Origin of the sequence: Streptomyces sp. NPDC053431 (assembly GCF_044544925.1) — a bacterium.
Lineage (GTDB): Bacteria > Actinomycetota > Actinomycetes > Streptomycetales > Streptomycetaceae > Streptomyces.
On the sequence record NZ_JBITXX010000017.1, the window covers coordinates 1 to 109,882 of the forward strand.

Here is a 109,882-nt window from a genome sequence, read left to right on the forward strand (position 1 = left end):
CCGGTACGACAAACTTGCCGTCCGCTACGAAGCGACAGTGCTGGTCGCAGCCATCAACGAATGGCTGTGACCAGCACTTTCACAACAGGCCCTAGCCCCCGCCCCTGCGCCCCCCTGCCGCCCGCGAAGGCGGGTGGCGCCGAGCCGCCCGTCGGGAGATCATCCCCGCCATGACCGCTGACTCCCGCACCACCACCGCCTCCTTCGCCACACAGCCCCCGGCCGCCACCCCCGCTTCCACCCCCGCTTCTCCCTCCGCCTCCGCCTCCGGAACCTGGAAGCTCGGCGACCTGCCCGTGCACCGCATCGGCTTCGGCACGATGCGCCTGCCGCAGACCGGCGCGGCACTCGTCGAGGACGCCGTACCGCGGGACCGGGAGCAGGCGACAGCCGTCCTGCGCAAGGCCGTCGAGCTGGGCGTGAACCACTTCGACACCGCGGCCTTCTACTTCTCTCCGCTCCGCTCCGCCAACGAGCTCCTCAACAGCGCCCTCGCGCCCGCCGGCCGCTACCCCGACGACCTCGTCATCGCCACCAAGGTCGGCCCCGCCCGTGACGCCTCCGGCGCCTGGGTCACGCACGCCCGCACACCGCGCGAGCTGCGCGCCCAGGTCGAGGAGAACCTGCGCCAGCTCGGCCGCGACCACCTCGACCTCGTCAATCTGCGCATCCTCGGCACCGACTCCGTCGCCGAGCGCTTCGGCGCCCTCGCCGAGCTCCGCGAGGCCGGGCTGATCCGCCACCTCGGCCTGTCCAACGTGACGCCCGAACAGCTCGACGAGGCGCGGGAGATCGCGCCGGTGGTGTGCGTGCAGAACATGTACGGGATCGGGGTGCGCCCGGAGTACGACGCCTTCGTGCGCCGCTGCGGCGACCTCGGCATCGCCTTCGTGCCGTTCTACGCGATCGCCGCCGCCGGCCGGGAGACCGGCGCGAAGGCGGGGACCGAGGCCGAGGAGCTGCTGACCGTGGCCCGCGCCCACGGCGCCTCCCCGGCGCAGATCCGGCTCGCCTGGACCCTGCACCAGGGCCCTCACCTGCTCGCCATCCCCGGCACCGGCGACCCCGGCCACCTCGTGGACAACGTCGCCGCGGGCGCGCTGAAGCTGAGCGAGGAGGAACTCGCCCTCCTGGACGGGGTGCACCGGGCGGCCGCTGTCTAGACTCCGCCGCATGAACGACGCCCACGCGGACACCCAGGCGCACGCCGACGCCGACGCCCACGCAGAGGTCCACGCCGACGCGCACGCCGGCGCCCACGCCGTCCCGGCCGGCCGTGCCGCGCTCGTCGCGGACCTGGCTCCGACCGGGACGCTGCGCGCCTCCATCAACCTCGGCAACCCGGTGCTCGCCCAGGGCACCCCGGACGCCCCCGCCGGCATCACCGTCGACCTCGCCCGCGAGATCGGGGCGCGGCTCGGCGTGCCCGTGGAGCTGCTGTGCTTCGACGCGGCGCGCAAGTCGTACGAGGCGATGGCGACCGGCCGGGCCGACCTCTGCTTCCTCGCCGTCGATCCGGCCCGGGAGGCGGAGGTCGCGTTCACGGCCCCGTACGTCGTGATCGAAGGCGTGTACGCGGTGCCGCGGGACTCCGCGCTGCGCACGCCCGAGGACGTGGACGCGCCGGGCGTCCGCATCGGGGTGAAGGCGGGCTCCGCGTACGACCTGCACCTCACCCGCGCCCTGCGGCACGCGACGCTGGTCCGGGGCGACGAGGGCGTCGACACCTTCGCCGAGCAGAAGCTGGAGGCGGGCGCCGGCATCCGCCAGCCGATGACGGCCTACGCGGCGGCCCACCCGGAGGTGCGCCTCATCGACGAGCGCTTCATGGAGATCCGCCAGGCCGTGGGCACGACGGTGGCCCGCGCCCCGGAGACGGTCGCCTTCCTGCGCGCCACGGTGGAGGAGCTGAAGGCGAACGGCTTCGTCGCGGACGCGCTGCGCCGCTCGGGCCGCTCGCCGGAGCTGGTCGCCCCGCCCGCCGCGGCCTCCTGACCGGGGAGGTCCGCCGACGTCACGTCTCCGCGCGCAGCGGGCAGCCGGTGTCCACCCGGGCCGCCAGGTCGGCGCGCAGCGCGGAGAGTTCGTCCATCCGCGCGTCGATGATCCGGATCTTCTCCGAGAACAGCGCGGAGAGCCGCTCCGCGCTGTCCGGCGCCTCGCGCAGCTCCTCGCCGAGTCGGCGAATCTCCGCGAGGGTGAAGCCGAGGGCCTGCGCGGTGCGGACGTACTGGAGCCAGGGCACGGTCTCGGGCGGGAAGTCGCGGTAGCCGTTGGCACGGCGTTCCCCGGCGACGAGGCCGCGCTTCTCGTAGAAGCGGATGGTGTCGCGGGCCAGGCCGGTGGCGGAGGCGAGTTCGCCGATGAGCATGAGTCTCCTCAAGGGACTTGACCTTGGAGCGTGCTCCCATGTCTAGCGTCACGGGCATGCTCCTTTCTTCCTCCTCCTACGCACGCGTCGTGCGCGCGAGCGCCTGGTACGACCTCGTCGTCACGGCCCCCTTCGCGACCCCCTGGACGTACCTCCTGGTGCACGAGGCGCTGTCCCTCGGCGGCCCCGCCGACCGGATGACCGTCCTGTACGCGAACCTGATGGGGTCCGTCGTGCTGGTCTGGTCCCTCCTGCGCGTCCTGCGGCCGCTCCCCCTGTACGGCCTCCTCGACGGCGTCGCGCGCGTGCTCTTCGCGAGCTGGCAGGCGTACGCGCTGACGCACGGCGCGGCCGCGGTGGTGTGGCTGTTCCTGGGCGTCGAGGCGGCGTGGGGCGTGGCCCAACTCGCCCCGTGGGCCCGCCGGAACGCGCGCGAAAACCTTCCCGGCGTCCTCCAGGAAACCCCCTGAGACGCCGCTCCGCGCCCCCTTCCCGCCCCCGCCCGGCAGCCCGGTACCCGGGGGCGCCACCCCTCCCCCGAACGCCCGCCACACCGCCTCACAGAGCCCCGCCAAACCCCCGCTGACCTGGGCTTTCACGCCCCCGTCCCGTAGCGTTCCCCTCACACGGAAGGGGATCCACAGTGAACCGCGCGACCCGCACCGCCGACGACGTACTCCGGCTCCTGGACGGCCTGTTCGCCGAGGACGCCGGCAAATGGCAGGGCTTCTACGACGACCGGGACCGGCCCGTTCCGTTCTTCGTCCCGAAGCCCGACGAGAACCTGGTCGAGCACCTCGACCAGGGCCTGATTCCCACCGGCGGCCGCGCCCTCGACCTCGGCTGCGGCCCCGGCCGCAACGCCCTGCACCTCGCCGCGCGCGGCTTCGACGTCGACGCGGTGGACCTCTCGCCGGGCGCCCTGGAGTGGGCGCGGGAGCGGGCCCGGGAGGCGGGCCTGGAGAACATCCGCTTCCTCCAGGGCGACGCCTTCACCACGGACCTGCCGGCCGACCGAGGCCCCTACGACCTGATCTACGACTCCGGCTGCTTCCACCACCTGCCGCCGCACCGCCGCGTCACGTACCTCGCCTTCCTCACCCGCCACCTGGCCCCCGGCGGCCACTTCGCCCTCACCTGCTTCGCCGCGGGCCCCGACGGCATGGGCTCCGAACTCCCCGACGAGGCCTTCTACCGCGACCGCTCCCTCCACGGCGGCCTCGCCTACACCGCCGAGTCGCTCCGCGCCGTCTTCGCCGACCTCGAAGAACTCTCCCTCCGCCGCATGCACGACGAGCCCGCCACCTCCCCCCACTTCGGCGAACCGTTCCTGTGGACGGCCCTGTTCCGCCACTGACCTAGAGGAAACGCCGAACCCGACGACCTCCGTACGCGCAGCCGGCGCCGGAGGGCCTCGCGCCCCCGGCCCGGCGGCTCCACGGCCCCGGACCTGCCGAAACTCGCTCGGCCCACGTCGGTGACCGCTGTTAGCCTCCTCGCGCCCGGGCCGTCATCCGCCCGCGCAGTCACAGGGGAGGGACTTTGTCAGTCATGGGAAGAACCGCGGCCCGAGGCGTGCTGCTCGGCAGCTGCCTCGCCGCGGTCGTGGGAACGGCCGCGCCCGGTACGGCGTACGCGGTGGACAACCTGCCGCCGAAGCAGCCGCTCGTCACGGATCTGCAGACCAACTTCAAGGCGTGCGAGACCGGCACCGAGCCGCCCTACGTCGCGCAGCCGCCCGTCCTCACGGCCTTGCTGGCCGACCCGGCCGAGGACGACCGGATCGGCTACCCGGAGCAGCTCACCGGCGAGTTCGAGATCTGGTGGACGGACGCGAACGGCACCGAGCAGCGCCGCACCCTCACGACGTATCCCCAGTACACGAACCGGGTGCACCGCGTCACGGTGCCGTCCGACATCCCGGCCGACACCGTCATCTCCTGGCGCGTACGGGCCAACGACGGCACCCTGAACGGCGCCTGGAGCTCCGACGCCCCTGGCGCGGCCTGCCGCTTCGTCTACGACAACGTGAGCCCCACGGCTCCGGTCGTCAGCTCGCCGGAGTACCCGAAGGAGACGTTCCGGGTCGGCGGCGTGGGCATCTACGGCAGCTTCACCATGGACTCCGCCTCGCCGGACGTCGTCGAATACCGGTACGGCTTCTCCGGCGGCCCGTACGGCAGCGTCCGCCCGGCCGAGCTCGGCGGCCCCGCCACCGTCCGCTTCGCGCCGCTGAGCAACGCCCCCCACACCCTCACCGTCCAGGTCCGGGACCGCTCGGGCCGGATGAGCCCGCCCACGAACTACACCTTCTACCCGAACGCGGCGAGCGCGCCCGTCTCCCGCTGGAGGCTCGCCGACCCGGCCGGGTCCACCACGGCCGGCGCCGAGTCCGGCAGCCCGGCCGACGCGGGCAGCGGTGTGACCTTCGGCGGCCCCGTGCCCTCCGGCACCCCGCTCACCTCGACCGCCGCCCTCGACGGCAGCAACCACGCCTACCTCACCACCGGAGCTCCCGCCGTCGACGCCGGAAGGACCTTCGCCGTCGGCGCCTGGGTGCGCCCCGCGGAGACCGGCCGGCAGATGACCGTGGCCAGCCAGGACGCCACCGGTGGAGCCGCGTACGCCCTCGGGCTCGACGCCCCGGCCACCGGACCCGCCACGTGGAGCTTCACCCTCGGCGACGCGCACGTCCAGGGCGGAGCCCCCGAGACCGGCGAATGGGCCTACCTCCTCGGCCTCTACGACACCGAGACCGGCTACGCCCAACTGTTCGTGAACGGCCACGAGGTCGGCACCAAGGCGAAGGTCACGCCCACGGCGACGAACGGCGCCTTCCAGATCGGCCGGATCCTGTCCAAGACCGGCTACAAGCACCGCTGGAACGGCGACATCGGTGACGTGCGCCTCTACGACCGGCTCGTGGTCCCGACCGAGGTGTCCGAGCTCGCGCGGCGCAAGCCGAAGCTCCTCGGCCACTGGTCGTTCGGCACCGAGGCCGACGGCGCCACGCCGGAGCGGAACGGCGGCGCCCCGATGAGACTCGCCCCCGGCGCGTCGATCTACCGGCCCACGAACAACGACTGCATCCCCGACATCGACCCCGACTGCACGTACCAGCGACCGCCGCTCGTCGGCGACGGCAATCTGCGCCTCGACGGCGACACCGGTTACGCGGCCACCGACGGCCCCGTCGTCGACACCGGGGACAGCTTCACCATCGGCGTGCACGTCCGGATCGCCGACGAGGACGCGACGCGTCCGATGACCCTGCTCTCGCAGGCCGGTGAGCACACCGACGCGTTCAAGCTGCGCTACGAGCCCTCGACGTACTCGTGGCAGCTGATCGTGCCCGAGCGGGACGAGGCCGGCGCGCCCGAGAAGGTCGTCTCCCAGGTCGAGACGCCCTCCGGCGGCAGCGGTTGGGGCACCCACCTCACGGTGGTCTACGACGACGGAACCGACACGCTCAAGCTGTACGCGAACGGCTACACCAACGACGGGGCGACCACCCACCTGCCCAACGGCTGGAAGAGCACCGGCGCCCTCACCGTGGGCCGCGGCCGGACCTCCGACGGCTGGGGCGAGTACCTGAAGGGCGACGTCGACGAGATCCAGGCCTTCGAGGGGGCCCTGAGGGACATCGAGATCAACGGCCTGGGCGCGGAGAGCGACCCCTGCCTCTGCACGGGCTGATCCCCCGCGCGCTCAGCCCGTCTCCGTGCGGGGCCTGCGGGGGACCAGGCAGAACGGGTGGCCGGCCGGGTCCGTGAGCACGAGGAAGCGCTCCGGGTCCGGCTGGTACGCCGGCCTGGTGGCGCCCAGGGACAGGAGGCGGGCCTCCGCCTCCGCCAGGTCGTCGACGTCGAAGTCCAGGTGGAGCTGCTGGGGTTGCTCCTGGCCGGGCCAGCGCGGGGGGACGTAGTCGGTCACGCGCTGGAAGCCGAGGAGGAGACCGCCCTCGCGCCGGACGCCGGCGAACCCGGCGTGGTTCGCGGGGTGCAGCGGGAGACCGGTGGCCCGGTGGTAGAAGTCGGCCAGGACCAGGGGGTCGGCGCAGTCGAGGGTGATCGCGGAGAGCTCCATGGCGGCCACCCTAGGAGCGGTCCCGCGCGCGCCGCAGGAGAATTCCGGGGCGGCCGGCCTCGGCTTCGACGGCCGGAAACGCGGTGCGGGTGCGGCCGTCGCACGTCTAGCCTGTCCGCATGGGCCATGCCAAGACCTCGTACGTGTGTCTGCCGTGCCGCGCCTCGTACAAGCAGCCGTACGACGCGTGGCGCGAGCGGCGCTGTCCGCGCTGCGCGCGGGTGATGATCCACGCCGGGTCGGCGTTCGCGCCGCCGCCGCGCCGCGACCGGAACGCGTGGCGGGCCCTGTCCGTCGTGCTGAACGCGGGGATCGGCTTCCACAAGAGCTGCTGCGGCGGCCCGGGATACCGGCCCCGCACCCTCGCCGAGGTGAAGGCCCGCATGGCGTACGCCCGCCGCACCGGCGAGCCCGCCGCCCGCGCCCTCCTGCGGTCCGAACTGCCCTGACGCCAGGGGCCGTTCGTCAGGCCATGAGGCGCAGGTGCGCCGCCAGGCGGTCGTACTGCTCCCGGACCCCCGTCTCCATGCCCGCCGCCAGGGCCTGGTCCCGGATCTCCGTCGTCGGCCAGAAGGACGTGCTGGTCAGGGCCGTACCGCCGTCGGGGGTGGCGTCGAAGGAGAGGATCACGCGGACCGGGTCGGCGTCCGGCATCTGCTCGAAGATCTCGGTGTAGACGAGGCGCTCGGCCGGGACGATCTCCTCGTACGTGCCGGAGAACACGATCTCCTGACCCTCCGGGGTCCGCTGTCCCCAGCGCCACGCGCCGCCCGGGCGCAGGTCGATGTCGCAGACGGACATGGTCAGGGAGGCGAGGCCGTACCAGGCGCGCACGTGCTCGGGGCGCGTCCACGCCTCCCATACGCGCCGCACGGGGGCGTCGAAGGTGCGGGTGATGACCAGCTCGCGGTCGGCCGGTGTGGTGAGCAGCGTGATCATGACGTACTCCGCCTCCCGTTCCGGGCACGGCGTTCCGGGCGATTCGGGCTCTCTCCCCAGCATCGCCCCTCCGCCTGCCGCCCGCAGGACCGCCGCCCGCCCGGCAATCCAGTGAACACGTTCAATCCTCAGGCGCTATCGTGCGTATCACGCGGCACGCACACCTCTGGTGCACCGCTCTTTCTGACCTGTGGGGGGTCCTTCTCATGCGCAGTACGCGCACACGTCCGCATGCCCTCGTGCGTGCGGCCACCGTCTTCGCGCTGTCCGCGGGCCTGGCCCTGCCGGCCCTGGTGACCGCGCCCGCCGCCCACGCGGCCGACGTCGCCCGTACCAGCACCTCCGACGACGGCCGGATCGTCGTCGAGGTCTCGTCCGAAGCCCTGTGGGTGAAGGTCAGCGTCCTCGCCTCCAGCGCCCCGGACGCCGCCGTGCTCGCCTCGACGGACGACCTCAGCTGGCAGTCCGCCGACGAGGCCACCGACCGGACCTGGGGCTGGACCACGCCCGAGGCCCTGAAGCTGCCCGAGGGCACGCCGCTGGGCGACTACCCGGTCGTCGTCGAGTACCGGCTGCCCTCCGGCACCGTCCAGAAGTGGACCGGCGGCACCTACAGCCACAAGCTGCACACCGGTGTCAGCAAGCTGTCCTTCGACCGTGCGACCACCAGCTACGACCGGCGCGATCTCGTCCTGTCCGGCTCGGCGACGACCTGGGACCCGTCCACCGGACTGCGGACGCCGGCCCGTGAGGGCACCAAGGTCAAGGTCTCGCTCAGCCTGAGCGACGTCATGGGCGGCAACTGGCGGACCGTCGACGCGACCGCCGTCACCGGCGCCGACGGCGGCTTCTCGCTGCCGTTCACCCCGAACGCGGAGGTCCGCGGCGGCAGCGCCACGGTCGTCGAGGCCGCCGCGGACACCGACCCGAACGCCGGGTACACGGTGCCGAGGGTCGGCGTCGAGACCCTCCAGTACCGGATCAGCGCGGACCTGAACAAGTACCGGGTCGCCAAGGGCACCGACGTCACCGTCTCCGGCCGGGTGGAGCGGCTCACGCAGGACGGCTGGCAGCCGTTCGTGGACGCCCCGGTCGTGACCCGGAACACCGAGCCCGCGTACTACGACCGCACCGACCCGGGCACCGACGTCATGGGCAGCGGCACCACCACGGCGAGCGGCACCTTCTCCTACGGCGCCCGGGCCACCTACGCCACGCAGCTGTACACCTTCCTGCGGCCCTCGGTGTACTTCCAGACCATCAACTTCGACCAGGGCGAGATCGCCGTCCCGCAGCCGGTCTGGTACAGCGGCGTCCGCACCACCCTGGACGAGTTCGGCGAGGTCCGCGCCACCGCCCGCGTCAACGGCGGCGGCTGCGAGGGTGAGCCGATGTACCTCCAGGTGTCGTTCGACAACGGCCGCACCTGGGGCAACCTGAGGTACGGCAAGACGGAGTGGGACAACAGCTTCACCTACTGCAAGGTCGACATCAGGACCTGGGGCTACGTCAACGCCACCTACCGGCTGCACCACGGCGAGACGGACCGCTTCACCGCGGCCGACACCGCCCCGGTCAGGCTCTCCCGCGTCGAGACCCGCTTCTCCGCGTTCGCCATCAGCCCGACCCGGCCGCGCGTGAACTCGTACATGACGGTCACCGGCACGCTGCAGAAGAAGATCGGCAGCACCTGGAAGCCGCTCGCCGGCGCCAAGGTCATGCTCCTCTTCAAGCCCAGGGGAAGCTCCGAGTGGTACTGGGTGAAGCGTGACGTCCCCACCACCACCTACGGCACGTTCAGCTTCAAGGCCAAGAACTACGGCGACGGCACCTGGCTCGTGCTGAAGCAGTCGCAGAACGGCTACTTCTACAGCGAGACGAAGGGGAAGTACATCGATGCGCTCTGACCTCCGCCCCGCCGCGCACCCCGCGTCCCACCGCACCGCGGCCCCGCGCCCCGCGTCCCACCGCACCGCGGCCACGCTCGCCGCGCTCACCGTCCTCGCCCTCGGCGCCGGCACCGCCCCCGCCCTCGCGGAGGACCCGGCGCCCCCGGCGCCGGCCACCGTCGGCATCGGCCGCGCCGTCACCGAGGAGTACCAGCGCGGCGCCTTCCACGTGAACGTCTGGACGGACGCCGCCACGGCCACCGTCACCACCGTCTCGGCGAAGATCCGCAAGAACGACACCGTCGTCACCGAGATCCCCGCCCTGACCCAGGCCGCCTGGAACAAGAACTACTTCTCCCTGCCGGCCGGCACCGCCCTCAAGCTCACCGAGGACGGCGGCGGCATCCCGGAGCTCGGCCGCTACGCCATCGACATCACGGCGACCGACTCCCTCGGCCACACCCTCACCCGCACCGACGCCGGCACGCTCGACTTCACCCTGAAGCCGCAGCTCGACCTCGGGTTCTCGGCGCCGAGCTGGGACGACCGCAGCACCCGCCCCTCGGGCACGCTCCTCGGCGTCCAGCCCGGCTCCGGCGACCTCGTACCCATCTCCGGCGGCCGCGTCTCCGTCCAGCGCCTGACCCCCGACACGGGTACGGCGCAGACGGCGACCACCGACGAGACGGGCGCGTTCACCGGCGAGCCGTACGCCGACGTACGGATCGGCGACGAGTTCCGTGTCTCGTACGCGGAGAACAACGACCAGGTGCACGGCTCGTACGCGTTCACCCGGTCGATCGCCACCGTGCGGAGCCGCCAGGTCACGGTCACCGCGACCGCCGACAGGACCCGGCTGCTGCCGGGCGAGAAGGTCACGGTCACCGGCCGGATGACCGACCCGGCGAACGCGGACGCGCCGCTCGCCGAGCAGCAGCTCCGCGTGGGCCTGGCCATGGCCGGCTACACCGGCTCGCCGGTGTGGCAGACGGTCTCCACCGACGCAGACGGCCGCTTCACCGCACAGCTTCCGTCCGCCCCCGGAACGCGGCTGGACAGCTGGGTGGTGTCCTCCGTCGACCCGTTCCTGTCCTTCCCGGGGGTCAGCGGTCCGCTGGCGATGCCCCAGGAGGGCCGGGTCGTCGTCTACCGCGGCCTGCTCGCCGCGGACGGCAAGGTCAACGTCATCGGCGCCTTCCGTCCCTGGTACAACCCGAAGCAGTTCTTCGGGCACAACGTCCCGGAGACCCTGCTCCTGGAGAACTCGGCCGACGGCCTCACCGGCTGGCGCACCATCGCCACGTACGCCGCCAACGAGAGCGGCTTCCCCGTGCTCTTCAACCTCAACGGCCGGAGCCAGGGCGGCTTCTTCCGGGTCCGGCACGTGCTGAGCGACGCGTTCGCCGAGACCACCGGCGCCACCTTCCGGCTGGTCCGCACCCCCACCCGGATCGTCGGCGTGAACGCCAACCCGGAGCCGGTGCGCAAGGGCGCGGCCATGACCGTGACCGGCACGCTCCAGCAGCAGATCGGCTCCACCTGGAAGGTGTACGGGAACGCCCCTGTCACCCTGTGGTTCCAGGCCCGCGGCTCGACGGCCTGGAAGCAGCTGGCGACCGGCCGTACCGCCGCGAACGGTGTCGTGACCTTCCCGACCAAGGCCACCGTGGACGGTTCGTACACCCTCCGGCACAACGGTGACGGCTCGCACTTCAACGCGCCGGCCGCCTACGCCGACTACGTCGACGTGCGCTGACCCACCCGGAACGACTGAAGGGCGGCACCCCGGTGGGGTGCCGCCCTTCGGCGTCCAGCGATGAACCGCCGATCCTCTACGAGGATCAGAAGTCCATGTCACCGCCCGGCATGCCGCCGCCGGCCGGCGCGGCGGCCTTCTCCGGCTTGTCGGCGATGACGGCCTCGGTGGTGAGGAACAGGGCCGCGATGGAGGCGGCGTTCTGCAGCGCGGAGCGCGTCACCTTGGCCGGGTCGATGATGCCCTCGGCGATCATGTCGACGTACTCACCGGTCGCGGCGTTCAGGCCGTGGCCGACGGGGAGGTTGCGCACCTTCTCCACGACGACGCCGCCCTCGAGACCACCGTTGACGGCGATCTGCTTCAGCGGGGCCTCCAGGGCCAGCTTGACGGCGTTGGCACCGGTGGCCTCGTCGCCGTCCAGCTCCAGCTTCTCGAAGACCGCGGAGGCCTGCAGCAGGGCCACGCCACCACCGGCGACGATGCCCTCCTCGACGGCCGCCTTCGCGTTGCGCACGGCGTCCTCGATGCGGTGCTTGCGCTCCTTGAGCTCGACCTCGGTCGCGGCACCGGCCTTGATGACGGCGACGCCACCGGCGAGCTTCGCCAGGCGCTCCTGGAGCTTCTCGCGGTCGTAGTCCGAGTCGGAGTTCTCGATCTCGGCACGGATCTGGTTCACGCGACCGGCGACCTGCTCGCTGTCACCGGCACCGTCGACGATGGTGGTCTCGTCCTTGGTGATGACGACCTTGCGGGCGCGGCCCAGCAGGTCCAGGCCGGCGTTCTCGAGCTTGAGGCCGACCTCCTCGGAGATGACCGTGCCGCCGGTGAGGATGGCGATGTCGTTCAGCATCGCCTTGCGGCGGTCGCCGAAGCCCGGGGCCTTGACGGCGACGGACTTGAAGGTGCCACGGATCTTGTTGACGACCAGGGTCGACAGGGCCTCGCCCTCGACGTCCTCGGCGATGATCAGCAGCGGCTTGCCCGACTGCATGACCTTCTCGAGGAGCGGGAGCAGGTCCTTCACCGAGGAGACCTTGGAGTTGACGATGAGGATGTACGGGTCCTCGAGCGCGGCCTCCATGCGCTCCATGTCGGTCGCGAAGTACGCCGAGATGTAGCCCTTGTCGAAGCGCATACCCTCGGTGAGCTCCAGCTCCAGACCGAAGGTCTGGGACTCCTCGACGGTGATGACGCCTTCCTTGCCGACCTTGTCCATGGCCTCGGCGATGAGCTCGCCGATCTGGGTGTCGGCGGCGGAGATGGAGGCGGTGGAGGCGATCTGCTCCTTCGTCTCGACCTCCTTCGCCTGGTCGAGCAGCGCACCGGAGACGGCCTCGACGGCCTTCTCGATGCCGCGCTTGAGGGCCATCGGGTTGGCGCCGGCGGCGACGTTGCGCAGGCCCTCACGGACCAGCGCCTGGGCGAGAACGGTGGCGGTGGTCGTACCGTCGCCGGCGACGTCGTCCGTCTTCTTGGCGACTTCCTTGACCAGCTCGGCGCCGATCTTCTCGTACGGGTCCTCGAGCTCGATCTCCTTGGCGATGGAGACACCATCGTTGGTGATCGTGGGGGCGCCCCACTTCTTCTCGAGGACGACGTTGCGACCCTTGGGGCCGAGGGTGACCTTGACGGCGTCAGCGAGCTGGTTCATGCCGCGCTCGAGACCGCGCCGGGCCTCCTCGTCGAACGCGATGATCTTGGCCATGTGAAGTGGTCCTCCCGGACATGGGGTGGATAACGCTCCTGGACCGCGCCGACGCCCGCGACGGACGGCCCGCCCTCCGCGTGGTTCCTTGCCCCACTCGGCCGGCGACCTCGTCTGCCCGATCCTCGTAGCACTCTCACCTTCAGAGTGCTAACGCCAATGATTAGCACTCGCCCTAGGAGAGTGCAAGCGACTCCCGCAGATCGAGCACCCCTGGCGCCTCCCGCTCCGGGCCCGCTCCGGGCCCGTACGGGAACGCGCGAGGGGCCCGCATCCCGGTCAGGATGCGGGCCCCTCGACGGAAGTGCGTCGGTGGCCGATCGCGCCGCGCTCAGACGGCGAGCTTGACCATGTCCGCCTGCGGACCCTTCTGGCCCTGCGAGATCTCGAACTCGACCCGCTGACCCTCTTCGAGGGTGCGGTATCCGTCCATCTGGATCGCGCTGTAGTGGACGAAAACATCCGCACCACCGTCGACCGCGATGAAGCCGTAGCCCTTCTCCGCGTTGAACCACTTGACGGTGCCCTGAGCCATGCCTAACTCCCCTATTACTGGCCCTTGCGCGGGCCCGCACTTCGCGGACCCGGGTCAGACCCTGCGCCGGAACGCGTCGACCGCGGCTGAATGTATCTGCCCAACTGCCCTCTGCAACAGGTCAATCGGACGAGAATTCTGGGCACGCCGGAAAGGGGAATTGGGGAGAATCCCCGGAATTACGGGGCAAGTCGGGCCCGGCAAAACGCGCAGAAGGTGCACAAGGCACGGGCACTTTGGCTGCTTCTTGTCGGGCGCAGACGCATTCTCATATGCGCCTGGCATGAGCAGCGGAGGGGACTTCCCCAACTCTACCGCGCTCAACCATGCAGAATTGCCCCCTCCGCTTTCTCTCGCGGAAGGGGCAATTCAGTACCGACGGGTAGGGTTCGACCGCCTACGGCTCAGCAGCCGCCGGCGACGGCCGGGATGATGGAGACGCCGGCGCCGTCCGGCGTCACGGTCTCCAGGCCCTGCTCGAAGCGCACGTCGTCGTCGTTCACGTACACGTTGACGAAGCGGCGCAGCTTGCCCTGGTCGTCGAGGACGCGGGCCGCGATGCCCGTGTGGTTCTTCTCCAGGTCGGCGATGACCTCGGCGAGGGTCGCGCCCTCGGCGGGCACCTCGGCCTGGCCACCGGTGTAGGTGCGGAGGATGGTGGGGATGCGGACGTTCACGGCCATGTGTTCACGAACCTTTCAGTGGGCCAGGCCGGCGTCGCGGAACGCGTCGAGGCTCGGGCGGATGGTGGCGGTCGCCTGGGAGGTGTCGGCCACCGCGTCCAGGGTCTTGAGGCCGTCACCGGTGTTCAGGACGACGGTGGTGCGGCTCGGGTCGAGCAGACCGTTCTCGACCAGCTTCCTCGTCACGCCGACGGTCACACCGCCGGCGGTCTCGGCGAAGATGCCCTCGGTGCGGGCGAGGATCTTGATGGCGTCGACGACCTGCTCGTCGTTCACGTCCTCCACGGCACCGCCGGTGCGGCGGGCGATGTCGAGGACGTACGGGCCGTCGGCCGGGTTGCCGATCGCCAGCGACTTGGCGATGGTGTTCGGCTTCTGCGGGCGCACCACGTCGTGGCCGGCCTTGAAGGCGGCGGAGACCGGGGAGCAGCCCTCGGCCTGGGCGCCGAAGATCTTGTACGGCTTGTCCTCGACCAGGCCCAGCTTGATGAGCTCCTGCAGACCCTTGTCGATCTTGGTGAGCTGGGAGCCGGAGGCGATCGGGATGACGAGCTGGTCCGGGATGACCCAGCCGAGCTGCTCGCAGATCTCGTACGCGAGCGTCTTGGAGCCCTCGCCGTAGTACGGACGCAGGTTGACGTTCACGAAGCCCCAGCCCTCGCCGAGCGGGTCGCCGATGAGCTCCGAGCAGAAGCGGTTGACGTCGTCGTAGTTGCCCTCGATGGCGACCAGGTCGCCGCCGTAGACACCGGCCATGACGACCTTGCCCTGCTCCAGGTCGTGCGGGATGAACACGCAGGAGCGGAAGCCGGCCCGGGCGGCGGCGGCGCCGACGGCGCCGGCCAGGTTGCCGGTGGAGGAGCAGGAGAGGGTGGTGAAGCCGAAGGCGCGGGCGGCCTCGATGGCCTGGGCGACGACCCGGTCCTTGAAGGAGTGGGTCGGGTTGCCGGAGTCGTCCTTGACGAAGAGCTTGCCGGGCTCGACACCGATCTCGCGGGCGAGGTTGTCGGCCTGGACGAGCTTGGTCCAGCCGGGGTTCAGGTTGGGCTTCTCGGCGACGTCGGCCGGGACCGGCAGCAGCGGGGCGTAGCGCCAGATGTTGGCGGGGCCGGCCTCGATCTGCTTGCGCAGCGCCTCGGGGTCACCGGTGGGCAGGTCGTACGCGACCTCGAGGGGGCCGAAACACAGCTCACAGGCGAAGATCGGGCCGAGCGCGAAGGTCTCGCCGCATTCGCGGCAGGAGAGTCCGGAAGCGGGACCGAGATCGACGGTGGTTCCGGGTGCGACAGTCTGTACAGCCATGGAGGCGAGGCCCTTTCTCCTCATCTTCCTCATGACGCATTTCGCCATGAGACGGATTTGGCACCTTCCCTAGCCGGGGACCTCGCGCAGAAAAGCTGCGTCCGTCAGGGCTCCACCTGGGGTGGTGGCCGAAGACGGGTGGACGAGAACCGACTGGAGGGTTGCCGGGGCTTCAACGGGCCGTTTCCCTCTGCCCCTCTGGATGAGCGGTATTCGGTTGTGAGACGCGGTCGGCACCCCGACATGCATCGGGCATCCGCGTTGTTCAAGACTGTAACCGAAGGCTTCCGAGGGGGAGACGGTCGTCCGATCCGCGAGATGGAGATCACGTTGCTGGAAGAAGTGGAGCGCTGGCTGACCCGGCGGTCCTGGTCCGTGGCCGACCGTCCGCTGGAGCGGATCCTCGCCGCCAAACGGGGGACGACGGTCAGCGTCGTGCTGCCCGCGCTCGACGAGGAGGCGACGGTCGGCGCGATCGTCTCCGTGATCCGTCGCGAGCTGATGACGCCGGCGGTGCCGCTGGTGGACGAGCTGGTGGTCATCGACTCGGGCTCGACCGACCGTACGGCCGAGGTGGCCGCGGCCGCGGGCGCGCGGGTGGTGGCGCGGGACGACATCCTGCCCCGGATACCCGCGGTGCCGGGCAAGGGGGAGGTCCTGTGGCGGTCACTGATGGTGACCGGCGGGGACGTGGTCTGCTTCGTGGACGCGGACCTACGGGACTTCTCGGCGGAGTTCGTGACGGGGATCGTGGGGCCGCTGCTCACCGACCCGGACGTGGACCTCGTGAAGGCGATGTACGACCGCCCGCTCGGCGACGCCCCAGGTCAGGGCGGCCGGGTGACGGAGCTGGTGGCCCGGCCGCTGCTGAATCTGCACTGGCCGCGGCTCGCCGGGTTCGTCCAGCCGCTGGGCGGCGAGTACGCGGCGCGCCGCTCGCTCCTGGAGCGCCTGCCCTTCCCGGTCGGTTACGGAGTGGAACTGGGCCTTCTCGTGGACGCGCTGCACACGGTCGGACTGGACGCGCTCGCACAGGTGGACGTAGGGGTGCGCAAGCACCGGCACCAGGACGGCCAGGCGCTCGGCCGGATGGCGGCGGCGATCTACCGGACGGCCCAGCTGCGGCTCTCGCGCGGCCATCTGGTGCGGCCGTGGCTCACCCAGTTCGAGCGCGGGGAGGACGGCTTCACGCCGCACACGTACGCGGTGGACACGGAGGAGCGGCCCCCGATGGCGGAGATCGCGGAGTACGCGGAGCGCCGCCGGGTGGCGTGAACCCCTGGGAGCGCGGCGGCATGCCCCCTGGGGCGCGGTGGCGAGGCCCCCGGGCACGGTGGCACGACTCCCGGGCGCGGTGGCGACCCCGGGCGTGGTGGCGTCGCCCCCGGGGCGTGGTGGGCGGGCGGCGCGAACCGCGCGGCTCGAATCCGTACGTTTGAGCGTTTACCGGACGGGCTAGGTTCGCCGTATGGCTTCTGTCCTCGTGGCATCGAACCGCGGCCCGGTCTCGTACACCGTGCGTGACGACGGCGCCCTGGACACCCGTCGGGGTGGCGGCGGGCTCGTCTCGGGCCTCAGCGCCGTCTCGTCGGAGGGCGCGGCGGAGGACAGCGTCTGGGTGTGCGCGGCGCTGAGCGACGGCGACCGCGAGGCGGTGCGGCGCGGGGTGTCCGAGCCGGGCGTCCGGATGCTGGACATCGACCCGGAGGTGTACGCGGACGCGTACAACGGCATCGCGAACTCGGTGCTGTGGTTCCTGCACCACCATCTCTACGACATCCCGCGCGAACCCGTCTTCGACGCGGACTTCCGCCGCCGGTGGGAGTCGTACCGGGCCTACAACCGCGCCTTCGCCGAGGCCCTCGCCGCGGCCGCCGACGAGGGCGCGGCGGTGCTCGTGCAGGACTACCACCTGGCCCTGGTGCCGGGGCAGCTGCGCGCGCTGCGCCCCGACCTGCGGATCGCGCACTTCACCCACACGCCGTGGGCCTCGCCGCAGTACCTGGGGATGCTCCCGGACGACATCCACCACGAGCTGGTGGAGGGCATGGTCGGCGCCGACCAGGTCGGCTTCCACACCCACGCCTGGGCGTCCGCCTTCCTCGCCGACCCGCTCGTCGAGCGCGCGGCCGACGGCACCCGGGTGACCGTCCACCCCCTCGGCGTGGACGCCGGGGAACTGCGCGCGCTGGCCCGGCGGCCGGAGGTCGAGGAACGGCTGGCGGCCCTCCGGGCCGAGGTCGGCGAGGGGCGGAAGACCATCGTCCGGGTGGACCGCACCGAGCTGTCCAAGAACATCCTGCGCGGCCTGCTCGCCTACCGGGAGCTCCTCACCACCCGCCCCGAGTGGCGGGGCCGCGTCGTGCACCTCGCCTCCGCCTACCCCTCGCGGCAGGACCTGGAGGTCTACCGCACGTACACGGCCTCGGTCCGGGCGCTCGCGGAGCGGATCAACGAGGAGTTCGGCACGCCGGACTGGCAGCCCGTCCTGGTCTCCGTGCAGGACGACTTCACCCGCTCGCTGGCCGCGTACCGGATGGCCGACGTGGCCCTGGTCAACCCGGTCCGTGACGGGATGAACCTGGTCGCCAAGGAGATCCCGGTGGTCTCCGACGAGGGCTGCGCCCTGGTCCTGTCGCGGGAGGCGGGCGCGTACGAGGAGCTGCGCGCGGACGCCCTCACGGTGAACCCGTACGACGTGACGGGCACCGCCGAGGCCCTCCACGAGGCCCTCTCGATGCCGGCCCCGGAGCGCGCCGACCGCACGAAGCGGCTCGCGGCGGCGGCGACGGCCCTGCCGCCGCAGCGCTGGTTCCTGGACCAGCTGGAGGCGCTGAGGGCGCTTCCGTAGCCTCCCCCGCGCCGGGGCGCCGCCGACGTCGGCGTGACGCCGCCGCGACGTCCGCATGACGTCGTCGATCAGGCGTCCCCCTGCCCCTCCCCTACTGCTCCCCTCTATCCGGCGAGAAAATCTTCGGGATCTCCCCCTCCTCCCGACCGGTCTTTCCGTGCCAGACTCTGCGCCGATCGTTCCCCCAGGCGATCCGTTCACCCCCAACGGAACCACGCGCACCATGCGTTGTACGCATGCGAGCGAAGGGATCGCACGACGTGAAAAAGATTGTCGTGGGCATGACTCTAGGGTCGGCGCTCACCGCACTCCTCGCCGCAGGCCTCACCCCCGCCGCGGCACAGGAAGCCCGGGACGGCAGCGCCGGCGCCACCACGGCGCCCCGCGCGGACAACCGCCCCGGCCCCCTCACCAAGCAGCGCACCGAGCTGCGCGAGAAGGCGATCGACCTGGTCGCCAAGGGCAAGGCGAAGGCGAACGCCCGCGGCGTCGTCGAGGTCGCCCCCGGCAAGTTCGCCGAGACGACGACCACGACCGCCGTCCGCCAGGAGAAGATCCTCACGATCCTCTCCGAGTTCGGCGACCAGAGCATGGGCAAGTACGGCAGCGTCCCCGGACCGCTGCACAACCAGATCCCCCAGCCGGACCGGAGCGTCGACAACTCCAACGCCTGGACCGCCGACTTCTCCAAGGCCCACTACGAGGACCTGTTCAACGGCACCGGCGAGTCGATGAAGACCTTCTACGAGAAGCTCTCCAGCGGCCGCTACTCCGTGAGCAACACCGTCGAGGACTGGGTCAAGGTCCCCTACAACGCCTCCCGCTACGGCGACAACGCCGTCGAGGACACCGGCGGCTCCTGGGCCTTCATCCAGGACACCGGCGACGCGTGGTGGAACGCCCAGATCGCCGCCGGCAAGACCCCGGCCGAGATCGACGCGTACCTCGCGCAGTTCGACGTCTGGGACCGCAACGACTGGGACCACGACGGCAACTTCGACGAGCCCGACGGCTACATCGACCACTTCCAGGCCGTCCACGCCGGCATGGGCGAGGACGCGGGCGGCGGCGCGCAGGGCGAGGACGCCATCTGGTCGCACCGCTGGTACGTCAACGGCGACGACTTCGGCCTCACCGGCCCGGACGTCTCCGGCACCCAGAACAAGGCGGGCGGCGCCCGCATCGGACAGTCGAAGTACTGGCTCGGCGACTACACCACCGAGGGCGAGAACGGCGGCCTCGGCGTCTTCTGCCACGAGTTCGGCCACGACCTCGGCCTGCCGGACTACTACGACACCGACGGCGGCGAGAACTCCACCGCCTTCTGGACCCTCATGAGCTCCGGCTCCTGGCTCGGCCACGGCGCCGCCGCCAACGAGGGCATCGGCACCCACCCGGGCCTCATGGGCGCCGAGGAGAAGCTCTTCCTCGGCTGGCTGAACTACACCGACGCGCCGCTCGGCGCCAACGGCACCTTCACCCTGAGCCCGGCCGCGCTCCAGGTCGCCGGCAAGGCGCAGGCCGTCCGGGTCGCGCTCCCGGACAAGACGGCCGGCACGACGTACACCACGCCCGCCTCGGGCACGCACGCCTGGTGGACCGGCTCGGCGGACGGCCTCAACCAGTCCCTCACCCGCTCCGTGCCCGCCGCCCCGCGCATCACGGTCAAGGCGAGCGCCTGGTACGAGATCGAGGCGGACTTCGACTACCTCTTCGCCGAGTACTCCCTCGACAACGGCGCCACCTGGGCCCGCGCCGGCGCCGCCGTCTCCGGCTCCTCGGCCGGCAAGTGGACCACCCTGCGCTACTCGTACGACGCCCAGGGCAAGCCGTCCCTCTTCCGCTTCCGCTACCAGTCCGACGGCGGCGTCCACTTCGCCGGCGCGTTCCTGGACGACATCACGATCGGGTCCGGCGGCACCACGCTGCTGACCGACGACGTCGAGCAGGGCCTCAACGGCTGGACGGCCCAGGGCCGCTGGAAGATCTCCACCGGCACCGAGACCGCCACCTCGCCGCGCTACTACCTGCTGGAGAACCGCGAGTACGTCGGCGCCGACGCGCTGCTCGCCGAGGGCCCGTACCAGTTCAGCAAGGGCATCACCGCCCCCGACTGGGTCGAGTTCTTCAAGTTCCAGAACGGCATGCTGGTCTGGTACGTGGACCGCTCCTACGACGACAACAACGTCAGCGCCCACCCGGGCGGCGGCTCGGCGATGGCGGTCGACGCCCGCCCGACCCCGTTCCGCTACGACGACGGCACGGCTCCCAGCAACCGGCGCCAGCCCTTCGACGCGACCTTCGGCCTGGAGCCGACCGACGCGACCTGCCTCCACAAGGAGGTCATGGTCGGCAAGGGCGGCAACCAGACGGTCGCGACCAAGGCCGCCTGCGCCCCCTCCGTCCCGGGCATCCCGGTCTTCGACGACACGAACCCCAACGCCTACTACGACCCCACGGCCCCCCAGGCCAGCGTGAAGGTCGCGGGCCACGGCGTGAAGGTCACGATCACCGGCGACGCGGGCGACGACCTGACGATCAACGTGGTCAACCCGGCCTCGTAACGGCGGCATGACAACAAGGGGCGCCCCGGCCTGCTGGGGCGCCCCTTCCTGCTGTCACCGCCGCTCCACCTGCGGTGGGGGCGCGGCAGGGGCTCGACGTTCAGTGCTTCTACGCGCCCCGAGCCAGGCGCTCCGCCAGCCCCGCCAGGAAGTCCACGACCGCCGCCGGCCCCGGGACCGTGAGGTCGGCGCGGTCGGCGAGGTCGGGGACGGCCTCGGCGGCGGCCGCGGAGCAGACGAGGAGGCCGGGGGTGCCGTCGGAGCGGAGTTTCTCGACCGCCGCGTAGGCCGCGAGGTCACCGAGGTCGTCGCCGGCGTAGAGGACCGCGCCGGCGCCGATCTCGCGGACGTAGTCGGAGAGGGCGACGCCCTTGTCCATGCCCGGGGGCCGGAGCTCCAGGACCATGCGGCCGGGTTCGAGGACCAGGCCGTGCCGGGCGGCCAGCTCGGCGAGGGGCTCCCTCAGGGCGTCGAAGGCACCCTGAGGGTCCACCGCGCGGCGGGTGTGGACGGCGACCGCGCGGCCCTTCTCCTCGATCCAGGTACCGGGCCACGCCCCGACCCGGTCCAGGAAGCCGGGCAGCTCGGCCCGGACCGACGCGACGCCCGGGTGCGGGGCGGCGGCATGGACGGTGCCGGAGACGGCGTCCCAGCGCTCGGCGCCGTAGTGGCCCAGGACGACCAGATGCTCCAGGCCGGGAACGCCCGCGAAGCCTCCGTAGCGGACCGCGACCCCGGCCGGGCGGCCGGTGATCACGGCGACGGAGGCCACGTGCGGGGCGAGGGCGACCAGGGCGGGCACGGCGCCCGGATGGGCGCGGGCACGCTCCGGGTCGGGGACGATCTCGGCGAGCGTCCCGTCGAAGTCGAGGGCGACGACGGCCTTCTCCGGGCGCGCGAGCAGCGCGTCCAGACCGTCGCGGCCGGCGGTGGTGGTCGGATGCGGAAGGCGGTTGACCATGCTCACGACCCTACCGAGGGTTGCCGTCCACGTCAGCGGCACGGTCCCCCGGCCGCCGAATTCGGCGGCCCGAAGCGGGACGCTTTTCAGTGGCGCGCGTCGGCGGAGGGCTTCAGCGGCGCGTCAGCGGCGCGCGTGAGCGGTGGGCTTCAGCGGCGCGTCAGCGGCGCGCGTGAGCGGCGGGCTTCAGCGGCGTGATTCGGTGCTGATCCCGCGGCGGGCTTCAGCGGCGCGGTTCAGCCGGGACCCCGCGGCCGGCTTCAGCGGCGCGTCTCCTTCTCCGCCCTCACGCGGCGCAGGCGGTTCACCGTCACCGGGTCGTGGACGAGGGCCCGCGGGTCGTCGAGGAGGGCGTTGAGCAGCTGGTAGTAGCGGGTGGCGGAGAGGCCGAGCTGCTCGCGTACGGCCCGTTCCTTCGCGCCCGGGCCCGGCCAGGAGCGCCGCTCCATGGCCAGGACGGCCCGCTCGCGCTCGCCCAGCTCGCCGGATTCGGTGGTCATACAGACCAACTTATTCCGCGCTCTCCGCCGCCGTCGCCTCCCGGGCGATCCGCCCGAGCACCTCGGCCGGCTTGGCGTCCGGCCGGACCGCCGCGCCGATGTCCTTCTTCACCCGGCCGCTGACCTGGGCCCAGGAGGTCTTGCCGACCGGCGGCAGCTGGGAGTCGGGCAGCGCCTCCAGGAACTCGCGGAGGTTCGCGTGCTCGGGGGCGGACTGCATGGCGGCGGAGGCGGTGACGGTGGCCGGCAGCAGGTCGTTGTCGCCGGCGAACTTCAGCACGTTCTCGTCGCTGAAGACGAAGTCGAGGAAGGCCCCGACCTCCTTGCGGTGCCCGTTCTGCCTGAAGGCCATGATCCAGTCGGCGACACCCATGGTGGCCTTGGCCTTGCCGTCGGCCCCGGGCAGCGCGATCTTGCCGACCTTGACGCCCTTCTTCTCGGCCTCCTGCATCAGGGAGGGGTGCCCGTTGAGCATGCCGACCTCGCCGCGGGTGAAGGCGGCGAAGGCCTCCTTGCGGTTGAGCCGGCCGGGGGCGACCGGGCCGGTGAGGCCCTGGGCGACGAGGTTCTCCCGGAGCCAGTCCAGGGTGCGGATGTTCGCGTCCGCGTCGATCTTGTAGTGACCGGTGTCGTCGACGTAGCCGCCACCGCCGCTGAGGAACCACATCATCGTCTCGGCCTGGGCCTCCTCGGGGCCGAGCGGCAGCGCGAAGGGGTACGTGACGCCCTTCTTCTTCAGCTTCTCGGCGGCGGCCGCGAGCTCGGCCCAGGTGGTCGGGGCCTCGTCGACGCCGGCCCGGTCGAACAGCTCCTGGTTGAAGAAGAGCAGCCGGGTGGAGGCGACGAAGGGCAGGCCGTACTGGGTGTGCCGGTACTCGCCGGCGTCGACGAGCGGGGCGAGGAAGTTGGCCTGGACGCGGATGGAGAGCAGCTCGTCGGCCGAGTAGAGCTGGCCGGCGGCCGCGTAGTCGGCGTAGGCGCCGATCTGGGCGACGTCCGGGGCCTGGCCGGCCTTCACGAGCTCGGCGACCTTGCGGTCGACGTCGTTCCACGACTCGATCTGGACCTGGACCTTCACGCCCGGGTTCTTCGCCTCGAAGGCGGCGACGAGGCCGGCCCAGTACTTCTTGGTGGAGTCGCCGCCGGTGAGGTCGTAGTCGGCGGCCACCAGCTTGAGGGTGACGTCGCCGCCGTCGCCGCTCAGCGTGCCGCAGCCGGAGAGGCCGGCGGTCAGACCGAGAGCGGAGGCCGCCGCGGCCAGTCCAAGGAATCGTCGCCGCTGCACAGCCGTAACCCACCCTTTGCTCGTCGTCGAGGTTCTGGTCGGCCGCAAGTTTCTCCCGCGTCTTCACCGGAGGTCTACACCACTCGCATATCGCTTCTGCAACGCATTGTTGTGCGGTGCCTTGCACCGCTATGCATGGCCTGGCAGTACTTTCCGGTTTTCCGTGCTGGTCTGGACCATGAGGAGGGTCACGCACGCCCCGGAGCGTCGCTCGCACGTCCGCCGGGAGGGCGGGATCCCCCGCCCTCGAATTTGTATCCGACCGCAACAATCCTCCACAGTGGACTAGACCTCTCGTGGATCTCGCGCGAGACTGTCCCCCGTGAGACACGTCATCGCCCTCGATGTGGGCGGCACCGGCATGAAGGCCGCCCTCGTCGGGGCGGACGGCACCCTGCTCCACGAGGCCCGGCGGGCCACCGGGCGCGACCGGGGGCCCGAGGCCGTCGTCGAGACGATCCTCGGGTTCGCCGAGGACCTGCGCGCCCTCGGCCAGGAGCGGTACGGCGAGTCCGCCGCGGCCGCCGGTGTCGCCGTGCCCGGAATCGTCGACGCCGAGAACGGCATCGCCGTCTACGCCGCCAACCTCGGCTGGCGCGACGTCCCGATGCGCGCCCTGCTCAGCGAGCGCCTCGGCGGCATCCCCGTCGCCCTCGGCCACGACGTACGCACCGGCGGCCTCGCCGAGGGCCGGATCGGTGCCGGCAACGGCGCCGACCGCTTCCTCTTCGTGCCGCTCGGCACCGGCATCGCCGGCGCCATCGGCATCGGCTCCGCGATCGAGGCCGGCGCCCACGGCTACGCCGGCGAGATCGGCCACATCGTCGTCCGCCCGGGCGGTACGGAGTGCGGCTGCGGCCAGCGCGGCTGCCTGGAGCGGTACGCCTCCGCATCCGCCGTCTCCCTCGCCTGGGCCGAGGCCTCCGGCGACCCCGAGGCCGACGCCGCCGACTGCGCCAAGGCCGTCGCCTCCGGCGACCCCGCGGCCGTGCGCGTCTGGCAGGAGGCGGTCGACGCGCTCGCCGACGGGCTGGTCACCGCGCTCACCCTGCTGGACCCCCGCACGCTCATCATCGGTGGCGGTCTCGCCGAGGCCGGGGAAACCTTGTTCACACCCCTTCGGGCCGCGGTGGAGGAGCGCGTCACGTTCCAGAAGCTGCCCGCCATCGTCCCGGCGGCCCTCGGGGACACCGCCGGATGCCTGGGCGCGGGCCTCCTCGCCTGGGACCTGCTCGCCGACGGGCGGCCGGCCGCCGAGCAGCCGACCGACCGCCCCGCCGACCGCCCCACCGACTCGGAGGTATCCGCCTGATGGCCGTTTCCACAGTTCTCGCCGGGGCCCGCGTGGTGCTGCCGACCGGGATCGTCGAGAACGGACGAGTGATCGTCGAGAACGGCCGTATCGCGGGGAGCGCCGCGGAGGAGACGCCCGCGCTGGACCTCTCCGGCCACTGGCTCGTCCCCGGCTTCGTCGACCTGCACAACCACGGCGGTGGCGGCGCCTCCTTCACCTCCGGCACCGTGGACGAGATCCTCACCGGCGTCCACACCCACCGGCTGCACGGCACGACCACCGTCGTCGCCTCCTTCGTCACCGGCGACATGGACTTCCTCACCCACCGCGCGAGCCTCGTCTCCGAGCTCGCCGAGCAGGGCGAGATCGCCGGCATCCACTTCGAGGGCCCGTTCATCTCCCCCTGCCGCAAGGGCGCCCACGACGAGACGCTGCTGCGCGACCCCGACCCGGCCGAGGTGCGCAAGCTGATCGACGCGGCGCGCGGGCAGGCCCGCATGGTCACCCTCGCCACCGAGCTGCCCGGCGGCATCGCGTCCGTACGGCTGCTCGCCGAGCACGGCGTGATCGCCGCGATCGGGCACACGGACGCGACGTACGAGCAGACGCGGGCCGCCATCGACGCGGGCGCCACCGTCGCCACCCACCTCTACAACGCGATGCCCGGCCTCGGGCACCGCGCGCCCGGCCCGATCGCCGCGCTCCTGGAGGACGAGCGGGTCACCGTCGAACTGATCAACGACGGCACCCACCTGCACCCGGCCGCCCTGGAGCTGGCGTTCCATCACGCGGGACCGGAGCGGGTCGCGTTCATCACCGACGCGATGGACGCGGCCGGCTTCGGCGACGGGCGCTACATGCTCGGCCCGCTGGAGGTCGAGGTGAAGGACAGCGTCGCGCGGCTCGTGGAGGGCGGCTCGATCGCCGGCTCGACGCTCACCCTGGACCGCGCGTTCAAGCGCGCGGCCACCGTCGACAAGCTGCCCGTCGAGGCGATCGTCCAGGCCATCTCCGCCAACCCGGCCCGGCTGCTCGGCGTGTACGACCGGGTGGGTTCGCTGGAGCCCGACAAGGACGCCGATCTCGTCGTCCTCGACGCGGACTTCGAGCTCAAGGGCGTGATGCGCAAGGGCGTCTGGGTGGTTGAACCCCAAGTGGGATGATTTCCCCTCATGTTCGCGTACGGCGGTTGGTCCAGGGGTCTGGGCCAACCGCCTTCCGTTTGGCATGATCGGGGCGCCGAGAGCCGGTGACCGAGACGACGGGGGTGGGCCTGGTGATCCTCACGGTCACCCTCAACACGGCGCTGGACCTCACCTATCGCGTCCCCGCGCTCGTCCCGCACGCCTCCCACCGGGTCACCCAGGTCATCGAACGCCCCGGCGGCAAGGGCCTCAACGTCGCCCGCGTGCTCGGCGCCCTCGGCCACGAGACGGTCGTCACCGGCTTCGCCGGCGGCGCCACCGGCGAGACGCTGCGCGCCCTGCTCGCCCGTACCACCGCCGGACAGCCGGTCCACGACGCCCTCGTGCCGACCTCCGGCGCCACCCGCCGCACCGTCGCGGTCGTCGACGCCGCGAGCGGCGACACCACCCAGCTCAACGAGCCCGGGCCGGCCATCACCCCCGCCGAATGGGCCGCGTTCTCCGGCCGCTTCACCGAACTCCTCGACGGGGCACGGGCCGTGGCCCTGTGCGGCAGCCTGCCGCCCGGCATCCACGTCGGCGCGTACGCGGAACTCGTCCGGCTCGCCCGCGCCGCGGGCGTCCCGGTCCTCCTGGACACCAGCGGCGAGCCGCTGCGCCGCGGCATCGCCGCCCGCCCCGACCTGGTGAAGCCCAACGCCGAGGAGCTCGCCCAGCTCACCGGCTCCCGCGAACCCCACCGCGCCACCCGCGACGCCCGCCGCCGCGGCGCCCACGCGGTCGTCACCTCCCTCGGCCCCGACGGCCTCCTCGCCGCCACCCCGGACGGCCTCTGGCAGGCCGCCCCGCCCGCCCCCGTGAAGGGCAACCCGACCGGAGCGGGCGACTCCGCCGTCGCCGCGCTGCTCGCCGGTCTGGTCGACGGCGCCGACTGGCCCACCCGGCTCGCCCACGCCGTCGCCCTCTCGGCCGCGACGGTGCTCTCCCCGGTCGCCGGGGAGTTCGACGCGACGGCGTACGAGGCCCTGCTCCCCCGCGTCACGGTCCACGAACCGGCGACCGCCGCGTGATGCCCCGCCCGCGGCGCGGGTGATCGCCCCCGCGACACCGCCCGTTGCGGGTGATCGTCCCCGCGACACCCCTCGCCCCCGTGGCGGGCATCCGGGCCACGGCGGACTTCCCACCGCCGCTCCCGACAACGCCGAGGGCCCCGGAGGCGAACGCCTCCGGGGCCCTGTCACGGCGCGGACGCACGGCCCGGGCCGCCGCCGCTGCCCGGGGTTCAGCTCCCCGTGCGGATCTCCAGCCAGTCGAAGATCGCGTTGCACTGGTTGCCCTGCTCACAGGACAGCTTGATCGTGTTCATGCCCTGCTTCAGCGTGACCGGCGCCCAGGTGGTCTGCCAGTTCTTCTCCAGGTTCGGGTCCGACGAGCCGATGAAGTTCTTCAGGCCTATCGGGTTGCTGTTGGCCTTGTCGTTGACCGTCAGCGTGGCGTTGGCGTCCGCCGCGGGGATCGCGTAGCGCACGTACAGCCGGTAGCTGCCGGCCTGCGCCACGTCCGCCTGCCAGGTCACCGAGGAGCCGACCGCGTTGAAGCCGGTCACGTACGCGCCGTCCGCGCCCTCCGCGCCCTTGATGTCCTTGGCGAGCGCCGCCGCACCGCCCAGCTTCAGGGTCGCCGCGTCCTGCTTCGGCAGCTCCTGCGGGGCCTGCGAGGACTGGCTGGGGTCGGTCGAGGGGGACTCGGAGACCTGGGTCGGCGCGCCCGACGGGTTGCCGCCGGAGCCCGCCGTGTCGTTCTCGTCGCCGCTGTTGGTGATCACGGCCGCGGCGATGCCGATCACCACCACCGCGACGACCGCCACGGCGCCGATGAGCAGGCCCTTGGTGTTGGGGCCGCCGCCGCGCGGACCGGCCTGCGCCGGGGGCACCGGCCGGGTGGGCGCGCCGCCGTTGTAGGTCTCGGGGGCCGCGTACTGGGGGTGCGGCTGGGCGTACGCCTGCTGGTGCGGGACCTGGGCGTGGCCCTGGGCGGCGTGGCCGCCGTACTGCCGCTCGCCGACCGTGCGGACCTGGTTGTACGAGGTGCGCGGAACGCCCGGCTGCGGCGCCGGACCCGGGTAGCCGTACCCGCCGCCCTGGGGCGGCTGGGCACCCGCCGCCTGTCCGTCCGCGTACAGGTAGCCGAACGGATCGTCGTCCTCGGGCGTCTTCGCGCCGTCGTTACCGGCAGCCATCCGGGTCACTCCTCTTTGCCTGCTCGCCAGCCGTCGCCGACCGGCCGAGCCTACCTCGAACGGCCCTGGCGTCGATTCGGCGATGTGTGTACGACCGGTGAACGAAACCGCCCGCGGTCCGGCTACCCGGCCCGGCGGTGCACCTTCGAACGCGACCGCTTCTCGATGTACATCCGCTGGTCGGCGCTGTTCAGGACCTCTTCCACGGTCATGCCGCACTCGGCCCAGCCGATGCCGAAACTGGCCCCGACGCGCACCGCCCGCCCGTCGACCCGGATCGGCGGAATGATCGCGTTCCGCAGCCGGACGGCGAGGTCGGCGGCGTCGGCCGCGCCCAGACCGTCGGCGAGGACCACGAACTCGTCGCCGCCGAGCCGGGCGACCGTGTCGCCGTCCCGTACGCCCGTGGTGAGCCGGCGGGCGACCTCGATGAGGACGGCGTCGCCGGTGTGGTGCCCGAAGCGGTCGTTGATCGACTTGAAGCCGTCGAGGTCGCAGAAGAGGACCGCGAGGCCTTTCGTGCCGTCGTCGACCTCGCCGCCGGTGGGGGCGACGGTGTGCACATGGTGGTCGTACGGCCCGGCACCGCCGCCGACCGGCGAGAAACCGAAGCCGTGCTCGTGCTCGTAGTCGTACTCGTACGGGGACTCGGGCCCGGCCTCGTAGCCGTCCGTGGAGGCGGCGACCGGGTCGCCGGCGGAGGCGGCGAAGGGGCGCTCGCAGATCCGGGCGGAGAGCCGGGAGCGGAGCTCGGCGCTGTTGGGGAGGCCGGTGAGCGCGTCGTGCGAGGCGCGGTGGGCGAGCTGGAGCTCGTGCCGCTTGCGCTCCTCGATGTCCTCGACGTGGGTGAGGAGGAAGCGGGGGCCGTCGGCGGTGTCGGCGACGACCGAGTTGCGCAGGGAGACCCAGACGTACGTGCCGTCGCGGCGGCCGAGGCGCAGCTCGGCGCGGCCGCCCTCGGCGGAGGTCCGCAGCAGGGTGCCTATGTCCTCGGGGTGCACGAGGTCGGCGAAGGAGTAGCGCCGCATCACCGACGCGGGGCGGCCGAGCAGCCGGCACAGGGCGTCGTTCGTGCGGAGCAGCCGGCCGTGCTGGTCACCGCCCATCTCGGCGATGGCCATGCCGGAGGGCGCGTACTCGAAGGCCTGCCGGAACGACTCCTCGCTGGCGCGCAGGGCCTGCTGCTCGCGCTCCAGGCGGACCAGGGCGCGCTGCATGTTGGACCGGAGGCGGGCGTTGCTGATCGCGATGGCGGACTGCGAGGCGTACATCTGGAGCGCCTCGCGGCCCCAGGGGCCGGGGTGGCGCCCGTTGCGCGGGCGGTCGACGGAGATCACGCCGAGCAGCTCGCGGTCGGAGCCGGCCGCGGGTCCCCCCGGGCGGGCGGAACCGAGCCGCGGGGCGTACATCGGCGCGTAGAGCCGGTCGTGCGGGTGCCACTCGTCCTCGAAGCGGGGGGCCGGGCCCTCGGTGTGCCACTGCGGGACGTCGTCCTCGATGAGCACCCAGCCCTCGGTGTGCGGGATGAACCGCAGGTCGCCCCAGGACTCGCCCATCGAGAGCCGGCGGTCCCAGGAGGCGCGGGAGCCGACCCGGCCGGTGATCAGGGCCTCGGCGGCGGGGCTGCCGGCGAAGGCGGCGACGACGAGATCGCCGTCGGGGCGCACGAGATTGACGCAGGCCAGCTCATAGTTGAGCCCCGCGACGATGCCGTCGGCGACGGCCTGCAGGGTGTCCGCAAGGCTTCGGGCGGTGTTGAGGTCCGCCACGACCTGATGCAGCTGCCGCAGGGTCGCAAGACGGACGTACGGCTCCGACTCGGTCTCCATCGCTCGCTCTCCCCGAGACCTCGACAGCTGACTCCAGGGTTCTCATCGGCTTCATCGGCTTCGTGGTGCACTGTCCCCGCCACTGAATCACAGCGAGCTGTGCACCCGGTACACAGGGTCAACAAATACTGCGGTCTGTGACTCAAGTCACAAGGGGCGCCGGGGCTTTCCGAACGGCACGTGAACAGCGCGGGACGGGGTGGCCAAGCGGGTCCTAGGACCGGCGGGGGAGCCTCGACTGGTCCCGGCGCCCGATGTGGGGGCACCGGCCGCCGTACTAGCGTGCGAGCGTGCTGCAGAACACCCTCACCCCCCACGACCTGGCGATCCCTCATGCTGAGGGAGTGAGCAACGACGAGTTCAAGGCCGCCATGTCCCGCCTGGCGGCGGGCGTGGTCCTGGTGACGGCGCACGACCCGGACGACGGCCCGCGCGGCGAGGACGTCGGCATGACGGCCACCGCCTTCCTCTCCGTCTCCCTCGAACCGCCCCTGGTCCTGGTCAGCCTGCGCAACGACTCCCGCATGGACGACCTGCTCGCCGACGTGCCCGTCTGGGCGGTCTCCCTGCTCTCCGAGAACCAGCGCCAGATCGCGGGCCGCTTCGCGATGAAGGGGCGCGTCAGCGACCGCCTGCTCTTCGCCGACGTCCCCTACACCCGCGGGCCGCACAGCAACGCGCCGCTGATGGAGGGCGCGCTCGCCACGCTGGAGTGCCGGACGGAGAACCGGGTCGTCGCCGGCGACCACACGCTCGTCATCGGCCGGGTCCTCGCCACGACCCTCTCCCCCTCGGCCGCCGGCCCCCTCACCTACTTCCGAGGCCACTACCGAACCCTGTCCTGAACGGGGTCAGGTCCAGTCCCGGCCCTGGCGGGCCCTTTTGGTCTCCGCGCGCTGTTTCTTCTCCCGCAGCCGCCGCTCGTTGATCCCCCGCGGGATCTTCGTCGCCCGCCGCGGCTTCGGCGGCGGAGCCGTCGCCTCCGCGAGGAGCGCCGCGAGCCGCACGGCCGCCGTCTCCCGGTTCCGCCACTGCGAGCGGTGCTCCGAGGCGCGGACGGTCACCACCCCGTTCACCAGCCGCGTGGCCAGGCGTTCCAGGGCCCGCGCCTTCCACACCTCCGGCAGGGCGTCCGTCGCCGCCAGGTCGAAGCGCAGCTCGACCTGCGAGTCGCTGGTGTTGACGTGCTGCCCGCCCGGCCCGGACGACCGCGAGAAACGCCACTGGAGCTCGGCCTCGGGAAGCGAGACGGAGCCGCGGATGGGATAGGGACCGGACATGTCATCCATGTTCCCCGGACCCCGGTCGATGCGTCACCCTGTTTTCGCCCGGGAACCACCGGGCCTCCGTTCGCGTTCTTCCAGTCACGATCACCGGCACGACCACCGCGTGGAACCACGAGGAAAGGGACTTCCCATGGCTGTAAGCCTCTCCAAGGGCGGCAACGTCTCGCTGACCAAGGAGGCTCCGGGCCTCACGGCCGTCACCGTGGGCCTCGGCTGGGACGTCCGTACGACCACGGGCACCGACTTCGACCTCGACGCGTCCGCCATCGGCGTCGACGCCACGGGCAAGGTCGTCTCCGACGGCCACTTCGTCTTCTTCAACAACAAGTCCACCCCGGACCAGACCATCGTCCACACCGGTGACAACCGCACCGGCGAGGGCGGCGGCGACGACGAGCAGATCAACGTCAACCTGGCGGGCCTCCCGGCCGGCGTCGACAAGATCGTCTTCCCGGTCTCCATCTACGACGCGGTCAGCCGCTCGCAGAACTTCGGCCAGGTCCGCAACGCCTACATCCGCATCGTGAACCAGGCCGGCGGCGCCGAGATCGCCCGCTACGACCTGTCGGAGGACGCCGCCGTCGAGACCGCCATGGTCTTCGGCGAGCTCTACCGCAACGGTGCCGAGTGGAAGTTCCGCGCCGTCGGCCAGGGCTACGCCTCCGGCCTGGAGGGCATCGCCCGCGACTTCGGCGTCAACATCTGACCCGTCCCCGCGGGACAGGGAGCCCCGGCGCGCGGGCGCCGGGGCTCTACCCTTGCCCGGGTGATCGTCGAACCGCTGACCCCCCGGGATCCGTACGGCCTCCCCGGCCCGCTGCTCACCGAACTCACCGAGCTGTACGCCTCGAACGAGGAGTTCCAGCAGCTCAGCGGTGACTTCCCGGACCCCGGCCACATCCGGCCCGAGCAGGTGGCCGCCGCCCTCGCCGACGAGCTCGCCCAGCCCACCGCCGAGGTGCTGCTGGCCCGCTCCGAAGGGCGCCTGGTGGCGATCGCCATCACCCTCGCCCGCCACCCCGACCCGGCCGAACCCGACCCGTGGCTCGGCCTGTTGATGGTCCACCCCGGCGCGCACCGCACCGGCTTCGGCCGCCGCCTCGCCGGGTACGTCGAGGAGGGCTTCCGCTCCCAGGGCCGTACGGGACTGCGCCTCGCGGTCCTCGAGAACAACCCGCGGGCGCTCGCCTTCTGGACGTCCCTCGGTTACGAGGAGACCGCCCGCCGGCCCGACCTGGCGCACGGCCGGCCGTGCGTCGTCCTGCGGAAGGGCCTCTGAGCCCGGGAGCGCGGTGCGCCGCCGAGCCCTCGGCCTCCAGGCCTCCCCGCGTCAACCCGCGTCACCCCGCTGCCCTGTTTCACGCCGTCGGCCTGGCCGGCTTCCCGTCGCCGTACAGCCACACGTCCCACAGCCCGCTCAGGTCCCGGCCCGCCACCGACTCCACGTACTCCGTGAAGTCCTTCGTCGTGGCGTTGCCGTGCCGGTGCTCGGCCGGCCAGCCCGCGAGGATCTCGTAGAAGGTGTCGTCGCCGACCTCCTGACGGATCCGGTGCAGCACCATCGCGCCGCGCTGGTACACCGGCGTGCCGAACAGGTCCTCCGCCTTGGGCGGTTCGGCCGGCGGGAAGGCCCAGGCGGCGTCGTTCGCGAAGGCCTTCTCGAAGCTCTTCTGCGCCGGGGTGTGCTCGAAGTCCTCGGCGTAGAGCCATTCCGCGTAGGTCGCGAAGCTCTCGTTCAGCCACATGTCCTTCCAGGTCGCCGGCGAGACGGAGTCGCCGTACCACTGGTGGGCCATCTCGTGCACGAGCGTGGAGGTGTCGAAGGAGCTGCCGGGGAACACGGGCCGGGTCTGGGTCTCCAGGGCGTAGCCGGCGTCGCCGTCGCGCTCGACGATCGCCCCGGCCGCCGCGAAGGGGTAGGGGCCGAAGTTCTCCGTCTCCCATTCCAGGAGCTCCGGGATCCGGGCCCGCAGCGCGGCGGCGCCGGCCGCGACGACCGGGTCGACGGCGGTGACCACGGGGACCTTGCCGCCGAGCGCGGTCGTGGTCGTCGTGTCGAACCGCCCGATCGCGAGGGTCGCGAGATAGCTCGCCATCGGCTCGGCGACGTGCCAGACGGAGGTGCCGCGTCCGTCGGCGGTCTTCTTCTCGGAGCTGAGCACGCCGTTGCTGAAGGCCTTCACCCCGGCCGGAACGGTGACCGCGATGTCGTACGTCGCCTTGTCCGAGGGGTGGTGGTTGCCGGGGAACCAGGCCGTCGAGCCGGTCGGTTCGCCGAGCGCGAGGGCCCCGTCGGCGGTCTTCAGCCAACCCTCCTCGGAGCCGTCCGAGTCGGTGATCTTCTGGGGCACGCCGTCGTAGGTGACGGTGGCGCGGAACTCGGCGCCGTCCTCGATCTCCGCGCGCGGGCGCAGGGTCAGCTCGTTCCCGGCCCGGTTGACCGCCGCGGGCCGACCGTCGACCGTCGCCCCCCGCACGGTGAGGCCGACGAAATCGAGGTTGAAGGCGCTGAGGTCCTGGGTGGCCTTCGCGGTGATCTCGGCGCGTCCGTCGAGGCGGCCGGTGGCGGGGTCGTAGGACAGGGTGAGCGCGTAGTGGCTCACGTCGTAGCCGCTGTTGCCGAGCTTGGGGAAGTAGGGATCGCGCAGCCCCGCGGCGCCCGGGGTGCCCTTCACCCCGCCACCGGAGCCCGAGCCGGTGCAGCCGGCGGCCAGCAGGGCGAAGGCGACGGCCACGGCTCCGGCGCGGACTCGGCTGCGTGTGTTCACGAACCGATCCTAAACAGGCATTCGACGACAGGTGCGCGCACGACGGTGGCGGCGCGCACCCCGAGGCGGGGGCAGGCGGGCCCCTGCGGCAGGCTCCCAGGCCGGTGCCCCGCGTCCGACACGGATCGGCGGCGCCCGGTGGGGGAACCGGGCGCCGCCGAGGTGCGTGGGTCGGTGTGATCAGTCGTCGAGGGAGGCGACGCCGGCCTGGGCGAACTTCTCGTCGAGGTCGCCGGAGGGGGCGCCGGCCACGCCGATGCCGGCGATCGGGCCGCCGTTCGCGGTCACCGGGGCGCCGCCGGCCAGGAAGAGGGTGCCCGGGATGTCCTTCAGGTTCGGGGCCTGGGCGAGGCGCCCCACGAGGACGGAGGTCGGGGCGTTCCAGGAGACGGCGGTGTACGCCTTCCTCACGGCCGACTCGTAGGACTGCGGGCCGGCACCGTCGCCGCGCAGGGTCACCAGGGTGTTGCCGTTGCGGTCGACGACGGCGACGGAGACCCGCTGGTTCTCCTTCTCGGCGGCCTTCAGGCTGGCCTGCGCCGCCTTCGTCGCGGCCTCGATCGTCAGGTGCGTGGTCTGACGCAGGTTGTCGTTGTCCGCGTCGGCCTTCTTGGCGACGGCCGCGGCCGGGGCGGCCTGCGGGGCGGAGGCGTTCGCGGAGACGGCGCCGAAGGTGCCGGCGGCGAGGACGACGGCGGCGGTGGTGCCGAGGAGGAACTTCTTCTTCAAGGCGGGCTCCTGAGGTGAGGGAGGAAGGGAGGCTGTTCCGTTCGCTCTGCATCGATCCTCCGCCCGGATCCGGGCCCCGACGGTCCACGTTCCGGCTGCCCTCGCCGCGCATGATGGAGGACACGGGGGTCAGCCGATCGGTTGATGCCGGACTGGTCCTCCTGGGCCAGGATGGACACGTATGCCCAGGTCAGAAGGGCATCGATCAGCACGACGACGCACGACGGAGCAGGTGGACGATGGACCGGGACCCCGACGCACGCCGGCTCGCGCGGGTCATGCACGTCGCCTTCTTCCTGCTCCTCGGCGCCTCCCTCGCCCGCTTCCTCATGCGGCACCCGTGGGCGGACCGCAGCCCCTGGATCGTCGCGCTCTCCGGCGCCCTCGCCGCCCTCTACCTCCTCGGCCCCGTGCTCGGCACCCGCGCCACCCCGCGCCGGATCGCCTGGCTCGTCACCGTCGTCGCGGTCTGGATGGTCCTGGTGCTCCTCGCGCCCAGCTTCGCCTGGTGCGCGGTGCCGCTCTTCTACACCGGCCTGCGCACCCTCCCCACGCGGGCCGCCCTGGTCCTCGTCACCCTCCTCACCGCCTTCGTCGTCTTCGCCCAGGTCCAGCTCGCCAAGAACGGCTTCGACCCCGATCTCGTCATCGCCCCGCCGGCCGTCGCCGCCATCGCGACCGCCGTCTTCCTGTACGCCGAGCGGCAGGCCGACCGGCAGCGGGCGCTCATCGAGGACCTCATCCGCACCCGACGGGAGCTGGCCGCGACCGAGCGCCGCGAGGGCACCCTCGCCGAGCGGCAGCGCCTGTCCATGGAGATCCACGACACCCTGGCCCAGGGCCTGTCCAGCCAGCAGATGCTGCTCCAGGCCGCCGACCGCACCTGGGAGACCGACCCGTCGACCGCCCGCCGGCACGTCCGTACGGCCGAGTCGATCGCCGAGCGGAACCTGGCCGAGGCCCGCCGCTTCGTCCACGACCTGGCCCCCGCCGACCTCGCCGAGGGCGGCGGCCTGGAGCAGGCGCTGCGCGGGCTCGCCGGCCGCGAATCGGCCGCCTTCCGGGTCGACGGGGTGGCGGTGCCCCTGCCGGACCGGGTGCAGTCGGCCCTGCTGCGGATCGCTCAGGGCGCCCTCGCCAACATCCGCGAGCACGCCGGGGCCACCTCGGCCGCGCTCACCCTGACCTACCTCGACGACCAGGTCGTCCTCGACGTCGCCGACGACGGCCGCGGCTTCGACCCGGCGGACCGGTCCGCCGACACGGGGGTGCGGGGCCACGGGCTGCCCGCCATGCGGGTGCGCGCCCAGCAGCTGGGCGGCACCCTGACCATCGAGTCCACCCCCGGCGAGGGCACCGTGCTCTCGGCCGCGATCCCGCTGGAGGTACGCCCGTGAACGCGCCGGCCCGCGAGCCCGTCCGCATCCTGCTCTGCGACGACCACGCCGTCGTCCGCGCCGGGCTGCTCGCCCTGCTCGGCAGCGCCCCCGACATCGAGGTGGTCGGCGAGGCGGGCAGCGGCGAGGAGGCGGTCGCGACGGCCGCGCACCTGCGGCCCGACGTGGTCCTGATGGACCTCCAGCTCGGCGCGGGCATCGACGGCGTCGAGGCCACCCGCCGGATCGCGCCGACCGGCGTCCACGTCCTCGTCCTCACCACGTACGACACCGACGCGGACATCACCCGGGCGATCGAGGCGGGCGCCACCGGCTACCTCCTGAAGGCCGAGCGCCCCGAGGAGCTGTTCGCCGCGATCCACTCCGCCGCCCAGGGCCGTACGACGCTGTCGGCGCCGGTCGCCAGCCGGGTCATGGACCGGATGCGGGGCGCGGCGGCGCCGAGCCTCACCGACCGGGAACGCGACATCCTCGGGCAGCTCGCGCACGGCCTCGGCAACCGCGAGATCGCCCGCGCGCTGTTCATCAGCGAGGCCACGGTCAAGACGCACCTGGGCCGGATCTACGCCAAGCTCGGCGTCGACACGCGCGCGGGCGCCGTGGCGGTGGCGAAGGAGCAGCGACTGCTGCCCTGAGGCTGCTACTCTGCGTTGCCACCCAGGCGCACTGTGTCATGTCCTCGTGGGAGCGCACGTGAAGATCACCATCGTCGGCGGCGGGCCCGGCGGCCTGTACTTCTCGATCCTGATGAAGCGCCAGGACCCCACGCACGACATCACCGTGTACGAGCGGAACCCGGCCGGCTCCACCTACGGCTGGGGCGTCACGTACTGGGCCGGACTGCTCGACAAGCTGCGCGCGGGTGACCCCGAGTCCGCGGAGGCGATCGCCGCCGCCTCCGTCACCTGGACCGACGGCGTGGCGATCGTCCGCGACCGGAAGACCGTCCACCGGGGCGACGCCGGCTTCGGCATCGGGCGCCGCCTGATGCTGAACCTGCTCGCCGACCGGGCGCGGGAGCTCGGCGTACGGGTCGTCCACGAGCACGCCGTCGGCGGCCCCGACGCGCCCGAACTCGCCGGCGCCGACCTCGTCGTGGCCGCCGACGGGGTGAACAGCGCGCTGCGCGAGGCCCACGCGGACCGCTTCGGCCCCGGGCTCTCCAGCGGCCGCAACCCGTACATCTGGCTCGGCACGACGAAGGTCTTCGACTCCTTCAGCTTCGCCTTCAAGGAGACCGAGCACGGCTGGATCTGGTGCTACGCGTACGGCTTCAGCGGCGAGCAGTCGACCTGCGTGGTGGAGTGCGGCCCCGACACCTGGACCGGGCTCGGGCTCGACCACATGAACGAGGCCGACAGCCTGCGGCTCCTGGAGAAGCTGTTCGCCGACCTCCTCGACGGCGAGCCGCTCATCGGGCGCGAGCACACCGACGGCAGTGCCCAGTGGCTCACCTTCCGCACCCTGACCAACCGGGCCTGGCACCACGGCAGGCTGGTCCTGCTGGGCGACGCCGCCCACACCACCCACTACTCGATCGGCGCGGGCACCACCCTGGCCCTGGAGGACGCCCTCGTCCTCGCGGCCGCGCTGCGCTCCGCGCCCACGGGTGCCGCACTGGACGCGGCCCTCACCGCCTACGGGAAGCGCCGCCGCGCCGAGCTCGTCCCGGCGCAGAGCGCGGCCCGCTACAGCGCGCAGTGGTACGAGAACCTGCCCCGCTACATGCGCCTGGAGCCCGCCCAGATGTTCGCCCTGCTCGGGCAGCGCCACTCCCCCCTCCTGCCCCACATCCCGCCCCAGCTCTACTACCGCCTCGACCGCGCGGCCGACCAGCTGGAGCCCCTGCGCCGCCTCAAGCGCTGGCTGGGCCCGCGGCTGGCCAAGGCGGCACACGGGCGGTAAGGCTGCGGGACCCCGCCCGGTCGGGAGGCCCCGGCCGGGCATGGGACCATCGATCCGTGCTCGACATCGGCTACTCCCTCTCCCGCCGCTTCCCCGACCCCCCGCAGACCGACTACCGCCACGCGGACGTCCACGCGCTGCGGCACGACCTGTTCTGCGGCGACGTGTACCTCGCGGACACGGAGAAGGACGAGGAGCTGTCCACAGCCTGGGGATGGGTGCCGGTGCTCGACTTCGCGTGGGCGCTGTGCGACATCGTCGAGCGGATCGACCGCGACCCGCGCGGCAGCCGGGCGTCCCGGCCCCAGTACGCGGAGCTCGACTTCACCGAGTCGTCCGACGTCATGATCTTCGAGCGCCGCTTCGGCTGGGTCGAGGTCGAGGCCGACTGGATGCCGGGCGACCAGCCGCCGCTCACCTTCAACCACGCCGAACTGCGCCGCGAGGCCCGCGACTTCCTGCACGATCTGATCGCCGACCTGACCGACATGCACGAGGGCCTGGCGGACAACCCGGTGGTCTGGGACCTCCAGGCACGCTTCCCCCGCGTGTCCTGACCCCGGCCCGCCCCCCGGAGGACCGCCCCTACCTGCGCGCGTTCCCGCCCCGCCTCTGAACGCACCCCCAGAGGCCGCCCCTACGACGGCCCCGCCTGCGCATGCGTCCGAGGCCTGCCCCGCGCGCACTCCTGCCCCGCGCGCACTCCGGCCCCGCGCGCACTCCGGCCCCGCCCCCCGCTAGACGTCCTCCACCCGCACCCCCAGCTGCGCCGCGAACACCGGTGCCAGGTCGAGCAGCTGCGCCGTGGAGATCACGGCGCCGGCCAGCGAGTCCACCCCGCGGGCGATGTCGACGCGCTGGGCGGACCGCAGGTCGACGTCCGTCAGCTTCGCGCGACTGAAGTCGGCACCCGCCAGGACACAGTCCCGGAACTCCACCCGCTCCAGGACCGCCCCGCCGAAGTCCGGCTCGCTCAGCACGCAGCCCTCGAACAGGACGTCCCGCAGCCGCGCCATCCGCAGGTTCAGGTAGTCGATCTTGCCGCCCCGCACCCAGACCCGCTCCAGAACGGCTCCGTGCAGCTGCACGCCGCCGAGCCGCGCGTCCACGACCTCGACGTCCCGCAGCTGCGCCTCCGCGAGGTCGGTCCCCACCCCCCGCACCCCGTCCAGCACGGAGTCGAGGAAACGGGCCGCCGTCAGCCTCACCTCGTCGAGCCCGCAATCCCGCACCGCGCAGTCCAGGAACCGCGCACCCACCCCGTTCTGCCCGGTCAGATCGAGCCCGTCGAGCTCGACTCCGTCGTAGTCCCCGTCGGGCTCCAGACCGCCCTCGTACGCCTCCAGCGGCGGCAGCCGCACCTCCGGCTTCCGTACCTTCGCGACCGTCCTCCGCTTCCTCATCTCCCCATCGTGACGCACGCCACCGACAATTCCCCGGGCCGGATGTCACGAACGCGGCCGGGCCGTTCGTCCCATGCGTGAACCCCGACACGACGCCGGGCGACACGAGGGAGCCAGAGAGATGCGGAAGATCACGATCGTGGGCGGCGGCTTCGCGGGACTCACGGCCGCGGTCACCGCCGCCGAGTCGGGCGCGCGGGTGACCCTGTACGAGGCGCACCACACCCTCGGCGGCCGGGCCCGTACGGCCGAGGGCCCGTACCTCACCAACGAGGGCCCGCACGCGATCTACCGCGGCGGCCCGCACTGGACCTGGCTCGAGCAGCGCGGCCTGCTCGGCGAGCTGGCGCCGCTCCCCGCCCTGGAGGCGGCCAGGCTCCGCTTCCACCACCGGGGCGCCCTGCGCCGCGTCCCGCCGTTCGGCCTCCTGCGCCAGTCCTTCCGCAAGGCGGAGCAGGCCCCCGTGGACGTCGACTTCCGCACATGGGCGACACGGCTCGTGGGTCGGCAGGCGGCGGAGGCGGCGGCCGCGTACAGCGGGGTCGCGCTGTACCACCACGACCCCGGCGCGCTCTCGGCCCGCTTCGTGCAGGAACGGCTGCACCGGGCCGCGTCGGTCCCGGCGGAGGCGCACTACGTGAAGGGCGGCTGGGGCCGGCTGATCGACCGTATGGCGGCCCGCGCCCGGGAGCTGGGCGTCCGCCTGGAGACGGGTTCGCGCGTCGACACCCTGCCGGTCGCCGACGGCCCGGTCGTCGTGGCGACCGCCCTGCCGGCCGCGGCCCGACTGCTGGACGACCCTTCGCTGACCTGGGAGTCGGGCCGCACGGTCCTGGTCGACCTGGCGCTGCGGACCCGGAAGGGCGACCCGTTCGCGATCTCGGACCTGGACGCGCCCGGCTGGGTCGAGCGCTTCACGGCCCAGGACCCGGGCCTCGCCCCGGCCGGGCGGCAACTGCTCCAGATGCAGCTGCCGATCGGGCCGGGCGAGTCGAAGGCGGACGGCGTCGCACACGCGGAGCGGCTGCTCGACCTGGGCTTCACGGACTGGCGCGGGCGGACGGTGTGGCGGCGGGAGGCGGTCTCCCAAGGGCGTACGGGCGCGGTCGACCGCCCGGGCACGACGTGGCGCGACCGGCCGGCGATCGACCGGGGCGACGGGGTGTACCTGGCGGGCGACCAGGTGGCGGCGCCGGGAGTGCTGGCGGAGGTGTCGTTCACGAGCGCGGTGGAGGCGGTGTCGCTGGCGATGCGGGCGGAGATCCTCCGCCCGGAACCGCTTGACCTCAAGCAAGCTTGAGGTCGGAGGCTGTACGGCGTCAGGAACACCTGACCGACCACCGCCCGAGGAGCCACGCCACCATGCCCACCCAGCCGACCCCGCCCGCCAACCCCACCAACCTCACCGACCCCGCCGACGCCACCGCCCCCACGCCCACCCCCACCGTCCCCACCCCGCCCACCATGCACGCCATCCGCCTCCACGCCTTCGGCCCGGCCGAGAACCTGACGTACGAACAGGTCGAGGCCCCCGTCCCGGCCCCCGGCCAGGTCCGCATCAAGGTGGCGGCGTCGGGCGTGCACCTCCTGGACACGGCCCTGAGGGAAGGCATGACGGGCCCGTTCCCCGCCCCCGCCGAACTCCCCACCGTCCCCGGCCGCGAGGTCGCGGGCACGGTGGACGCGCTGGGCGAGGGCACGGACCCGTCCTGGCTGGGCAAGCGGGTCGTCGCGCACCTGGGAACGGCCCCCGGCGGCTACGCCGAACTGGCCGTCACGGACGCCGCGCGCCTGCACGAACTTCCGGACCACCTCGGGGAGTCGGAGGCGGTCGCCATGATCGGCACGGGCCGCACCACGCTCGGCATCCTGCAGTTCACGGAGCTGGGCCCCGACTCCGTCGCCGTCGTCCCGGCCGCGGCGGGCGGCATCGGCACGCTCCTGGTGCAGTACGCGAAGAACGCGGGCGCGACGGTGATCGGCCTGGCGGGCGGCCCGGAGAAGGTGGCCCGGGTGAGGGAGAACGGCGCCGACCTGGCGGTCGACTACAAGCAGCCCACCTGGCAGGAAGAGGTCCGCGCCTTCCTCGGAGACCGCCGGGCGACGGTCGTCTTCGACTCGGTGGGCGGAGAGACGGGCCGCGCGGCGGTCGACCTCCTCGGCAAGGGCGGACAGCACCTCGTCTTCGGCTGGTCGGGCGCGGGCCTGCACGACGGCGAACCGCTCACGTTCACCGAGGAGGAACTCACGGCGCGGGGCATCACGTCCGAGAGCGTCCTCGGCCCCGTCATGATCCAGAAGGCCGGCGGCGACGTCCGCAACCTCGAACTCGCCGCCCTCGCCGCGGCCTCGGCCGGTACCCTCCGCCCCGCGGTCCACCCCTTCCCCCTCTCCGAGGCGGCGAAGGCCCACCGCGCTCTGGAGACCCGGGGCACGATGGGCAAGGTGGTCCTGGTCCCGTAGGACCGCGGGACCGGGGTCAGACCCCGGTCCTGGTCCCGTAAGACCGCGCGACCGGGGTCAGACCCCGATCACGTCCCAGGAGTGCCCCTTGAACTCCTTCAGGAAGTCGGGGTGGTCCTCCCACATCCGGGCGATGGAGCGCAGCACGTCCCAGTTGTGCTCCAGCGCCTGGTCCACCACCTGCCGCAGCTCGGGCGCCGACTCCCGCTTCTCCACCAGCCCGTTCACGGCCGAAGCCGCCTGCACGGTGTACCGCAGGGCCCGCAGCGCCCGCGAGGTGTCGTCCATCCCGAACCCGTGATCACTCCCGTTCTCGGGGTCGAACAGCGGCGTGAGCCGCGCCTCGACGAAAGCGGTGATCCGCTGGAACCGCTGCTGAATCTCGTTCTCCATGACACCTTCCTACACGAGGCCCCACCCAGGAGGTGACGCCGCCGTACGGGAAGCCCCCCGCAGGGCAGGCGGAGTCTCGCGGTCGAGGCCTCGCAGCCCTACGAGCCCAGTTCCTTCAGGGCCTCGTCCGTCAGGCGGTACACCGTCCACTCGTCCTGCGGGCGCGCGCCCAGGGACTCGTAGAAGTCGATCGACGGCTTGTTCCAGTCGAGGACCGACCACTCCAGGCGTTCGTAGCCGCGCTCCACGCAGAGGCGGGCCAGTTCGGTCAGGAGGGCCTTGCCGTGGCCGCCGCCGCGGAGGTCCGGGCGGACGTACAGGTCTTCCAGGTAGATGCCGTGGACCCCGCGCCAGGTCGAGAAGTTGAGGAACCAGAGGGCGAAGCCGGCGACCTCCCCCGTGTCGGTCTCGGCGATGTGGGCGTAGGCGGCGGGATGCGGGCCGAAAAGGGCCTCGTGAAGCTGCTCGGGGGTCGCCCGGGCCTCGTCCAGGGCCTTCTCGTACTCCGCCAGATCGCGGATGAGCTGGTGGATCACAGGGACGTCGGCAGGCGTGGCAGTACGGATCATGAGCTCAGGGTGCACCCCCTCAGGGGCGCCTCGCCAGCAGATTCCGCGCGATGGACACCTGGTCCGGGTCGAGGGCCGGCTCGCCGTCCGCCACGTCCCACAGACCGTTCTGCAGGACTCGGCCCAGGGTCCACGAGCGGGCCCGCGCGCGGTCCAGGCCCAGGCGTTCCGTCAACAGGTCGAAGCGCCACCGGGTCTCCGCCGGGTCCGGGTCCCACCGGTTCGTCAGGGCCGGCAGCAGCTCGAAGCCGGGATCCCCGGAGAGCGGCTTGGGGTCGATGGCCAGCCACGGCTCCCGCTCGGACGCCAGGATGTTGTCGTAGTGCAGGTCCCAGTGGAGCAGGCGGTCGCGGGGCTCCGCCACGACCTCCCGCACCGCCGCCGCGCAGTCCCGCAACAGGGCCGCCTCGTCCGGGTCCGCCAACCGCTCCGCCGCACGCGGCGCCGCCGCCACCATCTCCGCCGCGAGCCCACCCAGCGTGCGCAGGCCCGGCGGCGCCGGGACCGCCACCAGGCGGGCCAGCAGGTCCGCCAGAACCCCGACCGCCTTCCGCGCATCCCCCACCCCGGAGAGATGGCGGGTCTCGTCCGCCCGCTCCAGAAGCAGCGTGCCCGTCTCCGGGTGGTGCTCCAGGAGCCGTATGGCACCGTCCCCCGCCCACACCCGCAGCGCCACCGGCTCGCCCTCGGTCTCCTCGTCGAGCAACTGCAGCTTGAGGGCCGCCCGCGTCCCGTCCGCCCGTACCGCCGGCAGCACCAGCGACGCCGCGCCGTACATCGACCGGCCGGACAGCCGCAGTCCCCACCGGGCCGCGAACTCCTCCGCCCGGGCCGGCAACGCCGCGACGAACGCCCGCCCCGCCTCACCGTTCCACCGCGTCTGCGACGCCACCAGTTCCGCGGGAATCTCGATCACCCGGCCGACCCTAGACACCCGCCGAGCGCCACACCTCCGCAAATGCCGCCGCGCCGCCGCCCAACGGGCCGTTCCCCCGCCGCCACCCGCCCACCACCGCGCGCTCAGCGAGCACCCTGGCCCTGGCCCGGGTCCGAGGCCACCACCCCGCCGCCAACCTCCCGCGCGCGGCGACCCACCGCGGACCTCATCGCGGGCCTCACCGCGGACCTCACTGGGGGCCTCACCGCTGATCGACGAAAACCGTCCCCGCGCGCCGCGGCCCGCACGCCCCCGCCCCCGCTCCGCACACCGCCCGCCGCCGACAACCGCCGCGCCGACAGCCCGCCCGCCGCCCTCCCGACCCCCGGCCCACGCGACGAAATCCGTACCCCCGGAGCCACTCGCCCCGCCCCCGCCACGACCGCGCCGCAACACCCGTATCCACAGCACCGACGCCCCCGGTAACCTCCCGCGCACGACCCGGAAGAGGGATAGACATGAGCACGATCAACGGCGGCATCTCGTTCTGGTACGCGCAGGAGGGCGCCCCCGCCCCCCGCGAACCGCTGCCCGGCGACACGACCGCCGACGTCTGCATCGTCGGCGGCGGCTACACCGGACTCTGGACCGCCTACTACCTCAAGAAGGCCGTCCCCTTCCTCAACATCACCGTCCTCGAAGCCTCCTTCTGCGGCTACGGCGCCTCCGGCCGCAACGGCGGCTGGCTCTACAACGGCATCGCCGGCCGCGACCGCTACGCCAAGCTGCACGGCCACGAGGCCGCCGTACGCCTCCAGCACGCCATGAACGACACCGTCACCGAGGTCATCGACGTCTGCGCCGCCGAAGGCATCGACGCCGACATCCACCGCGGCGGCGTCCTGGAAGTCGCCACCTCCCCCGCCCAACTCGCCCGCCTCAAGGACTTCCACGCCGTCGAGATCGCCTTCGGCGAGAAGGACCGCGAACTGTACGGCGCCCGCGAGACCGCCGAACGCCTCCGCGTCGCCGGCGCCGTCGGCTCCAGCTGGACCCCCCACGGCGCCCGCCTCCACCCCGTCAAGCTCGTCAAGGGCCTCGCCGACGCCGTCGAGGCACTCGGCGTCACCATCCACGAGTCCACCCCTGTGACGGAGATCCGGCCCAAGCACGCCGTCACCCCGTACGGCACCGTCCGCGCCCCGTACGTCCTGCGCTGCACCGAGGGCTTCACCGCCTCCCTCGCCGGACAGCGCCGCACCTGGCTGCCCATGAACTCCTCCATGATCGCCACCGAGCCGCTCACCGACGCCCAGTGGGAATCCATCGGATGGAACGGCCTGGAGACCCTCGGCGACATGGCCCACGCCTACATGTACGCCCAGCGCACCGCCGACGGACGCATCGCGCTCGGCGGCCGCGGCGTCCCCTACCGCTACGGCTCGAAGACCGACAACGACGGCCGCACCCAGCCGCAGACCGTCGAGGCGCTCCGCGACATCCTCGTCCGCTTCTTCCCCCAGCTCGCCGGCGTCGGCATCGCCCACGCCTGGTCCGGCGTCCTCGGCGTCCCCCGCGACTGGTGCGCCACCGTCACCCTCGACCGCTCCACCGGCCTCGGCTGGGCCGGCGGCTACGTCGGCTCCGGCGTCGCCACCACCAACCTCGCCGCCCGCACCCTGCGCGACCTCATCCAGCAGGACTCCGGCCAGTCCGGCCCGACGGACCTCACCGCCCTGCCCTGGGTGAACCACCGCGTCCGCAAGTGGGAACCGGAACCGCTGCGCTGGATCGGCGTCCAGACCATGTACGCCGCCTTCCGCGGCGCCGACCGCCGCGAAACGACCTCCCACACCGCCACCACGGACCGCATCGCCGTCCTCGCCAACCGCCTGAGCGGCCGCTGAGCACGGACCTCCCGGGGGGGGTGGGGAAGCGGAAGGAGGGACGGGGAAGAAGGGACGGGGCCGGGAAGCCGGGCCGGGAAGCCGGGCCGGGCCCCCTCTCACCCCGCTCCCCCTCTCTCCCTCCCGTCCCCCTCTCCCCCTCCCCCCTACTCCACCTCGATCCCGAAGTCCCCCACCAACTCCGCCAACCCGCCCCGATACCCCTTCCCGCCCAGCACGAAGTCCCAGTCCCCGCTCGCCCGCCGCCGGAACGAACCCAGCACCAGCGCCGTCTCCCCCGGCCGCCCGTCCGACACCTCCAGACGGTCCAGCTCCGCCCCCGCGTCGTCGCGCAGCACGATCCCCGCGTCGGCGAAGCCCGCCAGGTCGGCGTCCGGATTCACCTCCGGGTCGATCGCCGCCACCAGGACCAGCCGGTCCGCCCGCGCCGGCAGCGCGTCGAAGCCGACCCGTACCGCCGCCTTGTCACCGGCCGGAGCCGTCACCATCGCCACCGAACCGTCCGGTGTCGCCGGGTTGTTGAAGAAGACGAACCACTCGTCCGCCAGCACCCGGCTCCCCGCGCACACCAGCGCGCACACGTCCAGCGCCACCGACCCCGACCACCCCATGCCCAGCAGGTTGAAGCCGTCGTCCGCCTCGGCCGGCGCCCGCACCGGCTCCACCAGCGTCGGCGTCGGCGCCGCCTCCCCCGGGCCGAGCCGCCCCCGCAACCCGTGCTGATGCAGCAGCTCCACCAGCTCCGGACCCGAGATCAACGTCAGCGGCTTGCCGTTGGCGAAGGTGTACGAGCCGGGGCCGAAGCCCGACGTCGTCACCAGCACCCCCTTGTTCGCCCCGGCCCCCTGCACCGTCCCGAACAGGTCCCGCACCGCGCTCGGCGGCACCGTGTTCCGGTAGCGCTTCACCTGCACGATGATCGAACCACCGCTGATCGGATCCGGATCCAACGCCTCCACGTCCACCCCGCCGTCGTTGGACCGCTGCGTCGTCACCGCCTGCAGCCCCCGCGCCCGGAACAGCTCGGCCACCAGACCCTCGAAGGCGATCGGGTCCATCGCCAGCAGATCCGGCTCGGCCCCGTCCCCCTGCGACACCACACCCGAACCCACCTGCTCCGGCAGCAGCAGCGGCTGCACCGCCACCCGCTCGTCAGGCTTCGCCGACAGACGCCCCGACAACGCCCCCGTCAGACACTCCAGCGGACTCACCAGCTCCAGGTTCAGCTCGCCGAAAGTCCGCCGCTCGACCGCCACGGCCGCCACGCACACCCGGCCCGCCACCCCCGTCGCCGGATCGACGCCCTCGACGAAGCCGTTGAGCGTCACCCGGTCCAACGCACCGAGACGGTCCGCGGCGAACAGCTCCCGCAGCGCCAGCAGCACACTCTGCGCCAGCACCTCCCGGTACAGCGCCCGCCGCTGCGACACCGGCCGCGGAACCTCCTTCTCCTGGTCCGTGCTCGGCAGGTACTTGATCCCCTTCGCGGCCGGCACCACGTCGTAGGCCGGCAGGTCCCACTCCAGGACCAGACCGCGGGACACCCGGTCGTACGCCGCCGACACCTGCCGCGGAAAACCCTCGGGCCACGCCGTCGACGCGTACAGGACCGCCGTGAAGTACTCGACCACCGTCTCCGGCTCACCGGCCCGCAACGCCGTCTCCGTGCCCGCGATCCCGCTGTTGTGGGCCCGGATCTCGGCGAGCCGCGCCGCCGCCCACTCGTCGTACTGCCGCCGGTACGCCGCCAGCTGCTCGACCCGCCGGGCCTCCGCCGCCTGCGCCGCGTACCAGTCCCGCTCGAACCGCGCCCGGTCCTGATAGAAGCGCTGGTCCGGCATCGGCACCGGCTCCGCCAGCGGGCCCGGCGCGAACGGCGCCACCTCCTCCGGCTGCCGCAGCCCCTCCACCGACAGCGGCCGGCTCCGGCAGCCCGCCACCAGCAGCCCCTCCAGAACCGCCACCCGCTCGTCCAGCTCCCGCGTCCGCCGCAACGCGTCCGCGTCCCGGTGCCGCCGGTACTCCGCCCGCTGCTCCCGGTGCATCCGCGCCACGTCCCGCTCGTGCGCCCGCTGCTCCCGCTCGGCGTCCCGCCGCTGCCGCAGCACCGCCTGCTGCTGCCCCTCCCGCTCCCGCTGCGCCACCCGCTGCGCCTCGGCCCAGGCCGCGATCAACCCACTGGAACGCCGGCTCATCCGCCGCACCCCTCCCCGGAAACACCCTTCGCACACGCCCCGTAACGCACAAGTGTCCCGGACCCTGATGGGTCCGGGACACCTGATCGACGAGCCGCCTGTCGGAATCGAACCGACGACCGTTCCATTACAAGTGGAGCGCTCTGCCAACTGAGCTAAGGCGGCGTGGCCCGCACCACTTCCGCGCGCAGGCTCCACCACTTTACACAGCGCCGCGAACCACCATCGAAGAACTTCAAGACCTCCGTAACCACCCGACCACACGTTCGTTGACCGGACTGGAGTGTCGTTCCGACTATCGGACAGCAGGGGTGGGGAGGGGTGATGACGGAGTCGTCGGAGCAGGGGCCGGCGCGGGTTGTCGGCGCCGACGCCAAGCGTGTGAAGCGCGAGGCGCTGGGCATCGCCGCCCGCCGCAAGCACGAGGGGCGTGCAGCGATCCCCATGCAACGCCGCGCGAAGGAGGCAGGCACGCAGCAGCGTGTCTACCGCTACCGCTTCTACCCCTCCCCCGACCAGGCCGAGCAACTGATCCAGAGCCGGGGCAGGTGCCGGTGCGGTTGACGGTGACGCGGGACCTGGCAGGGCGAAGGACATGTGTCACGGGCCGACGGGCCGTCGGCCGGAACGTCTGTGGAGCTCGTGTGAGACCGGTTCGGTGCGGTTCTCAGGACCGTACGGAATTGGCAGTGGGCGATGAAGCAGGAAAAGCGCCGCGTGTGGGGCAGGGCCACAAGGCTGTCGCTCTGCCGCGCGCGCAAGGTCAAAAGTCATTCGCTCTGCCTCCGGCCGAGCGCACCAAATCGAAAATCTCTCCCCCTCCACCTGCTGACAGATCGGACACAGCCAGGTACCGTCACCCGAAGTTCACCCAGGTGGACTACACCACATCCTTCCTTTACTCGGATCGTCCGGCACGTTCCTGCCGGTGAAGGGACACATCACCATGGCTTCCGTCACCTACGACAAGGCGACCCTGGTCTACCCCGGCGCCGAAAAGCCCTCCGTCAACGAGCTGGAGATCGAGATCGCCGACGGCGAGTTCCTCGTTCTCGTCGGCCCCTCCGGCTGTGGCAAGTCGACCTCGCTGCGCATGCTGGCCGGTCTGGAGGACGTCACCTCCGGCGCCATCCGCATCGGCGACCGCGACGTCACGCACCTGCCGCCGAAGGACCGGGACATCGCGATGGTGTTCCAGAACTACGCGCTGTACCCGCACATGACCGTCGCCGACAACATGGGCTTCGCGCTCAAGATCGCCGGCGTCAACAAGAGCGAGATCCGGGCCAAGGTCGAAGAGGCCGCGAAGATCCTCGACCTCACCGAGTACCTGGACCGCAAGCCGAAGGCGCTCTCCGGCGGTCAGCGCCAGCGCGTCGCCATGGGCCGCGCCATCGTGCGTGAGCCGCAGGTCTTCCTCATGGACGAGCCGCTGTCGAACCTCGACGCGAAGCTCCGTGTCTCGACCCGTACGCAGATCGCGAGCCTGCAGCGCCGGCTCGGCATCACCACCGTGTACGTGACGCACGACCAGACCGAGGCCCTCACCATGGGCGACCGGGTCGCGGTCCTCAAGGACGGTCTGCTCCAGCAGGTCGACACCCCGCGCAACATGTACGACAAGCCCGCCAACCTCTTCGTCGCCGGCTTCATCGGCTCCCCCGCCATGAACCTGATCGAGGTCCCGATCACCGACGGCGGCGTGAAGTTCGGCGAGAGCGTCGTCCCGGTCTCCCGCGAGGCCATCGCCGCCGCGGCCGACAAGGGCGACCGCACCGTGACGGTCGGCGTCCGCCCCGAGCACTTCGACGTGTCCGGCCCGACGAGCAAGGACGGCCTGGCCGTGACCGTGAACGTGGTCGAGGAGCTCGGCTCCGACGGCTTCGTGTACGGCTCCACCCGGGTCGGCGGCGAGGACAAGGACATCGTGGTCCGCGTGGGCGGCCGCGAGGTCCCGGCCAAGGGCTCCACGCTGCACGTGGTGCCGCGCTCGGCCGAGCTGCACGTCTTCTCGACCTCCACCGGCGAGCGCCTCTCCGACTGAACGGCCTGCCCGACGGCCGCCTGAAGTCCCTTACGGGCAGGGGTCCCTGACGGCCCGGCGTCCTCGACGTCCGTGCCAGGATCCCCGCCCGTGCCGAACGGTCCCGGTCCCGCTTGCGGGGGCGGGGCCGTTCGCGTACGGGAGGGCATGAATCCCCGACTCGGCGAAAACCCCGGCAGAACTGGGCATTCGACCCGGCGCCCCTCCGCCCGCGTCAACACGGGATTCGAAAAGCCGCCTCGAACCATCCCCCGCGAGAGTGACTAAATGTCGCCATATCACTACCGGCCGCTACGCTCGCCTGCGTGACGCACACTGCCCGCCGAATCGGCCGCTCTCTCGCCCTCGTCCTGCCCGTCGTCCTGGTGCTCTCCGGAACGCTCGCGGTGTCCGCCGTTCCGTGGGCCGGCCAGGGCTCCGGGACCCAGATGCTGACCGCGTCGACCGCCTCGTCGACGGACGTCTCCACCCGGGCCAAGTCCCGTGCTCCGCAGGATATTCTCCGCGACCAGCTCCTCGCAGAGCTTCAGGAGAAGGACCCCGGCGTCGCCCTCACCCACCTCCAGCGCGAGGTGGAGAACCGGCCGTCGCTCGCCAAGCACTGCATGTCGATCGCCCGCGCCCTCGGCGCCGCCGCCGTCGACCGCTTCGGTCCGACCCGCGCCCAGTCCTTCTCCCGCCCGGTCTGCGACACCTCGTTCGCGTACGGCGTCCTGCACGCCAGCTGAGCCGAACCCGGTAGGCCCGCCGCGCACGGCATATCGTTCCCGGTATGCACACCTCCCCGACGCAGGCCGTGATCCTGGCGGGCGGCCAGGGTTCACGGCTGCGCCCGTACACCGACGACCGCCCCAAGCCGATGGTCGAGATCCCGGGCACCGGGACCCCGATCATCGGCCATCAGCTGTCCTGGCTCGCCGCCGAGGGAGTCACGGACGCCGTCGTCTCCTGCGGCCACCTCGCCGAGGTGCTGCAGGAGTGGCTGGGCTCGGCCGACCTGCCGCTCAAGGTCACCACGGTCGTCGAGTCGGAGCCGCTGGGCCGCGGTGGCGGCCTCAAGTACGCGGCGGCGCACCTGCCCGAGCCCGGGCAGCCCTGGTACGCGACCAACGGCGACATCTGGACCCGCTTCTCGCTGCGTGAGATGGCCGAGTTTCACGTCGAGCGGGACGCGACGGCCACGCTGGCGCTGGCCCGGCCGCGGATCCCGTGGGGTGCGGTCGAGACCGACGCCTTCGGGCACATCACCGACTTCATCGAGGCGCCGCCGTCCCCGTACCTCATCAACGCGGGCGTGTACGTCTTCTCCCCGGCCTTCACCGAGCTGCTGCCGGATCGCGGCGACCATGAGCGCACCACGTTCCCGCGGCTGGCCCGGGAGCGGAACCTGGCGGGCTTCCCGCTGCCGCACGGGGCGTACTGGCGGGCCATCGACACCGCGAAGGACCTGACCGAGGCGGCCAAGGAGCTCGCTTCGCAGGCTTGAGGTCCACCGGACCGCGCGTAGGCGGAAGGGGCGGCGCCACGATCACGTGGGCGCCGCCCCTTCGGCGTACGTACGGGAGCTGCGGGACGTACAGGAGGTGCGGGACGTACGCGAGCTGCGGGACGTACGCGAGGTGCGGGAGGCGCTGGACGTACGGGAGGTGCCGGCCGTCCCTGCCGGCCTCGGGTCAGATCGGCGCGGCGGCGGTCAGGGCCGGCGCGGAGCCCGCGAGGACGACGGTGTGGCGGACGTTCCGGAGGGCGCGGGTCCAGGCGGGTAAGGCGCCCTCGGCGGCCTTGAGGAAGGCGGGGACGTCGATGCGGAGGAGCTCGGCGTCCCCCTGGCCAAGAGGGGGATCGCCGTACGTACGCCGAAGGGCCCCGGGTGTCCGCTGACACCCGGGGCCCTTCCGTTCCCTCTCCGGCCGCTCAGCCCAGCAGGCCGCCGATCGGGTTGCGCGCGCCGCCGGACGTCGAGCCGCCGTCCGACGAGCCGCCGCCGCTGCCGCTCGTCGGGCTGCCGCTGGTGCCGCCCGAGGTCGAGTCGGAGGTGGACGAGGAGGGCGACGACGTACGCGACTGGCTCGGGGTGCGGGTGCCGCTGCCCTGCGTCGCCGTCGGGCTGCGGCGCTCGCTGCGGCGGGTCTCCTTCGCCGACTCCGTCGGGCCGGCCTCCTCGTCCTTGTCGCGCTCGCCGCTCGCCCCGGTCGTCGCCGTGGGCTTCGGGCTCTTCGGGGCCTTGCGGGACGGGCCGGTCGCGCCCGGCTCCTTCGGCAGCGGCTCGCCGGGCAGGTGGTTGACCGGGTCGTCGTTCGGTCCGGGCACGGTGACCATCTCCGTGGACCGCACCGCCCCGCCGAGGATCGAGCCGACGAGCAGGGTGAGTCCGACGACCACGGTCGCGACGACCGTGCCGCGGCGCAGCACCCGGCGGCGCAGGTCCCACAGCTCCGAGCGCGGGCCGAGGGTGCGCCAGGCCTCGCCGGCCAGTCGTCCGTCGATCGAGTACACCGGGGCGCCCGCGATGATCAGCGGCGACCAGGCGGCCAGGAAGATGATGTCGGGCGCGTCGTAGACCGGCACGGTCTTCCAGCTGACCGTCAGGATCAGCGCGGCCGAGAGCAGCGCGCCGACCACGGCGGCGACCCGCTGCCACAGGCCGAGGACGGTGAGGACGCCGACGACGACCTGGAGGAAGGCGACGGTGAGGCCCGCGCCCACCGGGTGCTGGAGGGCGAAGTCGCGCAGCGGCTCGGCCAGCGCCCACGGGTGCAGCGAGTGCAGCCACTTCACCATGGAGCCGCGCTCGCCGCCGTCGAAGTAGACGGGGTCGCAGAGCTTGCCCATGCCCGCGTAGATGGAGATGAAGCCGAGGAACACCCGCAGCGGCAGCAGCACCACGCCGAGGTTCATCCGGCGGCCGGGGTAGTAGGCGTGCCGGACCCCGGCCGCGGCAGCGGCCGAGTTCCACGCCGCGCCGGGCCGGTGGGCGCCGCGGGCCTGCGGGTCGGGTCCCTCGCCGGGCGTCTCGGGCGCGAGCTCGTACAGCTCGTCGTAGGCCCCCTCGGCGCGCCGCATCGGCGGCAGCAGCGGGGCGGGCGGCCCGGCGGGCACGACGGGGGTGGGCATCGTGTCGTCGATGCGCGGGATGGTCTGGGTGGTCGGCTCCAGGGTGGAGACGCCGCCCGGTGCCGACGACTCGCGGACCGCCTGGAGGAGGCCGGTGGCGCCGGGCGAGGACTTCCCGCTCCACACGACGGGCCTGCGGCGGGCGGTGGTCGCGCCGGCCCCCGCCGCGCCGGCACCGGCGGCGGCTCCGGCGAGCGCGGCGATCCGCGGGTTCGCGGCGAACTTCGGCTGCTGGGCCGGCGCGAGCCGCACACGGAAGCTGGCGTGGTTCACGATCACCTGGGCGGGATCGGAATCCACTTTGACCATGCTCAGCGCGGGCTGATCGTCGAACCCCGGCCGGGGCGTTCTGGTGTCCACACTCATCTAACCGAGTGATGCGCGGTTAGGACACTGCCTTGACGGGCTCCAAATGTCCGAGGCCCGTCAAGATCACGGCCGGTACGCGTCCCCCGTACGGGTCAGCCCGTACGGGGGAGGCGGGTCAGGCCGTCCGGCGGTGGGGTCAGCCCATCCGGCGGCGGGCCGCCTCGTAGAGCACCACACCGGCCGCGACACCGGCGTTCAGCGACTCGGCGCCGCCCGGCATCGGGATGCGGACCAGGAAGTCGCAGGTCTCGCCGACCAGGCGGGACAGACCCTTGCCCTCGGAGCCGACGACGATGACGACCGGGCCGGAGAGCGCCTCCAGCTCGTGCACCTCGGTGTCGCCGTCCGCCGACAGCCCGACGACGGTGAGGCCGGCCTTCTGGTACTGCTCCAGGCAGCGGGTGAGGTTGGTGGCGCGGGCCACCGGGGTGCGGGCGGCGGTGCCGGCCGAGGTCTTCCAGGCGCCCGCGGTCATGCCGGCGGCACGGCGCTCGGGCACGACCACGCCGTGACCGCCGAAGGCGGAGACGGAGCGGACGACGGCGCCGAGGTTGCGCGGGTCGGTGACGCCGTCGAGGGCGACGATCAGCGGGTCCTCGTGGTCGTCGTAGGCCGCCTCGGCGAGGTCCTCGGGGTGCGCGTACTCGTACGGCGGGACCTGGAGGACGAGGCCCTGGTGGTTGAGCCCGTTGGTCATCCGGTCCAGCTCGGGGCGCGGCGCCTCCATGATGTTGATGTTGCCGCGGCCGGTGGCGAGGTTCAGGGCCTCGCGCACGCGCTCGTCGTTGTCGATGAACTGCTGGACGTAGAGCGTGGTGGCGGGCACGCCGTCGCGCAGCGCCTCGAAGACCGGGTTGCGGCCGACGACCATCTCCGACTGGCCCTTGCCGCCGCGGCGGGCGACGGGCTTGCGCTTGGCCGCGTTCCGGGCCATCGCGTTGGAGACGCGGTACGCCTTGTGGCCCTTGCGGTTCTCGGCCTTGGGCGTGGGGCCCTTGCCTTCGAGGCCCTTGCGTCGCTGGCCACCGCTGCCGACCGTCGCGCCCTTCTTGTTGGACGTGCGACGTCCCCTGCGCTGGCTGTTCCCGGCCATGACTGCTACCTGTTTCCTCTACCTGCGTGCGTATGAAGTCTGTAAGTGAAGTGTGCCGCCCGGAGGCCCGGACGGCACACTCATCAGTTCTCTAGCGGTTGCCCAGCGTCCAGCGGGGGCCGTCGGGGCTGTCCTCGATGGCGAGGCCCGACTGGTTCAGCTGGTCGCGGATGGCGTCCGCGGTCGCCCAGTCCTTGCGCTCGCGGGCGGACTCGCGCTGCTGGAGCACGAGCCGTACGAGGGTGTCGACGACGCCGTGGAGCTCCTCGCCCCGGTCGGTCTCCTCGGCCCAGTGGGGGTCGAGCGGGTCCAGACCGAGGACGCCGAGCATGGCGCGCACCTCGGCGAGGCGGGCGATCGCCTCGTCCTTGTCGTCGGCGGCCAGGGCGCTGTTGCCCTGGCGGACGGTGGTGTGGATGATCGCCAGCGCGTGCGGCACGCCCAGGTCGTCGTCCATGGCCTCCGCGAAGGCCGGCGGCACCTCGGCGGCGGGGGCGACGGGCGCCCCGGCCTTCTCGGTGGCGCGCTGCACGAAGCCCTCGATGCGGGCGAACGCCGCCTCGGCCTCGCGCAGGGACTCCTCGCTGTACTCGATCATCGAGCGGTAGTGCGGGGTGCCCAGGTAGTAACGCAGCACGATGGGGCGCCAGTTCTTCACCATCTCGGAGACGAGCACCGAGTTGCCGAGCGACTTCGACATCTTCTCGCCGCTCATGGTGACCCAGGCGTTGTGCACCCAGTAGTGGGCGAACTCGTCGCCGAAGGCCTTGGCCTGGGCGATCTCGTTCTCGTGGTGCGGGAAGATCAGGTCGAGGCCGCCGCCGTGGATGTCGAAGGCGGAGCCCAGGTACTTGTGGGCCATCGCCGAGCACTCCAGGTGCCAGCCCGGACGGCCGCGGCCCCAGGGGGTCTCCCAGTCGGGCTCGCCCGGCTTGGGCGCCTTCCACATGGCGAAGTCGCGCGGGTCCCGCTTGCCGGAGACGCCCTCGTCGGGCTGGCGCAGGTCGTCGATGTCCTGGTTGGACAGCTCCAGGTAGCCCGGGAAGGAGCGCACGTCGAAGTAGACGCTGCCGTCGGCCTCGTAGGCGTGACCGCGCTCGATGAGACCGCGCATCATCTCGACCATCTCGGTCACATGGCCGGTGGCGCGCGGCTCGTAGGTGGGCGGCAGGCAACCGAGGGCGTCGTAGCCGTCGTTGAAGGCGCGCTCGTTCTCGTAGCCGATGGACCACCAGGGGCGGCCCTGTTCGGCACCCTTCTTGATGATCTTGTCGTCGATGTCGGTGACGTTGCGGATGAACGTGACGTCGTAGCCGCGGTATTCGAACCAGCGGCGCATGATGTCGAAGTTCAGGCCCGATCGGATGTGCCCGATGTGCGGGGCGGCCTGCACGGTCGCGCCACACAGGTAGATCGAGACACAGCCCGGCTTGATCGGGGTGAAGTCACGGATCTGCCGGGCGCTGGTGTCGTACAGGCGAATGGTCACCACTCCAGGGTAGTGGTCGGGGGGCAGTGCCCCGCGACCTGTTCCCGGTCACGGGGCGACTTTTTCGGGGGGTTGTGCCCCTAAGGGGCCGTTACGGGATAGACGAGCGCGGTCGCGAGCGCGGCCAGGCCCTCGGCGCGGCCGGTCAGCCCGAGCCCGTCGGTGGTGGTGCCGGAGACGGAGACCGGAGCGCCGGCCGCCTCGCTGAGCGCCTTCTGGGCCTCGTCGCGGCGCTTGCCGACCTTGGGGCGCACGCCGACGACCTGGACGGCGATGTTGCCGATCTCGTAGCCCTCGGCGCGCACGATCCGGGCGGCCTCGGCGAGCAGGGTGACGCCGGAGGCGCCGGACCACTCGGGGCGCGAGGTGCCGAAGTGGGCGCCGAGGTCGCCGATGCCGGCGGCGGAGAAGAGCGCGTCACAGGCGGCGTGGGCGGCGACGTCGCCGTCGGAGTGCCCGGCGAGGCCGTAGCCGTCGCTCTCGGAGGCGTCCCAGAGGAGGCCGGCGCACCACAGCTCGCGGCCCTTCTCGAAGGCGTGGACGTCGGTGCCGATGCCGGTGCGGGGCAGTACGGGGGCCTGGGGGCGGCTGTCAGAAGCCATCGTTGGCCCTCCTGCGGGCGAGTACGGCCTCGGCGAGGACGAGGTCGAGGGGGCGGGTCACCTTGAAGGCCTCCTCGTGGCCGGGCACGACGACCACGGGCGCGCCGAGCTTCTCGACCATGCCGGCGTCGTCGGTGGCGCCCTCGCCGGTGAGGGCGACGGTCGCGTGGGCGTTGACCAGCGTGTCGCGGTCGAAGCCCTGGGGGGTCTGTACGGCGCGGAGGCGGGCGCGGACCGGGGTGGCGACGACCTGTTCGACGGCGCCCGGCCGCTCGGCCGGCTCGACCTCCTTGACGGTGTCGGCGACGGGCAGCGCGGGGACGACGGCGACGGCCCCGTCCCGTACGGCCTCGATGACGGCGTCGACGGTGTCGACGGGCACGAGGGGCCGGGCGGCGTCGTGCACGAGGACGGTGGTGACGCCCTCCGGTACGGCGTCCAGGCCGAGCCGCACGGACTCCTGGCGCGTGTCGCCGCCGGGGACGACGACGTAGTCGGTGCGCTCGGGCAGGGCGTGGGCGTCGAGGAGGTTCTTCACTTCGGCGGCCCCGTCGGGGGGTGCGACCACGACGACGAGGGAGACGGCGCGGGAGGCGGCCATCGCCCGGACGGCGTGGATGAGCATGGGGGTGCCGTTCAGCGCGCGCAGCGCCTTGGGGGCGCCCGGGCCGAGGCGGACGCCCCGGCCGGCCGCGGGGATCACCACGGCGGTTCGTGTGAGACGCGCTTCGTCTGTCATCGGTTGCACTCCGGCAGGTTTGTTTCCGCGGGCGACGTGGGTATGGCGTCAGCAAGCTGCTGGCGACGCCTCGACCGGACCCTTCCGTGACGACGGTCGGGGCGTCGCCGTGCCAGGAACGACAGGGGTCGAGGGGGGTCGGAAAAGAGAGACGAACATGCCGCAGTGCCCGGCGACGGCGCTGTGGAATCGGTGGGATTCACAGCATGTCAGCGGGCACCGCGGCATGTGCTGGGCATGGCGTGCGGCCAGTCGTCAGACGACCGGCGTCAGGACGCGAGCACCTCGTCGAGGAGGGCCTCGGCCTTGTCCTCGTTCGTGTTCTCCGCGAGGGCCAGCTCGCTCACCAGGATCTGGCGGGCCTTGGCGAGCATGCGCTTCTCACCGGCGGAGAGTCCGCGCTCGCGCTCGCGGCGCCACAGGTCGCGCACCACTTCGGCGACCTTGATGACGTCGCCCGAGGCGAGCTTTTCCAGATTTGCCTTGTAGCGACGGGACCAGTTCGTCGGCTCCTCGGCGTACGGCGCGCGCAGCACCTCGAAGACCCGGTCCAGCCCATCCTGACCGACCACGTCGCGAACACCGACGAACTCCGCATTGTCCGCCGGCACACGAACCGTCAGGTCGCCCTGCGCGACCTTGAGCACCAAGTAGGTCTTGTCCACGCCTTTGATCTGGCGAGTTTCGATGGCCTCGATCAGCGCGGCCCCGTGATGGGGATAGACCACGGTGTCGCCAACCTTGAACGTCATGTGACAGGTACCCCTTCCGTGGCTATCCAGAGTAACACGGATACGGCTTCTTCTGAATGGCGTTTTCGCAGGTCAGGGCATATCTCGGGGCTTGACAAGTGTGTCGCTCGCGTGCTGCGGAGGGCTTCCGGAAGGCGGTATTCGCAGGTGGGAGCGGCTGCGCGGACGCAGAGAAACACCCACGTTACAGCTGTCGCGAGGGGTGCGCGAGGGGTTCGATGTCCCGGTTTGACCGGTTCGGCGTGACCTGCTTCACGTACTCCGTTCGAGGATCGACCACCCGTCCGGGCGGATTCGGGAATTGATCACCGGAGATTCCCGAATGGCGCGGACGGCGGAATGCGCGGGCGGCAGCCGAATTGATCACGGCGCTTATGTGAACGGCGGGTCAATGGGACGTGATCCGGCCATGTCGGCGCGTTCTCGGCGCCGGACCGCGGAGCCGCCCGCGTGGCGGGCGGGCGCGGAGGGGCGGGTCGGGTGCGGGACGGAGAGTGCGGCTCGGTAACCTAAGCGCGCTGACACACCTTTAGCCGTTCCTTAGCCTGCCCGTACGTCCTAGGAGTTGCCGCCGCCGTGAGCCGCAGCCTTCGACGCGGCGCCCTCGCCGCCACCGCCGTCGTGATCTCGATCGCCGCCCTGTCCGCCTGTGGTGCGGGCAACGACGCGCAGACGCTCGAGATCCGTCCGGACAACGCCGCCGTCACCGTGGACGACGTCAAGATCCAGAACGCCCTCGTGATCACCCAGCCCGACCCGGGCGTGGTGGGCCCCGCCGTCGTCTCCGCCACCGTCTTCAACAACGGCCGGACGCGCCAGACCATCGACTCGATCACCCTGCCGGGCACCGTCGGCACCGTGAAGCTCAAGGCGGCCGAGGGCGACGGCCCGATCGTCGTCCCCGCCGGCGGCTCCGTCGTCATCGGCGGCCAGGGCAACGCGACCGCGACGATCGAGGGCGGCCTGCGCGAGGCCAGGAACGGCGACGCGCAGAAGGTCGTCTTCAAGCTGAGCAAGACCGGCGACGTGGCGCTGAGCGCGTTCGTCGTCCCGGCGAAGAGCTACTTCAAGGAGTACGGCCCCGCCGAGCTCCCGAAGCCCCCGGCCACCGCGCCGTCGGCCACCGCCACGACCACGCCGTCGGGCACCGCGACCCCCTCGGGCACGGCCACCCCGTCCGGCACGGCCACCCCGACGGGTGAGGCGAGCCACGCCGCCGGCCACTGAGCCCCGTGGACAGGTGAAGGGCGCCCCCTCCTCGGAGGGGGCGCCCTTCACGCATCCCGGGGCCCGGAGGCCCTGCCACGCCGCGCCGCACCACGCCGCGCCGCGCCGGACACCGTCCGGCGTCAGGGGCCGGGCGGGCGGTCCAGGCCGGGCGGCGGCACAGGCCGGGCGGTGGCACAGGCAGGGCGGCGGCCTACGGCTCGAACTTGTAGCCCAGGCCGCGCACGGTCACCAGATACCGCGGCGCGCCCGGGTCGGGCTCGATCTTGGCGCGGAGGCGCTTCACGTGGACGTCGAGGGTCTTCGTGTCGCCGACGTAGTCCGCGCCCCAGACCCGGTCGATGAGCTGCATGCGGGTGAGGACGCGGCCCGCGTTGCGCAGGAGCATCTCCAGGAGGTCGAACTCCTTGAGCGGCAGGTCGACCTTGCCGCCGGCGACGGTGACCACGTGGCGGTCGACGTCCATCCGGACCGGGCCGGCCTCCAGGGCGGCGGGCGTGACCTCCTCCGGCTCGCCGCGGCGGCGCAGCACCGCGCGGATGCGGGCGACCAGCTCCCGCGAGGAGAAGGGCTTCGTCACGTAGTCGTCGGCTCCTATCTCCAGGCCGACGACCTTGTCGATCTCACTGTCCTTGGCGGTCACCATGATCACCGGGACGTTGGAGCGGCCGCGCAGCTGCCGGCACACCTCCGTACCGGGCAGGCCCGGCAGCATGAGGTCGAGGAGGACGAGATCCGCTCCGTTGCGCTCGAACTCGTCGAGGCCGTCGGGCCCGGTCGCCGCGACGGCGACCTCGAAGCCCTCCTTGCGGAGCATGTACGACAGGGCGTCGCTGAAGGATTCCTCATCCTCGACGACAAGCACTCGGGTCACGGAAGGACCTCCGGGGCGGTGAGCGGTTCGGTCATGAGATCGGGGGTGTTCGAGGCGGGCTCGGAGGACCGGCGGTCCCGTACGGCGCCCGCCTCGGGCAGCCGCAGGGTGAAGGTGGACCCCTGGCCCTCGGTGCTCCACACCGTGACCTCCCCGCCGTGCGAGGCGGCCACGTGCTTCACGATGGCCAGGCCCAGACCCGTACCGCCGGTGGCACGGGAGCGGGCGGGGTCGACGCGGTAGAAGCGCTCGAAGATGCGCTCCTTGTCCTTGTCGGGGATGCCGATGCCCTGGTCGGTGACGGCTATCTCGATCAGGTCGCCGCCGGGGGCCGCGACGCGGCGGGCGGCGATGCCCACCCGCGTGTGGGCCGGCGAGTAGTTGACGGCGTTCTCGACGAGGTTGCCCAGGGCGGCGGCGAGCTGCCCGCGGCTGCCCCAGACGTAGAGGTCGGAGGCGCCTCCCGACGCCATGGTGATCTGCTTCGTGGACGCGGTGTGCCGGGAGCGGTCGATCGCCTCGGCGACCAGCTCCTCCACGCGGACCGGCTCCGAGTCCTCCAGCGGGTCGTCGTTCTGCACCCGGGAGAGGTCGATGAGCTCCTGCACGAGGTTGGTGAGGCGGGTGGCCTCGATCTGCATCCGGCCCGCGAAGCGGGTGACCGCCTCGGGGTCGTCCGAGGCGTCCATCACGGCCTCGGAGAGCAGCGACAGCGCGCCGACGGGAGTCTTGAGCTCGTGACTCACGTTGGCGACGAAGTCGCGCCGTACCGCTTCGATACGGCGTGCCTCGGTCAGGTCCTCCACCAGCAGCAGCACCAGCCGCGAGCCCAGCGGGGCGACCCGGGCGGAGACGGCGAGCGCCTCGCCGCGTCCGGTGCCGCGCCGCGGCAGGTCGAGCTCGACCTGCCGTATCTCCCCGTCGCGGCGGGTGTCGCGGGCCATGTTGAGCATGGGCTCGACGGCCAGCTTCCCGCCCCGGACCAGGCCGAGGGCGTACGCCGCCGAGCTGGCCTTCACCACGGAGTCGCTCTCGTCGAGGACGACCGCGGAGGAGCGCAGCACGGAGAGCACGGTGTCGACACCGGGCGGGAGCACGGCGTCGGTGTGCAGGGAGGTACGAGTGGGTCGCGCGTGGTCGCGTTCGCTCCAGCGGAACGCCAGCATGGCGATCACGCCGGTGCACACGCCGGCGATAGCGGCCAATGCGGCGACCGCCGCGTTCACGTCCATGCCATCCAGGTTATGCGGGCCGACGGACACTCTCCCAGCCGTCCGAGTGGCTCCTCGAACACTCGTCGCTCAGAGTTCACCGAGGGGACGGTGCGGGTTCATTTGGCCTGGTCGACCCTGTGGCCCGCGTTGCCCAGAGTTCACCTGAGGTAAAGGGGTGGTTCACGCATGGGGGTGGAACCGGACGCGTACGGGGCCGAACGTGGGAGCGTGGGAGTCACCGGTCCCACGCCGGAAGCCGGACCCGGGGTCTTGTCCGGAGCGGTCTTGCCCAGAGCCGGAACGTAGAGAACGTAGAGAGGGACATCGATGCGGGACGCGTACCACGAGGAACTTGACTCGATCGGCGAGGGCCTGGTCGAGATGGCCCGCCTGGTCGGGTCGGCGATCGGACGCGCCACGACGGCCATGCTGGACGCCGACCTGAAGCTCGCGGAGAGCGTGATCGCCGCGGACCAGAAGGTCGACGATCTCCAGCACGACCTGGAGGCGCGGGCGATAGCGCTGCTCGCCCGCCAGCAGCCGGTGGCGACGGACCTGCGGATCGTGGTGACCTCGCTGCGGATGAGCGCCGACCTGGAGCGCTCCGGCGACCTGGCCCAGCACGTGGCCAAGCTGGCCCGGCTGCGCTTCCCGGACCGCGCGGTGCCGAACGACCTGCACGCGACGATCCTGCAGATGGGGCAGCTGGCGCAGCGCCTGATGGCGAAGGCGGCGGAGGTCATCATCACGAAGGACGTCGACCTGGCGCTCCAGCTGGAGCAGGACGACGACGAGATGGACCTGCTGCACCGGACGCTCTTCCAGCACCTGATGGACGACCGCTGGTCGCACGGCATCGAGACGGCCGTGGACGTGACGCTGCTCGGCCGCTACTACGAGCGCTTCGCCGACCACGCGGTGTCGGTGGCCAAGCGCGTGGTGTACCTCGTGACGGGCGAGCACGCCGACGACCTCCAGCAGGCGGACGCGCCGGTCGAGGGCGCGTAGGCCTTTCGGGCCGGGGGTTCGCACAACAGTGCGCCGTTGATGCGCCCTGGGGGCTGGGCATGCAATGGGGGGAGGCGAGGTACGCCTCTCAGGGAGGGACCCCCATGGCCGAATCCGCTCCGATCACCGACCCCCAGCAGGAGACTCCGCTCGCGCGCGACGCGGAGTTCCTGCCCGTCCTCGGCGCCTGCGGGTGCGGCTCGGGCTGCGGCTGCGGCTGCCAGTCCGGCGGGCCGTGCCAGTGCGGCGGCTGCTCCGGCTGACGCAGCGACGTGACGCGGCGAAGCGGGCCCCGCACCGGCGGGGCCCGCTCGTCCCGGCCGCGCTAGCCGCCGATCTGCAGCACGCCGACGACCTGCTCCCCGGCGGTCTCGCCGGTCTCCTCGAACCCGAGCCGCCGGTAGAAGTCGCCGGGCCCGTCCTCGCCGGGCTCCCAGCACACGTACATCTCGGTCGCCCCGCGCCGCACGAGCTCCTCCCGCACGGCGTCGACGGCGAACCGCCCGTACCCCTTGCCCTGCGATTCGGCGCCGATGTTCAGCCGCCACAGTCCGCTGCGCCGGTCGTCCGGGTCCTTCTCCGCGTCCCACTGGATGTCGACGAAGGCCATCAGGAACCCGACGAGCTCGTCCCCGTCGAACACCAGCCGCGGCCAGGCGGTCTCCCCGTACGCGTACGCCTCGGCGAGGGAGCGGACGACGGGGGCGACGTTCTTGGTCTGGTGCGGGTGAACGCGCAGGTCGAGGGCGGCGTCGACGTTGGCGGGGGTGATCGCCGCGAGGCGTGGTGACGGACTCATGGCGCGCACGTTAGACGAGCCGCCGCCGTGGCCGCGCACGAATAACGGCCGGCCACGGCCGGGCACCGCGCCGGGCTCGGGCCGGTTACGGCTGGAGGAAGACGACCGAGCGGAGCTTCAGGCGGTCGGAGGCGGGGCGGCCGTGGGGCCGGAGGGTCCAGGCGTCGCCGGTGCAGCCGGGCTCGGTGAAGACCCTCGCGTACGCGTCGGTGTCGTTGTGCGGGGCGAAGGCCGGTTCGGAGGCCGAGGGGTCCGCGACCTCGGGGAGGGTGACGCACTCGTCGCTGTCCGGGTCGTGCAGGGTGACGTGGAGGGGCTCGCCGTTCAGGCCGGCCACGCGGTAGGAGAAGTCGCCGGTGGCGGCGTGGGCCGGCGAGGCCAGGGCGGCGGTGAGGGCGAGGGCACCGCAGGCGGCGGCGAGGGTGTGCCGAAGGCGCACGAGGGGTCTCGTTTCGTGAGGAACGACCAAGGTCATCCGCACCTCTACCGCCCCTCGCGCACCCGCCGTGCGAGGTTCCGCGGCCGGAAGGTTTCTTTGTCACCCGTCCGGCGGAGTTACGGCACGAAGACCTGGTCCAGGCGGTGGATGGCGCCGTCGTCGCCGACCTGGTACTTGAAGACGAGGCCGGAGTCCGGGTTCGCGTTCACCCAGTCGATCAGCTCCTGCACGCCGATCCGCTGGTTCTCGGTGCTCGCGACGATCGGGTCCGTCGCCGTGACGTACGCGGCCTGGTCGAGCGCCCAGCGGGACTCCTCACCGCTGACCACGAACGGCGCGCCGTCCGTGTCGTGCTCGCCGCATCCCCAGGCGCCGTGCTGCAGCACGAGGTTGACCTTGCCGGTGGCGGCGGGGAGCTCCTCGATGCGGTAGAGCGCGAACTCGTCGGGGTCGTAGGCCTCGGGGGTGGGCGGCTCGGTGACGCAGCCCGTGGCCGTCGTGCCGGGGGCCGGCTTCTTCGTCGGCTTGGTGGTCCTGGTGCCCTTGGACACCGGCTTCGGCGTGGGCTTCACCACCGGCTGCGGGGTCTCGTCCTCGGTCGGCTCCCCGTCGTCGGCACCGTCGCCCGCGGGCTCCGCCGTGGCCGTGGCCACCGCACCCGGCTCGACGGCCCCGTCGGCCGCGGCGTCCGTGGAACCGCCCTTCTGACACCCGGTCACCATCACGGCCAGCACGACGGCCGCGGCCGCCACGACCACGGGTCTGCGCCGCTTGCCCCGCATGACGTCCATTCCGGGCCCCCCTCGTACACAACAGCCCACGACGGGCCGCATCCCGGTACGGAACGTAGCAACCCCCGGCGCAGCGGGCGATATCCAGCCACGACCTGTCGCCAACCCGCGACAATCCCGAGACGAAGAACCCCGAAGGCTCTGCTGGACGCCGGGGCCCGGGCGGAGACGCGGCCGGGGCCGTCCGCGTGTCACTGCTGACTTCGCGAGGGCGGTTCCTAGGCTGGCTTCTTCAGGCAGGGACGGCATCACGGAGGACAGGACGCCTGGGATCGACCGCCAACAGCTCGGCGGAAAACTGACGTTCTGGCTGCGTCCCAGCTTTGTGCTGCGCGTGATCAACCGATTCCAGAAGATCGTGGGCTTCGACCGCTCGATGGCGCTGGCGTCGAGCGCGCTGACCGCTCTGGTGCCGCTTGCCGTGCTGAGCGGTGCCGTTCTCGGCAGTGAGGCCGCCGACCGGGTCATCGATCGCTACGGCCTCACCGGGGAGGGGGCCGAGGCCGTCAGGGCGGTGTTCTCCGCCGGCGGCACGAGTACCAGCGCCGGTGTCTTCGGGATCGCGTTCCTGGCCCTTTCGGCGCTGAGCTTCGCCCGCGCCACGCAGCGCCTTTTCGAGCAGACCTGGGAGTTGAGGCCGCTCAGTGTGCGGAACACGCGCAACGGCCTCTGGTGGATCCTGGCCCTCAGTTGCTACACGGCGGTCATCGGGTGGCTCTACGTGGTCCTCGACGTGGGGCGGCTGGGGCTCCTGGCGGCCGTGTGCGAGGTGCCGGTGACGTCGGCGTTCCTCCTGTGGAGCGGCCGGCTCCTCTCGGCGAAGCGGCTGAGCCGGCCGGTCCTGCTTCCCTTCGCCGTCACCGCGGCCGTCCTCGCCGCGGCCTACTCGGTGTGCGCGACCGTCTACCTGCCGCGTCTGTTCAACTCCTACGTCTCCCGCTACGGCTCTGCCGGTGCGGTGCTCGGGGTGATCACGGCTCTCTTCGGCGCCATGCTCGTCATCGTCGTCTCCGCGGCGATCGGACGGGAGGTCCGGGACGAACTGATGCGGATCCGGGAAGGACGACGTCCTTCCGAGGACGAGGTCAGACGCCAGTGGGACAGCATCGTCGAGCAGACGCGGTCGCGCTGGCGCAGGGTACGGAAACAGTCCTGACGGCCCACGGACGGCCCCCGCCCACGGACAGCCCCGCACACAGACGACCCCGCCCGCGGACGACCCCGCCCACGGATGGCCCCACCCGCGGACGACCCCCGCCCACGAAAAAGGCCCCCTTCCGGCGAAGACGTCGCAGGTCGGAGGCCGTTTCGTGGCGGAAGGTTACTTCTTGCCCTGGTTCTTCACGGCCTCGATCGCCGCCGCCGCGGCCTCCGGGTCCAGGTACGTGCCGCCCGGGTTGAGCGGCTTGAAGTTCTCGTCGAGCTCGTAGGACAGCGGGATGCCCGTCGGGATGTTCAGGCCCGCGATGTCGGCGTCCGAGATGCCGTCGAGGTGCTTGACGAGGGCGCGCAGGCTGTTGCCGTGGGCGGCGATCAGGACCGTGCGGCCGGCCAGCAGGTCCGGGACGATCGCGTCGTACCAGTACGGGAGCATCCGCTGGACGACGTCCTTCAGGCACTCGGTCCGCGGGCGCAGCTCCGGCGGGATCGTCGCGTAGCGGGCGTCGTGGGCCTGCGAGAACTCGCTGTCGTCCGAGAGGGCCGGCGGCGGGGTGTCGTACGAGCGGCGCCACAGCATGAACTGCTCCTCGCCGAACTCGGCGAGCGTCTGCGCCTTGTCCTTGCCCTGCAGCGCGCCGTAGTGGCGCTCGTTCAGGCGCCAGGAGCGGTGCACCGGGATCCAGTGGCGGTCGGCGGCCTCCAGGGCCAGCTGCGCCGTGCGGATGGCGCGCTTCTGGAGGGAGGTGTGCAGCACGTCCGGGAGCAGGCCGGCGTCCTTCAGCAGCTCACCGCCGCGCGTCGCCTCCTTCTCGCCCTTCGGAGTGAGGTTGACGTCCACCCAGCCGGTGAACAGGTTCTTCTCGTTCCACTCGCTCTCGCCGTGGCGGAGGAGGATCAGCTTGTACGGTGCGTCGGCCATGTGTCCGAGCCTAGACGACGGCCGCCGATTGACGCGCACCGTCAATTCGCTGGCGTCCGGCGTATGAGATGCGTAAGTTACGAGAGCCGCATGAGGGACTTACACGCACCAGGGGGCCGGCCACACATGTCCATCGACTCGCTCAGACGATCTGCGCGCGCCACGGTCTCGGGACTCCCGGGGGGCTTCTGGTGGCTGTGGCTGTCCACCCTCGTCAACCGGACGGGCGCCTTCGTCCTCACCTTCCTGTCCCTCTACCTCACCCAGGAGCTCGGGCACTCCGCCTGGTTCGCCGGACTCGTCGTCGCCCTCCACGGGCTCGGCGGTGTGGCGGGGTCGCCGCTCGGCGGCATGCTCACCGACCGGTGGGGCCGCCGTCCCACCATGGTCAGCATGCACCTGGCGGCCGCCGCCTGCTCCGTCCTGCTCGCGGTCGTCACCAGCGCCTGGGGCGTCGCCCTCGTCGTGCTGCTCATGGGCGTCGCCATGCAGGGCGTCCGGCCCTCCATCAACGCGAGCATCGCCGACCTCGTCCCCGCGCACGACGTCCGCCGCGCCTACGCCCTCAACTACTGGGCACTCAACCTCGGCTTCGCCATCGCCGCCATCGGCGGCGGTGTCGCGATCGTCCTCGGCTACCGCACGCTCTTCCTCGTCGACGCCGCCGCCACCGTGCTCTGCGCGCTGATCGTCTTCCTCCGCCTGCCGGAGACCCGGCCGGAGGCGAAGACCGACACGGCGGGCCGGCCCGTCGCCGAGGACAAGGTCAGCGTCCTCACCGTGCTGCGCGACGCGCCCTTCCGCACCCTGGTGACGCTCAACCTGCTCGTCTGCCTGGTCTTCACCGCGCCCTGGATCGGGCTGCCGCTCACCATGGCCGCCGAGGGCCTCGAACCCTCCGCGTACGGTGCCGTCATCGCCGTCAACGGCGTCGTCATCGTCGGCTTCCAGCTGCTCGTCAACAAGGTCACCGACAAGCGCTCGCCGGTGCACCTGCTGACCGTCTCCTCCCTCCTCTTCGCCCTCGGCACCGGCGCCACAGCCCTCGCCGGCAGCTCGCTCGCCTTCGGCGCGACCGTCGTGGTCTGGACGATCGGCGAGATGGTCCACGTGCCCACCAACGCCGCCGCCACCGCCCGGCTCGCGCCCGAGCACGCCCGCGGCCGCTACCAGGGCGTGATGGGCATGTCCTGGGCGGTCGCCGGTTTCGTCGCCCCGGTCCTGGCCGGCTGGGTCGTCGACGGGCCCGGACCCGACGTCCTGTGGATCGCCTGCGCCGTCATCGGGGCCCTCGCCGCCCTCGGCTACCAGACCCGGCTGCGCACCGCCCTCGCCGACGCCGAGGAGGACGTCCCGGTCGCCGACGCCGCGGGGGACGTCCCGGTCGTCGAGGAGTCCGGGGACAAGGGCCGGACGGAGGCCGTCAGCTCCTCCTGAAGGGCTTCTGCGCCTCGTACAGATTCCGGGGGCGTACGGCGTCGGGCGCGCCGTACGCCTCCAGGCGCGTGTGGAGGTCGCCCGTGAAGTCCGGCACGTCGGTCTGGTCGAACTCCCGCACCTCGCTGATCCCCACGGTCGCGCTGTAGGGCGCGACGGAGTCGAGCCGCACCAGGCCCGCCCGGCCGTTGGTCACCGTCACGTTCCAGTGGGTGAAGCGGGCGCCGTAGAGCGGGCCCGCGGAGGCGTCGCCGCCGTGGCGGCCGTCGTTCCGGACGGTGATCTCGGTGCGGACGCAGGCGAACGGCATCCCCCGGTGGGTGTCGAAGGTGCCCGTCTCCATGACCCCGCGCGACCACACGTTGTGGCTGGACAGGCCCTCCACGTTGATGCCGTGCAGCTGGGTCCCGGCCGGGGCGGGGACGGTGCGGGCGCCGATGCGGAAGTCCTCGACGAGGTTGTCGTGCGATCCCTCCCGGCAGAAGTACGGATGGTGGGAGCCGCGCCCCTCGACGCGCGTGCGGCGCAGGGTGCAGGCGGAGGCGGCGACGAGCCCGAAGCCGTTGTCGACGTCGCGGACGACGACGTCCTCGGCCCAGCAGTCGTACGCGCACTGGAAGGTGACGCCGTTGTAGCCCTTGTCGAGCAGGTGCGGGGACTGTCCGACGAACGGCGCCTCCAGGGTCAGGCCGGTGACCCCCGAGCCGGTCAGGGCCTCGACCCCCGAGACGAGCCGGGGATCCCACTCGGGGCGCGCGTCCAGGGGCAGGGGGCGTTCGAGGTGGACGCGCGCGCCCTTGATCCGGGTGATCCGTACGGGCCACTCGTAGGGGACGTACGAGGTCAGTTTGGTCTTGTCGTCCCAGGAGTACGCCTCGGGGCCGGGGCCGCCGCCCGCCATGTGCTCCAGGAGGGTGTGGCCGGCGTCGTCGGCGAGCCGGAGCAGCACCAGCTGTCCGCGGCGCAGGCCGGACGGGTCGGCGACGGTGAGCGTGTGGTCGCCGCGCCGGGCCGGGCCGACGGCGGTCAGGGTGGCCCATTCGTCCCGCCGGTTGCCGGTCCAGCCCTCGAAGGGCCAGGCCCTCTCCCGTATCGCGGCGACGAGGGAGGCGTGCCGGGCGCGCGGGGAGAGCCAGATCAGGCCGCCCGCCCAGGACCAGGCCGACTTGTCGCCGCCATAGCGGGACCCGTAGGGGCCGATGAGCTCGGTCAGGCTGTGGGTGGCCCGCAGGGTCGTCCGGCCGGAGCCCGCGCCCCGCAGGACGACGCCGCTGTCGCCGATGTGCAGATAGCCGTCGATCCGGTACGTGCCGGGCGGGACGAGGACCGTGCCGCCGCCCCGGGCCCCGGCGGCCGCCAGGGCGCGGTTGATCGCGGGGGCGGAGTCGCCGGATCCGTCCGGGGTGGCGCCGTGGGCGAGGACGTTCTCGACGACGGGCGGGCGCGGGAGCCGGCCGGCTCCGGCGTGGGCGCCGGCGGAGCCCACGTAGGGGATCTGGGGGTGGGTGTAGGGGGCGGCCGCGTACTCCTCCCAGAGGGGGGTGCGGCCCGGGGTGCCGCCCGGAGTGCCGCCCGGGATCCGGTCCGGGATCCCGCCCCGGCTTCGGGCCGGGCTTCGGTCCGGGATCCCGTCCGGGCTTCGGTCCGGGGTGAATCCCGCGGTCGTGGCCGACGCCACGACCGCCGCCGCGCCGCCGACGAACCGCCTTCTGCTGAGCCTGCCGAGTGCCATGAACCTGAGCCCTTCACGTATATGAACGGTGTTCAGATTTGCGCCGGCGTGAGCATGGCACGACATCACCCGTGCAGGAAGGGGTCAAACAGGGTTCAGTTGGCGGGCTTCTGGGTCAGGTTCTTGAACGCGTCGAGGTTGCGCGTGGACTCGCCGCGCGACACCCGCCACGCGTACTCCCGCCGGATCGCCGTCGCGAAGCCCAGCTCCAGGAGCGTGTTGAAGTCGCCGTCCGCCGCCTCCAGGACGGAGCCGAGGAGCCGGTCCAGCTCGTCGGGGCTGACGGCGGCCAGCGGCAGCTTGCCGGCCAGGTAGATGTCGCCGAGCCCGTCGACGGCGTAACTCACGCCGTACAGCTTGAGGTTGCGCTCCAGGAGCCAGCGGTGGACGCCCGCCTCGTTCTCGTCCGGGTGGCGGATGACGAAGGCGTTGAGGGAGAGGGAGTGGCGGCCGACGCGCAGCGAGAGCGTGGTGAACAGCTTGCGCGTGCCGGGGAGTTTGACCACGTAGGAGCCCGGCTCCGGGGACTCCCACTCCAGTTCCGCGTCCTTGAACGTGTCCTCGACGATCCGCCGGACGTCCTGTGCCTGTGCCTCGCCCTCAGCCATGGTGCGAGCGTACGCGACGGCGGTTGTCGCGCAGCCGGTGGTCGTGCATGGCGGCCGTGTAGACGTCCGCGGTCCCCGACGCCGCCGTGTCCCAGCCGAAGGACGCGGCGTGGCGGGCCGCCGCGGCGCCCATCCGCGCGGACAGCTGCGGCTCCTCGAGGAAGCGGCCGAGCGCGCGGGCGTAGTCCACCGGGTCGTGGCCCTGCACCAGGAAGCCGGTGACGTCGTCCCGTACGGCCACCGGCAGGCCGCCCACCGCCGCCGCGACGACCGGGGTGCCGGCCGCCTGCGCCTCGATGGCGACGAGACCGAAGGACTCGCTGTACGAGGGCACGACGAGCACGCTGGCCGCCCGGAACCAGTCCGCGAGCTGGTCCTGCCCGACCGGCGGGTGGAAGCGGACGAGGTCGGAGATGCCCAGCTTGGCGGCGAGTTTCTGCAGCCCCTCCGGCTTGGCGAGGCCGCTGCCGCTCGGACCGCCGACCACCGGCACCACCATGCGCGAGCGCAGCGACGGGTCGCGCTCCAGGAGCACCGCCGCGGCCCGCAGCAGGATGTCGGGGGCCTTCAGCGGCTGGATGCGGCCGGCGAAGGCGGGGACGAAGGCGTCCTGCGGCAGCCCGAGCCGGGCCCGCGCGGCGGCGCGGCCGTCGGCGGGGCGGAAGTGGTCGAGGTTCACGCCGGGGTGGACGACGGCGATCTTGGCGGGGTCGGCCTCGTAGAAGCGGGCGAGCTCGTCGGCCTCCTCCGCGGTGTTGGCGATGAGCCGGTCGGCGGCCGCGACGACCTGGGTCTCGCCGATCACCCGGGCCGCGGGTTCGGGCGTGTCACCCTCCGCGAGCGCGGCGTTCTTGACCTTGGCCATGGTGTGCATGGTGTGGACGAGCGGGACGCCCCAGCGCTCGGCGGCGAGCCAGCCGACGTGGCCGGAGAGCCAGTAGTGGGAGTGCACCAAGTCGTAGTGCCCGTGCCGGTGGCCCGCCCAGGCCTGCATCACGCCGTGCGTGAAGGCGCACAGCTGGGCCGGCAGCTCCTCCTTCGCGAGCCCCTCGTACGGGCCCGCGTCCACGTGCCGTACGAGCACGCCGGGGGCGAGCTCGACGACCGGGGAGAGGCCTCCGGTGGTGGCCCGGGTGAAGATCTCGACCTCGACGTTGATCGCGGCGAGCCGCTTGGCCAGCTCCACGATGTAGACGTTCATGCCGCCGGCGTCACCGGTGCCGGGCTGGTGCAACGGGGAGGTGTGCACGCTGAGCATGGCCACGCGGCGCGGGCTGCGGTGCCGGCCGGGGAGCCGGAGCCGGGGCGGCGCCGCCAGAGTGCCGGCGAACCGGGACACGTACTGGCTCACGTCGACGGTCCTTCCGCTGTCGGGCATGGCAGACGAAGGGCGCGTCGCACCCTCCGGCGACCAGAACACCGGAATGCCCCCTTTCATTTCCTTCGGCAGGGTCGTTTTGCCAATTCATTACCGGCGGGGTGGCGTGTCGGGGCCCCCAGCGGCGCGCCGGTGCCGCTCCCGCACCCTTTACGCTCGTTCCATGGCCCCGCGCACCACCCTCCCCCAGAGCTCCGCCTGGGGGGACCCCCATCTCGCTCCGCTCGCCGTCACCCGCCCCGTCGGCACGGTCACCCGCGGGACCACCAACCCCAATCGCCTGCGCCGCATGGACCGCTGGACAGCGGCCGTGCACGGTCCGGCGCTGCGCCGCTCCGTCGCGCCGCCGGTCGCCGTCGACCTCGGCTACGGCGCCGCCCCCTGGACCGCGGTCGAGCTCCTGGAGCGACTGCGCACCGCCGATCCCCGCACCCTCGTCGTCGGCGTCGAGATCGAGCCCGCCCGGGTCGCCGCCGCCCAGCCGTACGAGCGCGAGGGGCTGACCTTCCGGCACGGCGGCTTCGAGGTGCCGGTGCCCGGCGAGGTCTCCCTCATCCGCGCGGCGAACGTGCTGCGCCAGTACGACGAGGAGCAGGTCGCCGCGGTCTGGCAGCGCCTGTGCGCGCGGCTCACCCCCGAGGGACTTCTGGTCGAGGGCACCTGCGACGAGATCGGCCGGCGGCACGTGTGGGTCGCGCTGGACCGGAGCGGGCCCCGGACGGTGACCTTCGCGACCCGGCTCGGCTCGCTCGACCGGCCCTCCGACCTCGCGGAGCGGCTGCCGAAGGCGCTGATCCACCGGAACGTGCCGGGCGAGCCGGTGCACGCCTTCCTGCGCGACTTCGACCGCGCGTGGGCGGCGGCCGCCCCCTTCGCCTCGCTGGGCGCGCGGCAGCGCTGGATCCGCGCCGTACGCGACCTGGCGGTGGACTGGCCGCTGACGGACGGTCCGCGGCGTTGGCGGCAGGGCGAGGTGACGGTGCGGTGGGAGGCGCTTGCGCCGCGGGGGTGAGCGACCGTCCGGGGCCGGTCGGCGGGTCGCCGTACGGCCGTTTGCCCAACTGTCCCTGAATTTCTGCCCACTCGGGAACGCAGCAGGAGCAACACTCGTCCCCCCTGGGGGGAAGTGACCCGACAGGCCCCGCTTTCCCCTGTCGTTTTCGTGTTTCGCATGGCACTATCGCCAGGTCACGACCAAGTTACTGACGGTAAATCAGATCGGTGTCCGAGGGGGAGCCAGTGAACCGACGCCGCCATGCCATCACCACGCTCACCGTGGTCTGCGCCCTGACGGTGCTTGCCTCACCCGCGCTCACCCTGCAGGCCTCCGCCGCGCCGCTCCCGCCGCCGCCGAAGCAGCCCAGGAAGACCCTCGAAGAGGTCCGCCAGGAGATCGACGGCCTGTACCGCCAGGCCGCGTCCGCCACCGACGCGTACAACCTCGCCGAGGAGAAGACCAAGGAGCAGTCCGAGGAGATCGTGAAGCTGGCCCGGATGATCGTGGCCGGCCGGGAGAAGATCGAGGACCTCAAGGCGCGCGCGGGCGCCGCGGCCCGCGCCCAGTACCGCAACGGCGGGCTGCCGGACGGCGCCCAGTTCGTCCTCACCGACGATCCCCAGCTCTTCCTCGACAACGCGGGGCGCCTCAAGGAGGGCCAGAAGGCCACCAGGGACCTGCTCGGCGAGATGACCCGTACGCAGGCCGAACTGACCACGTACGCCAAGGACGCCAGCATCAACTGGACCAAGCTGGAGGCCAACCGCGTCAAGCAGGCCAGGGCGAAGAAGGAGATCAACGACAAGATCGAGGCGGCGAAGAAGCTGGAGTCCGAGCTCGCCGCCGAGGAGCGCGCGCGGCTGCTGCGCCTGGAGGAGCAGGAGCAGTACCGGAACCAGACCGCCTGGATCGGCTCCGGCGTCCTCAATGGCCTGAGCGACCGGACGACCCCGGCGGGCAAGCGGGCGGTGGAGTTCGCGACGGCGCAGATCGGCAAGCCGTACGTGTGGGGGGCCGAGGGCCCCGCCTCGTACGACTGCTCGGGGCTGACCCAGACCGCCTGGTCCGCCGCCGGCCGCGACATCCCGCGCACCTCTCAGGAGCAGTGGCGGCTGCTGCCGCACGTCGACATCAAGGACATGCGCCCCGGCGACCTCATCGTCTACTACAAGGACGCCAGTCACATCGGGATGTACGTGGGCAACGGGGCCATCGTGCACGCACCCCGGCCCGGTCGGAACGTGACGATCGCGGGCGCGGGCTCGATGGAGATCCTCGGGGTCGTCCGCCCGGGGTGACGGCGGGGCGGCGGGCCCGAGGCTCGGGCGGACGCGAACCCCGGCCGGCCCTGAGCGCTTCCGCGCGCTCCGGAGTGACCTTTCTCATCGTCCCGAGGGCTCGCGAGAGCACGCCCTGAGCCCTCGAAGGGCTCCCCACGTGGCTTCCGGACGACGACTACCTCCCCATCCGTGGCATATGCCATACCGACGTGCCGGTTCACTGCGTGATCGCCATTCCGCTGCGGCGCGCGGTACCGCTATGGTCGGTCCCCGGCCCTCGGGGGGAGGGAAGGAAACCCAAACCGATGCCCGTACCCGTACCGCGTCAGAGAATCGATTCTCCCGCGGCACCCGGAACGCCCGGCACCGCCCACGACCTCACGCTCCTGGTCGTCGAGGACGACCCGGCCGGCGCCCTTGCCGTACCCGAGCTGCTCGACGCGGCCGGCACCCGGGTCCGTATCCGTACCGCCCGCAACCTCACCGAGGCCGAGCGGCTCCTCACCGACGACGTGCACTGCGTGCTCGTCGACCTCGCCCTGCCCACCCCCCGCAGGGCCGAGGACGACCCGCTCGCGCCGCTGCAGCACATCCTGCGGCTCGCCCCGCGGCACGCCGTCCTCGCGCTCGCCGCGTCCGCGGACGCCGACCTGGCCGCCGAGGCCGTACGGGTCGGGGCCCAGGACCACCTCTTCCGGGAGGAGCTCGACGGGCGGCTGCTCAGCCGCGCCATCCGGTACGCGGTCGAACGCAAGCGCAACGACGTCGTGAAGATCAAGCTGGCCGAGTCCCGGCTGCGCGCCCAGGAGAACGCCCGGCTGGAGCGCGGGCTGCTGCCCACGCCGCTCCTCGAGGGCTCCGACCTGCGGTTCGCCGCCCGCTACCGGCCCGGCCGGTCCCGTGCGCTGCTCGGCGGCGACTTCTACGACACCGTCCGCACGCCCGACGGCACCGTCCACGCCATGATCGGCGACGTCTGCGGCCACGGCCCCGACGAGGCCGCGCTGGGCGTGGAGCTGCGGATCGCCTGGCGGGCGCTGACCTTCGCGGGCCTGTGCGGGGACGAGCTGCTCTCCACCCTCCAGCAGGTCCTGGAGCACGAGCGGGAGAGCGACGAGATCTTCGCGACCCTCTGCACCGTCGACATCGCGCCCGACGGGCGCCGGGCCGGTCTCTGCCTGGCCGGGCACCCCTCGCCGCTGATCGCCCGGCACGGCCGTGCGGCGCAGCTCCTGCCGTACGAGGACAGCGGGCCGGCCCTCGGCGTGCTGCCGCGCGCCCGCTGGCCGCGCCGGCAGGTGGAACTGGGCCCGACCTGGAGCCTGCTGATGTACACCGACGGCCTGATCGAGGGCCGGTCGGCGGGCCCCGGCTCACCGCGGCTCGGCCAGGACGGGATGGTCGAGATGATCAACCGGCAGCTGACGGAGGGGCTGAGGGGCGAGGAGCTGCTCGACGCGGCCGTGACGGAGGTGCGCTCGCTGAACGGCGGGGAGCTGACGGACGACGTGGCCGTCCTGGCCCTGGAACGCGACAAGGCCCGGGGCTAGCCCCGGGCCCGCCGCTGTCGGACCGGCCCTACCGGCCGCCGTTGTACGGGCCGTACGGGCCGTCGCTGCTGGAGCCGCCGCCGCGCCGGCCGCCGCCGCCCGTGACCTGCCGGAGGGCGGGGCGCACGTCGACCATGAACACGATGGCGGCGATGAGCCCGGCGATCTGCAGGAACAGCATCGGCAGCAGCAGGTTCAGGATCAGGTTGACGCCGAGCAGGATCATCCAGAACTTCTTGGTCTGCTTGTCGGCCGCGCGATAGGCGTCCTCGCGCGCCGTGGCGGCGAAGGCGAACGCGGCGACGGCGAAGCCGGTGAAGACCAGGAACGTCACCAGGGAAAGGATCGAGTCGAAGCCGTTCGCCAACATGCTGAGCACCGCCTAGGTGAGTGGGTGGAGCGCCTCGCGGCCAAGGTACCCGGTACAACGCTCCGGACACCGGGATTGGTGCCCGGACCTGCCGCTCGGCCTCACCCGCGGCACTCCCGCTTCTCGCTCGTACGCCTGTCGCCGAGCCCGCGCCCGGCCTTTCGCGGAGCTCTCACTCAGCTTTGCCCGAGCTCTCGCTCAGCTTTGCCCGAGCTCTCGCTCAGCTTCGACCCGGCGCTCGCCCGGCTTCCGCCAAGCGCTCGCCCGGCTTCCGCCAAGCGCTCGCCCGGCTTCCGCCAAGCGCTCGCCCGGCTTCCGCCAAGCGCTCGTTCAGCTTCCGCCGAGCGCTCGCCCCAGCTTCCGCCCAGCTTTCGCCTGGCTTCCGCCTGGCTTCCGTCGGCGCTCGCCGAGTTCTCGCTCAGCTCTCGACGCTCTCGGCCGCGGGCTTCTTGGCCGGGGCCTTGCGCGTGGAGGTCTTGCGGGCCGGGGCCTTCTTGGCCTCGGGCTCCTCCGCCGGCTCCTCCGCGACCTTCGGCGCCGGCTCCGGCTCGACGACGACCGCGATCTCGGTGATCTCGTCGGCCACCTCGCCGCGCCACGCCCGCACGGCCTCCTCGCCGTGCGCGGCCAGCTCCTCGTACTTCTCGCGGGCCTTCACCGCGTACTCGGCCGCGACGCCGACCCCGCGCAGGGCCAGGTCCTGGGCCTGCTCGCCGAGCTTCTTCAGGTCGGTGTCGAGGCCGCCCACGAGCTCGGCGAACTTCGCCTGCGCCTTCTCCTGCACCGCCTTCGGGTCCGTCTTCTTCACGGCCTCGATGCGGCTCGGCGCCTCGGCGGCGATCTGCTCGATCAGGCCCGGGACCTTCTTGGCCTGCTGCACGGCGAGGTCGGCGGTGCCGGCGGCGAAGTAGAGAGGGGTACGCAGTTCGTCGATGATGGCCATGGTCGTGGTCCTCCCAGAGGTTCTACGTGTCGGTGGGCTGCGTCGGCGGCGCGTACTGCGCCTGCTGCCCCGTGGCGCTCTCGGCGGCGTTCTCCTTACGGAAGGAGTCGTAGATCTGGAGCAGCACCTGCTTCTGCCGCTCGTTGATCGAGGGATCGGCCAGTATGACGGCGCGCGTCTCCAGCTCGTCCCGCTCCTGTTCGTCGAGAATCCCGGCGCGCACGTACAGCGTCTCGGCGGAGATCCGCAGGGCCTTCGCGACCTGCTGCAGCACCTCGGCGCTGGGCTTGCGCAGCCCCCGCTCGATCTGACTCAGATACGGATTCGACACTCCCGCCGCGTCGGCGAGCTGCCGCAGGGACAACTGCGCGGTGCGCCGCTGCTCGCGGAGGTACTCGCCAAGATTGCCGACGTTGAGTGAAGCCATGCGACGACCTTGCCAGCCGGTGCTAACTATTGCAAGCAGGCGCTTGCAATAGTTTTGTTACGCGGGGAGCTCAACCGTCACGTGGGGGGCCAGCGCGCGCAGGAAGTCGGGGGCGTCGAAGAGGGCGCCCGCCGACAGGACGCCCGCGGCCGCGCGCGTACGGCCGGTGAGGATGCGGGCGACGGCCTCGACCGCGAGGGGGGCCGTCACGGCGTAGATGTCCCGGCCGGTGGCCGTGGCGCGGCGTTCCCGCGCGCCGGAGCGGACGAGGACGTCGACGAGGAAGGTCTGCGCCGAGCGCCCGCTCGGGTCGGCCGGGGCCGGCTCCGGCGTGTCCGCCGAGGCGAGGTCGCCCGCCGCCTCGACCGTCATGGACGTCCGCACCTCGGGGATCGCGAGGTGGCTCGGCAGCGTCACGACATCGGCCATCGTGAACTCGCCGATCATCTTCCGCGTCCCCATCGGCGCCGGGAACGCCCACTCCAGGGTCGGCGGCGCGTCGTCCCGGTACCGGAGCCGGCCGTCCGTGAACACCGGGCGCCGGCCGCCGCGCCGCTCGCGCGAGACCACACCGGCGGCGCGCGTCCCGGCCGTGGGGTGCCAGCTGTCCAGGCCGTACGCGACGTGCGCCTCGTCGGCCGCCGTCCAGTCGCCCATCGCGGCGGTGGCCAGCAGGTCGCCGAGACCGCCGTAGAAGGCCATCGCCGGCACGACCGGCGTCCCGGCGGCCCGCGCCCGGTCGGCGAACCGTTCGAACGTGTCCCGGTTGGCCTCGATCTCGGCCGCCACGTCCACGTACGGGATCCCCGCCCGCAGGGCCGCCTCGATCACCGGTCCGGCCGTCGTCGCGAACGGGCCCGCGCAGTTGACCACGGCCGCCGCGCCCGCGAGCGCCCGGTCGAGTGCCGCCGGGTCGTCGACCGACGCCGGGCGGACGTCCGCACGGACGCCCTCCGCCACCAGCTCCTCCAGCTTCCGCTCGTCGCGGCCCGAGAGCACGGGGACGAAGCCGCGGGCGCGCAGCTCCGCCACCACGAATCGGCCCGTGTGCCCGTAGGCGCCGTACACCACCACTGTCTGTCCTGAGGTCATGCCGCCATCCTCGGCCGCGGCCACGGCGCACCGTGAGTGTCGGAAACGACGGGCCGCGTACAGTTTCGGACGTGGACTCCATGGACCTCGGCACCCCCGCCCACTCCGGCACCCCCGCCCGCTCCGGCGCCCCCACCGCCGCCGACTCCCCCGGCCACGCCGTCGCCGTGGCCGTCACCGACGGCATGCTCCACTTCGAACTCGGCATCGCCACCGAGGTGTTCGCCCGTGACTACGACCTCACCGTCTGCGGCCCCGGGCCCGTCCGCGTCGGGCGGTTCCTGCTCGCACCGGACCACGGGCTCGACCGGCTCCCGTACGCCGGGACCGTGATCGTCCCCGGCTGGGCCGACGTCGACGCCGCCCCGCCCGCCGAGCTCGTCGACGCCGTGCGCGCGGCCCACGAGGCGGGCGCCCGGGTGGCCTCGCTGTGCACCGGCGCCTTCGTGCTCGCCGCCGCCGGGCTGCTGGACGGACGGCGGGCCACCACACACTGGGCCCACACCGACGTGCTGGCCGCCCGCCACCCCGAGGTGACGGTCGACCCGGATGTGCTCTACGTGGACGAGGGCAGCGTCCTCACCTCCGCCGGCAAGGCCGCCGCGCTCGACCTGTGCCTGCACCTGGTGCGCCTCGACCACGGCTCGGCGGTCGCCAACACGGTCGCCCGCCGGCTCGTCGTGCCGCCGCACCGGGACGGCGGCCAGGCCCAGTTCGTGACCACCCCGGTGCCCGCGCCCGGCAACCACCCGCTCGCCGAGCTCTTCCCCTGGGTCATGGCACGGCTCGACGAGCCGCTCACCGTCGAGGACCTGGCCCGCCGGGCCGGGCTGAGCTCCCGTCATCTGGCCCGGCACTTCCGCGCGGTGACGGGCACGACCCCGCTGCGCTGGCTGCTCGCCCAGCGCATCCGGCGGGCCCAGGAACTCCTGGAGACCACCGACGAGGGCGTCGACGGGATCGCGGCGGCCACCGGGATGGGCACCGCCACGACCCTGCGCCGGCACTTCAACCGCACGGTCGGCGTACCCCCCGACACCTACCGCCGCACCTTCCGCGTACGGGCGACGGACGGCGCCCGGGCCCCGGCGTAGCGCCGTGGTCCGCACGCACCCGGCCGCCCGCCTCGTAGGCGCTCAGGCGCCCACGTACTCCGCGAGGTGCCGGCCCGTCAGGGTGGAGCGGGCGGCGACCAGATCCGCCGGGGTGCCCTCGAAGACGATCCGCCCGCCGTCGTGACCGGCGCCCGGGCCCAGGTCGATGATCCAGTCGGCGTGCGCCATGACCGCCTGGTGGTGCTCGACCACGATCACGGACTTGCCGGAGTCGACCAGCCGGTCGAGCAGCCCGAGTAGCTGCTCGACGTCGGCGAGGTGCAGCCCGGCGGTCGGCTCGTCGAGCACGTACACCCCGCCCTTCTCCCCCATGTGCGTGGCCAGCTTGAGGCGCTGGCGCTCGCCGCCGGAGAGCGTGGTGAGCGGCTGGCCCAGGCTCAGGTAGCCGAGGCCGACGTCGGCGAGGCGCTCCAGGATCCGGTGGGCTGCCGGGGTGCGCGCCTCGCCCGCGCCGAAGAAGCGCTCGGCCTCGCTCACGGACATCGCGAGCACCTCGGCGATGTTCCGCCCGCCGAAGTGGTACTCCAGCACGGAGGCCTGGAACCGCCTGCCCTCGCACTCCTCACAGAGGGTGGCGACACCGGCCATCATCGCCAGATCGGTGTAGACGACGCCGGCGCCGTTGCAGGTGGGGCAGGCGCCCTCGGAGTTGGCGCTGAACAGGGCCGGCTTCACGCCGTTGGCCTTGGCGAACGCCTTGCGGATCGGTTCGAGCAGACCCGTGTACGTGGCCGGGTTGCTGCGCCGCGAGCCGCGGATGGCGCCCTGGTCGACCGAGATCACGCCCGCGCCGGCCGGGATCGAGCCGTGCACCAGGGAGCTCTTGCCGGAGCCGGCGACGCCGGTGACGACGGCGAGCACGCCCAGCGGGACGTCGACGTCGACGTCGCGCAGGTTGTTCGCCTTGGCGCCGCGGATCCGCAGGGTGCCGGTGGGCTCGCGCACGGACTTCTTGAGCGAGGCCCGGTCGCCGAAGTGGCGGCCGGTGACGGTGCCGCTCTTGCGCAGCCCGGCGACGGTGCCCTCGAAGCAGACGCTGCCGCCGGCCGCACCGGCACCCGGGCCGAGGTCGACGACGTGGTCGGCGATCGCGATCGTCTCCGGCTTGTGTTCCACGACCAGGACCGTGTTGCCCTTGTCGCGCAGCCGCAGGAGCAGGTCGTTCATGCGCTGGATGTCGTGCGGGTGCAGGCCGGTCGTGGGCTCGTCGAAGACGTACGTGACGTCCGTCAGGGACGAGCCGAGGTGGCGGATCATCTTGACGCGCTGCGCCTCGCCGCCGGAGAGGGTGCCGGAGGGGCGGTCGAGGGCGAGATAGCCGAGGCCGATCTCGACGAACGAGTCGAGGGTCTGCTGCAGCGTGGCGAGCAGCGGCGCCACCGACGGGTCCTCGATGCCGCGGACCCACTCGGCCAGGTCGCTGATCTGCATCGCGCAGGCGTCGGCGATGCCGACCTCGCCGATCTTCGAGGAGCGGGCGCCCTCGTTGAGCCGGGTGCCGTCGCAGTCGGGGCAGACGGCGAAGGTGACCGCGCGCTCGACGAAGGCGCGGACGTGCGGCTGGAGGGAGTCGATGTCCTTCGACAGCACGGACTTCTGCAGCTTGGGGATCAGCCCCTCGTAGGTGAGGTTGATGCCCTCGACCTTGATCTTGGTGGGCTCCCGGTGGAGCAGGTCGGCGAGCTCGCGCTTGGTGTAGCGGCGGATCGGCTTGTCCATGTCGAAGAAGCCGCTGCCGCTGAAGATCCGGCCGTACCAGCCGTCCATCGTGTAGCCGGGGATGGTGAGCGCGCCCTCGGCGAGCGACTTGGAGTCGTCGTACAGCGCGGTCAGGTCGATGTCGGAGACGCTGCCGCGGCCCTCGCAGCGCGGACACATGCCGCCGGTGATGCTGAAGCTGCGCCGCTCCTTCACGGTCCTGCCGCCCTTCTCCACGGAGACCGCGCCGGCGCCGCTGATCGAGGCGACGTTGAAGGAGAAGGCCTTCGGGCCGCCGATGTGCGGGGTGCCCAGGCGGCTGAAGAGGATGCGGAGCATCGCGTTGGCGTCGGTGGCGGTGCCGACGGTGGAGCGGGGGTCGCCGCCCATGCGCTGCTGGTCGACGGTGATCGCGGTCGTCAGACCGTCGAGCACGTCGACCTCGGGGCGGGCGAGGGAGGGCATGAAGCCCTGCACGAACGCGCTGTACGTCTCGTTGATCAGCCGCTGCGACTCGGCGGCGATCGTGTCGAACACCAGGGAGCTCTTGCCGGAGCCGGACACCCCCGTGAACACGGTGAGCCGGCGCTTCGGCAGCTCGATGCTGACGTCCTTGAGGTTGTTCTCGCGCGCGCCGTGCACGCGGATCATGTCGTGGCTGTCGGCGGCGTGCGATCTGCTCATGGCTGACGTCTCTCCCTGCGATCCCCGCGGCTCCCGCGATCCGGTGACGTTCCCGCGATCCCCGCGCTGCTGTCCTGGGAGCCAGGCTAGGCGGGGCGGGGCGGCGTTGCTTCTCGATTCCTGCTCACCTGTGGACAACCGAGCCGCCTGTGGACAACCCGCCACGGTGGGGGCGGGCCGTGCCATGCTGGACCCGTGACGCCGCCGAACCTCGACGACCTGGTACGACTGCGCCGCGCGCGGGACATGATCGACCGCGACTACGCGGAGCCGCTGGACGTCCCGGCACTCGCCCGGGCCGCGCTGATGTCCGCGGGGCACTTCCAGCGCAGCTTCCGGGCGGCGTACGGGGAGACGCCGTACAGCTATCTGATGACGCGCCGCGTCGAGCGCGCGAAGATGCTGCTGCGGCGCGGCGACCTGAGCGTGACGGAGGTCTGCTTCGCCGTGGGCTGTACGTCGCTGGGCTCGTTCAGCACGCGCTTCACGGAGCTCGTCGGGGAGAGCCCGAGCGCGTACCGCGCCCGCGACCACGAGGCGGGCGAGCCGATCCCGGCGTGCGTGGCGAAGTTCCTGACGCGCCCGACCCGAGCCCCGAAGGCCCCGGCCCCGGGCCCCGAAGCCGGACCCACCCCCGAACCGACGCCGGAGCCGACCCCGGAGCCGGCACCGGAGTCGGCACGGGAGCCGGCACCATAACGGGCCCCGGCGGGCCCGTAGGGACCCCTAGGGGCCCGTAGAGCGAAAGGCTTCCCGGAAACACATCAGGATCGGAGAAGCGGAAACCTCCCCCGGCTCGTAGCGTCGTCGCCATGAACACCATCAACCTCTCCCAGTGCTTCATCGCCGTCGACGACCACGACAAGGCGCTCGCCTTCTACCGCGACGCCCTGGGCCTGGAGATCCGCAACGACGTCTCCTTCGAGGGGATGCGCTGGGTGACCGTCGGGTCGCCCACGCAGCCGGACGTCGAGATCGTCCTCGAACCGCCGCTGGCCGACCCGAACGCCCCGGCCGCCGACCGCCAGGCCGCCGCCGAGCTGCTCGCCAAGGGAATGTTGCGCGGCGTCATCTTCCGCACGGACGACGTGGACGCCACGTTCGAGCGCATCCGCTCGGCGGGCGGTGAGGTCCTGCAGGAGCCCATGGACCAGCCGTACGGCGTGCGCGACTGCGCGTTCCGGGACCCGGCGGGCAACATGCTGCGGTTCAACCAGCCGCGCGCCTGACCTGGCGCTCCGCCGCCCGGGGCCTCAGCCGCCCCGGGTGGCGATCCACACGAGGAGCCCGAACGTGAGCGGCAGGGCCAGGACACCGGCGAGCAGGAAGCGCGCCGGCACGGACAGCCGCCGCGCGGGCGGGACGAAGGTCAGGGCGGCCGGGACGGCGAAGATGCCGATCCCGAACAGCCCGGCCCCCAGGAGCATGCCGCCTACCGGCTGCCCTTCCGAGGCATCCCAGAACGCGGCGATGAGCACCAGCCCCGCCGGCACGGCCCCCAGCAGCAGCACCACCGCCCACACCACCCCGGCCAGCACGGCGGCGGCCGCTTCCCCACGCCGCGCCACCGGCACCGCGCGGCCGGATCCGTGCGGCGCCGCGTACGAGTCGGGGTTCATGCGGGCTCCTTCGGTACGAGCGGGGTGACGACCCCCATCCTGACCGGCCACCCCCCGCCCGAACCTGAGCACGCCCACTCATTCCCCCAGGTCCCCGTACTCACCCACCCACGCGACGACCGCGGCGTAGTCCGCGTCCGTAAGCCCGGTGCGCGGGTCCACCCGGCGGAGCAGGGCGGGGGCGGGATGGTGGAGGGCGACCCAGCGCCGGTCGGCCTCGGTGATCTCGTCGTCGAGCCAGACGAACGGCCGCCCCGCGGCACGGCCGACGAGCGGCCGCGTCTTCCAGTGCAGCCGCCCCACCGAGCCGACGCCGACGCCCCCGCCCCCTCCCGCTCTCTCGCCCTCGCCCCCGCTTTCGCCCTCGCCCTCGCCCTCGTCCTCCGGCCAGTCCACGACCGGGAGCGGCGCGAGCCCGAGCCGTGGGGCGAGGACGTCGTTCGCCTCGTCGGCCCACGTGGTCGCCCAGACCGGTTCGCAGCCGAGGGCCAGGAGGCGCCGGCCGTGGGCCGGATCCACGCGGTGGAGCAGCGGGTGGGCGTCACGCGGCGGTTCGGGGGCGTATGAAGGGTGGGGGCCGGGGCCGCCGAAGGGGATGAGGGGGCCGTCGACGTCGAGGAAGAGCAGGGGCCGCATGACCTCAGACTGCCACTCCCGCCCCTCCCGCCGCTGGCGCTCCTCCCGGTCGCCCGCTTGCCCGCTAGCCCGCTCGCCCGCCCGCCCGCTCGCCCGCTCCTCCCGACCGCCCCCTCCTCGATCGTCCGCAACGGAACGTTTCTCGTTACCCTGGCCGCATGACTGCCATGGCGCCCACCCGGACCGAGCCCGATCTCTCCTACCTCCTCGATCACTCCAGTCATGTGCTGCGCACGCGCATGGCCGCGCGGCTCGGGGAGATCGGGCTGACCGCGCGGATGCACTGTGTGCTGGTGCACGCGTTGGAGGAGGAGCGGACGCAGGCGCAGCTGGCGGAGATCGGGGACATGGACAAGACCACGATGGTGGTGACCGTGGACGCGCTGGAGAAGGCGGGGCTCGCCGAACGGCGGCCGTCGAGCGCCGACCGGCGGGCGCGGATCATCGCGGTGACCGCGGAGGGCGCGAAGGTCGCCGCGCGCAGTCAGAAGATCGTCGACGAGGTGCACCAGGAAGCGCTCGGATCCCTGCCGGACGAGGAGCGGGAGGTGCTGGTGCGGGCGCTGAACCGGCTGGTCACCGGGCATCTGGAGACGCCCGTCGAGGGGGCGCGCACCGCGCGGAGGGCTCGCCAGTCCACCAAGTGAGACCGAGATAGATGGTCTGCAACAAAACTATCTGCTAGCGTCCTTCCTGTTGCCTCTACGACAGGAGAGCTCGCCATGCGTACCTCCCGCTGGACCGCCCTCGGCGTCCTCGCCACCAGCATGCTGATGACCGTTCTCGACGGCAGCATCGTCACCGTCGCCATGCCCGCCATCCAGGCCGACCTCGGCTTCACGCCGGTCGGCCTCAGCTGGGTCGTCAACGCCTACCTCATCGCCTTCGGCGCCCTGCTCCTCCTCTCCGGGCGCCTCGGCGACCTCCTCGGGCGCAAGCGCGTGTTCCTCGCCGGCACCGGCGTCTTCACCGCCGCCTCGCTCCTCGCCGGTGTCGCCGGCTCCCCCGGCGTCCTCATCGCCGCCCGCTTCCTCCAGGGCGTCGGCAGCGCCATGGCCTCCGCCGTGAGCCTCGGCATCCTCGTCACGCTCTTCACCGAACCCCGCGAACGCGCCAAGGCCTTCGCCGTGTTCAGCTTCACCGGCGCCGCCGGCGCCTCCCTCGGCCAGGTCCTCGGCGGCCTCCTCACCGACGCCCTCGCCTGGAACTGGATCTTCTTCATCAACCTCCCCATCGGCGCCGCCGCCCTCCTCGCCGCCCTCCCCGCCCTCCCCGCCGACCGCGGTCCTGGCCTGCGCGCCGGCGCCGACCTCCTCGGCGCCCTGCTCGTCACCAGCGGCCTCATGACCGGCATCTACGCCGTCGTCAAGATCGAGGAGTACGGGGCCGGTTCGGCCCACACCCTCGGCCTCGGCGCCCTCGCGCTCGTCCTCCTCGCCGGCTTCGTGGTGCGCCAGGCGACCGCCGCCCACCCCCTGATGCCGCTGCGCGTGCTCCGGTCCCGCAGCGTCGCCGGCGCCAACCTCGTCCAGATGCTGATGGTCGCCGCCCTCTTCTCCTTCCAGATCCTCGTCGCGCTCTACCTCCAGAAGGTCCTCGGCTACGGCGCCGCCGAGACCGGCCTCGCGATGCTGCCCGCCGCCGTCGTCATCGGCGGCGTCTCCCTCGGCCTCTCCGCCCGCCTCATCACCCGCTTCGGCGAGCGGAACGTCCTGCTCACCGGCCTCGTCCTGCTCGTCGGCGTGCTCGGCCTGCTCACCCGCGCCCCGGTGCACGCCTCCTACGCCGTCGACCTGCTGCCGGTGATGCTGCTCGCCGCCGGCTTCGGCCTCGCCCTCCCCGCGCTGACCGCGCTCGGCATGTCCGGCGCCAAGGACGAGGACGCGGGCCTCGCCTCCGGCCTCTTCAACACCACCCAGCAGATCGGCATGGCCGTCGGCGTCGCCGTCCTGTCCACCCTGGCCGCCGCCCGCACCGAGTCCCTCACCGCCGCCGGCCGGCCCACCGCCGAGGCGCTCACCGGCGGTTACCACCTCGCCTTCGCCGTCGGCGCCGGCCTCCTCGTCGCCGCCTTCGCCGCCGCCTTCCTCCTCCTCCGCACGGACCGGCCCGCGCGGCGCGAGCTGACAATGGCCGCATGAGAGCCGACCGACTCGTCGCCGCCCTGCTCTTCCTGCAGTCCCGGGGGCAGGGCGGCGCCCCCGTCACCGCCGCCGAACTCGCCGCCGAGCTGGAGGTGTCGGAGCGCACCGCGCGCCGCGACCTCGAAGCGCTGGCCGCCGCCGGAGTCCCCGTCTACTCGACGGCGGGCAAGGGCGGCGGCTGGCGCCTCGTCGGCGGCGCCCGCACCGATCTCAGCGGCCTCAACGCCCCCGAGATCCGCGCCCTGTTCCTCCTCGCCGGCACCGACGCCGACGCCGGCCCCGGCACCCGTACCGCCCTGCGCAAGCTCGTCCGGGCCCTGCCCGCGCCGCTGCGGCCCGGCGCCGAGGCCGCCGCGCGGGCCGGGGTCACCGACGCCACCGACTGGACCGGCGCCGAGACCGGACCCGTGCACCTCGACGCCCTCCGCCAGGCCGTCGTCGACGGCGTCCAGGTCCGTATCGGCTACGCCCGCCCGGGGCAGGAGCCCCGGCAACGGCTCGTCCACCCGCTCGGCATCGCCGCCAAGACCGGCGTCCCGTACCTCGTCGCCGCCACCGACGCCCACCCGGACCTCCGCACCTACCGCATCAGCCGCGTCACCTCCGTCACCGTCACCGGCGCCCCCGTCGTACGGCCCGAGGGCTTCGACCTCGCCACCGCCTGGCGCGGGCTCGCCGCCCGCATGGAGGACCGGATGGCGGCCGCGACGGTACGCGGGCGGGCCGCCCCCGGGACCGAAGGGCTCCTGGAGGGCCTCTTCGGCGGGCGGCTACGGTACGGGGCCCGCGAACCGGACAGCGGCTGGACCGCCGTCGAGGTGACCGGCCCCTCGCCCGAGGTCGTCGCCGCCCAGCTCGCCGGCCTCGGCGCCCGCGTCGAACTCCTCGACCCGCCCGAGGCCCGTACCGCCCTCGCCCGGATCGGCTCCGAACTCAGCGCCCTGTACGGGCCAGCGGCAGCGGAAGCGGCTCCCGGTGCACCAGGTCGAGCCGCGACACCGCCCGCGTGAGCACCACGTAGAGGCGGTGCAGTCCGCGCGGCTCGGCCGCCACGATCGCGGCCGGCTCGGCGACGACGACATGGTCGTACTCCAGGCCTTTGGCGAGCGACGCCGGGACGACGGACACCCGACCGGGAAGGCCGCGCCCGCCCGCCGGGCCGTTCGCCGACCCGTCGTCCCTTCCGACCCCGAGCCCCGGCCCGAGGTCTGTCCCGAGCCCTGTCCCGAGCTGCTCCCTCAGCGCGGCGACCGTCGCGTCCGCCGCGATCACGCCCACCGAGCCCTCCTCCTCGAGCGCCGCCCGCACCGCCTCGGCCACGCCCTCCGTCACGTCGGCGACCCGGCGCACCGTCACCTCGCCGCCCGCGCGCAGCGAACGTCCGGCCGGCACCCCCGCGCCCAGCTCCGGCAGCAGCCGGTTGGCGAGGTCGACGACCGCCGCCGGGACCCGGTAGCCCGTCGTCAGCGGGACCACCGTCGCGTCCGGCTTGCCCAGGTGGGCCAGTTGCTCGCGCCAGTCGCGGGCCGCCCAGGGCGTGGTGCCCTGCGCCAGGTCGCCGAGGACGGTCAGCGAGCCGAAGTCGGCCCGCCGCGCGATGGCCCGGCACTCCATGGGCGACAGGTCCTGCGCCTCGTCGACCACGATGTGCGCATAGCCCTCGGGCCGCTCGATCAGCCCGGCGAGCTCGTCGAGGAGGACGAGGTCGGCGGCGCTCCAGCGCGCGCTGCGGAACGAGCGCGGGGGCCTCGCCCAGCGGATCGCGGCCCGCTCCGCCTCGCTGAGCAGCGGATCGGCGGGCGGCTCCGTGAGGACCTCGGCGAGCACCTCCTCCGGGGTGGCCTTGGGCCAGCACGCGTCCACGCAGGCCGACACCGGCCGGGCCCGTTCGATCCGGCGCACCCAGGCGGCGCCGAGGACCCCGGCCCGCCGCTCCGCCCGCAGTTGCAGGGCCCGCACGATCCTGGCCCGGACGCGCTCGCGCCCGGTCGCGTACGGCGGGGCCTCCTCCCGTACGTCCGCGACGATCGCGGCGAGCTCGTGCGCCGGCACCCGCCACTGGTACGAGCCGTCCGGCACCGCCAGGTCCTCGGCGGGCGCCGGGTCGACCCGCGCGTACAGCGCCCGGCGCAGCACCTCCGCCATCCGGGCGTCGTGTTTGATCCGGGCCGCCTGCGGGGTGTCCTCGGCGCGCACCTCGTGGCGGGCGATCTCGTCGTCGACGGTCGACTGCCGCACCCCGGTCTCGCCCAGTGCGGGCAGCACCTCGGCGATGTAGGAGAGGAAGGTGCGGTTGGGGCCGAGGACGAGGAGTCCGGAGCGCTGGAGGCGCTGCGGGTGGGTGTAGAGCAGATACGCGGCGCGGTGCAGCCCGACGGCGGTCTTGCCCGTGCCCGGCGCGCCCTGCACGCAGAGCGAGTCGGCGGGCCCGGAGCGCACGAGCTCGTCCTGCTCGGGCTGGAGGGTGGCGGCGATGTCGCGCATGGGGCCGACGCGGGGCCGCTCGATCTCCGAGGCGAGGATCGCACCCGGCCCGGCCACCCGCGACCCGCCCGCCCCCGGCCCGGTCACCCCCGGGCCCGCTGCCCCGCGCTCCGCCGTCTCACCCCCCGTCAGCCGCTCGTCCTCCAGCGCCGTCAGGTCCTCCGACGCGCCGGCACTGCCGGGCGCCCAGCCGAACCGGCGCCGCCGGAGCACGCCCTGCGGGTCGTGGGGGCCGGCCTGGTAGTACGCACGGGAGACCGGTGCCCGCCAGTCGACGACGAGCGGAGGGGCGGCCGGATGCTCGGCGATCCGGCGGCGCCCGATGTGGTGGATCTGGCCGTCCTCCCGGTCGAGACGCCCGAAGAAGAGCGGGCCCGGCGGCATCTCGCGGAAGACCTTGGCGCGGCTGCGCAGGTGACGGCCGAGGATCTCGGCGTCCGCCCCGGACGCGGCCGTGTCCTCGCCGATGACGACCTGCTCCTCGACGTCCTCCGTCATCCGGGCGAGGGCGGCGCGGCAGGCGTCGTGATGGGCTCGTTCCTGGTCGAGGTCATGCCGAAGGGACTTCATGCCCTCCACGATAGACAAGAAGCGTTACCGAGTCATGTTTTTTACTCGGTTCAGGCAGCGACCCCGTACGGCAGCCCCTCCGCCAGCCGCCGGAACGCGAGCCGCGTCGCCGCCACCGCCCCCGGCAGCACCCGCTCGACCGGCTCCCCCTCCGTGATCCGCCGGACGTTCTCCTCCGCCAGCACCCGCAGCACCGCCACCACCTGCGCCGCCGCCAGCCGCGCCGCCAGCGGGTCCGGGCCCCCCAGGGCCTCGGCGAGGGCCTCCTCCGACCGGCTCTGGAACGCGGACATCCGGGCGACCAGCGCCGGCGTCCCGTACAGCAGCCGCAGGAAGTCCAGCACGGCCGGCACGTCGTTCAGGCCCGTCACCGGGTCGCGCCGCTCCAGGCCCGCGAGGACGTGATCGCGCAACGCGTCGAGCGGCGGCACGCCGGCCGCCCGCGCCTCGGCCACCACCCGGGCCGGCTCCTCCTCGTGATCGGCGAACCGGTACAGGGCCAGGTCCTCCTTGGCCGGGAAATAGCGGAACAGCGTTGGCTTCGACACCTCCGCCGCCGCCGCGATCTCCGCGACCGACACCGCGTCGAAGCCCCTCTCCAGGAAGAGCCCGATCGCCACCTCGGAAAGCGTCTGCCGCGTCCGCTCCTTCTTCAGCTCCCGCAGCCCGCTCACGACACCCTCCGCCTGTTCCCGTTCCGTTCCGCTTCCCCGATCGGCTCCTCGATCAGAAGATGTCCATACTCCACGGCCGCAGCGAGGTCCGCAGCAGCAGGTCCGCCCGGGCCGCCGCCCCCGGCGCGGCCTCCTCGACCCGGCCGAGCGCCGCGAGCCGTACCGCCGACTCGTCACCCAGCGCCAGCGTCGCCAGGTCCGCCACGTCGAGCACGAGGTCGGGCGAGGCGTCCGTCGACGTCACCGCGCCGCCCTCCGGGGACGCGTCGAGCCGGTACCGCCCGCCCGCGAACCCGGCCGCATCGCGCACGTCCAGGACGAGCGTGCCCTCGGTCGCGTACGTCCGGGGCTCCAGGACCGCCGCAACGTCCAGGATCCGCAGCCACAACATGTCGGCGTGCGTGACCACCTGCGCGGCGCGCGGGTCCGGCAGCAGCAGCGGCAGCACGTCGTCGGGCGCGCGGGAGCCGGTCCGTACCCGGGTGATCCAGTCGACGGAACACACGTACCGCCACAGGGCGCGCTCGGCGGCCGGAGTGACGGCGATCAGATCCCGCACGCTCGCCGTGTTCACCGGCTGCTTGGCGTCGTTCCACTTGACGTCGGAGGTGTAGGCGACATAGCCCTCGGCCTCGCCGGACCCGTTGCGGTAGACGGCGTAGAACGGCTCCGTCCACGGCTCGGAGTGGTACGCGTTCCCGGTGCCGATGTCCCAGCCACGGGCGGTCCGGCCGGTCACCCCGGCGCGCCGACCGGCGAGCCGGCGGTGCAGCGCCGGGCCCTCCTTGCGGATCTCGGCACCGTCCGACAGGTCGATCCTGCCCCCGCCGTCCTCCGCCGTGGGACCCGACCAGCGCCGGTCGAACCCGGCCCGGGTCACGTCCACCGCCCACTCGGTTCCCCAGCTGGCCACGCCGAAGCCGAACCGGCCGTAGATCGGGTACTCGGCGGCGATCAGCGTCGCGCACGCGTCGCCCCGCTCCTTCGCCTGCGCCAGGTCCGCCGCCATCATCCGGCTGAGCAGCCCGCGCCGGCGGTGGGTCGGCGAGACGGTGACCCCGCTGACCGCGTTCGCGGCGAGGTCCGCGCCGCCGACCGTGCTCAGCCGCTGGTCGAAGGAGAGGAAGGTGGCGATCAGGCGGCCCCGGTCGAACGCGCCGTACGTACGGGAGAGATCGGTGTGCGGCAGCCGGTCGGCGACCTCCTCGTCGGACACCACCGGCGGCCGGAGGAACCCGACCCGCTTCGCCCGCAGCCAGGCGGGGAACTCGGTCTCGTCGATCGCGCGCACCTCAAGGCTCATCCTTCGAGGCTATGCGGCCGGACGAACCACCCGCACCCGAGTTTCACCCCGGCCGGAACACGGGCCGGAACACGGGCCGGACACGGCCTCGCGGACCGCCGCCACCGGGACCGGACGCCCGCGCTCGGACCGCGTCACGCGAGCAGGTCGTCGACCTGCGCCTCGCCCTCCCGGTACCGCCGGGCGATCTCCGCGCTGCAGTCGTCCGCGGTCCGCTGGAGCTCCTGCCGGCGCCGCGACACCTGCTGCTCGTAGCCCGCGAGCCGCCCCATCGCCGTGTGCAGCTCCTCGTCCGTGCGCGCCGTCAGGTCCGACAGCTCGACCTCCGACAGCATCTCGGCCGCCAGCCGCCGGTACTCCTCGCTGCGCGGCGTCGACAGCGTCACGTGCCGCGCCGAACGCGTCGCCGACCCCGGCCGCGACGGCGTGTCCGCCAGGATCTCCGACAACCGGTCCAGGACCGGCGCCTCCGGATCGCTGCGCCGCGCCAGCTCGGCCCGCAGGATGTCGATCCGGCCCTGCAGCATCCGCCGTACGTAACTCAGATCGGCCTCGTCGCCCTGCGCGTCACGGCGCAGCGCCCGCAGCTCGGGCAGCCGCAGCGCGGCGAGGTCCGGCTGCGGCCCGCCCGGCAGATCGGGTTCGGTGGTCCGTTGCGCGGGCGGCCGTCCGACGGCACCGCCGACGGCGCGGCCGTTACGGGTCAGCGGTACGGGACCGGACGGCGTGTGCCCGGTGCCAGATGCACTCATGTGAATCGTCCCCTCGACCGGTGCGGAGCCGCACCGCCTTCCCGCATGGTGCCACTCCCGCCCCGGCCGACGCAGGCGGTCTGCACCCGTTCGGCCCTCCCCGTGTCAGTCGGTAGGTTGGTCCGTATGCGAGCAGTGGTGCAGAGGGTCGACGGCGCGAGCGTCGTCGTCGCAGGGGAGACCGTCGGCGAGATCGTCGGCGAGGGGCTGTGCGTCCTGGTCGGGGTGACCCATGACGACACCCCCGAGAAGGCGGCGCAATTGGCCAGAAAGCTCTGGTCCGTCCGGGTGCTGGAGGGCGAGAAGTCCTGCTCCGACGTGAACGCGCCGCTCCTCGTGATCTCCCAGTTCACCCTCTACGGAGACGCCCGCAAGGGCCGCCGCCCCACCTGGAACGCGGCCGCGCCCGGCCCGGTCGCCGAGCCCCTCGTCGACGAGGTCGTGGCGCGGCTGCGGGAGCTGGGCGCGCACGTGGAGACGGGCCGCTTCGGAGCGGACATGCGCGTGTCGCTCACGAACCACGGCCCGTTCACGGTCCTGCTGGAAGTCTGACCGGCCCGGCCGAGGCCCTACGGCTCGACCACGACCTCCTGCGCGGCGGCCGTCGTCCCCGCGACGAGGTCGGCGTCCACCGGCACGTTCCGCTTCACCAGGGCGAGGGCGATGGGCCCGAGCTCGTGGTGGCGCGCCGAGCTGGTGACGAAGCCCAGCTGACGCCCCTCCTCCCCGTCCGCGGCGAGCCGCACCGGGGTGCCGTGCCCGGGCAGGTGCACCTCGCTGCCGTCCAGGTGCAGGAAGACGAGCCGCCGCGGCGGCTTGCCCAGGTTGTGCACCCGGGCGACCGTCTCCTGGCCGCGGTAGCAGCCCTTCTGCAGGTGGACGGCGCTGCCGATCAGCCCGATCTCGTGCGGGATGGTCCGGTGGTCGGTCTCGAAACCGAGCCGCGGCCGGTGCGCCTCGACGCGCAGCGCCTCGTACGCGAGGACGCCGGCGGCCGGCCCGTGCGCGGCGGCGAAGGACTCCAGGTCGGCGCGGGGCAGGAACACGTCACGCCCGTGCGAGGTCTCCCGGACGACCACGCCCTCGGGCACGTCGGCGATCGAACCGGCCGGCAGGTACACGACCGCGAAGTCCTCCGTACGGTCGGCGACCTCGACCCGGTAGAAGAACTTCATCGACTCCAGGTACGCGATGAGCTCGGCCTGCGTGCCGGGCTCCACGTGGGCCCAGACGGTCTCGCCGTCGTCGACGAGGTACAGGGCGTGCTCGATGTGTCCGTTCGCGGAGAGGATCAGCGCGTCGGTGGCCCGGCCGGCCGGCAGCTCGCTGACGTGCTGGGTGAGCAGCAGGTGCAGCCAGCTCAGACGGTCGTCACCGGAGACGGCGACGACGCCGCGGTGCGAGAGGTCGACGAAACCGGTGCCGTCGGCGAGGGTCCGCTGCTCGCGGAACAGATCGCCGTAGTGCGCGGCGACGCCTTCGTCACGGCCTTCGGCGGGGACAGCGCCGGGCAGGGACAGCAGAGGGCTCTTCATGGGAAAAGCCTACGACTCGGCGGCCGGGTCCTTCCGCGAGCAGTCCCCGCACCGGCCGAAGATCGCGAAGTGCTTCATGTCGGTGTCGAAACCGAAGGTCTCGCGCAGCTTCCCGGTGAACTCGGCGGCCACCTCGACGTCCGCCTCGATCACCTCGCCACAGTCCCGGCACACCAGGTGCAGATGGTGGTGCCGGTCGGCGAGGTGATAGGTCGGCGCCCCGTGCCCCAGATGGGCATGGCTCACCAGCCCGAGCTCCTCGAGGAGCTCCAGGGTCCGGTACACGGTGGAGATGTTCACGCCGGAGGCCGTCTTGCGGACCTCCACCAGGATGTCGTCCGGGGTCGCGTGCTCCAGCGCGTCCACGGCCTCCAGGACAAGCTGGCGCTGAGGCGTCAGCCGGTAACCCCGCTGCCTCAGGTCGCTCTTCCAGTCGGTGCTCACCACGCCCCCAGTGTAGGAGGGCGCGGCGAGCGGCCCCAGGTTCCGCCGGTACCGACTTCGGCCTACCGGAAGAAGGCGATGCCGTCGTCGGGCATGTCGGGGAGGTTGCGCGCCATCTCGGCGACCTCCTCCGGGGTGACGACCTTCTTCAGGTGCGCCGACATGTAGGGGCGGAGCGGCACCTCGGGGGTGGCCTTCTCGCCGACCCACATGAGGTCGCTCTTGACGTAGCCGTAGAGGCGCTTGCCGCCGCTGTACGGGCCGGAGGCGGCGGTGCGGGCGACGGCGTCGGTGGCCAGGTCGATCTGCGGCTTCTGGTCGGCGAGCTCGCCGTACCAGACCTCGACGATGCCCTGGTCGCGGATCATCACGACCTCGACCTTGCGGTCGTTGTCGATCCGCCAGTAGCCGCTCTCGCTCTCGAGCGGGCGGACCTTCTCGCCCTCGGCGTCGAGGACCCAGGTGTGCGAGTGGTACTCGAGGAAGTCCCGGCCGTCGTGGCTGAACGTCACGGACTGGCCGAAGTTGCACTTCTCGGCGCCGGGGAAGTCGGAGACGCCCGCTCCCTCCCACGTACCGAGCAGGAACGCGAGGGGGACGAGGTCCGGGTTGAGGTCGGACGGGATCTCGATCATGAGCAGCTCAGTCGATCTGTGTGGAGGTGGTTCAGCGCTGGCCCTGGTACAGCTTCTTCACGGTCAGACCGGCGAAGGCGAGGACCGCGACACAGACGAGCGCCAGCAGGACTTCGAAAAAGACGATCACTTGGTGCTCCTCGGTGAGCGGTGAAGGCGGAACGGGCCGGACCCCAGCTTAGTGGGCCGGGGTCCGGGGCTCTCGGTGAGGTGGGTCTCGCCGCGGGGGGCCTCAGCCGAGCAGTTGGTTCTGCAGGGTGACGGTCTGCCGGAAGGGAACGGCGGGCGTCTCGCCCTTGCGGGACTGGACCACGAGGGCGAGCGTGTCGCCGGCCTGGATGTAGGCCCAGCGGGTCTGCTCGGGACCGTACGGCTCGATCTCGGCGACCGTGTACAGGGCCGTGCCGTCGACCCGCACCCCCGTGCCGAGCGTGTCGCTCTCGACCCCGCCCGTCCCGTCCAGGGGCAGCGTGTCCGACGAGCCGACGCTGAGCGCGTCGTCCTTGAAGGCCTCGGCGAAACCGACCGACTTGAACCTCAGCAGGTACACGGCGCTCTTCGTGCCGTCCGGCATGGTCCACGCGCGGCCCGTGATGTGCCGCAGCGCGGAGTCCGCGACGGCCTGCCGCAGCAGGCCGCGCCGCTCCTTCGGATAGAGGGAGACGTACTGCTCCACGCTCACCCAGCCGCCGTCGAGCTTCGGGTCCACGGTCGCGCCGGCCGGGGCCGGCAGCACGAGCGCCCGCGGGTCGGCGTAGTGGATCTCGCCCTCGTTGCCGTCGGTGAAGGGGCGCGGCGAGCCCTCCGGCAGTGCCGGGAGGCTCAGCTTCGGGTAGTCCCAGCGGCCGTCGCTCTCGGTCGCGAGACCGGGCACGTCGGTGCGCTCCGCCGCCGTGATCGCGGCGGCCGTGCCCGCCCCGAGCCCACCGCACACGAGGACGGCGGCGGTCCACCGGGCGACGGCGAGGAGCACCCGCCGGGAGCCGGGCGGCGCAGTGGCGGGAGCCGGCACGGTGGCGGGTTCCGGGGCGGCGGTGGCGGGAGGTGCCGCGGTGGTGGGCTCCGGGGCGGTCGTCGGCTCCGGCGCCGCGGTGGTGGGCTCCGGGGCGGTCGTCGGCTCCGGGGGTGTCTGCTGCTGGGTCTCGCTCATACGTACTCCCCCGGGGACTTGATGTGATCGAGCTGCTTCTTCACCAGCTCGGCGACCTCGGACCCGTCGAACGGCCGGCTGCCGTAGGCGGTCACGGTCACGTAGTACTCCGACTCGCTCGCGGAGCAGACCATGCCGTCGAGGCTGCTCTTGCCGCCCTCCTCGGCCTTGGCCTCGCCCCTGTCCTTCGGCTTCGGCGTCGCGAAGCAGGACGCGTTCCCGTGACCCTCGATCTTCGGGCCCTTCGGGAACTTCAGGATCCCGGCGATCTCGGCCAGCATCCCGCGCAGCTCGGCGCCGAAGCGCTTGTCCTTGAAGTGCGCGACCTGCACCTCGACCAGGAGGGTGTCGTCCTCGGAGGCGTAGGAGCGTACGGCGATGCCCTGGATGCCCAGCTTGTCGACGCGCTTGTCGAAGTCGCGGCGCTTCTTGCCGGAGAGGCCCTTGCCCTGCTGCTTGACCAGGGCGGTCGCGTCGGCCGCGGACAGCTCGCTGTCGTTGGCGTACCGCTCGACGTCCGGGCCGAGCACGTATCCGTCGGGCACGGGCAGCAGCAGCCTGCTCAGCGGCGTCGACGCCCGGCCGCGGCCGACCGCGTCGGCGGCCGGGTCCTTGCTCCCGCTGTCGGGGGCCGCCTCCTCCCAGCCGAGCGTGGGGGCGTGGCGTTCGGCGCCCGCCACGGTGACGCCGGTGTAGGTGCCGCCGCCGGCGAGTCCGAGCACGAGGACGCCGCCGAGGACGTACGGGAAGACCCGCCGCCGCGGCCTGCGCGGCGGGGCGGTCACGTCGTCGGGGGTGGTGGCGGTGTCGTGGCTGGTGGCCGTGTCCGGGGTGCCGGCGTGCGCTTCGACGCTCCCGGCGTTCACGGCGTTCACGGCGTTCACGGCGTTCACGGCGTTCACGGCGTTCTCGGCGTTCACGGCGTTCACGGCGTTCGGGTTCGTTTCCTCGCTCACAGGCGCTCCAGCTGTCGCTCGGCCAGCGAGGAGATCTCCTTCTGGCTGATCTTCTTGGTGTCCGTCACGAAGATCTCGACCATCACGTCGCCGCGGTGCAGGTACGCGCGGGCCTCGTAGAAGTCGAGGTAGCCCGCCTTGCGCTCGACGGGGAGCAGGTAGGTGCGTCCCTCCGTGCTGCCCTTGACCGGCGTGCCGTAGCCGGCCTCGTCCTCCATGAAGCCGCGCTGGTCCGCCGCGTGGTCGGCGGCGCCCTGGCCGCTGTCGGCCCGGAACTGCACCAGGTTGACCTGGGTGAACCGGTACTGGCCGGTGCGCCAGGCCGTGCTCGCGACCCGGCGGATGCCGTTGTCGAGGAGGTACTGGAACTCGCCCGACGGGCCGTTGAAGTCCCCGGCGTACGACGCGATGCTCAGCCAGCCGTCCTCGGGGGCGAAGTCGGCCTTGGCGGACCCCGCGGGCTTCGGCAGCAGCAGTTTCCGCAGGTCGCCCTCGGTCTTCAGGCCGCGGTCCTCGGCCGCCGAGAGCGGGGCCGGGGCCTGGCCCTTGGGCAGCGGCTTGGCCGGGTAGGCCAGGCCGGGCTGGTTGAGGGCCGGGAGCGGGGTGGGTTCGCGGTCGGCCTGGATTCCGTAGCCGACGGCGGTGCCGCCGACGATCCCGAGCACGGCGGCGACGGCGATCAGCGCGGGTGTACGGCCGGACCGGCGGCGCCCCGGCCTGTCGTCCGAAACCGGCACGGGTGCGGGTGCCGGGGTGGCGTCCGGCGCGGCCGCCGGGGTGTTCTGAGCGGGTTCCACCGCTTCCGTGGCTTCCAAAAGAGTCCCCCCACGAGACTAGAAGCGCGGATTCCGTTATCCGCGCGCCCAGATGACACGTGAGGGACGCATGGGGTTGCCTCGCCCCGCATTACAATTCGGCATATGGCGAAGAAGCTCGTGATCAAGGTGACCGCCGGGGCCGACGCCCCGGAACGCTGCTCCCAGGCCTTCACCGTGGCCGCCGTCGCCGTCGCGAGCGGCGTCGAGGTCTCGCTGTGGCTGACCGGTGAGTCCTCGTGGTTCGCGCTGCCGGGCCGCGCGGCCGAGTTCGAGCTCCCGCACGCGGCGCCGCTGCCCGACCTGCTCGACTCGATCCTGGCCGCCGGCCGGGTGACGCTGTGCACCCAGTGCGCCGCCCGCCGCGAGATCACGGAGGACGACGTCCTGAAGGGAGTCCGCATCGCGGGCGCCCAGCTCTTCGTCCAGGAGGCGATGGGGGACGACACGCAGGCGCTCGTCTACTAGGCGTCGCCGCCGGCGGCAGGCCGCCGGACCGGCCCTCGCCGACATCCGTCAGCCCCCCGCCGACCTCCGTCAGCCCCCGCCGACTCCGCTAGTCCCCGCGCTTCTTGCCGTCGAGTTCGTCCCACCACTCGTCGGACTGCTTGTCGCCGCTCGGGTCGTCCCACCAGCGGTCGTCGGGGCCGCGCCGGTTCGCGACCATGGCGGCGACCGGCGGGATCACCATGGCGACCACGCACATCGCGATGGCCGCCGGGACCGAGAACAGGCGCACGACGGCCCAGGCGCCTACGAAGAGCACCAGGCAGACGCCCATCATCCAGAAGTAGACGCGCCGTCGCCGTGCGTACACACCTTCAGCGTACGACCGCGGCCCGTTCCCGGACAGACCGGAGGGCCGTGCCTCGAGTCCTGGTCGGCGTCCAACCCCCCAGGAGGCACGGCCCTCCGGCCGTTCTGTGGTGCGGCGTCACACCGCGATGGCGACCTCGGCCAGGCCACCGGGCTGGGCCACGACCTGGCGGTCGGCGGTGGCGCCGGGGACCAGGGCGCGGACGGTCCACGTGCCCTCGGCCGCGTAGAAGCGGAACTGGCCGGTGGCGGAGGTCGGGACCTCGGCCGTGAACTCGCCGGTCGCGTCCAGGAGGCGGACGTAACCGGTGACGGGCTGGCCGTCCTTGGTCACGTAACCCTGGATGGTGGTCTCACCGGGCTTGATCGTCGAGGCGTCGGGGCCGCCGGGCTGCGCTCCACACATGTTCTTGATTCCTTACGGTCGAGGGGTTCCGGGTCCGGGTTGCGGGTTCCGGGTCCGGTGGGGACTTACTTGCCGGAGCCGAGCTCGATCGGCACGCCGACGAGGCTGCCGTACTCGGTCCACGAGCCGTCGTAGTTCTTGACGTTCTCGACACCGAGCAGCTCGTGCAGGACGAACCAGGTCAGCGCGGAGCGCTCGCCGATGCGGCAGTAGGCGATGGAGTCCTTCGCCAGGTCGACGTTCTCGTCGGCGTAGAGGGCCTTGAGGTCCTCGTCCGACTTGAAGGTGCCGTCGTCGTTGGCGTTCTTCGACCACGGGATGTTCTTGGCGCTCGGCACGTGGCCGGGGCGCTGCGACTGCTCCTGCGGCAGGTGGGCCGGGGCGAGCAGCTTGCCGGAGAACTCGTCGGGCGAGCGGACGTCGACGAGGTTCTGGTTGCCGATCGCGGCGACGACGTCGTCGCGGAAGGCGCGGATGGAGGTGTCCTGGGGCTGGGCCTTGTAGTTGGTCGCCGGGCGGTTCGGGACCTCGGAGCCGTCGACCAGGTCGCGGGAGTCGAGCTCCCACTTCTTGCGGCCGCCGTCGAGGAGCTTGACGTCCTGGTGGCCGTAGAGCTTGAAGTACCAGTAGGCGTAGGACGCGAACCAGTTGTTGTTGCCGCCGTAGAGGACGACCGTGGTGTCGTTCGCGATCCCCTTGGCCGAGAGGAGCTTCTCGAAGCCCTCCTGGTCGACGAAGTCACGGCGGACCGGGTCCTGGAGGTCCTTCGTCCAGTCGATGCGGATCGCGTTCTTGATGTGGTTCTTGTCGTACGCCGAGGTGTCCTCGTCGACCTCGACGATGGCGACCTGCGGGTTGTCGAGGTTGGCCTCGACCCAGTCGGCGTCGACCAGGACGTCGCTGCGAGCCATGCTGTTTCTCCTCCGGGGCAGTGTGCGGCGGTGCGTGCAGGGGGTGGTGCGGGTACGCGTCGGCTCGTGGGATGACGCGTACGGCTGCGCAGGGGTGGCCCCGACATCACGTCGTAGGGCCTGAGGAATACGGGCGCAGTGCGTCCCGCTCAGACAGGGCGACAGAGCATGGCGGCGATGCGGCACAGGTCTACTGCCCGCCGCTTCGTGAGATCCGCCTGTCGCTTCATGCCCACGATCGTAGGGACGGACGGGCGGCCGTGTCACCGGTGTGTCGTATTTTGAGACGCGATCGTCCGGGATGCGGGATGAGAAAAGGGTGCGGATCACCCTCGGAGCGCCCTCGCCCCAGCTCCTCGCCGTTGTTTCTGCGGATCGGACGTCAGTGTCTCAGCATGTGATCCGCGGGGTGTTCAGCCCGCCGTCAGGGTCACGTTCCGGCCCGTCACCGTGACCGCCAGGCCGTCCGCCCGGGCCTCCACCTTCGTCAGGCGCATCCCCTTGGGCAGGCCCTCGATGCGCCGGTCGAAGTCGGTCACCGAGCGGACCTTGTCCTCCAGCAGCGGGATGCCCTCGCCGGGCACCTCGTCGGCCCGCACCCGGATGGTGTCGCCGTCGACCACGGTGACGGTGGACAGAACGCTGCGGGTGATCGTCCGGCCCAGGAAGCGCACCCCGCCGGTGACCTTCACCTTGCCGTTGCCGCCGTAGCCGACCTGGGCGTCGCGCCCCGAGGCGGCGGCCAGGTCCGCGTACGAGATGAGGGCGGTGCCGTCGGCGCTGCCGGCCCGGTCGATCGCGTAGTCCTCGTCCAGCGTGACGTCGTGCAGCGCGGCGGTCAGCTCGCCGATCCGGACCGGCCGGCCGCCCGCCGAGGCCTGGACGCCGGTGATCCGCACCTCGACCTCGTCGAAGCGCCGGTCGGCGATCTGCGTGAGGAACGGGAAGCCCTTGATGTCGATGGCCGTGGACTCCGCCTTGACGGCCCCGAGCCGCACCCCGTCGGCCGCCTCCGACTCCGCGTACGCCACGGCGATCCGGTCCGCACCGACCAGCAGCCCGCCGAGCACCACGGCGAGGATCAGCACCATCCGCAGTGCTCGCATGCGTTTCAGCCCCCTGATCACGAGTCCGGCCCCCCGACACGAAGATCGACGTGTCGGGAGGCCGGTCGGTTCCCCGTGCGTGTGTGGCACCGCTTACGCGAGCGCCCTGCCCAGCAGGTAGACCGCGGGAACGGCGGCGGTCAGCGGCAGTGCCACGCCGGCCGTCATGTGCACGAACCGCGACGGGTAGTCGTAGCTGGCCACCCGCAGGCCGACCAGCGCGCACATCCCGGCGCCGAGGCCGAGCAGCGCCCCGGCCGTGCCCAGGTCCGTGAGGCCGCCGGCCGCGACGCCGGCACCCGCGGCGGCGAGCAGGGCGACGATCACGGAGACCGGGCCGGGCAGCGGCACGGCCCGGGCCAGTACGGCGGCGGCGACCGCGACGGCCCCGGCCACGACCGCGTCCGGCTCGGCGCCGAGGTGCCCGGCGGCCAGCACCGCGAGGGCCGCCGAGGCGACCGTGGCCATCAGGCCGTACATCCGCTCGTCGGGGTCGGCGTGGCTGCGCAGCTGGAGGACGAGGGTGAGCAGCACCCAGACGCCGAGCGTGCCGAGGATCGCGGCGGGCGCGTGCTCACGGCCGACGGCGAGCAGCGCCACGTCGGCGACGACACCGCCGAGGAAGGCGAGCGCGATGCCCTGCCGGGCGGGCCACATGCCGTTGAGCCGGAACCAGCCGGCGGCGGTGACGGCCTGCAGCAGGAGCAGCGGGACGAGCAGCGCGTACGGGCCGACGGCCGCGCCCGCGGCCAGGAGCACGCCGAGCACCGCCGTCAGGGCGGCCGGCTGCATCCCCGGCTCGATGATCGGCGAGCGGCCCTCGGCGCGGGCGCGCTGGGCGTCGGTGATCCGGGCGTTGCCGGAGGTGGTGGGCGGGGAGTACTCCGGGCCCGGCTCCGGCGGGGCGGCGGGCTGCGCGGGGGCGGCCGGGGCCGGCTCCTGGCCCGGGGCCTCGTACGCGGGCGCCACGTACCCGGGCGCCTCGTAGGCGGGGGTCTCGTAGCCGGGGGTCCCGTACGCGGACGGCCGGGTCACCTCGGGCGGGAGCGGGTGGCCTCCGGTGGCGTACCGCTGCTGCCCGTACGGATGCGGGGCCTGCTGCGGCGGCAGGTACGCGGTGTCGTACGACACGGGCGCGGGCGCGGTGTGCTGCGGCTGTCCGGGGGCCTGCGGGTGCGCGGGGGCCTGCGGCTGCGGCTCATGCCGGGGGCCGGGCCGGACCGTCGGCTGGTACTGGGTGTCCCAGGTCTGCCCCTCCCACGTCTGGGTGACAGCGGGGTCGTACGGCTGACCGCCCTGCGGGGCGCCGTCCGGGCCGTCCTGCGGCGCGTACGGGTACTGCTGATCACTGCTCATGGTGTGCGGTTCACCCTCCTGCGAACGGGGGGAGCACCTCGACCGTGCCGCCCTCGGCCAGCCGTACCGTCTCATGCGCGCGGGTCCCGACGGGATCGCCGTCGATCAGGAACGAGCAGCGCTGGAGGACCCGTGCCAGCTCGCCGGGGTGCCGCTCGCGGGCCGCGTCCAGCGCCTCCGCGAGGGTCTCGGCGGCGTACGGCTCCTCGGCGACTCCGGCGACGGCCTTCGCCGCGGCCCAGTAGCGGATGGTTCCCGCTGCCATGACGGCACTCCCTTCGTTCGTGTGCGCGCCGCTCCCATGATGGGCTATGGCCGGGCGAGCCAGTTCCCGAGGCGGTCGAGCAGCTCGTCGCCGGCGGCGTTCTCGGCGTGGCCCATGCCGCGCTCCAGCCAGAGCTCGAAGGGGGTGCCCGCCGCCTCCGCCGCGGCCGCCAGCATCCGGGGGTGGTCGACCGGGAAGTACGGGTCGCGGTCGCCGTGCACGACGAGCAGCGGGGTGGGCGCGATCAGCGGCACCGCCTCGAACGGCGCGAGGGGCACCGGGTCCCACGCCCTGCTGTCGATCCGGGTGCCGAATCCGTAGCGGCCCACCAGCCGGCCCGCCGGCCGGGTCACCACCCAGTGCACGCGTCGCATGGCGGGCGTCCCCCGGTAGTACCAGCGGGCGGGCGCGGAGACGGCGGCCACGGCGTCCGCACGGGCGTTCGACCCCTTCTCCAGCGCGGCGTGGCGCAGCACGACCGAGCCGCCCATGGAGAAGCCGACCGTCACCACGCGCGCGTGGCCGAGCTCACGGGCCCAGCGGACGGCGGCGGCCAGGTCCAGGACCTCACGGTCGCCGACGGTGGAGAGGCCGCCGGAGCGGCCGTGACCGCGGAAGGAGAAGGTGACGACGTGCGCGTGGCGGCGGAGGACCTGCGCGGCGCGCCGCAGCGCGGGCCGGTCGACCGAGCCGGTGAACCCGTGCGCCACGACCACCGCCGTATCGGTGACACTGGCTGTGCACGGTTCGTGAACCGCCTCGATCCGGACATCGTCATCGGTGCGCAAGGTGACGCGGCGGCCGACGGAAGTGAGCGAGGAAACATCCACCATGTGAAATAGCCCCTCTGCCGCAGAAGTGATGTGGGCTATTCTGCTGTCAGAGGATCCGGGCAACGCAGCCCCCGGGTCCTTTTGTGTTTTCCGACCGTTGTTACGAGCGGATGAACAAAAGCTCTCAGGGCGCGAGAGTGACACAAGAGTACGACCAGGCAGTGCCGTAGACGTCCTCGCAGGGACCGAGGAGGAACCGACGTCATGGACGAGCGAACGACGCACGACCGACCGACGACACAGGCGACCCCGGCAGGGGGGACGCGATGAGCTCTCTGCTGCTCCTCACCAACGCCCTCCAGCCGTCGACCGAGGTGCTGCCCGCTCTCGGCCTGCTGCTGCACAACGTGCGCGTGGCGCCCGCCGAGGGGCCCGCGCTCGTGGACACCCCGGGTGCCGACGTGATCCTCGTCGACGGCCGGCGCGATCTGCCGCAGGTCCGCTCGCTGTGCCAGCTGCTGCGCTCCACGGGCCCCGGCTGCCCGCTGATCCTGGTCGTGACGGAGGGCGGTCTCGCGGCCGTCACCGCCGACTGGGGCATCGACGACGTGCTGCTCGACACCGCCGGTCCCGCCGAGGTGGAGGCGCGGCTGCGGCTCGCGACGGGCCGCCAGCAGATCGTCGCGGACGACTCCCCTATGGAGATCCGCAACGGCGACCTGTCGGTCGACGAGGCGACGTACAGCGCCAAGCTCAAGGGCCGGGTCCTGGACCTGACCTTCAAGGAGTTCGAGCTCCTCAAGTACCTCGCGCAGCACCCGGGCCGGGTGTTCACCCGCGCCCAGCTCCTCCAGGAGGTCTGGGGCTACGACTACTTCGGCGGCACCCGTACGGTCGACGTCCACGTACGGCGTCTGCGGGCGAAGCTCGGACCCGAGCACGAGTCGCTGATCGGCACCGTCCGCAACGTCGGCTACCGCTTCGTGACACCGGAGAAGGCGGAGCGCGTGGAGGGGCGGCCGGAAGGGCGGTCGGAGGCGCGGGCCGAGGCGCGGGTCAAGGAGGACACGCGGGAACTCACTCCGGTGGAGGACCGCTGACGTGGCGTATGCCACAGTGCGACCTGCCGGTAGGTAGGTCACCCCGCGTAGACTTCCGCGCGTGGCCAAGGTGACGCGGGATGACGTAGCGCGACTGGCGGGTACTTCGACCGCGGTCGTGAGTTACGTGATCAACAACGGACCCCGGCCGGTCGCCCCGGCCACGCGCGAGCGTGTCCTCGCCGCCATCAAGGAGCTGGGCTACCGGCCCGACCGGGTGGCCCAGGCGATGGCGTCCCGGCGGACCGATCTCATAGGCATGGTCGTCCCCGACGCCCGGCAGCCCTTCTTCGCGGAGATGGCGCACGCGGTCGAACAGGCGGCCGCCGAGCGCGGGAAGATGGTGCTCGTCGGCAACTCCGACTACCGCACCGAGCGCGAGATCCACTATCTGCGCGCGTTCCTCGGGATGCGGGTCTCCGGGCTGATCCTGGTGAGCCAGGGCATGAGCGAGCAGGCCGCGAGCGAGATCGAGGCGTGGGACGCGCGGGTGGTGCTGCTGCACGAGCGGCCCGAGGCGATCGACGACGTCGCGGTCGTCACCGACGACATCGGCGGCGCCCAGCTCGCCACCCGGCACCTCCTGGAGCACGGCTACCCGTACGTGGCCTGCATGGGCGGCATCCCGAACACCCCGGCCGTCGGCGACCCGGTGGCCGACCACGAGGAGGGCTGGAGGCGCGCCATGCAGGAGGCCGGGCTCTCGATCGAGGGCCGGCTCTTCCAGGCGCCGTACAACCGCTACGACGCGTACAAGGTGGCGCTGCAGGTGCTCTCCGGCCCCCATCGGCCGCCGGCCATCTTCTGCTCGACGGACGACCAGGCCTTCGGTGTGCTGCGGGCGGCGCGTGAGCTGCGGATCGACGTGCCGACGGAGCTCGCGGTGGCGGGCTTCGACGACGTCAAGGAGGCGGCGCTGTCCGATCCGCCGCTGACCACGGTCTACTCGGACCGGCCGGCGATGGCGCGGGCGGCGGTGGACCTGGTCCTGGACGACTCGCTGCGGGTCGCGGGGTCGCGGCGCGAGCGCGTGAAGCAGTTCCCGTCAGCCCTCATCGTCCGCCGCTCCTGCGGCTGCAACTGACCCCCACCCCGCCCACTGCGCGCCGCGCCCGTGGGTGGGCACACGGTCCCGGGTGCTCCAAGGGCGGTGCCTGGAGGGGCGGGCTTTATTTCGGGCATACAGGGTTCTGTCGGGCTTCTCAGGGCCTCCTCAGGCGGTTCTCATCTACGGCTCCCAGAGTCGTGACCATGACGGACCACACGCAGCCCCAGCCGCCGCAGCAGCAGCCGTACTACCCGCCCCGGCCCCCCTACGACCCGGCGCAGCCGATCACCACCGAGCCCGGCACCACGATCTGGCCGTCCGGCGGACAGGTGCCGCCCGTGGGCCCGGGCGGCTCGGCGGGCGGCGGGTACGGGCCGCCGCCCGGCGGTCCGGGCGGCTCGGCGGACGGCGGGTACGGGCCGCCGCGCGGCCCGGTGGGTGCCTTTCCGGCCGCGCCCGGCGCGCACCGGCGGGCCCGGCGCGGGGTCGGTCTCATGGCGGCCGTGGCCCTCGCCGCCGCGGCCATCGGCGGCGGCACCGCCACCCTGGTCCAGCAGTGGACGGCCGACGGCGGCACGAGCGCGGCGAGCCCGGTGAACGGCACGAACGTGTCGTCGAGCAGCAAGGGCACGGTCGCCGGCGTCGCCCAGGCCGTCTCCCCCTCCATCGTGGAGATCTCCGCGAGCTCGAACGCCGGCCGCTCCACCGGCTCCGGCGTGATCATCACCGGCGACGGCGAGATCGTCACGAACAACCACGTCGTCTCCGGCGCCTCCCAGATCAAGGTGCAGACCTCCGACGGCAAGAGCTACGACGCCAAGGTCGTCGGCACGGACCCCGACAAGGACCTGGCCCTGATCAAGCTGGAGGGCGCCTCCGGCCTCAAGGCGGCGACGCTCGGCGACTCGTCCAAGGTGCGGGTCGGCGACGAGGTCGTCGCGATCGGCTCCCCCGAGGGCCTGACCGGCACCGTCACCAGTGGCATCGTCTCCGCGCTCGACCGCGACGTGACCGTCGCGAAGGAGGACGGCGGCCAGGGCGACGGCCAGGGCGGCCAGGGCCGGCCGTACGACCCGCGCCAGGGCTGGCCGTTCGAGTTCGGCGGACAGCAGTTCAACGGCGACACCGGCTCGTCGAAGACCACGTACAAGGCGCTGCAGACCGACGCCTCGCTGAATCCGGGGAATTCCGGCGGCGCGCTGATCAATATGAACGGCGAGATCATCGGAATCAATTCGGCCATGTATTCGCCCAGTTCTTCGAGCGGTTCCTCGGCCGGCAGCGTCGGTCTCGGATTCGCGATCCCGGTGAACACCCTCAAGGCCGACCTCGACGACCTGCGCTCGGGCGGTGCCGCCTGAGCACGTGGGACGCTGACTCCATGACGGGACAGCAGAACGAATCCGAAGGCGCCGAACGCATCCTCATCGTCGACGACGAGCCGGCCGTCCGGGAGGCGCTGCGCCGCAGCCTCGCCTTCGAGGGGTACGGGACCGAGGACGCCGTCGACGGGCTCGACGCGCTCGCCAAGATGGACTCGTACCGCCCCGACCTGGTCGTCCTCGACGTCCAGATGCCCCGCATGGACGGCCTGACGGCGGCCCGCCGGATCCGGTCCGCCGGCTCGACCGTGCCGATCCTGATGCTGACCGCCCGCGACACCGTCGGCGACCGGGTGACCGGGCTCGACGCGGGCGCCGACGACTACCTGGTGAAGCCCTTCGAGCTGGACGAGCTCTTCGCCCGGATCCGCGCCCTGCTGCGGCGCAGCGGCTACGCGGCGCCCGCCGTCCCGGCGGCCGACGGCGGCGACGTGCTGTCCTTCGAGGACCTGCGGATGGACCTGGCCACCCGGGAGGTGACGCGCGGCGGGCGCCCGGTGGAGCTGACCCGTACCGAGTTCACGCTCCTGGAGATGTTCCTGGCCCATCCGCGGCAGGTGCTGACCCGCGAGCAGATCCTGAAGGCCGTGTGGGGCTTCGACTTCGAGCCGAGCTCGAACTCGCTCGACGTGTACGTGATGTACCTGCGGCGCAAGACGGAGGCGGGCGGCGAGCCGCGCCTGGTCCACACGGTGCGCGGGGTCGGCTACGTGCTGCGCGGCGGCGGTGGGGGCGCGGAGTGACCGGTCCCGTCGCCTGGTTCCGGTCCCGCCCGCTGCGTTCCCGGCTCGCCCTGCTGACCGCCCTCGCGGTGGCGGTCGCGGTGGCGGCGGTCTCGCTGGCCTGCTGGTTCGTGACGCGGGCGCAGCTGGAGCACGAGCTGGACTCGGCGCTGCGCAGCAGCAAGGTGGACAACGGCTATCTGAATCTGGTGCTCGACGGCTGCCGGGCGGGCCGGCAGGCCCCGCCGCTGCCCCCGTACACGGTGCAGGTGATCCTGGTCGACGGCACGGTCTGCACGTCCGGCAGGGCGCCGATCCCGGCGCAGACCTCGGACGTGGGGGTGGCCCGCGGGCTGCTCACGGACGCGCTGCACACGACGAAGGACGGGGACGGGCGCGAGATGCGCGTCTTCACCTACGCCGACCCGGACCGGCCCGGCATGGCCGTCTCGCTGGCCCGCCCGCTGTCCGAGGTCGACAACTCGCTGTCGACGCTCGGCTGGGTGCTGCTCCTCGTCTCCGGCATCGGGGTCGTCGGCGCGGGCGCGGCCGGCCTGTGGGTGGCGCGGACGGGCCTGGCGCCGGTGGACCGGCTGACCGGGGCGGTCGAGCACGTGGCGGCGACCGAGGACCTGACGGTCCGGATCCCGGTGGAGGGCGAGGACGAGATCGCCCGGCTCTCGCGTTCCTTCAACGCGATGACGGCCGCGCTCGCGACCTCCCGGGACCGGCAGGCGCAGCTGATCGCGGACGCGGGCCACGAGCTGCGCACGCCGCTGACCTCGCTCCGCACGAACATCGAACTGCTCGCGCGCAGCGAGGAGACGGGCCGCGCGCTGCCGCCGGACGACCGGCGGGCGCTGATGGCCTCGGTGAAGGCGCAGATGACGGAGCTGGCGGCGCTGATCGGCGACCTCCAGGAGCTGTCCCGGCCGGAGGGCGTGCGGCCGGGGCCGCTGGAGGTGGTGCCGCTGCACACCATCCTCCGCGCGGCGCTCGACCGGGCTCGGCTGCGCGGCCCGGAGATCGCCTTCGAGACGGACCTCGCGCCCTGGTACGTACGGGCGGAGCCGGCGGCGCTGGAGCGCGCGCTGGTGAACGTCCTCGACAACGCCGTGAAGTTCTCGCCGCCGCGCGGGACGGTCGAGGTGCGGCTGATGCGCGGCGAGCTGACCGTACGGGACCACGGGCCGGGCATCCCGGCGGAGGAACTCCCGCACGTCTTCGACCGTTTCTGGCGCTCGCCGTCGGCGCGCAGCCTGCCGGGGTCGGGGCTCGGTCTGTCGATCGTGGCCCGGACGATCGGGCACGCGGGCGGCTCGGTGGCGCTCGCGGCGGCGGACGGCGGCGGCACGGTGGCGACGGTGCGGCTGCCGGGGGCGCCGACACCGCCGCCGGCGGTGGACGGGGGGCGGTCAGTTGTGCCGGATGAGGGACTCGACGAGTCCTGAGCGGGTGTTGGGGTAGTCCATCGGGACGATCCCGAGCCCCTTCCAGCCGGCGCCCTCGCCGTCGAGGAGGGAGTGGACCTGCGGGTTGAGGCGGTCGGCGTTCCAGCGGGGCGGGAGGCCGGCCGCGGTGGAGACGAAGTTGACGTAGAAGCGGCCGGGCTGGGTCGCGGCCTTGCGGAACTGGTCGCGGATCTTGGGCCACTTGGCGAACGGTTCGGCCTGGTAGTCGTCCTGCACGTCGAAGTAGGCGCCGTCGGCCCAGCGCAGGCCCGGCAGGCCGCCGTTGTCGGCGAGCAGGACCACCTTGCCGCGGGACTCGCCGAGGGTGGGCACGCCGGAGCCGATGCGGAAGAGCGGGCGCCAGCCGCGGTTGTCGAGGTAGTCGTCGAAGATCGCGCGGAAGGTGGCGTCGGACTCGGAGGAGTACTCCTGCTTGACCCGCATGAGGACGGTCTCGGTGGGGTGGGCGGCGAGGAAGTTCCAGCAGGCGACGAGGACGTCGCCGAACATCAGGTTCTGGTAGAAGGCCCCGTGGTGGATCGCGAAGGAGCCCCCGGTCACCCGGCACCGCACGTCCAGGAACCGGATGCCGCTGTCCAGTTGCTGGGCGATGGTGGTGTTCTGGCATTCGGTCCAGAGGCCGCCGTAGCGGGCGCCGGAGTCGTGGGTGCCGGGGATCGTGAGCTTCTGGAGCGGGGTGGGGTCGCCGTGGGCAGCCATCCAGTCCTGCGTCCCGAGGGCGGTGGCCGCCCGGGCGGAGGGGGTGCCCACCACGAGGGCGGCACCGGCTGCGGCGGCGCCCGCGAGAAAGCGTCGTCGGTCCATGGGCGGCACTATGGCAGCAGTTGACGTGCTCCTGCCATAGCCGTGCGGGAAGCAGTTACCGCCGGGTACGCGGACCCGCCCGCTCCGCCGGGTATGCGGGACCCGCCCGCTCCGCCGGGTCCGCAAAACCCGCCCGCCCCTCCGCCGGCTCCCGGACACGCCGGAGGGGCGGCCACCGCCGAAACGGTGCGCCGCCCCTCCCCTGGCAGGTGCTACTTCGTGTAGTAACC

110 protein-coding genes, 1 tRNA gene and 1 riboswitch are annotated in these 109,882 nt (G+C 72.7%); of the genes, 50 read left to right on the top strand and 61 right to left on the bottom strand.

What is annotated here, in order from left to right:
• The first annotated feature begins 170 nt into the window (after positions 1-170).
• Entirely contained in the window at positions 171-1,163 is a 993-nt protein-coding gene (locus tag ACIGXE_RS30205; protein WP_399752221.1) for an aldo/keto reductase, read from the top strand.
• A gap of 10 nt (positions 1,164-1,173) precedes the next feature.
• Positions 1,174-1,995: a transporter substrate-binding domain-containing protein gene (locus tag ACIGXE_RS30210; protein ID WP_399752222.1), complete on the top strand. Its 822-nt coding sequence runs from the start codon at positions 1,174-1,176 to the stop codon at positions 1,993-1,995.
• Between the two features lie 19 nt (positions 1,996-2,014).
• Here the strand turns inward: ACIGXE_RS30210 and ACIGXE_RS30215 are convergent, their stop codons facing one another.
• A complete protein-coding gene (locus ACIGXE_RS30215) occupies positions 2,015-2,371 on the bottom strand; it encodes a MerR family transcriptional regulator (protein ID WP_399752224.1) in 357 nt (118 codons plus the stop codon).
• A 56-nt stretch (positions 2,372-2,427) separates the two neighbouring features.
• Between ACIGXE_RS30215 and ACIGXE_RS30220 the strand changes: the two genes are divergently transcribed.
• The 3 genes from ACIGXE_RS30220 to ACIGXE_RS30230 all read left to right on the top strand — a co-directional run bounded on the left by ACIGXE_RS30220 (position 2,428) and on the right by ACIGXE_RS30230 (position 6,067).
• A complete protein-coding gene (locus ACIGXE_RS30220) occupies positions 2,428-2,841 on the top strand; it encodes a hypothetical protein (RefSeq protein ID WP_399752226.1) in 414 nt (137 codons plus the stop codon).
• Between the two features lie 173 nt (positions 2,842-3,014).
• Positions 3,015-3,728: a class I SAM-dependent methyltransferase gene (locus tag ACIGXE_RS30225; RefSeq protein WP_399752228.1), complete on the top strand. Its 714-nt coding sequence runs from the start codon at positions 3,015-3,017 to the stop codon at positions 3,726-3,728.
• A gap of 194 nt (positions 3,729-3,922) precedes the next feature.
• Complete coding sequence (locus tag ACIGXE_RS30230; RefSeq protein WP_399752230.1) at positions 3,923-6,067, top strand: LamG-like jellyroll fold domain-containing protein; 2,145 nt, start codon at positions 3,923-3,925, stop codon at positions 6,065-6,067.
• Positions 6,068-6,079: 12 nt separating this feature from the next.
• Here ACIGXE_RS30230 and ACIGXE_RS30235 read toward each other — a convergent pair whose 3' ends face one another.
• On the bottom strand, positions 6,080-6,457 hold the full coding sequence (locus ACIGXE_RS30235; RefSeq protein ID WP_399752232.1) for a VOC family protein: 378 nt from the start codon (positions 6,455-6,457) through the stop codon (positions 6,080-6,082).
• A 119-nt stretch (positions 6,458-6,576) separates the two neighbouring features.
• Here ACIGXE_RS30235 and ACIGXE_RS30240 point away from each other — a divergent pair, with 119 nt between their 5' ends.
• Complete coding sequence (locus ACIGXE_RS30240; RefSeq protein ID WP_399752233.1) at positions 6,577-6,906, top strand: deoxyxylulose-5-phosphate synthase; 330 nt, start codon at positions 6,577-6,579, stop codon at positions 6,904-6,906.
• A gap of 16 nt (positions 6,907-6,922) precedes the next feature.
• On the opposite strand, the gene ACIGXE_RS30245 is transcribed toward ACIGXE_RS30240, so the two are convergent.
• A complete protein-coding gene (locus ACIGXE_RS30245; protein ID WP_399752235.1) occupies positions 6,923-7,396 on the bottom strand; it encodes an SRPBCC domain-containing protein in 474 nt (157 codons plus the stop codon).
• Between the two features lie 239 nt (positions 7,397-7,635).
• Here ACIGXE_RS30245 and ACIGXE_RS30250 point away from each other — a divergent pair, with 239 nt between their 5' ends.
• Both ACIGXE_RS30250 and ACIGXE_RS30255 read left to right on the top strand, forming a co-directional pair.
• Entirely contained in the window at positions 7,636-9,303 is a 1,668-nt protein-coding gene (locus ACIGXE_RS30250) for a hypothetical protein (RefSeq protein WP_399752237.1), read from the top strand.
• Positions 9,293-11,041: a hypothetical protein gene (locus ACIGXE_RS30255; RefSeq protein ID WP_399752239.1), complete on the top strand. Its 1,749-nt coding sequence runs from the start codon at positions 9,293-9,295 to the stop codon at positions 11,039-11,041. The genes ACIGXE_RS30250 and ACIGXE_RS30255 overlap by 11 nt, the downstream gene beginning before the upstream one ends.
• Before the next feature lie 85 nt (positions 11,042-11,126).
• Here ACIGXE_RS30255 and groL read toward each other — a convergent pair whose 3' ends face one another.
• From groL to thrC, 4 genes are all read right to left on the bottom strand, one after another.
• Positions 11,127-12,749, bottom strand: coding sequence for a chaperonin GroEL (groL, locus tag ACIGXE_RS30260; protein ID WP_365347643.1), 1,623 nt, complete (start codon positions 12,747-12,749; stop codon positions 11,127-11,129).
• Between the two features lie 331 nt (positions 12,750-13,080).
• Entirely contained in the window at positions 13,081-13,284 is a 204-nt protein-coding gene (locus tag ACIGXE_RS30265) for a cold-shock protein (protein ID WP_005315736.1), read from the bottom strand.
• A gap of 404 nt (positions 13,285-13,688) precedes the next feature.
• Positions 13,689-13,967, bottom strand: coding sequence for a MoaD/ThiS family protein (locus ACIGXE_RS30270; RefSeq protein WP_309051488.1), 279 nt, complete (start codon positions 13,965-13,967; stop codon positions 13,689-13,691).
• A 15-nt stretch (positions 13,968-13,982) separates the two neighbouring features.
• Positions 13,983-15,293 (bottom strand): threonine synthase, encoded by a 1,311-nt coding sequence (thrC, locus tag ACIGXE_RS30275; RefSeq protein WP_399752241.1) that lies wholly within the window; start codon positions 15,291-15,293, stop codon positions 13,983-13,985.
• A riboswitch (SAM riboswitch) is annotated at positions 15,287-15,478 on the bottom strand. Its footprint overlaps the gene before it by 7 nt.
• 121 nt (positions 15,479-15,599) lie before the next feature.
• Here thrC and ACIGXE_RS30280 point away from each other — a divergent pair.
• From ACIGXE_RS30280 to ACIGXE_RS30290, 3 genes are all read left to right on the top strand, one after another.
• Positions 15,600-16,544, top strand: a complete 945-nt coding sequence (locus tag ACIGXE_RS30280) for a glucosyl-3-phosphoglycerate synthase (protein WP_399752475.1) — start codon at positions 15,600-15,602, stop codon at positions 16,542-16,544.
• A gap of 193 nt (positions 16,545-16,737) precedes the next feature.
• The gene (locus ACIGXE_RS30285) at positions 16,738-18,120 is read left to right on the top strand and encodes a trehalose-6-phosphate synthase (RefSeq protein ID WP_399752243.1); all 1,383 of its coding nucleotides are present in this window, start codon (positions 16,738-16,740) and stop codon (positions 18,118-18,120) included.
• A 260-nt stretch (positions 18,121-18,380) separates the two neighbouring features.
• Positions 18,381-20,684, top strand: coding sequence for an immune inhibitor A domain-containing protein (locus ACIGXE_RS30290; RefSeq protein ID WP_399752245.1), 2,304 nt, complete (start codon positions 18,381-18,383; stop codon positions 20,682-20,684).
• A 109-nt stretch (positions 20,685-20,793) separates the two neighbouring features.
• On the opposite strand, the gene otsB is transcribed toward ACIGXE_RS30290, so the two are convergent.
• The 3 genes from otsB to ACIGXE_RS30305 all read right to left on the bottom strand — a co-directional run bounded on the left by otsB (position 20,794) and on the right by ACIGXE_RS30305 (position 23,430).
• Positions 20,794-21,645, bottom strand: a complete 852-nt coding sequence (gene otsB, locus ACIGXE_RS30295; RefSeq protein ID WP_399752247.1) for a trehalose-phosphatase — start codon at positions 21,643-21,645, stop codon at positions 20,794-20,796.
• 260 nt (positions 21,646-21,905) lie between these two features.
• The gene (locus ACIGXE_RS30300) at positions 21,906-22,145 is read right to left on the bottom strand and encodes a DUF3263 domain-containing protein (RefSeq protein ID WP_399752249.1); all 240 of its coding nucleotides are present in this window, start codon (positions 22,143-22,145) and stop codon (positions 21,906-21,908) included.
• A gap of 10 nt (positions 22,146-22,155) precedes the next feature.
• Positions 22,156-23,430 (bottom strand): ABC transporter substrate-binding protein, encoded by a 1,275-nt coding sequence (locus tag ACIGXE_RS30305; protein WP_399752251.1) that lies wholly within the window; start codon positions 23,428-23,430, stop codon positions 22,156-22,158.
• Positions 23,431-23,752: 322 nt separating this feature from the next.
• Between ACIGXE_RS30305 and ACIGXE_RS30310 the strand changes: the two genes are divergently transcribed.
• The 3 genes from ACIGXE_RS30310 (at position 23,753) to ACIGXE_RS30320 (ending at position 26,939) form a co-directional block, all read left to right on the top strand.
• Positions 23,753-24,742: an ROK family protein gene (locus tag ACIGXE_RS30310; RefSeq protein ID WP_399752253.1), complete on the top strand. Its 990-nt coding sequence runs from the start codon at positions 23,753-23,755 to the stop codon at positions 24,740-24,742.
• Positions 24,742-25,887, top strand: a complete 1,146-nt coding sequence (nagA, locus tag ACIGXE_RS30315; protein ID WP_399752254.1) for an N-acetylglucosamine-6-phosphate deacetylase — start codon at positions 24,742-24,744, stop codon at positions 25,885-25,887. Before ACIGXE_RS30310 ends, nagA begins: the two co-directional genes overlap by 1 nt.
• 113 nt (positions 25,888-26,000) lie before the next feature.
• A complete protein-coding gene (locus ACIGXE_RS30320) occupies positions 26,001-26,939 on the top strand; it encodes a 1-phosphofructokinase family hexose kinase (protein WP_399752478.1) in 939 nt (312 codons plus the stop codon).
• Between the two features lie 212 nt (positions 26,940-27,151).
• Here the strand turns inward: ACIGXE_RS30320 and ACIGXE_RS30325 are convergent, their stop codons facing one another.
• Positions 27,152-28,108 carry a CBM35 domain-containing protein gene (locus tag ACIGXE_RS30325; RefSeq protein WP_399752256.1) on the bottom strand — a complete coding sequence of 319 codons (957 nt, stop codon included), beginning with the start codon at positions 28,106-28,108 and terminating at the stop codon, positions 27,152-27,154.
• 122 nt (positions 28,109-28,230) lie between these two features.
• Positions 28,231-29,937: a diguanylate cyclase CdgB gene (gene cdgB, locus ACIGXE_RS30330; RefSeq protein WP_399752258.1), complete on the bottom strand. Its 1,707-nt coding sequence runs from the start codon at positions 29,935-29,937 to the stop codon at positions 28,231-28,233.
• Positions 29,938-30,227: 290 nt separating this feature from the next.
• On the opposite strand from cdgB, the gene ACIGXE_RS30335 reads away from it, so the two are divergent.
• A complete protein-coding gene (locus ACIGXE_RS30335) occupies positions 30,228-30,782 on the top strand; it encodes a flavin reductase family protein (protein WP_399752259.1) in 555 nt (184 codons plus the stop codon).
• A 6-nt stretch (positions 30,783-30,788) separates the two neighbouring features.
• Here ACIGXE_RS30335 and arfB read toward each other — a convergent pair whose 3' ends face one another.
• Positions 30,789-31,226 (bottom strand): alternative ribosome rescue aminoacyl-tRNA hydrolase ArfB, encoded by a 438-nt coding sequence (gene arfB / locus ACIGXE_RS30340; protein ID WP_399752261.1) that lies wholly within the window; start codon positions 31,224-31,226, stop codon positions 30,789-30,791.
• 127 nt (positions 31,227-31,353) lie between these two features.
• Here arfB and ACIGXE_RS30345 point away from each other — a divergent pair, with 127 nt between their 5' ends.
• Both ACIGXE_RS30345 and ACIGXE_RS30350 read left to right on the top strand, forming a co-directional pair.
• Positions 31,354-31,929 (top strand): TerD family protein, encoded by a 576-nt coding sequence (locus tag ACIGXE_RS30345; protein ID WP_399752263.1) that lies wholly within the window; start codon positions 31,354-31,356, stop codon positions 31,927-31,929.
• 60 nt (positions 31,930-31,989) lie between these two features.
• Complete coding sequence (locus ACIGXE_RS30350) at positions 31,990-32,502, top strand: GNAT family N-acetyltransferase (protein ID WP_399752265.1); 513 nt, start codon at positions 31,990-31,992, stop codon at positions 32,500-32,502.
• Positions 32,503-32,581: 79 nt separating this feature from the next.
• Here the strand turns inward: ACIGXE_RS30350 and ACIGXE_RS30355 are convergent, their stop codons facing one another.
• Both ACIGXE_RS30355 and ACIGXE_RS30360 read right to left on the bottom strand, forming a co-directional pair.
• On the bottom strand, positions 32,582-33,991 hold the full coding sequence (locus tag ACIGXE_RS30355; RefSeq protein ID WP_399752267.1) for a M1 family metallopeptidase: 1,410 nt from the start codon (positions 33,989-33,991) through the stop codon (positions 32,582-32,584).
• A gap of 180 nt (positions 33,992-34,171) precedes the next feature.
• Positions 34,172-34,720 (bottom strand): heme-binding protein, encoded by a 549-nt coding sequence (locus ACIGXE_RS30360; RefSeq protein WP_399752268.1) that lies wholly within the window; start codon positions 34,718-34,720, stop codon positions 34,172-34,174.
• Between the two features lie 239 nt (positions 34,721-34,959).
• Between ACIGXE_RS30360 and ACIGXE_RS30365 the strand changes: the two genes are divergently transcribed.
• The 4 genes from ACIGXE_RS30365 to ACIGXE_RS30380 are packed head-to-tail and all read left to right on the top strand — an operon-like array spanning position 34,960 to position 38,579.
• Complete coding sequence (locus ACIGXE_RS30365; RefSeq protein WP_399752270.1) at positions 34,960-36,117, top strand: sensor histidine kinase; 1,158 nt, start codon at positions 34,960-34,962, stop codon at positions 36,115-36,117.
• A complete protein-coding gene (locus ACIGXE_RS30370; protein WP_399752272.1) occupies positions 36,114-36,752 on the top strand; it encodes a response regulator in 639 nt (212 codons plus the stop codon). Before ACIGXE_RS30365 ends, ACIGXE_RS30370 begins: the two co-directional genes overlap by 4 nt.
• A gap of 58 nt (positions 36,753-36,810) precedes the next feature.
• Positions 36,811-38,022 carry an FAD-dependent monooxygenase gene (locus ACIGXE_RS30375; RefSeq protein ID WP_399752274.1) on the top strand — a complete coding sequence of 404 codons (1,212 nt, stop codon included), beginning with the start codon at positions 36,811-36,813 and terminating at the stop codon, positions 38,020-38,022.
• 56 nt (positions 38,023-38,078) lie between these two features.
• Positions 38,079-38,579, top strand: a complete 501-nt coding sequence (locus tag ACIGXE_RS30380) for a hypothetical protein (protein ID WP_399752276.1) — start codon at positions 38,079-38,081, stop codon at positions 38,577-38,579.
• 180 nt (positions 38,580-38,759) lie between these two features.
• On the opposite strand, the gene ACIGXE_RS30385 is transcribed toward ACIGXE_RS30380, so the two are convergent.
• Complete coding sequence (locus ACIGXE_RS30385) at positions 38,760-39,425, bottom strand: pentapeptide repeat-containing protein (RefSeq protein WP_399752278.1); 666 nt, start codon at positions 39,423-39,425, stop codon at positions 38,760-38,762.
• A gap of 121 nt (positions 39,426-39,546) precedes the next feature.
• Here ACIGXE_RS30385 and ACIGXE_RS30390 point away from each other — a divergent pair, with 121 nt between their 5' ends.
• Positions 39,547-40,725 (top strand): phytoene desaturase family protein, encoded by a 1,179-nt coding sequence (locus tag ACIGXE_RS30390; RefSeq protein ID WP_399752280.1) that lies wholly within the window; start codon positions 39,547-39,549, stop codon positions 40,723-40,725.
• A gap of 164 nt (positions 40,726-40,889) precedes the next feature.
• Entirely contained in the window at positions 40,890-41,888 is a 999-nt protein-coding gene (locus tag ACIGXE_RS30395) for a zinc-binding dehydrogenase (protein WP_399752480.1), read from the top strand.
• Between the two features lie 57 nt (positions 41,889-41,945).
• Here ACIGXE_RS30395 and ACIGXE_RS30400 read toward each other — a convergent pair whose 3' ends face one another.
• From ACIGXE_RS30400 to ACIGXE_RS30410, 3 genes are all read right to left on the bottom strand, one after another.
• Positions 41,946-42,281, bottom strand: a complete 336-nt coding sequence (locus ACIGXE_RS30400) for a hypothetical protein (RefSeq protein WP_399752282.1) — start codon at positions 42,279-42,281, stop codon at positions 41,946-41,948.
• Between the two features lie 98 nt (positions 42,282-42,379).
• Positions 42,380-42,850, bottom strand: a complete 471-nt coding sequence (locus tag ACIGXE_RS30405) for a GNAT family N-acetyltransferase (protein WP_399752284.1) — start codon at positions 42,848-42,850, stop codon at positions 42,380-42,382.
• A gap of 19 nt (positions 42,851-42,869) precedes the next feature.
• The gene (locus ACIGXE_RS30410; protein ID WP_399752286.1) at positions 42,870-43,784 is read right to left on the bottom strand and encodes an aminoglycoside phosphotransferase family protein; all 915 of its coding nucleotides are present in this window, start codon (positions 43,782-43,784) and stop codon (positions 42,870-42,872) included.
• A 461-nt stretch (positions 43,785-44,245) separates the two neighbouring features.
• On the opposite strand from ACIGXE_RS30410, the gene ACIGXE_RS30415 reads away from it, so the two are divergent.
• Entirely contained in the window at positions 44,246-45,634 is a 1,389-nt protein-coding gene (locus tag ACIGXE_RS30415) for an NAD(P)/FAD-dependent oxidoreductase (protein WP_399752288.1), read from the top strand.
• A gap of 146 nt (positions 45,635-45,780) precedes the next feature.
• On the opposite strand, the gene ACIGXE_RS30420 is transcribed toward ACIGXE_RS30415, so the two are convergent.
• Together ACIGXE_RS30420 and ACIGXE_RS30425 are read right to left on the bottom strand one after the other, a co-directional pair.
• Positions 45,781-47,829 carry a restriction endonuclease gene (locus tag ACIGXE_RS30420; protein ID WP_399752290.1) on the bottom strand — a complete coding sequence of 683 codons (2,049 nt, stop codon included), beginning with the start codon at positions 47,827-47,829 and terminating at the stop codon, positions 45,781-45,783.
• 92 nt (positions 47,830-47,921) lie between these two features.
• Positions 47,922-47,994: transfer RNA gene (locus tag ACIGXE_RS30425), tRNA-Thr, on the bottom strand.
• 159 nt (positions 47,995-48,153) lie between these two features.
• On the opposite strand from ACIGXE_RS30425, the gene ACIGXE_RS30430 reads away from it, so the two are divergent.
• The 5 genes from ACIGXE_RS30430 (at position 48,154) to ACIGXE_RS30450 (ending at position 51,639) form a co-directional block, all read left to right on the top strand.
• Positions 48,154-48,393: a helix-turn-helix domain-containing protein gene (locus tag ACIGXE_RS30430; protein ID WP_399752293.1), complete on the top strand. Its 240-nt coding sequence runs from the start codon at positions 48,154-48,156 to the stop codon at positions 48,391-48,393.
• 382 nt (positions 48,394-48,775) lie between these two features.
• Complete coding sequence (locus tag ACIGXE_RS30435; RefSeq protein WP_399752295.1) at positions 48,776-49,873, top strand: ABC transporter ATP-binding protein; 1,098 nt, start codon at positions 48,776-48,778, stop codon at positions 49,871-49,873.
• A gap of 305 nt (positions 49,874-50,178) precedes the next feature.
• A complete protein-coding gene (locus tag ACIGXE_RS30440; RefSeq protein WP_399752296.1) occupies positions 50,179-50,601 on the top strand; it encodes a hypothetical protein in 423 nt (140 codons plus the stop codon).
• Positions 50,602-50,645: 44 nt separating this feature from the next.
• Positions 50,646-51,359, top strand: coding sequence for an NDP-sugar synthase (locus tag ACIGXE_RS30445; protein ID WP_399752298.1), 714 nt, complete (start codon positions 50,646-50,648; stop codon positions 51,357-51,359).
• A gap of 46 nt (positions 51,360-51,405) precedes the next feature.
• Positions 51,406-51,639: a hypothetical protein gene (locus ACIGXE_RS30450; protein ID WP_399752300.1), complete on the top strand. Its 234-nt coding sequence runs from the start codon at positions 51,406-51,408 to the stop codon at positions 51,637-51,639.
• A 148-nt stretch (positions 51,640-51,787) separates the two neighbouring features.
• Here the strand turns inward: ACIGXE_RS30450 and ACIGXE_RS30455 are convergent, their stop codons facing one another.
• The 6 genes from ACIGXE_RS30455 to ACIGXE_RS30480 form a co-directional block, all read right to left on the bottom strand.
• Positions 51,788-53,353 carry a DoxX family membrane protein gene (locus ACIGXE_RS30455; RefSeq protein WP_399752302.1) on the bottom strand — a complete coding sequence of 522 codons (1,566 nt, stop codon included), beginning with the start codon at positions 53,351-53,353 and terminating at the stop codon, positions 51,788-51,790.
• Between the two features lie 139 nt (positions 53,354-53,492).
• Positions 53,493-54,449 (bottom strand): 23S rRNA (guanosine(2251)-2'-O)-methyltransferase RlmB, encoded by a 957-nt coding sequence (gene rlmB, locus ACIGXE_RS30460; RefSeq protein ID WP_265867366.1) that lies wholly within the window; start codon positions 54,447-54,449, stop codon positions 53,493-53,495.
• 91 nt (positions 54,450-54,540) lie between these two features.
• Positions 54,541-55,938, bottom strand: coding sequence for a cysteine--tRNA ligase (gene cysS / locus ACIGXE_RS30465; protein WP_399752304.1), 1,398 nt, complete (start codon positions 55,936-55,938; stop codon positions 54,541-54,543).
• 80 nt (positions 55,939-56,018) lie between these two features.
• Positions 56,019-56,540, bottom strand: coding sequence for a 2-C-methyl-D-erythritol 2,4-cyclodiphosphate synthase (gene ispF / locus ACIGXE_RS30470; protein ID WP_399752306.1), 522 nt, complete (start codon positions 56,538-56,540; stop codon positions 56,019-56,021).
• Complete coding sequence (ispD, locus tag ACIGXE_RS30475; protein WP_399752307.1) at positions 56,530-57,279, bottom strand: 2-C-methyl-D-erythritol 4-phosphate cytidylyltransferase; 750 nt, start codon at positions 57,277-57,279, stop codon at positions 56,530-56,532. The genes ispF and ispD overlap by 11 nt, the downstream gene beginning before the upstream one ends.
• A gap of 269 nt (positions 57,280-57,548) precedes the next feature.
• Positions 57,549-58,031: a CarD family transcriptional regulator gene (locus tag ACIGXE_RS30480; RefSeq protein ID WP_003953493.1), complete on the bottom strand. Its 483-nt coding sequence runs from the start codon at positions 58,029-58,031 to the stop codon at positions 57,549-57,551.
• Between the two features lie 576 nt (positions 58,032-58,607).
• On the opposite strand from ACIGXE_RS30480, the gene ACIGXE_RS30485 reads away from it, so the two are divergent.
• Positions 58,608-59,258 (top strand): DUF461 domain-containing protein, encoded by a 651-nt coding sequence (locus tag ACIGXE_RS30485; protein ID WP_399752309.1) that lies wholly within the window; start codon positions 58,608-58,610, stop codon positions 59,256-59,258.
• A 193-nt stretch (positions 59,259-59,451) separates the two neighbouring features.
• Here ACIGXE_RS30485 and ACIGXE_RS30490 read toward each other — a convergent pair whose 3' ends face one another.
• Positions 59,452-60,132 (bottom strand): response regulator transcription factor, encoded by a 681-nt coding sequence (locus ACIGXE_RS30490; protein ID WP_015035162.1) that lies wholly within the window; start codon positions 60,130-60,132, stop codon positions 59,452-59,454.
• On the bottom strand, positions 60,129-61,364 hold the full coding sequence (locus ACIGXE_RS30495; protein ID WP_399752313.1) for a sensor histidine kinase: 1,236 nt from the start codon (positions 61,362-61,364) through the stop codon (positions 60,129-60,131). Before ACIGXE_RS30495 ends, ACIGXE_RS30490 begins: the two co-directional genes overlap by 4 nt.
• 309 nt (positions 61,365-61,673) lie before the next feature.
• Here ACIGXE_RS30495 and phoU point away from each other — a divergent pair, with 309 nt between their 5' ends.
• Together phoU and ACIGXE_RS30505 are read left to right on the top strand one after the other, a co-directional pair.
• Positions 61,674-62,354, top strand: coding sequence for a phosphate signaling complex protein PhoU (gene phoU / locus ACIGXE_RS30500; RefSeq protein WP_399752314.1), 681 nt, complete (start codon positions 61,674-61,676; stop codon positions 62,352-62,354).
• 104 nt (positions 62,355-62,458) lie between these two features.
• The gene (locus ACIGXE_RS30505) at positions 62,459-62,617 is read left to right on the top strand and encodes a hypothetical protein (protein ID WP_399752316.1); all 159 of its coding nucleotides are present in this window, start codon (positions 62,459-62,461) and stop codon (positions 62,615-62,617) included.
• Positions 62,618-62,679: 62 nt separating this feature from the next.
• Here ACIGXE_RS30505 and ACIGXE_RS30510 read toward each other — a convergent pair whose 3' ends face one another.
• The 3 genes from ACIGXE_RS30510 to ACIGXE_RS30520 all read right to left on the bottom strand — a co-directional run bounded on the left by ACIGXE_RS30510 (position 62,680) and on the right by ACIGXE_RS30520 (position 64,383).
• Complete coding sequence (locus ACIGXE_RS30510) at positions 62,680-63,153, bottom strand: GNAT family N-acetyltransferase (protein ID WP_399752318.1); 474 nt, start codon at positions 63,151-63,153, stop codon at positions 62,680-62,682.
• 85 nt (positions 63,154-63,238) lie between these two features.
• On the bottom strand, positions 63,239-63,592 hold the full coding sequence (locus tag ACIGXE_RS30515; protein ID WP_399752319.1) for a hypothetical protein: 354 nt from the start codon (positions 63,590-63,592) through the stop codon (positions 63,239-63,241).
• A 116-nt stretch (positions 63,593-63,708) separates the two neighbouring features.
• Positions 63,709-64,383 (bottom strand): hypothetical protein, encoded by a 675-nt coding sequence (locus tag ACIGXE_RS30520; RefSeq protein ID WP_399752321.1) that lies wholly within the window; start codon positions 64,381-64,383, stop codon positions 63,709-63,711.
• A gap of 334 nt (positions 64,384-64,717) precedes the next feature.
• Between ACIGXE_RS30520 and ACIGXE_RS30525 the strand changes: the two genes are divergently transcribed.
• Complete coding sequence (locus tag ACIGXE_RS30525; protein WP_399752322.1) at positions 64,718-65,539, top strand: hypothetical protein; 822 nt, start codon at positions 64,718-64,720, stop codon at positions 65,537-65,539.
• A gap of 165 nt (positions 65,540-65,704) precedes the next feature.
• Here the strand turns inward: ACIGXE_RS30525 and ACIGXE_RS30530 are convergent, their stop codons facing one another.
• The gene (locus ACIGXE_RS30530) at positions 65,705-66,463 is read right to left on the bottom strand and encodes a phosphoglyceromutase (protein ID WP_399752324.1); all 759 of its coding nucleotides are present in this window, start codon (positions 66,461-66,463) and stop codon (positions 65,705-65,707) included.
• Positions 66,464-66,589: 126 nt separating this feature from the next.
• Here ACIGXE_RS30530 and ACIGXE_RS30535 point away from each other — a divergent pair, with 126 nt between their 5' ends.
• Complete coding sequence (locus tag ACIGXE_RS30535) at positions 66,590-67,900, top strand: MDR family MFS transporter (RefSeq protein ID WP_399752326.1); 1,311 nt, start codon at positions 66,590-66,592, stop codon at positions 67,898-67,900.
• On the opposite strand, the gene ACIGXE_RS30540 is transcribed toward ACIGXE_RS30535, so the two are convergent.
• From ACIGXE_RS30540 to mshA, 3 genes are all read right to left on the bottom strand, one after another.
• Positions 67,887-69,632, bottom strand: a complete 1,746-nt coding sequence (locus tag ACIGXE_RS30540) for a glycosyl hydrolase family 28-related protein (RefSeq protein WP_399752328.1) — start codon at positions 69,630-69,632, stop codon at positions 67,887-67,889. The genes ACIGXE_RS30535 and ACIGXE_RS30540 overlap by 14 nt on opposite strands.
• Positions 69,633-69,727: 95 nt before the next feature.
• Complete coding sequence (locus ACIGXE_RS30545) at positions 69,728-70,240, bottom strand: YbjN domain-containing protein (RefSeq protein ID WP_399752330.1); 513 nt, start codon at positions 70,238-70,240, stop codon at positions 69,728-69,730.
• Positions 70,233-71,591 carry a D-inositol-3-phosphate glycosyltransferase gene (mshA, locus tag ACIGXE_RS30550; RefSeq protein ID WP_399752332.1) on the bottom strand — a complete coding sequence of 453 codons (1,359 nt, stop codon included), beginning with the start codon at positions 71,589-71,591 and terminating at the stop codon, positions 70,233-70,235. The genes ACIGXE_RS30545 and mshA overlap by 8 nt, the downstream gene beginning before the upstream one ends.
• 190 nt (positions 71,592-71,781) lie before the next feature.
• Between mshA and ACIGXE_RS30555 the strand changes: the two genes are divergently transcribed.
• From ACIGXE_RS30555 to ACIGXE_RS30565, 3 genes are all read left to right on the top strand, one after another.
• Positions 71,782-72,630 (top strand): class I SAM-dependent methyltransferase, encoded by an 849-nt coding sequence (locus ACIGXE_RS30555; protein ID WP_399752335.1) that lies wholly within the window; start codon positions 71,782-71,784, stop codon positions 72,628-72,630.
• 227 nt (positions 72,631-72,857) lie between these two features.
• Entirely contained in the window at positions 72,858-73,913 is a 1,056-nt protein-coding gene (locus ACIGXE_RS30560) for an NlpC/P60 family protein (protein WP_399752337.1), read from the top strand.
• Positions 73,914-74,200: 287 nt separating this feature from the next.
• On the top strand, positions 74,201-75,445 hold the full coding sequence (locus ACIGXE_RS30565; RefSeq protein WP_399752339.1) for a PP2C family protein-serine/threonine phosphatase: 1,245 nt from the start codon (positions 74,201-74,203) through the stop codon (positions 75,443-75,445).
• Between the two features lie 28 nt (positions 75,446-75,473).
• On the opposite strand, the gene ACIGXE_RS30570 is transcribed toward ACIGXE_RS30565, so the two are convergent.
• The 4 genes from ACIGXE_RS30570 to ACIGXE_RS30585 all read right to left on the bottom strand — a co-directional run bounded on the left by ACIGXE_RS30570 (position 75,474) and on the right by ACIGXE_RS30585 (position 78,277).
• Entirely contained in the window at positions 75,474-75,815 is a 342-nt protein-coding gene (locus tag ACIGXE_RS30570; protein WP_399752341.1) for a DUF2516 family protein, read from the bottom strand.
• Between the two features lie 418 nt (positions 75,816-76,233).
• Positions 76,234-76,758 carry a hypothetical protein gene (locus ACIGXE_RS30575; protein ID WP_399752343.1) on the bottom strand — a complete coding sequence of 175 codons (525 nt, stop codon included), beginning with the start codon at positions 76,756-76,758 and terminating at the stop codon, positions 76,234-76,236.
• A 22-nt stretch (positions 76,759-76,780) separates the two neighbouring features.
• On the bottom strand, positions 76,781-77,185 hold the full coding sequence (locus tag ACIGXE_RS30580; protein ID WP_399752344.1) for a helix-turn-helix domain-containing protein: 405 nt from the start codon (positions 77,183-77,185) through the stop codon (positions 76,781-76,783).
• 57 nt (positions 77,186-77,242) lie between these two features.
• Complete coding sequence (locus ACIGXE_RS30585) at positions 77,243-78,277, bottom strand: saccharopine dehydrogenase family protein (protein ID WP_399752347.1); 1,035 nt, start codon at positions 78,275-78,277, stop codon at positions 77,243-77,245.
• Positions 78,278-78,357: 80 nt separating this feature from the next.
• On the opposite strand from ACIGXE_RS30585, the gene ACIGXE_RS30590 reads away from it, so the two are divergent.
• The gene (locus ACIGXE_RS30590; protein WP_399752482.1) at positions 78,358-79,371 is read left to right on the top strand and encodes a helix-turn-helix domain-containing protein; all 1,014 of its coding nucleotides are present in this window, start codon (positions 78,358-78,360) and stop codon (positions 79,369-79,371) included.
• A 42-nt stretch (positions 79,372-79,413) separates the two neighbouring features.
• Here ACIGXE_RS30590 and ACIGXE_RS30595 read toward each other — a convergent pair whose 3' ends face one another.
• Positions 79,414-81,774, bottom strand: coding sequence for an ATP-binding cassette domain-containing protein (locus tag ACIGXE_RS30595; RefSeq protein ID WP_399752349.1), 2,361 nt, complete (start codon positions 81,772-81,774; stop codon positions 79,414-79,416).
• 246 nt (positions 81,775-82,020) lie between these two features.
• Between ACIGXE_RS30595 and ACIGXE_RS30600 the strand changes: the two genes are divergently transcribed.
• Both ACIGXE_RS30600 and ACIGXE_RS30605 read left to right on the top strand, forming a co-directional pair.
• Positions 82,021-82,473, top strand: a complete 453-nt coding sequence (locus ACIGXE_RS30600) for a helix-turn-helix transcriptional regulator (protein ID WP_399752484.1) — start codon at positions 82,021-82,023, stop codon at positions 82,471-82,473.
• Between the two features lie 113 nt (positions 82,474-82,586).
• Positions 82,587-83,003 (top strand): VOC family protein, encoded by a 417-nt coding sequence (locus tag ACIGXE_RS30605; protein ID WP_365347506.1) that lies wholly within the window; start codon positions 82,587-82,589, stop codon positions 83,001-83,003.
• A 24-nt stretch (positions 83,004-83,027) separates the two neighbouring features.
• Here ACIGXE_RS30605 and ACIGXE_RS30610 read toward each other — a convergent pair whose 3' ends face one another.
• The gene (locus ACIGXE_RS30610) at positions 83,028-83,393 is read right to left on the bottom strand and encodes a hypothetical protein (protein WP_399752351.1); all 366 of its coding nucleotides are present in this window, start codon (positions 83,391-83,393) and stop codon (positions 83,028-83,030) included.
• 78 nt (positions 83,394-83,471) lie between these two features.
• Complete coding sequence (locus tag ACIGXE_RS30615) at positions 83,472-84,029, bottom strand: HAD domain-containing protein (RefSeq protein WP_399752353.1); 558 nt, start codon at positions 84,027-84,029, stop codon at positions 83,472-83,474.
• Between the two features lie 158 nt (positions 84,030-84,187).
• On the opposite strand from ACIGXE_RS30615, the gene ACIGXE_RS30620 reads away from it, so the two are divergent.
• The 3 genes from ACIGXE_RS30620 (at position 84,188) to ACIGXE_RS30630 (ending at position 87,183) form a co-directional block, all read left to right on the top strand.
• On the top strand, positions 84,188-84,676 hold the full coding sequence (locus ACIGXE_RS30620; RefSeq protein ID WP_399752355.1) for a MarR family winged helix-turn-helix transcriptional regulator: 489 nt from the start codon (positions 84,188-84,190) through the stop codon (positions 84,674-84,676).
• A gap of 75 nt (positions 84,677-84,751) precedes the next feature.
• Positions 84,752-86,170, top strand: a complete 1,419-nt coding sequence (locus tag ACIGXE_RS30625) for an MFS transporter (RefSeq protein WP_399752358.1) — start codon at positions 84,752-84,754, stop codon at positions 86,168-86,170.
• Positions 86,167-87,183: a helix-turn-helix transcriptional regulator gene (locus tag ACIGXE_RS30630; RefSeq protein ID WP_399752360.1), complete on the top strand. Its 1,017-nt coding sequence runs from the start codon at positions 86,167-86,169 to the stop codon at positions 87,181-87,183. Before ACIGXE_RS30625 ends, ACIGXE_RS30630 begins: the two co-directional genes overlap by 4 nt.
• Here ACIGXE_RS30630 and ACIGXE_RS30635 read toward each other — a convergent pair.
• The 4 genes from ACIGXE_RS30635 to ACIGXE_RS30650 form a co-directional block, all read right to left on the bottom strand.
• The gene (locus ACIGXE_RS30635; RefSeq protein ID WP_399752362.1) at positions 87,107-89,227 is read right to left on the bottom strand and encodes a HelD family protein; all 2,121 of its coding nucleotides are present in this window, start codon (positions 89,225-89,227) and stop codon (positions 87,107-87,109) included. The genes ACIGXE_RS30630 and ACIGXE_RS30635 overlap by 77 nt on opposite strands.
• 50 nt (positions 89,228-89,277) lie before the next feature.
• Positions 89,278-89,901: a TetR/AcrR family transcriptional regulator gene (locus ACIGXE_RS30640; protein WP_399752365.1), complete on the bottom strand. Its 624-nt coding sequence runs from the start codon at positions 89,899-89,901 to the stop codon at positions 89,278-89,280.
• A 52-nt stretch (positions 89,902-89,953) separates the two neighbouring features.
• Positions 89,954-91,204, bottom strand: coding sequence for a GNAT family N-acetyltransferase (locus ACIGXE_RS30645; protein ID WP_399752367.1), 1,251 nt, complete (start codon positions 91,202-91,204; stop codon positions 89,954-89,956).
• Between the two features lie 134 nt (positions 91,205-91,338).
• Positions 91,339-91,956 (bottom strand): ABC transporter substrate-binding protein, encoded by a 618-nt coding sequence (locus ACIGXE_RS30650; protein ID WP_399752369.1) that lies wholly within the window; start codon positions 91,954-91,956, stop codon positions 91,339-91,341.
• 126 nt (positions 91,957-92,082) lie between these two features.
• Between ACIGXE_RS30650 and dtd the strand changes: the two genes are divergently transcribed.
• A complete protein-coding gene (gene dtd / locus ACIGXE_RS30655) occupies positions 92,083-92,508 on the top strand; it encodes a D-aminoacyl-tRNA deacylase (protein WP_386863790.1) in 426 nt (141 codons plus the stop codon).
• 17 nt (positions 92,509-92,525) lie between these two features.
• Here the strand turns inward: dtd and ACIGXE_RS30660 are convergent, their stop codons facing one another.
• The 6 genes from ACIGXE_RS30660 to ACIGXE_RS30685 form a co-directional block, all read right to left on the bottom strand.
• Entirely contained in the window at positions 92,526-93,491 is a 966-nt protein-coding gene (locus ACIGXE_RS30660) for a YgfZ/GcvT domain-containing protein (protein WP_399752372.1), read from the bottom strand.
• A gap of 9 nt (positions 93,492-93,500) precedes the next feature.
• A complete protein-coding gene (locus tag ACIGXE_RS30665) occupies positions 93,501-93,938 on the bottom strand; it encodes a Fur family transcriptional regulator (RefSeq protein ID WP_399752374.1) in 438 nt (145 codons plus the stop codon).
• A gap of 59 nt (positions 93,939-93,997) precedes the next feature.
• Entirely contained in the window at positions 93,998-94,570 is a 573-nt protein-coding gene (locus tag ACIGXE_RS30670; RefSeq protein WP_399752376.1) for an FABP family protein, read from the bottom strand.
• A 232-nt stretch (positions 94,571-94,802) separates the two neighbouring features.
• Entirely contained in the window at positions 94,803-95,720 is a 918-nt protein-coding gene (locus ACIGXE_RS30675) for a hypothetical protein (RefSeq protein WP_399752378.1), read from the bottom strand.
• Positions 95,717-96,676, bottom strand: coding sequence for a hypothetical protein (locus ACIGXE_RS30680; protein ID WP_399752380.1), 960 nt, complete (start codon positions 96,674-96,676; stop codon positions 95,717-95,719). The genes ACIGXE_RS30675 and ACIGXE_RS30680 overlap by 4 nt, the downstream gene beginning before the upstream one ends.
• The gene (locus tag ACIGXE_RS30685) at positions 96,673-97,473 is read right to left on the bottom strand and encodes a hypothetical protein (protein WP_399752382.1); all 801 of its coding nucleotides are present in this window, start codon (positions 97,471-97,473) and stop codon (positions 96,673-96,675) included. The genes ACIGXE_RS30680 and ACIGXE_RS30685 overlap by 4 nt, the downstream gene beginning before the upstream one ends.
• Before the next feature lie 123 nt (positions 97,474-97,596).
• Between ACIGXE_RS30685 and ACIGXE_RS30690 the strand changes: the two genes are divergently transcribed.
• Complete coding sequence (locus ACIGXE_RS30690) at positions 97,597-97,959, top strand: DsrE family protein (protein WP_399752385.1); 363 nt, start codon at positions 97,597-97,599, stop codon at positions 97,957-97,959.
• 88 nt (positions 97,960-98,047) lie between these two features.
• Here ACIGXE_RS30690 and ACIGXE_RS30695 read toward each other — a convergent pair whose 3' ends face one another.
• The 7 genes from ACIGXE_RS30695 to ACIGXE_RS30725 form a co-directional block, all read right to left on the bottom strand.
• Positions 98,048-98,308 carry a DUF3099 domain-containing protein gene (locus ACIGXE_RS30695; protein WP_399752386.1) on the bottom strand — a complete coding sequence of 87 codons (261 nt, stop codon included), beginning with the start codon at positions 98,306-98,308 and terminating at the stop codon, positions 98,048-98,050.
• Positions 98,309-98,425: 117 nt separating this feature from the next.
• Entirely contained in the window at positions 98,426-98,713 is a 288-nt protein-coding gene (locus tag ACIGXE_RS30700) for a DUF1416 domain-containing protein (protein WP_399752388.1), read from the bottom strand.
• Positions 98,714-98,778: 65 nt separating this feature from the next.
• Positions 98,779-99,624: a sulfurtransferase gene (locus ACIGXE_RS30705; protein ID WP_399752390.1), complete on the bottom strand. Its 846-nt coding sequence runs from the start codon at positions 99,622-99,624 to the stop codon at positions 98,779-98,781.
• Positions 99,625-100,037: 413 nt separating this feature from the next.
• Positions 100,038-100,730: a DUF2993 domain-containing protein gene (locus ACIGXE_RS30710; protein ID WP_399752392.1), complete on the bottom strand. Its 693-nt coding sequence runs from the start codon at positions 100,728-100,730 to the stop codon at positions 100,038-100,040.
• A 93-nt stretch (positions 100,731-100,823) separates the two neighbouring features.
• Complete coding sequence (locus ACIGXE_RS30715; RefSeq protein WP_399752394.1) at positions 100,824-102,086, bottom strand: hypothetical protein; 1,263 nt, start codon at positions 102,084-102,086, stop codon at positions 100,824-100,826.
• 10 nt (positions 102,087-102,096) lie between these two features.
• The gene (locus ACIGXE_RS30720) at positions 102,097-102,351 is read right to left on the bottom strand and encodes a MoaD/ThiS family protein (RefSeq protein ID WP_399752396.1); all 255 of its coding nucleotides are present in this window, start codon (positions 102,349-102,351) and stop codon (positions 102,097-102,099) included.
• 44 nt (positions 102,352-102,395) lie between these two features.
• Complete coding sequence (locus ACIGXE_RS30725; protein WP_399752399.1) at positions 102,396-103,184, bottom strand: alpha/beta hydrolase; 789 nt, start codon at positions 103,182-103,184, stop codon at positions 102,396-102,398.
• A 266-nt stretch (positions 103,185-103,450) separates the two neighbouring features.
• Between ACIGXE_RS30725 and ACIGXE_RS30730 the strand changes: the two genes are divergently transcribed.
• From ACIGXE_RS30730 to ACIGXE_RS30750, 5 genes are all read left to right on the top strand, one after another.
• Positions 103,451-104,224, top strand: coding sequence for a response regulator transcription factor (locus tag ACIGXE_RS30730; RefSeq protein WP_399752401.1), 774 nt, complete (start codon positions 103,451-103,453; stop codon positions 104,222-104,224).
• A gap of 61 nt (positions 104,225-104,285) precedes the next feature.
• Positions 104,286-105,308 (top strand): LacI family DNA-binding transcriptional regulator, encoded by a 1,023-nt coding sequence (locus tag ACIGXE_RS30735; RefSeq protein ID WP_399752403.1) that lies wholly within the window; start codon positions 104,286-104,288, stop codon positions 105,306-105,308.
• A 167-nt stretch (positions 105,309-105,475) separates the two neighbouring features.
• Positions 105,476-106,633 carry a S1C family serine protease gene (locus ACIGXE_RS30740; protein ID WP_399752405.1) on the top strand — a complete coding sequence of 386 codons (1,158 nt, stop codon included), beginning with the start codon at positions 105,476-105,478 and terminating at the stop codon, positions 106,631-106,633.
• Positions 106,634-106,653: 20 nt separating this feature from the next.
• A complete protein-coding gene (locus tag ACIGXE_RS30745; RefSeq protein WP_399752407.1) occupies positions 106,654-107,397 on the top strand; it encodes a response regulator transcription factor in 744 nt (247 codons plus the stop codon).
• On the top strand, positions 107,394-108,827 hold the full coding sequence (locus ACIGXE_RS30750) for a sensor histidine kinase (RefSeq protein WP_399752410.1): 1,434 nt from the start codon (positions 107,394-107,396) through the stop codon (positions 108,825-108,827). Before ACIGXE_RS30745 ends, ACIGXE_RS30750 begins: the two co-directional genes overlap by 4 nt.
• Here the strand turns inward: ACIGXE_RS30750 and ACIGXE_RS30755 are convergent.
• The gene (locus tag ACIGXE_RS30755) at positions 108,792-109,652 is read right to left on the bottom strand and encodes a phosphatidylinositol-specific phospholipase C (protein WP_399752412.1); all 861 of its coding nucleotides are present in this window, start codon (positions 109,650-109,652) and stop codon (positions 108,792-108,794) included. The genes ACIGXE_RS30750 and ACIGXE_RS30755 overlap by 36 nt on opposite strands.
• Positions 109,653-109,882 lie beyond the last annotated feature (230 nt).

What these genes read in the sequence shown, in the direction of transcription:
- ACIGXE_RS30390 (WP_399752280.1), top strand. Translation starts at nt 39,547, where the DNA reads ATGCGGAAGATCACGATCGTGGGCGGCGGCTTCGCGGGACTCACGGCC.
- ACIGXE_RS30720 (WP_399752396.1), bottom strand. Translation starts at nt 102,351, where the DNA reads ATGGCAGCGGGAACCATCCGCTACTGGGCCGCGGCGAAGGCCGTCGCC.
- ACIGXE_RS30650 (WP_399752369.1), bottom strand. Translation starts at nt 91,956, where the DNA reads ATGAGTGCATCTGGCACCGGGCACACGCCGTCCGGTCCCGTACCGCTG.
- ACIGXE_RS30755 (WP_399752412.1), bottom strand. Translation starts at nt 109,652, where the DNA reads ATGGACCGACGACGCTTTCTCGCGGGCGCCGCCGCAGCCGGTGCCGCC.
- nagA (WP_399752254.1), top strand. Translation starts at nt 24,742, where the DNA reads ATGGCCGTTTCCACAGTTCTCGCCGGGGCCCGCGTGGTGCTGCCGACC.
- ACIGXE_RS30690 (WP_399752385.1), top strand. Translation starts at nt 97,597, where the DNA reads ATGGCGAAGAAGCTCGTGATCAAGGTGACCGCCGGGGCCGACGCCCCG.
- rlmB (WP_265867366.1), bottom strand. Translation starts at nt 54,449, where the DNA reads ATGGCCGGGAACAGCCAGCGCAGGGGACGTCGCACGTCCAACAAGAAG.
- ACIGXE_RS30580 (WP_399752344.1), bottom strand. Translation starts at nt 77,185, where the DNA reads ATGGCTTCACTCAACGTCGGCAATCTTGGCGAGTACCTCCGCGAGCAG.
- ACIGXE_RS30585 (WP_399752347.1), bottom strand. Translation starts at nt 78,277, where the DNA reads ATGACCTCAGGACAGACAGTGGTGGTGTACGGCGCCTACGGGCACACG.
- ACIGXE_RS30615 (WP_399752353.1), bottom strand. Translation starts at nt 84,029, where the DNA reads ATGCGGCCCCTGCTCTTCCTCGACGTCGACGGCCCCCTCATCCCCTTC.
- ACIGXE_RS30430 (WP_399752293.1), top strand. Translation starts at nt 48,154, where the DNA reads ATGACGGAGTCGTCGGAGCAGGGGCCGGCGCGGGTTGTCGGCGCCGAC.
- ACIGXE_RS30400 (WP_399752282.1), bottom strand. Translation starts at nt 42,281, where the DNA reads ATGGAGAACGAGATTCAGCAGCGGTTCCAGCGGATCACCGCTTTCGTC.
- phoU (WP_399752314.1), top strand. Translation starts at nt 61,674, where the DNA reads ATGCGGGACGCGTACCACGAGGAACTTGACTCGATCGGCGAGGGCCTG.
- ACIGXE_RS30210 (WP_399752222.1), top strand. Translation starts at nt 1,174, where the DNA reads ATGAACGACGCCCACGCGGACACCCAGGCGCACGCCGACGCCGACGCC.
- ACIGXE_RS30420 (WP_399752290.1), bottom strand. Translation starts at nt 47,829, where the DNA reads ATGAGCCGGCGTTCCAGTGGGTTGATCGCGGCCTGGGCCGAGGCGCAG.
- ACIGXE_RS30510 (WP_399752318.1), bottom strand. Translation starts at nt 63,153, where the DNA reads ATGAGTCCGTCACCACGCCTCGCGGCGATCACCCCCGCCAACGTCGAC.
- ACIGXE_RS30520 (WP_399752321.1), bottom strand. Translation starts at nt 64,383, where the DNA reads ATGGACGTCATGCGGGGCAAGCGGCGCAGACCCGTGGTCGTGGCGGCC.
- ACIGXE_RS30555 (WP_399752335.1), top strand. Translation starts at nt 71,782, where the DNA reads ATGGCCCCGCGCACCACCCTCCCCCAGAGCTCCGCCTGGGGGGACCCC.
- ACIGXE_RS30480 (WP_003953493.1), bottom strand. Translation starts at nt 58,031, where the DNA reads ATGACGTTCAAGGTTGGCGACACCGTGGTCTATCCCCATCACGGGGCC.
- ACIGXE_RS30675 (WP_399752378.1), bottom strand. Translation starts at nt 95,720, where the DNA reads ATGAGCGAGACCCAGCAGCAGACACCCCCGGAGCCGACGACCGCCCCG.
- cdgB (WP_399752258.1), bottom strand. Translation starts at nt 29,937, where the DNA reads ATGGAGACCGAGTCGGAGCCGTACGTCCGTCTTGCGACCCTGCGGCAG.
- ACIGXE_RS30710 (WP_399752392.1), bottom strand. Translation starts at nt 100,730, where the DNA reads ATGCGAGCACTGCGGATGGTGCTGATCCTCGCCGTGGTGCTCGGCGGG.
- arfB (WP_399752261.1), bottom strand. Translation starts at nt 31,226, where the DNA reads ATGGATGACATGTCCGGTCCCTATCCCATCCGCGGCTCCGTCTCGCTT.
- ACIGXE_RS30265 (WP_005315736.1), bottom strand. Translation starts at nt 13,284, where the DNA reads ATGGCTCAGGGCACCGTCAAGTGGTTCAACGCGGAGAAGGGCTACGGC.
- ACIGXE_RS30245 (WP_399752235.1), bottom strand. Translation starts at nt 7,396, where the DNA reads ATGATCACGCTGCTCACCACACCGGCCGACCGCGAGCTGGTCATCACC.
- ispD (WP_399752307.1), bottom strand. Translation starts at nt 57,279, where the DNA reads ATGACAGACGAAGCGCGTCTCACACGAACCGCCGTGGTGATCCCCGCG.
- ACIGXE_RS30405 (WP_399752284.1), bottom strand. Translation starts at nt 42,850, where the DNA reads ATGATCCGTACTGCCACGCCTGCCGACGTCCCTGTGATCCACCAGCTC.
- ACIGXE_RS30575 (WP_399752343.1), bottom strand. Translation starts at nt 76,758, where the DNA reads ATGGCCATCATCGACGAACTGCGTACCCCTCTCTACTTCGCCGCCGGC.
- ACIGXE_RS30495 (WP_399752313.1), bottom strand. Translation starts at nt 61,364, where the DNA reads ATGGACGTGAACGCGGCGGTCGCCGCATTGGCCGCTATCGCCGGCGTG.
- ACIGXE_RS30570 (WP_399752341.1), bottom strand. Translation starts at nt 75,815, where the DNA reads ATGTTGGCGAACGGCTTCGACTCGATCCTTTCCCTGGTGACGTTCCTG.
- ACIGXE_RS30455 (WP_399752302.1), bottom strand. Translation starts at nt 53,353, where the DNA reads ATGAGTGTGGACACCAGAACGCCCCGGCCGGGGTTCGACGATCAGCCC.
- ACIGXE_RS30415 (WP_399752288.1), top strand. Translation starts at nt 44,246, where the DNA reads ATGAGCACGATCAACGGCGGCATCTCGTTCTGGTACGCGCAGGAGGGC.
- thrC (WP_399752241.1), bottom strand. Translation starts at nt 15,293, where the DNA reads ATGAGGAGAAAGGGCCTCGCCTCCATGGCTGTACAGACTGTCGCACCC.
- ACIGXE_RS30395 (WP_399752480.1), top strand. Translation starts at nt 40,890, where the DNA reads ATGCACGCCATCCGCCTCCACGCCTTCGGCCCGGCCGAGAACCTGACG.
- ACIGXE_RS30630 (WP_399752360.1), top strand. Translation starts at nt 86,167, where the DNA reads ATGAGAGCCGACCGACTCGTCGCCGCCCTGCTCTTCCTGCAGTCCCGG.
- otsB (WP_399752247.1), bottom strand. Translation starts at nt 21,645, where the DNA reads ATGGTCAACCGCCTTCCGCATCCGACCACCACCGCCGGCCGCGACGGT.
- ACIGXE_RS30235 (WP_399752232.1), bottom strand. Translation starts at nt 6,457, where the DNA reads ATGGAGCTCTCCGCGATCACCCTCGACTGCGCCGACCCCCTGGTCCTG.
- dtd (WP_386863790.1), top strand. Translation starts at nt 92,083, where the DNA reads ATGCGAGCAGTGGTGCAGAGGGTCGACGGCGCGAGCGTCGTCGTCGCA.
- ACIGXE_RS30605 (WP_365347506.1), top strand. Translation starts at nt 82,587, where the DNA reads ATGAACACCATCAACCTCTCCCAGTGCTTCATCGCCGTCGACGACCAC.
- ACIGXE_RS30220 (WP_399752226.1), top strand. Translation starts at nt 2,428, where the DNA reads ATGCTCCTTTCTTCCTCCTCCTACGCACGCGTCGTGCGCGCGAGCGCC.
- groL (WP_365347643.1), bottom strand. Translation starts at nt 12,749, where the DNA reads ATGGCCAAGATCATCGCGTTCGACGAGGAGGCCCGGCGCGGTCTCGAG.
- ACIGXE_RS30385 (WP_399752278.1), bottom strand. Translation starts at nt 39,425, where the DNA reads ATGAGGAAGCGGAGGACGGTCGCGAAGGTACGGAAGCCGGAGGTGCGG.
- ACIGXE_RS30535 (WP_399752326.1), top strand. Translation starts at nt 66,590, where the DNA reads ATGTCCATCGACTCGCTCAGACGATCTGCGCGCGCCACGGTCTCGGGA.
- ACIGXE_RS30300 (WP_399752249.1), bottom strand. Translation starts at nt 22,145, where the DNA reads ATGACCACCGAATCCGGCGAGCTGGGCGAGCGCGAGCGGGCCGTCCTG.
- ACIGXE_RS30625 (WP_399752358.1), top strand. Translation starts at nt 84,752, where the DNA reads ATGCGTACCTCCCGCTGGACCGCCCTCGGCGTCCTCGCCACCAGCATG.
- ACIGXE_RS30740 (WP_399752405.1), top strand. Translation starts at nt 105,476, where the DNA reads ATGACGGACCACACGCAGCCCCAGCCGCCGCAGCAGCAGCCGTACTAC.
- ACIGXE_RS30285 (WP_399752243.1), top strand. Translation starts at nt 16,738, where the DNA reads ATGGCTTCTGTCCTCGTGGCATCGAACCGCGGCCCGGTCTCGTACACC.
- ACIGXE_RS30435 (WP_399752295.1), top strand. Translation starts at nt 48,776, where the DNA reads ATGGCTTCCGTCACCTACGACAAGGCGACCCTGGTCTACCCCGGCGCC.
- ispF (WP_399752306.1), bottom strand. Translation starts at nt 56,540, where the DNA reads ATGGCTTCTGACAGCCGCCCCCAGGCCCCCGTACTGCCCCGCACCGGC.
- ACIGXE_RS30345 (WP_399752263.1), top strand. Translation starts at nt 31,354, where the DNA reads ATGGCTGTAAGCCTCTCCAAGGGCGGCAACGTCTCGCTGACCAAGGAG.
- ACIGXE_RS30230 (WP_399752230.1), top strand. Translation starts at nt 3,923, where the DNA reads ATGGGAAGAACCGCGGCCCGAGGCGTGCTGCTCGGCAGCTGCCTCGCC.
- ACIGXE_RS30365 (WP_399752270.1), top strand. Translation starts at nt 34,960, where the DNA reads ATGGACCGGGACCCCGACGCACGCCGGCTCGCGCGGGTCATGCACGTC.
- ACIGXE_RS30590 (WP_399752482.1), top strand. Translation starts at nt 78,358, where the DNA reads ATGGACCTCGGCACCCCCGCCCACTCCGGCACCCCCGCCCGCTCCGGC.
- ACIGXE_RS30730 (WP_399752401.1), top strand. Translation starts at nt 103,451, where the DNA reads ATGAGCTCTCTGCTGCTCCTCACCAACGCCCTCCAGCCGTCGACCGAG.
- ACIGXE_RS30325 (WP_399752256.1), bottom strand. Translation starts at nt 28,108, where the DNA reads ATGGCTGCCGGTAACGACGGCGCGAAGACGCCCGAGGACGACGATCCG.
- ACIGXE_RS30660 (WP_399752372.1), bottom strand. Translation starts at nt 93,491, where the DNA reads ATGAAGAGCCCTCTGCTGTCCCTGCCCGGCGCTGTCCCCGCCGAAGGC.
- ACIGXE_RS30540 (WP_399752328.1), bottom strand. Translation starts at nt 69,632, where the DNA reads ATGGCACTCGGCAGGCTCAGCAGAAGGCGGTTCGTCGGCGGCGCGGCG.
- ACIGXE_RS30715 (WP_399752394.1), bottom strand. Translation starts at nt 102,086, where the DNA reads ATGAGCAGTGATCAGCAGTACCCGTACGCGCCGCAGGACGGCCCGGAC.
- ACIGXE_RS30255 (WP_399752239.1), top strand. Translation starts at nt 9,293, where the DNA reads ATGCGCTCTGACCTCCGCCCCGCCGCGCACCCCGCGTCCCACCGCACC.
- ACIGXE_RS30215 (WP_399752224.1), bottom strand. Translation starts at nt 2,371, where the DNA reads ATGCTCATCGGCGAACTCGCCTCCGCCACCGGCCTGGCCCGCGACACC.
- ACIGXE_RS30600 (WP_399752484.1), top strand. Translation starts at nt 82,021, where the DNA reads ATGATCGACCGCGACTACGCGGAGCCGCTGGACGTCCCGGCACTCGCC.
- ACIGXE_RS30530 (WP_399752324.1), bottom strand. Translation starts at nt 66,463, where the DNA reads ATGGCCGACGCACCGTACAAGCTGATCCTCCTCCGCCACGGCGAGAGC.
- ACIGXE_RS30610 (WP_399752351.1), bottom strand. Translation starts at nt 83,393, where the DNA reads ATGAACCCCGACTCGTACGCGGCGCCGCACGGATCCGGCCGCGCGGTG.
- ACIGXE_RS30620 (WP_399752355.1), top strand. Translation starts at nt 84,188, where the DNA reads ATGACTGCCATGGCGCCCACCCGGACCGAGCCCGATCTCTCCTACCTC.
- ACIGXE_RS30270 (WP_309051488.1), bottom strand. Translation starts at nt 13,967, where the DNA reads ATGGCCGTGAACGTCCGCATCCCCACCATCCTCCGCACCTACACCGGT.
- ACIGXE_RS30745 (WP_399752407.1), top strand. Translation starts at nt 106,654, where the DNA reads ATGACGGGACAGCAGAACGAATCCGAAGGCGCCGAACGCATCCTCATC.
- ACIGXE_RS30700 (WP_399752388.1), bottom strand. Translation starts at nt 98,713, where the DNA reads ATGTGTGGAGCGCAGCCCGGCGGCCCCGACGCCTCGACGATCAAGCCC.
- ACIGXE_RS30205 (WP_399752221.1), top strand. Translation starts at nt 171, where the DNA reads ATGACCGCTGACTCCCGCACCACCACCGCCTCCTTCGCCACACAGCCC.
- ACIGXE_RS30645 (WP_399752367.1), bottom strand. Translation starts at nt 91,204, where the DNA reads ATGAGCCTTGAGGTGCGCGCGATCGACGAGACCGAGTTCCCCGCCTGG.
- ACIGXE_RS30725 (WP_399752399.1), bottom strand. Translation starts at nt 103,184, where the DNA reads ATGGTGGATGTTTCCTCGCTCACTTCCGTCGGCCGCCGCGTCACCTTG.
- ACIGXE_RS30670 (WP_399752376.1), bottom strand. Translation starts at nt 94,570, where the DNA reads ATGATCGAGATCCCGTCCGACCTCAACCCGGACCTCGTCCCCCTCGCG.
- ACIGXE_RS30240 (WP_399752233.1), top strand. Translation starts at nt 6,577, where the DNA reads ATGGGCCATGCCAAGACCTCGTACGTGTGTCTGCCGTGCCGCGCCTCG.
- ACIGXE_RS30565 (WP_399752339.1), top strand. Translation starts at nt 74,201, where the DNA reads ATGCCCGTACCCGTACCGCGTCAGAGAATCGATTCTCCCGCGGCACCC.
- ACIGXE_RS30445 (WP_399752298.1), top strand. Translation starts at nt 50,646, where the DNA reads ATGCACACCTCCCCGACGCAGGCCGTGATCCTGGCGGGCGGCCAGGGT.
- ACIGXE_RS30545 (WP_399752330.1), bottom strand. Translation starts at nt 70,240, where the DNA reads ATGGCTGAGGGCGAGGCACAGGCACAGGACGTCCGGCGGATCGTCGAG.
- ACIGXE_RS30635 (WP_399752362.1), bottom strand. Translation starts at nt 89,227, where the DNA reads ATGAAGTCCCTTCGGCATGACCTCGACCAGGAACGAGCCCATCACGAC.
- ACIGXE_RS30705 (WP_399752390.1), bottom strand. Translation starts at nt 99,624, where the DNA reads ATGGCTCGCAGCGACGTCCTGGTCGACGCCGACTGGGTCGAGGCCAAC.
- ACIGXE_RS30505 (WP_399752316.1), top strand. Translation starts at nt 62,459, where the DNA reads ATGGCCGAATCCGCTCCGATCACCGACCCCCAGCAGGAGACTCCGCTC.
- ACIGXE_RS30595 (WP_399752349.1), bottom strand. Translation starts at nt 81,774, where the DNA reads ATGAGCAGATCGCACGCCGCCGACAGCCACGACATGATCCGCGTGCAC.